Raw genomic sequence first — 115,343 nt, 5'->3', positions numbered from 1 at the left:
CCAAAACAGAAGACCTGACTATGTTTCTGCATTTTTCGATGTAGTAAACTGGGATAAAGTAGAGGAATTATTCAATAAATAATTTTCAGCTATTATAAAAATGAAAAGGTTCAGAATTATTCTGAACCTTTTTTATTGAGAATTATGTATACTTACCTTATGGCGTCACTTCCGGTTAACCCGTTCAACCTTAGTTTGTATTTCCAGTTGACATACACGAAAACCTGGTATAATTTATATTCAAACTTGATCCCGTAGTTTTCCTGAGGATCATAATCTATCCCGGATTCTATAATATTTCTATATCTGCCGGAATTATAATAGCCGTTCCATTCGTTGACCAAAAATGTATTTTTTGTCTTCAGATAAGATTCTGTATACTGACTGATGGGCTTAGCCACAGCGTTCAGAAAATAATCAAACTGAGTATCAATGACCGTAAGGTCCCATTCACCGTCTTCGTTTTTAGAAGGCTTCATTTCATGTTGCTCTTTATCTTTCTTAGGGGTTTCCTGAGAAAAACAGCTGAAAGGGATCCACGCAATCATTATTAATAAAATAATATTTTTCATGATGTAGGTATTTACATAAAAAAAGCACTCCAATAAGAGTGCCTAACTTTTTTATGGTTCTTTCTGAAGAACTACAAATGCCGGAAAGTGGTCACTGTAGCCTCCTGTAAACTGATCTCCATTCCAGGATCTGAAAGGATATCCTTTATAATTTCCTTCTTTATTCACTAAATAAGCGGGTGCAAAAATCTCTGCCTTATATACAGAATATTCTTTTGTCACCTGATCTGAAATTACGTTTTTAGAAACGATGATCTGGTCAAACAGGTTAGGAGCATCCTGATACGCAAGAGAAGCAACTCCCTTTTTATATAAAGGATACATCAGATTAAGATAAGGTGTTTCTTCACTTAAATCTTTAGGGCTTGCCTGAGCTTTCAGGTGATTTTTTAAACTTGGGCTTACAGGATCATCATTAAAATCTCCCATTGCAAAAAGCTTAGTCGTTGGGTCTGCAGCTCTTACACTGTCCATATGTTGTTTTAACAATGCAGCGGCTGCATTTCTTTTAGGCAAAGAAATCGCTTCACCACCTCTTCTTGAAGGCCAGTGGTTCATAAAAAATGCTACTTTTTCATTATCTAAAAAGCCCGTTACTACAAGGATGTCTCTGGTATATTCTCTTTTTCCGTTGTCACCGTAAATGACCAGTTCTTTTTTTAATGAATTGGTAGGGGTGAATCTTCTTTTCTGATAGATCAGGGCTACGTCAATCCCTCTGTAGTCATAAGAATTGTAATGAATAATTCCGTAGTCATATTTCTTTAAAGCAGGTTCGTTCACAAGATCCTGAATGACCTGTCTGTTTTCAACCTCTATTAAACCTACTACTGCCGGAGCTGTTTTGGTATATTGTGATCCCATTTCAGAAATCACCTTAGCTTCGTTAGCTAATTTCGCTTTGTAAATTTTAGTTCCGTAATTTTTGGCGCTTTTCGGGGTAAATTCTTCAGAGCCACTTTGTATTCTTACTGCTTTTTTACCTTTTAATGCACCATCGCTCCATGGCCCGTCGTATTTTTCAGCTTCCAGAAACTGGATTGAATCCATAGGAATACTTCTGTGGAAAGCAGGGTTTTTTATGTCTTTGGTTCCGTCAATATAATCTGCTGAACGGATCGTGTCCCAAAGGTTTTCTACGTTTAAAAAACCTACGGTAGCTACTTTTCTCAGTTTTCCTTGTTGTTGTGAGAATGCCACGATCGAAATAAGAATGGCAAACAGACTCGAAAATCTCTTCATCTCTTTAGAGTTTTATTATTCTATTAATTACAAATTTACTTTTTTTTAATTCACTGCGTTTTAAATATTTGTAAATTTAAAAGCAGTAATTCGAACCTCTCTTTTATAATGATTCTTAAAAGATTGCAATGTTATGAAAAAATAATGTTAAAAAAGTTCTGAATTACAAAATTTGATTAAATTTGTGCCCCCAACTTTTAAACTGTTGAAAATTAACAAGAAAAGTATTTAAAAAATAAATATACTCATGATTAAAAAATTATCATTGATCTCTTTATTTACTTTGCTGCCTGCTTCATATTATTATGCGCAGACAACTGTGTTTGCGTATCTTAAGGATGCAGACGGTAAACCTGTTGAGCAAGCAAGTGTAGATTTAAAAGGAGCAGGAAATGATGCAAAGGCAGACAAAATCGGATATTTCCAATTTAAAGATTTGATGCCCGGACATTATCAGATTATGGTTACAAAACCCAATTTTGAAACTAAAATTTTTGAATTTGATGTAACCAGTGATGAGAAAAGAAAAGATCTTGGAGTAATTACTCTTTATTCTGCATTGAACGGTGCAGATCAGGGATTGGCTATAATAGAAGATTCTGGAGAAAGTGATGGCGGTGGTGCTCAGCAAACCGCAACTGTAGGTTTGCTACAGTCTTCTCAGGATGTTTTCAACAGAATTGCAAGTTTCGATTTAGGACCATACTGGTTCCGCCCAAGAGGAATTGATAGCAGAACAGGGGAGAATATGATCAACGGGATTTCTATGGCCGCAGCAGATAATGGAGATGTAGACTTCAGTACCTGGGGAGGGTTGAACGAAATAACCCGTTACCCGGAAATTGCAGTGAACCATGCACCTTCAGAATATGCTTTCGGAGGAACTACCGGAGTATTTTATAAGAATACAAAAGCCAGTGAGTACAGAAAAGGAAGTCAGCTGACGTACTCTCTGACCAACAGAAACTATACCAACAGATTATCCTACAGATTCTCTTCCGGAATGAATAAGAACGGATGGGCATTTACAGGAATGATTGCAAGAAGATGGGCACAGGAAGGGATTCAGGATGGTACCGCTTATGATGCATATAGTGGATATATTGGTGTTGAGAAGAAATTCAGTGACAGCCATACCATGACTTTAAATGCCATTGGTTCTAAATATGCAAGAAGTTCTTCAAGCCCAAGTACTCAGGAAGTATATGACTTCAGAGGAGTTCATTACAATTCTTACTGGGGATGGCAAAACGGAGATAAAAGAAATGAAAGAGTAAAAAGAGGTTTCCAGCCAATGATCCAATTACAGGATTTCTGGAAAATCAATAAAAACTCTCAGCTATGGACATCTGTTTCTTACCAGTTTGGGAAAGAATACAGTTCGAGATTGGATTGGTACAGAGCGAATAACCCGTCTCCAACCTACTATCGTAATCTACCAAGTTATTGGTTAAATTATAAAGATCCGTCTCCGGAGCAGAGTGCCAACATCGGAATTACAAGAGACTGGTGGACGAATGATGATCAGTCTCATACACAGATCAACTGGGATAATCTTTATAATGCCAACAGAAACGTAGAATACAATGCGTTACTTGGCGGAAGAAGAGCAGCATATTATCTTGTAGATGATGTTAAAGATGACAAAGTATGGAATGTATCTACTCACTATACGTATAACTTCACCGATACTTCCCGTTTTATCTTAAACTTATCGTACCAGAACTACAGATCTGAACAGTACAGGGAAGTAAACGATCTTTTAGGTGCTGATTTTGCCCTGAATATGGATCCTTTTGCATCCAATACCACTGCAGGAAGTGTTTGGGGGAAATTCAATACAAGAGAAAGTGATACGGATGTTGCCAAAAGAGAAGGTGATAAAATCGGGTACAGCTATATCTTCAGAAGACAGGAATTCAAAATAAACCCAGCTTTCAAATTCTCAACAGGAAAATTTGATGTTTTTATTTCCGGATTATTCGGGTATACAACAAACAGCAGAGAAGGATTGTTCCAGCATTATCTGTATGAGTCTTCTTATGGAAAAGGATCAGACCAAAACTTCTGGAATGCAGGTGTTAAAGGTCAGGTTACCTATAAAATTAACGGGAGAAACTTCCTGGTTTATAACGGAGCTTACTTCTCACAGTCTCCTTTCTTAAATGATATTTATTTTAATACAAGAGTAAGTGGTGTTACAACTCCTGGGATCAAAAATGTTGTTGTTGATGCCAACGATTTGAGTTATGTTATCTCTACTCCGATTGTTAAACTTAGACTGACAGGTTACCTTGTTAATACTCAAAACGAAACAAGTGTACAACGGTATTTCGCACAGGGAGTTAAACTCACAAACCTTACTGAGAGCGGTGATCAGGCTCCAATTCAGGATGGTGCTTTCATTACACAGGTATTGGCTGGAGCCAATAAGAGAAATATGGGTATTGAACTTGGTGCACAGGTGAAAGTAACTCCTACTTTAACTGCCAGTGGATTATTAAGTTTAGGACAATATACGTATACCAATAACCCTACTGTTTATTTTGCATCTGACGCGGTTGGAACATTCAGAGAGCTTGACGGAAACGGAAATATCGTGTCAAGATCTTATACCAACATGGGTGAAGCAACGCTTAAAAACTACAGACAAGGAGGTACACCTCAGGAGGCATATACGCTAGGTCTTCGTTACAGCCCTAATTACTGGTGGATAGGAGCAACATGGAACTATTTCGGGCACTCGTTCCTGGATCCGTCTCCAGTAACCAGAACAACAAGATTCTATACCAATCCTAATACACCGGGAGTACCTTATGACCAGGTAAACGATGAAGAACTTGCAAGAGTTCTTACGCCTACAAAACTGCCTTCAGCATTCTTCTTCAATGTAAACGCAGGGAAGTCATGGGTGATTGGTAAATATTATGTATTGGTATCTGCATCTGTTAATAACATCCTTAATAACAGAAATTATATTACTGGAGGATTTGAGCAGACCAGAAACGTTAACTATCTTGATTATGCAAGTGATTATGACAGCGGAAACATGGTATTCGCACCAAAGTATTGGTATAATCAAGGGCGATCTTATTTTGTTAACCTTCAATTCAGATTCTAAAAAACTAAAATTAAAAATCGAAAACAATGAAAAATATATATTTTAAAGCGGCGATCTTTAGTGCTATTTCAATGCTGTCATTCTCGTCTTGTGTAAAAACTGATGATTATGAGGTGCCGGAAATTAAATGTACCAACAAATTTGCAGCAGCTAATCACCCGTTAACTGATCTTGCTACTATTGCAAAAGCAAAACCAACGGAAGCCGATATCATTAAAGAAGATTATATCGTTGAAGCCTATGTTTCTTCAAGTGATGAATCAGGAAACATCTATAAAATGATGTTCCTTCAAGATAAGCCTGAAAACCCGACACAAGGGATTGAAATTGACATCGATGGTGGAAATCAGTATCTTGATTATCCTACCGGATCTTTAGTAAGAATTAACCTGAAAGGATTGATTGTTCAAGGTATTAACGGGAACATTAAAGTAGGTTCTTTTGATCCTAACTATCCTATCGGTAGAATCAACCCTAATAAAGTATCCAATTATATTGCAAGAGTTTGTGACGGACAAAAGGCTATAGTAACTGCAATAAAGCCATTAGAGTTTAATTCTATCGCTGATGCTCTTAAAAATGGTGCTCACATCAATCAGCTTGTAAAAATTAAAAATGTTCAGTTCGAAGAACCTGAATTGACAAAAACTTTTGCTGATGAATCTGCTACAGGTGATCGTTATATTACTGATAAAAAAGCTGGTAGATTAGATCTTCGTTTCAGTAATTATGCAACTTTTGCGAAATCTCCGATCTCTCCTAAATATGCAAAAAGCGGTGAAATCGTTCTTCTTCTGAGCCGTTTTACAAGCTCAAGTAATGCAACAATTTTCACGGATCAGGCGTATATCAGAAATCTTGATGATATTAATTTCCCTAATGACAGATTCAATCCAGGTGAACCAGATGCTCCTTCTGCTTCTGCTGTAAACCTTTTCGCAGGTTCAGACTTTGAAAACTGGACCACTTTCTTATCAAGTGTAAATACTTTCGGTCTTAAGCCTTACGCTACACAAGGTGTTGGTTTGGGATATAACGGTACAAATTCACTTCAGATCAAAGGAACTCCTACAGCTAACGATTATGTATTTACCTCTGTGGCTACTACAGGAATACCAGCTGTACCAAAAAGAATTACAATGTATATCAAAGGTACTGCAACAGGAAAAACTCTTTCTTTCAACGTATACAAAGCAGGTGGAGGTTTCTATGTGTTTAACTTAGGTACATTCTCTACAGGGGCAACTTTAGGAGTAGAAAGTGCTAACTCTTACACAGGATCTATCAATACAAACGGACAGTGGAGATTAGTGGAGCTTACCCTTACAGGTATTACAGATATTAACACTACAGCCGGAAAAGATATGTTTGCGATCAAAACTGGAAATGGTGGAATCTATGATGTTCAGATTGATAACATCAAAATTGAGTAATACATTAGGATAACAATATATTCTAATACACTTTATAAAACAAAAACCACTGCATCAGCAGTGGTTTTTTATTTCCTTTTATTTAACTGTAATTGTTGGATCCCAGTAAAAGTAGCCAAACAGAATCTGTTTGTTACTGTCATTCGGATCTAAAATGTAAAGTCCAAACTGTACATAGAAATTCTCTTTTCCTGTAGCTTTCACTTTAGAGTCGATACTGGCAAAAGTAATATCAGCAGCAGCGGCAGGAAGACCATTTTGAGAATTCAAATTAGGTACTGCAGCTTGTCTTCTTTCAACAGAATTGTATATAAAGCTGTTAAAAACCTGATCTCCGGACCAGTACTTAATATTGTAGATGATAACAGCATCGTCAGAATTCTGATAGATTGAAGTTCCTCTGAAGGAAACTGTATCTCCGGCTCTTGCGCTGAAATTCAGATCGGCAGAACCTTGTCCGGAAATTGCGTTGGCATTGGAAACAATCATATGCTGGCTGTTATGATCAATTCCTGTAGGATTATTAGGGTCTTTACTTGGGTTTGGATAAGTAGCTCTTACATAATCCGTGTCTATTACAATCAGGACATCTATTTCCTGACTGGATGATTTTTGTTGTACATCGTCCATGATATTTCGTTTTTAGTTTGGTGTTTTCTTACTCATGTGGCTTTTCAGATTTCGCCCCGTTATTTATGTGATTCCGGCTTCACCTTGGTGGTTGTAATTACAATACAAATGTACATTGCTGAAAATGAAAATATTAGAGTGGAAATGCTGAAATTTAAGATTAAGTATTTGTACTTAATTAATCTCCTCGAAGTGATTTTTTATGATGCAAAAAAAATACCCTGAAAAGTTCAACTTCTCAGGGTACCCATTTTATAATGGTTAAATCTAATTTTCGTTTAAAAAGAAACCTCGTTCACTTCTTTTCCTCTTTGGAAGTTCATTGTTTTCTGGCTGCCTTTATAGGCAATGTTCACCAGATTGATCTGCTTAGGAAAAGCGCTCAAAAGGATCGTATTTTTAATCTTTAAGGTATTGATATCTGAAACACCTCCGGTTTCAAAATATACCCATACAGTTTCTCCGCTGACCTGACTTCCTGTGAAGGTAATCGTTTTAGGAGCTCCATTGACAAATACATCAAAATTATTGTTCACATATTTTTTTACCTCTGCTTCAAATCCTGCCGTATTTGGGTTGATTTTAATCGCGTCAGAGATATGGCTTGTATTCATTTTTGTGGTAAACTTCAATGTCTTGCTTCCATCAATATAGTCCACTTTGGTCATTGAAGAGAAAAAGTCTACATACATAAAACTCATTAACACAAAAAATGTTAAAATTCCTGATATATATAAAAGTTTTTTCATCTTAATTAATAGATTTACAATCATACTTGTTCATTATAAGTCACAAATAATATGCCAATTAAAAATTTACATTCACAGAATATTTATCATAAAAGGCTTTTATATGTGCTACGGCCTCATCAGCAGTGTCTACCACACGATAAAGATCAAGATCATCTTCAGCAATCATCCCTTCTTTTAACAGGGTTGCTTTAAACCAATCCAGTAATCCTCCCCAGAATTCACTTCCTACCAAAACGATTGGGAATTTTCCAATTTTGTTGGTTTGAATCAGGGTCATTGCTTCAGTCAGCTCATCCAGCGTTCCGAATCCTCCAGGCATTACTACGAAACCTTGAGAGTATTTTACAAACATTACTTTTCTCACGAAAAAGTAATCAAAATTCATGGAATAGGATTTATTAATATAAGGATTAAAGTGCTGTTCAAAAGGAAGATCAATATTAAGTCCGATAGATTTTCCTTTCGCATTGAAAGCTCCTTTATTTCCTGCCTCCATGATCCCCGGGCCGCCTCCGGTAATAATTCCGAAACCTAGTTTGGTGATCTTTTCAGCAATATCTACAGCCATTTCATAATATTTGTTCTCCGGTTTCAATCGGGCAGACCCAAATATAGAAACACAAGGACCAATTTTAGCCAGTTTTTCATAGCCGTCAACAAATTCAGCCATGACCTTGAATACCATCCAACTGTCTTTGGTGATTGTTTCGTCCCAGGTTTTTTGTCTGAAACTGTTATGTAGTTTTGTTTCGTTACTATCAAGTTCTGGATTTACTAAACTTTCATCCCTAGTTCCATCAATTTCCATTGTAAAATTTATTTAAAATGTTTCTCGGCCTCTATTACGGAAGACGGTCTTCCGACATCAATAAGAATACTGTCATGTACAAAGCCGTGTATATGTTCGGTCTGCATGAGGTCAAGATATTCTTCCATAACAGAAAATTTGCCTGTTCTTTTTATTTTTTTGAAGATGACAGGATTGATACAATGAATTCCACTGAAAGCAAGAGCCTTAAAACCTTTATTGAATTCTGCCAGCCTCTGTTCTCCGGTTTGTACATTCAGCCAGCCTCTCAAAACCATATCATCATTGAAAAGGAGTTTTCTCGAACTTTCCCTGTCCGAAACCGCTAAAGTAGCAAAATCTTTTATCTTTTTGTGGTATTCTACCAATGCATTGATGTTCAGGTCTGTTAGAATATCAGCATTCAGGATTAAAAAATCTTCTCCGTGATCAAGGAATTTTCTTGCAAAAATCAAGCCGCCACCTGTTTCCAGAAGTTCATTGGTTTCATCAGAGATTTCAATCTTACATCCGAAATTATTGTTTTTATTTAAAAAATCAACAATCTGATCTCCAAAATGATGAATATTAATCACAAAGTCAGTGATTCCATAGCTTTTCAGGTATTTGATATTTCTTTCCAGAAGCGGAACTTCATTTACTTTTGCCAAAGCTTTCGGATGGTGATCTGTAAACGGTTTAAGTCTGGTACCTTTTCCAGCTGCGAAGATTAGAGCTTTCATTTTTTATAATTATAAATGATAGTGGATGAATGATAAAACCTTACAATTAATAAATGACAATTAAATCATTTATCAATCATCGCTTACCATTTATTTATTCAGTTGGGGTTGTTCGTCATGATGAAGGGTTACCTGAGTTCCTTCAGTATATTTTTCTTTGATAAATTCGGCGATTTTTATAGCAGAATATACCGATCTGTGCTGCCCGCCAGTACACCCGAAATTGATCTGCAGGTGTTCAAAGCCTCTTGCAAGATAGTCGTCGATATTGATGGAAACAAGAGATTTTATCAGTTCTAAAAACCTGGGCATTTCTGTTTTCGTTTCCAGATATTCCTGAACTCCAATGTCATTTCCGGTCTGGATTTTATATTCTTCAATTCTTCCGGGATTTAAAATTCCACGGCAGTCAAAAGCGAAACCTCCGCCGTTTCCTGAATTGTCTTTAGGAATTCCTCCTTTCTTGTAAGAAAAACTGTGTATCTCGATGTGTAGCATATTTTTTATTTTTAAACCATTAAGGCTTATTTAGTTATGTTGAAGTCGCTTTGTGCTTTGCTCAAATATTTTCAATCTGTCAGTCTGAGCGGAGCCGAAGACTTATTTATTTATTATTTCTTCAATTTTTTGCTTTGCCTTCTCTGATGTCAGTTGCTGAATTACTTTTTGCAGTTCTGGATAATTGTTCATCTGTTCCCATGAGTCTGCAAACTGTGTTATATTCTGAATCCCTTTTTCAAGGCTGGCTATGAAATGGGGTTTTCTTTGAATCAGTCCTCTGAACCCGTAGGCTCCTAAAACCTGTAAAAATCTCATCATCTGAATAGGCATCACTGCATTTTTTAGCTGACTTCTTGTTTCAGGATCTTCGAACTGCTGAATATAAAATTCCAGCATTTCCTGTTTGAAATCTTCAGGAAAATTAGCTTTAGCCTGAAAAAGAAAAGAGATCACATCATACATTAGCGGGCCTTTCATTGCCGACTGGTAATCGATGAAAGAGACTTGATCCTTTTCATTTACCATGATATTTCGTGCCTGGAAATCGCGGATCATAATTCCTTTAGGCTCAAGATTCTCAATGAGAACTGCAATTCTTTTGAATTCTTTCAGAAGAGCAGATTTGCTGTATTCAAGCTCCAGGAAATCGGCCACAAAGTTTTTAAAATAATAAAGATCATGAATCACGGGAAGTTCATCATAACTTTCATATTCAAAGGTTTTTGAAAAGTCAATTTTTCCCTGGGTCTGTACCTGCATTTTGAAAAGCTTTTCTAAAGTCTGCTGAACCAAGGATCTTACCGAAGAAGCTGTTTTTTCTTTTGCAATGATCTCAGAAAGCGTATGCTGTCCCAGGAATTCCTGGATGTACATTTTTCTGTCATCAGAAATAGCAAGAATGGATGGGGTATTAAGTTTCAGGCCTGAGAATACTTCGGAATAATAAAGAAAACTTTCATTTTCCGGGATATTTTCATTGTACGTGATGATGTATTTTTCAGTACCGGCAGTGGCCAGAAAATTTACCCTCGCAGAGCCGCTTTGAGCTAATGTGACGAATTCGGAAGATTTTTTACCTAAATGGTTTTCAAAAAATCGTTTTGCGTTTTCAGAAGTCATAATATGGAAACAAATATACTAAATTAACATGAGTTGGAAATTATAGTTTAAAGAAGTGATGGATGAAAGCTGAAGAGTATGGGAGGGAAGCTTTATAATATTGATCTTATTGAATGTTTTTGTGAAAAATTTTAAGTAATATATCCTAAATCCGTAGGGTTTTATTCCTGGTTTTTAACTTTCTTTATTCAAATTCAGGATATTACATGCTAATTTTTATCTTTGCAGTATGCTGAAAGACTTTAAACCTGTTTTAGGTATTTTATTGCGTTTTATTATTATTTACCTGGTGTTGCTTATTGCCTATCAGTTCTACCTGAATAGCGGTAAAGATTCCGGGCTGGATTCTTTTTCAAGGATGATTGCCAATCAGGTGACTTCTCTGCAGAACGTTATTGGTTATCCCACGGAGCTTTATGATGATGTAAAGAACGAGCAGGTTTGGTTTTATGTAAAACACAATTATGTAACGAGAATGGTGGAGGGTTGTAATGCGATCTCTGTCATCATTTTATTTGTGTCTTTTGTTTTTGCTTTCTACAAAGGGGTGAAAACTTTTGTTTTTGTGGGAGTAGGATTAGTATTGTTATATATTATAAACCTTTTGAGAATTGTAGGATTAAATATCGTCATGTCTGATCATAAGGAATACGGAAAGATGTTTCATGATTTTATTTTCCCTGCTATTATTTACGGAAGTGTGGTAGTTCTTTGGTTGATCTGGATTAAATTTTTTGCATTAAAACATGAAAATTCTTAGTTGGTTTCTGGTGATCGCAGGAGTTTGCGGATTGATAAGTGTAAGAGTTCTTGAGAATGCGGTTTTTTATGACCCGTTTTTAGGCTACTTTCATGAAGCCAATAAAAATATCGAATTCCCAGCATTTGAATGGGGAAGGCTTATTGCCGGACATGTGTTCAGGTTTATTTTAAACCTTCTTTTTTCCTGCCTGATTATCTATGGTTTATTTAAAAATAAGGAATGGACTTTACAGGGAGCGATCATGATCCTTGTGGTATTTGTTATTACACTGCCAATTTACCTGTACTGTATTTATGATAAGTTCGAAATAGGTTATCTTTTTTCTTTTTATATGAGAAGATTTGTGATCCAGCCTTTGATTATCCTGTTGATTGTTCCGATGTTTTATTACAGGAAACAAATGATCAGTAAAGAAACTGAAAATAGATAAGAAGGCGAAAAGTCATCGGTATTTCTTTATTTTCCCGTTATTCTGTAGTATGTTTATTCACGCTGGTGATATTTTCCGGAGTCCATTCCACTCGTTTAATGAAATCTTTCTCCCGCACAGGACAGTCTTTGATCTGGCATACCGGGCATGAAATCGGTTTGCAATCATCCATATGAAAATTGAACTCAATACTGCGTTTCATGTTTTTAGCGAGAAGGATGATTACTTTTTCCATTTCTCCATGGGCATCACGCAGATCATAATACCATGGAAGGGTAATATGGGCATCAATATGCAGGGAAGATCCGAATTGTTGAATTTTCATATTGTGTACATCAATCCATTCTATTTGTCGATTCTCTTCAAGGATTCTAATGACCTGATTTAATATTTCAGGATCCTGTTCGTCCATAATACCGCTTAATGATTTTCGGACGATTTTATAGCCTACAAATATGATATAAAGTCCAAAACTTAAGGCTACTACTGAATCGAGCCAATAGATTTTGGTGAAGTAAACAATAATTAAACTGGCAACCACTCCAAGCGTTGTAATGGTGTCAGACTGAAGGTGTTTACCGGATGAAATGAGAACCAGAGAGTTTTCTTTTTCTCCTTTTTTAATAGAAATATATCCCAGGAGATAATTAATGACTGCAGTGGCTGCAATAATCCAGATTCCGAGATCAATTTTACTCAGCGTTTTTCCTACGATAAGACTATGAATTCCCTCATAAATAATCATAACGCCGGCTATAGCAATAAGAGCACCTTCAATGCCGGAAGTAACGAATTCTACTTTTCCATGGCCGTAAGGGTGATCTTCATCTTTAGGTTTGGAAGCAAGATGGAGTGAATAAAGCCCCATGAATGCACTGATGACATTGACAATACTTTCCATAGCATCGGAAAAAACAGCGTCGGAATTGGTGAGTTTCCATGCTATAATTTTTCCGACAAAAAGGATGATTCCAAATGTAGCAATAAGCTTCTGGAATCCTATTTTCTCTTTATGGGTATTTTTCTGGGTATTCATACTGTGTTTGATAAAAAAAAGAATCTCAATTCTGAGACTCTTTTTATTTTGTTAGTTTATACTAAGTTGTTTGCTACAAGGTATTCTGCAATTTGTACAGCGTTTGTTGCTGCTCCTTTCCTCAGATTGTCTGCAACGATCCAGAGGTTGAGCGTTTTGGGCTGCGAAAGATCTCTTCTGATTCTTCCCACAAAGACCTCATCTTTTCCTTCTGAATACAGAGGCATCGGGTAGTGGTTGTTTTTTACATCATCCATTACAATGACTCCCGGAGTTTCAGCTAAGATTTTTCTTACTTCGTCCAGTTCAAATTCATTTTCGAATTCAATATTTACACTTTCAGAATGTCCTCCCTGAACCGGAACTCTTACAGCGGTTGCTGTCAGGTTGAAGGTATCATCACCTAAAATTTTCTTAGGTTCCTTCATCAGTTTGATCTCTTCTTTCGTGTAATCATCTTCTGCAAATACATCACAGTGTGGTAATGCATTTTTGAAAATCTGGTAAGGATAGACTTTTTCAGTAGCATCATCTCCATTGATTTCACCGTTTAACTGGTCTACAGCAGCTTTACCTGTTCCTGTTACAGACTGGTAAGTAGAAACAATTACTCTTTTTAAATCATATTTTTTGTTCAACGGCCCAAGAACCATTACTAATTGAATGGTAGAACAATTCGGATTTGCAATGATTTTATCTTCTTTTGTTAGCACATCAGCATTGATTTCCGGAACCACTAATTTTTTATCAGGATCCATTCTCCATGCAGAAGAATTGTCAATGACTGTTGTTCCAGCTTCTGCAAATAAAGGAGCGAATTCAAGAGAAGTAGAGCCTCCAGCAGAGAAGATGGCAATATCCGGTTTGGCAGCTATAGCGTCCTTCATGCTTACAATCGTAAATTCCTTCTGTTTATACTTCACCTTCTTGCCTACAGATCTTTCGGATGCTACCGGGATTAATTCTGTTACAGGGAAGTTTCTCTCCTCCAAAACTTTAAGCATAACTTGTCCAACCATTCCTGTTGAACCTACTACAGCTACTTTCATTGATTTAATTAAAAATTTAAGATTAAACTATTTATAAATTATAACGCATATAATTTCTTTGTCTGTTTTAAGCCCCGAAGACTCTTGTCCAAGGGAATGCAAATGCAAATAAACCTACTGCAATCAGTCCCATAATCACTACTCCTAAAGAAATAGTATCATTTGATTTTACTTTTTTGTTGACGATCGTCATCAAAACTGCCGCAATAAGCATAGAGAATGGATGTTCAACATATTGAAATCTCAATGCTGCATTTTTCATTACTTCTCCCATGTTTAAACCTTTGCTAAAAGTTGTGATCAACATAATGATTCCCAATAAAAACTGAACGTGGAAGAAAATCATCGTGAAAAGAGTTGTTTTCTTCAGAAATTTGTTCACTTTTCCACTGAAACCAAACATGGTAGCTAAAAGTGCAATGATAAATAATGTTACCAAAAGAATTTCAAGATACCCGAAACCTTTGTGGGCATTAAGTAAAATGTTGTAAAAATCCATAATCCTATTTTTTTTGTACACAAAGATAACAAAAATCCCGGCTCAAAGCCGGGATTGATATTTATAAAATCTAATATTGTGATATTATTAGAAGTTGAATGATAATGTTGCTGCCCAAGTAGTTCCGAAACCGAAATAAGCACGGTTACCAGTTGCAATACCATTGTACATTCTACCAGCTTCTTCATAAGTTTTCCCTTTGTCAGGATCATTGTTTGCTGTAATTTTATCTGTTCCGAAGATACTTGTTGCAGAATCAGAAATATAAATTTTATCAAACAAGTTGTAAACGTTAGCTCCGATTGTGAAGTACTGAGCTTCGTTTTGTAATCTGATTTTGTAAGAGAAACCTACATCAAATAAGTTGAAATCAGGTAATTTCAATACTCCTCTGTCCTGAGCTGCAATATTGGTAAATGTTCCAGCGTCAATTGTAGAATAAAGTTTACCTACATATCTCCATGTTCCGAAGATGTTAAGATCTTTTACCGGTTTTACAGTAAGTCCTAATGATGCAGTCATCTGAGGGATACTGTTGTTACTTGAACCACCTACTTTTACTTTATCTAAGTATAATTCGTTTCCTGCTGATCCAGCTAAAGTAACAGGGTTGTTGTTGTCATCAAAAGAAGCTACACTAGCATTTCCTTTGTAATAGTAATCTCCCCAAGAGAACATTCCTTGAATTTCTAAGAAACGGTTTGGTTTGTATACTCCATCAAATTCTACACCTTGGTGAATTTCAGTGATACCATTGATTTCAGAATAACCTGTAGTCGTTGTACCGTCTGCTAAATTGAAAGTCTGACCTGTTTTTCTTAACCATCTGTCTTTCCACTGTGTTCTGTATACGTTAACATTTGCAGTGAATTTTGCAGATCTGAACCCATAACCAACTTCCGCAGAAGAAATCTTCTCGTTAGTCAGATAAGGATTAATAAGTTGCTGGTTACTTGGGTAAACAGTATTAAGGAATGGTTGTTTGCTGTAATAACCTAAGTTAGCAAAAACGTTATGTTGCTCATTAATGTTATAGTTAGCACCCCCTTTAATATTATATCCGAAAATATTTTTGAATCCTGTTTTCGTGTTGATGGTTTGACCTCTTAATGTGCTTCCGTCTACTACGTAGTTATCAATTCTCTGATACCCTTGGTTAGATACGGAACCTTGTAAGAATGCAGATAATTTATCTTTGGTATATTCTACCTGTGCAAATCCACTGTACCAAATAACTTCACCATCGTTGCTGTATCCTACCTGATCTTCAGCTGGAGCTAATTTTCCTCCGAAAGGATTCCAAGAAAGTTTTTTATAGTCATAAAGTGCATTTACGATTCTAGGTGCTGTGATGTTTTTGTTAGCTGCATCTTTGTATCCTTTAGCTCCGTAAAGATCTGTAAGCACCTGATAGTGGTAACCGTAGTAGTATCTGTCATCTGTACCGATTGAGAAATTCCAGTTATCGTTAACTTTGTGTTGGAAGTTTGCTAAGATACCATACCAGTTGTGTGAATTGATACTTGATCTACGAACAATAGTACTTCCTGCACCTGCTGTATCTAAATTAACAGCTGCGTTAGCTGCAAAGAGAGCATCATAGTTGATGTGTCCTGATGCATCAGTAAAGCTTGCGTCATTAATACTTTTGTTTCCTAGTCGACCTAAGTCACCAGTTCCACCACCTCTACCGTTAGACATATATGCAACTGTACTTAACTTCGACTTTTCGCTCATCGTCCAGTCCCAGTTTAACATCATTACCGGCTTAGAATAGTAGTTTGCTCTGTTTGCTAAAGCAACTTTGTTTCCATTTGCATCAGTATAATATCCAAAATCTGAGTTATATCTTCTATTAGGAGTTCCGTCATGATCTGGATTATAGTTGATATAATTTTGGATTGTTGGAGCAAAAGTTCTTTGATCGTGCCACTGAGGCGCAGAAGTGATTGAGAACTGTAAGTTATGTTTTTTATTGATCTCATAACCTAATGCAAAGAAATATGCATAAGATTCGTAATCAGTATTTTCAATATAAGTACCACCAGCTTGTCTGCTCATTAAGAATGATGCAGAAATACCATCCTTAGATTTTCCAGTATTATAGGCAAAAGATGTTTTTAAATAGTCATTGTTACCAACTCCTAATCTAATAACTCCTCCTCTTTTCATGTCTGCAGACTTGGTGATGAAGTTCATTGTACCTCCAACAGAAGCAATTGCTAATTTAGAAGAACCTAATCCTCTTTGAACCTGTAATGTACTTGTTACATCAGATAATCCAGTCCAGTTTGAGAAATAAACAGTACCACCTTCCATATCGTTTACAGGCATACCGTTTACCATTACTGCAATGTTTCTAGACTCAAATCCACGCATTACAATTTGAGAATCTCCGAAACCACCACCTCCTTTTGTAGCATATACGGAAGGTGTTGTGTTTAGTATTTCGACAAGTTCTTGGTTTCCTTGTCTTTCTAAAATCTGAGCAGCCTTAATAGTAGATACTGCTACCGGTGTCTTTCTATCTTTAGCGATATCCGTAACACCTCTTAAGATTACCTCCTCAATATCTTTGGACTTTTGTACCGTGTCCTGAACTTGTTGAGCGTAATAAACACTAGCTGTAGATAATGTAATAACCGCAGTTAGTATCGATTTGTTGATTAATTTCATAATCGTTAGTAATAATTAGATTTAATTTTCTGCAAAATTCGCAAAATAAAATTTAACTATTATTAACTCAATGTTAATTTTTAATCAGTCTTAATAATCTTAAAGTGTTAAAAATCAATATTATGGCTAAAAATTGAATTTTTGTATGAAAAAAGTCATGTTATTGAATTTTTAACAAAGGGGGTGTGTTTTTGTTAAAAATTCAACGCTATTTCACTGCTTTGAGACTCAAATCTATATTATCTGCAGAGTGTGTAAGGGCTCCTACAGAGATGAATGTTACGCCTGTTGATGCAATTTCCTTGAGCATATCCCGGGTAATTCCTCCGGAAGCTTCAGACTCACAAGCGCCGTTGATCATTTTTACAGCCTGCTTCATTGTTTTTACATCCATATTATCAAGCATGATTCTGTCCACCTTTGCATTAATTGCTTCCTGAACTTCTTCCAGGTTTCTGGTTTCGACCTCTATTTTTAACTTTTTCTTGTTCTTTTTAACATAATCCTTTGCCATTGCTACAGCATTGGTGATGCTTCCGTTGTAATCAATATGATTATCTTTCAGCATGATCATGTCATAAAGACCATATCTGTGATTGGTTCCGCCGCCAATAGCTACCGCCCATTTTTCACACATTCTGAAGTTAGGTGTCGTTTTTCTTGTATCTAAAAGTTTAGTTTTTGTACCTACTAATCTGGAATCCCATTCATGGGTAAGGGTTGCGATACCGCTCATCCTCTGCATGCAGTTAAGAACAAATCTCTCTGTGGAAAGAATAGATCTTGCGCTTCCTGTTACGATAAGGGCTACATCCCCGAATTTACAGGGGGTTCCATCTTTAATGAAAATTTCCACTTTCAGATTTTTGTCAAAAGTCTTGAAAATGATTTCTGCCAGTTCAACCCCTGCAAGAATACAGTCCTGTTTCACCAAAAGCTTAGCACTTTGTACAAGATCCTGCGGAATAGTAGACAGGGTAGAGTGGTCTCCATCCTGAATATCTTCCTCAAGTGCACTTTTTATGAATGTCTTTAACGCTTTATCTGTTACGTATGCTGGTCTTTTCATTGTGTGATTCTTTTAGACTAAATCTTTATTATAAAATGCTCCTTTATTTTCAGTCATTTCCATAGATTGGGTAATGATGAGATGTGCAACGGTTGTTAAGTTTCTTAATTCTGATAATTGAGGGGAAAGAATAGAGTAGTGGTAGATTTCATCCACCGCTGCGGCAATTTCCTGATGTTTTTGCAGTGCCATATTCAGACGTCTGTTGCTTCTTACAATACCTACCAGATCACTCATCATTTCCTGAAGCTGTTTTCTCAGATAGCTGACAATGACCATTTCGTCCATGATTTTCATTCCTTCTTCATTCCATTCCGGAACGGCTTTAAGATCATCAAAGTTGAAACTGTTTTCATTCAGAAGCTCTACTGTTTTCATAGCGGCATTGTGTCCGAAAACCAAGCCTTCAAGCAATGAGTTGGAAGCAAGTCTGTTGGCCCCGTGAAGTCCTGAGTTGGTACATTCTCCTACTGCAAAAAGATTTCTGATGGAAGATTGTCCGTCTCTGTCTACTTCAATTCCTCCCATTAAGTAGTGGCAGGCAGGTACAACAGGAATCAATTGAGTGAAAGGATCAATTCCTTCGTCTTTACATTTTTTATAAATATTCGGGAAATGTTCTAAGAATTTTTCATGATTCATTTCCTTACAATCTAAACCGACAAATTCGTCTCCTGTAATTTTCATTTCGGCATCGATGGCTCTTGCTACAATATCTCTTGATGCGAGTTCCTCACGTTCATCATATTTATGCATGAACTTTTCGCCTCTTTTGGTTCTTAATTTAGCTCCGTCTCCGCGAACAGCTTCTGAAATTAAAAATAACATTCCATCCATTTTGCTATATAAGGCAGTTGGGTGGAACTGATAATACTGCATATTGGAAACCTTTCCTTTGGCACGGGCTACGAAAGCAATTCCGTCTCCGGTAGCAATAGTAGGATTGGTTGTATTCTTATAAACATGTCCGGCTCCCCCAGTGGCAGCCAGTGTTATTTTAGACGTTATTTTTTTGATTGTTTTGGATTTCTCATCCAGAATATAAGCGCCATAACAATGGATGTCTCCTTCATTAAGTTCTTTTCCGGGAACATGGTGCTGTGTAATAATATCAATCACATAATGATGGTCAAGAATTTCGATATTCGGGCTGTTATTAGCCGTTTGCAATAAAGCTCTTTCAATTTCAAAACCTGTGATATCTTTATGATGGACGATTCTGTTTTCGGTATGACCTCCTTCTCTTCCTAAAGCGAATTTACCATTCTTCATATCGAACTGTGCGCCCCATTCTACAATTTCTTTAAATCTTTTTGGAGCTTCCGTAACGACCATTTCTACGACATCGCGTTTGTTTTCCCCGTCTCCGGCTCGCATCGTGTCTTCAATATGTTTGCTGAAATTATCATTTTTAGAATCTGTAACAACAGCAAGACCGCCTTGAGCGTATTTTGTGTTGCTTTCGTCTTCATCAGATTTTGTTACAATAATGATTTTGGCATCAGGGAGCTGTTCAGAAACTTTAATGGCATAGGAAAGTCCGGAAATGCCGGAACCGATTACTAATACATCCGCTTTTATCATATGCTGGCTTTAGGTACAATCGTTTAAAATATTAAATAAATTTAAACAATTTTTCGTTTGGTTTTCTTACTTTTTTCATGTGTTGGAAATGATCTTCTTCAGAACGGTAGCCTAAAGCGAGGGTAACGGTTACTTTTTCTGTTTCAGGATTGATATTCAGAATTTCTTCTATAAGATCCTGACGGAAGCCTTCCATAGGACAAGAGTCTATACTTTCAATAGCAGCGGCATACATAAGATTGGCCAATACTATATAAGACTGTTTTTCTGCCCAGTTGAAAATTTCATCGTGTGTTTTCTGGTTTATATGCTGATTAATGCTGTTTCTGAAAGGGTCCAGTTTTTCCATAGGAGTATCCCTTACTTCAGAGATATGATTAAAATACCCCCGGATATAGTTCTCTTCAATAATTTTCTTTGAAATAATGACAATAAGATGAGAACAGGTGGAAATCTGAGATGGATTATAGAAAGCCGGAATTAATTTCTGCTTCATTTCCTCACTCTCAACAATCACAATTTTATAGGGCTGAAGTCCCAGAGAACTGGCAGACAGCTTTCCTGACTCAAGAATGTTGTGAAGGGCTTCCTGAGGAATAATCTGATGGTTGAATTTTTTTACAGAATATCTTCTGCTTAAAGCTTCCAAATAATTCATAGCACAAATTTAAGAATTGAATATGAATAAAGAGTCTTTAAAATGAAATATCTCCTCCCTGTAAATGCAAAAAATCACCCCGACTGGCGGGGTGATTCTTTTGATGTGGCGGAAAGTGTAATTATTCTCTGTTTTTTACAACAATCCAGCCTGAGAATTTTATCGGAGTACTGTTTTTATTATTTTCATTCCATGAAACAGAATACCAGTAGTTTCCTGTAGGAACTTTTTTGCTTCCATTGGTTGTTCCTGCCCATTTGTAGCCGTTGGTTTTATCTGCCTGGAACATTTTATAGCCATATCTGTCGAAGATCGCTATTTCCAGATTTTGTTTGTTGGCCAATGCTGAATAGTCAACGAAATCATTGATTCCATCCTCATTAGGAGTAATGATATTGATCAGATTAGGAACGGTGATATTCACTTCAACAGGGATGCAATTGTAGCCGTCTCTTACATATACTTTAGCTTCTCCTCTGGCGATATTGGTAAACACATTGGAATCCTGCCAGTTAATATTATCCATAGAATACTGGTAAGGAAGAGTTCCACCGTTGGCATATACGGTCACCGTGCTTCCTGAAATGTCTACGGTGGTAATCACTGGATTATCGGAAGGGTATACCGTCACTTTTTGTGTTGCGATACAATCTCCGGTTTTTAGTTTTACCCAGTACGTTCCTACTCCTACATTCTTGATAGATTGTGTAGTAGCTCCCGTGCTCCATTCATAGCTTTTAAATCCGGCTCCTGCATCTAATGTTGTGGTGTTTTCAATACAAATCGTCACATCATGTAAAGTTCTTGAGAAAACAGGAGGAATTACGGTTAATGTAACTTTAGCAATAGAATAACACCCGTTTGCACCGAATACTTTAATATAAATAACTCCATTAGGTGCAATGTATGCTGCTGGAGTAGAAATTGCGTTAGTCCCGCTGATCGCATCAGTTAATGATGGATAATATTCTTTGGTAACTCCGCCCTGAGAAACTATAGCTCCTGTAAGATTAAAGGATGCCATAGAAGGGTTGGCTTCTATAAAGCAGGATTTTATTTCAACGTCATTCACAACCACAACAGGGTAAATATTCAATGTAATTTTTGCAGTACTTACGCAACCTTGAGGTGTGGTTACTTTTACATATATAGTTGCTGCTGCTGATGCATAGGCAGAAGGGTTTGTAATCTGGTTTGTTCCATTATTCAGATCAAATAAAGTAGGGTAGAATTCTTTGGTAACTCCGGCAACAGTTGTTACAGCCGCAGTATTAAGATCAAAAGTCGCTGTTCCGGCATTGTTGTTATTACATCCGGAAAGACTGGCATCTGTTGCAGCAAATGGAGTAGGATTAAGTTGAATAACCCCGTCACCATTATCACAAAGCGTAGAAGTAGGATCTTTTACAACCACCTTAATCGTAGTGTTTCCTGAATACTGGAAAGCTGAAGGATTGGCAATAGGGGTAGAACTTCCCAATACATAATAAGTGAAAATATAATTTCCAGGATTATTTACAAATTGAGAATTGTAAGAAGTAAGGTCTACCACACCGTTTCCTGTAGCAGGATTGGTACATACGAACGGAGTTAGGGTATTACTTAAAATGGGTACTTTATCTACAAATACTTTAACATCTTTAATGGAATGTCTTGCGCTGGCTCCCCCGGTTGCTGCGGAAAAACCAAAATATCCCTGTGACATTCCTACTGCCCCTCCGGAAGGAGCAAAAGACTGATCCACGATAAGAACACCGTTTATTCTTACTTTGATGATCCAGTTTGTTGGGTTGGTAAGGTCTGTTTCTCCGTTTACTTCAACGTGTCTGTAAGTGTCCCCTACAAATGGCTGCGTAGCAATAAGGTCAGGAGAGTGGAAGGTACTTCCAGGAGTTGTATTGTATTCAATATTGTTTCCTGCTGTATTGTTGGTTCCGTAAAGAATGTGAACTTTACTCATCTGGCCTTCAGTGGTATTGTTGAAGATATCAAAACCAACCATCAATCCTGAAGCATTGGCAGGAATACCCAGTCCACCTCCTGATACAAATCCTGTTGGTGGATTAGCAAGATACCAGAAGGTAAAACCATCTCCTTTTCCAAACTGCGTGGTTCCGTTTCCGTCAATTCTGAAATCGAATTCTACTTTCCATTTATCACAATAGCTTAACGTAATTGGGGTTGATAATTTTACAGCTCCGTATCTGCTGGTCTGATCGGTTGTAAGCCGTACAAAGTCTCCGCTTACTATGGCATCAGAGACAAGATCCCAGCCTGTTGTATTTACTGGGTTTCCGGTAAGCTGATAGGTTTGTGAAAATAATCTTCCCGGCAAGCATAATAAGATAGTCAGTGCAAAAATGAGTATATCTTTTTTCATAGTGGATGGATTGTGATGTTATACTTAATCTTAGATATAAAATTGTTTTTTAATGTTTAAATTGGTGATAAAAAGCAATACCTGGTCTCAATCTCTGATTGGGCATATTCTGTTTTTAATACCGAAACTACCCCAAATGAGGTAGTTTCTGATAGTAAAATTTATTCTCTGTTTTTAACCAATACCCAGCCTGAGTATTTAGTTTCAGTATTGTCTTTGTTGTTTTCGTTCCATGATATGGTGTACCAATACGTTCCTGTAAGAACTTTTTTACCGGAAGCAGTTCCGTCCCAGGTAAAGTTTCTCATTTTTCCGGCTTCGTATAATTTGTTGCCATATCTGTCGTAGACGATGAATATCAGATTTTTCTTATAAGCAAGTGCTGAATAGTCAATGAAATCATTTACATTATCACCGTTTGGAGTGATTGCATTAACAAGGTTAGGTACTGTAATCTGAACTTCAACAGGTGTACAGTTGTAAAAATCCTTTATATAAACTCTTACTTCTCCTCTTGCTAAGCCTGTAAATATATTGCTGGGCTGCCAATTGACTCCATCAAGCGAATATTGGTATGGAGGAGTTCCCCCTGCTACATTTACTGTTATCGTGTTGTTGTCAATATCAATGCTGGAGATTACAGGATTTGCAGATGCTTTTACGTTGACAATCTGCGTAGTGATACAGTTGCCTGTTTTAAGTCTTACCCAATAAGTGCCTACTCCTACATCTTTAATGGAAGAGGTTGTTGCTCCGGTGCTCCATTCATAACCATCGAATCCGGGACCTGCATCCAGATCTGTTTTTTCACCAATACAAATGGTTTTGTCTTTCAGAACAGAAGATGGTACAGGTGGCAATACAATAAGGTTAATTTTAGCGATATTAAAACATCCGTTGGTATCAGTTACTTTTGCGTATACGACAGTGTTTGTAGATAAATACTGAAGAGGATTCATAATCTCATTGATTCCGTCTAAAGCATTGGCTATTGAGGTGTAATATTTCTTTGCGGCACCAGCTCCTAAAGTAGTAACATCTGCCGTTGTTAAATTAAAGATGGCACTCGTGATATTATTTTCAATGAAACATGATCTTAAGGTCGCTTCTTTCACTGGAGTATCAGGATAAAATGTAAGTGTAATTTTTGCTGAACCCGTACATCCCTGAGGTGTTGTTACTTTTACGTAAACGACACCGGGAGCCGATAAATAATTATCAGGATTTTGAATCTCATTAACATCAGCATTGAGGTCAGCTAAAGTTTTATAATATTTTTTTGTAACCCCGGGAACATTTGTGACGGCTGCAGTATTCAGATTGAAGGCGGCTGTTCCTATCTTGTTATTATTACAAACGGTAATTGTTTTGTCTTCTGCTTTGAAAGGGGCGAGAACCAATAAAATTTTACCATCCGGGTTATCACAGAGCAATCCTGCATTATCTTTAATAACCACCGTCACCGTTGTGTTGGCATTGAACTGATAACTGGTAGGGTTGGCAATAGGTGTTGAGCTTCCCAGCGGATAATAGGTAAAGGTGTAATTTGATGTATTATTGACAAATTGTGAATTGAAAGATGTCAGGTTTACAGACCCAAATCCCGTTGTGGGATTAGGACAAAACGATTGTGTTGCTGAATTCTGTAAAATAGGAACTTTATCCGTGTAAATTTTTACATTTTTAATAGAATGTCTTGATCTTGCCCCTCCTGTAGAGGCGGAAAAACCAAAATATCCTACCGTCATTGCGGCAGCGGTGCCTGAAGGAGCAAAAGGCTGATTGCAAATTACATTTCCATCTATTGTGATCTTGATAATCCAGCCGGTAGGAGAAGCGGGATCTACCTGCGCTGTTACTTCAACATGTTTAAAAGTTGTTCCCTGAAAAGGCTGTGTAGTATTTAGATCCGGTGAGTGAAAGGAACTTCCGGGAACATTGAAGAATTCTACGTTATTGTTGTCGGTTGTGTTTTGAACCTGTCCATAAGCAACATGAACCTTACTCATGGTAGCAGTAGTGGTATTGTTGTAAGTGTCAAGTCCTACGATAAGCCCTACAGCATTTTGAGATACTCCAAGACCAGAACCTAATACACTGGCAACGGGTGGGTTGGCAAGATACCAGAAGGCAATTCCGTCGCCGTTAGAAGTTTGGTTGGAGTCCATTCTGAAATCAAATTCCACTCTCCATTTGTCGCAATATTTTAAATTAATAGGGTCATTCAGCCTGATGGAGCCGGACTGGTTGTTGGTATCCGGAGTAAGCTGAATAAAATCTGTGTTTACCTGAGTAGGTGAAACCATCGTCCATCCGGTAGTGTTCACCGGGTTTCCAACAAGCTGATAAGTCTGGGCAAAGGACTTCCCGGCTATACAGAGTAAAAAAACAGATAAATACAATAATAGATTTTTATTCATGTAAATGGGACTTTTATTAAGGTGTAAAGATATTAAATCCCAAGTAAACAATATGTATTTAATGTTAATTTTGTTAAAAAATTTAATTATTTTTTAATAAATCTTGTTTCTTCTGTTGAAATGGTAAATATTGAGCAGTGCCTTTAGATTTGTTTTAATTAAGATTAAAATAGAGAATTACTATCAAGATTCTCGAAATAAGTATCAATTTCGAGATCCGAAGAATTGGCTGCTGCCACAGCTAATTTGTCGCAAAGCTCATTCTCAAAGTGTCCTGCATGCCCTTTTATCCAATGCATTTTTGGGGTATGCTTATTGTATAGCTCAACGAATTTTTTCCAGAGGTCAGGATTCTTTACATTTTTCCAGCCTCTTTTGATCCATCCGGCAATCCAGTTTTGGTTGATGGCATCAGATACGTACTTGCTGTCAGTGTAGACATGGATTTCATTTTCTGTTGATTTCAGTTTTTCCAATGCCGTGATAACAGCCAGAAGTTCCATTCTGTTGTTCGTGGTTTTTCGAAAACCTTTTGAAAATGTTTTCTGGTAATTTTTTTCAGGAACGCGCATGAGAATTCCATATCCGCCCTTTCCCGGATTTCCGCTGCAAGCCCCGTCGGTATAAATTTCGATTCTCAAATCTGTTTTTTAAAAATTGATGTATTGACCGTAAAATTAAAATGAATTGATCTAAACTTTAGTCTTCCTTAAAACGGGAAGTCATCATCATCATCAAAGTCATTCATTGATGAACCGGAAAGTTTTGAGCTGTCCGGAAGGTCAAATGCTGCCCCTGGCTGAATGGTTGTTTTGATCTTGTCAAAGCCGCTTGGCTCTCCGAAGTTGGAAGGATATCCTCCTCCGGCTCCGTCCATTGCTGCTTCGATATCACCAAATTTTGCAAAATGTTTTAAGAAAGATAGTCGGACATCTGCCGTAGCACCATTCCTGTGCTTTGCAATAATCAGCTCGGCCTGGTTTTCAGTAGAAGTTTCCTGTCCTTCCTCATCATTATCCCAAACAGTAATTTTATAATATTCCGGTCTGAAGATGAAAGATACGATATCCGCATCCTGCTCAATCGCTCCGGATTCCCTCAGGTCTGAAAGCTGAGGTCTTTTTCCTGGACGGGCTTCCACACTTCTCGAAAGCTGGGAAAGAGCAATCACCGGAACATTAAGTTCTTTTGCAATCGCTTTTAATGAACGTGAAATCATGGAGATCTCCTGTTCACGGTTTCCAACTCCTTTTCCGCCGCTGCTTCCTGCTGTCATCAGCTGAAGGTAGTCGACCATGATAATTCTTACACCATGCTGCATGACAAGTCTTCGGCATTTTGCACGGAAGTCAAATATGGAAAGGGAAGGAGTTTCGTCAATATATAAAGGAGCATTTTCCAACTCAGATACATTAGAGAATAGTCTCTGCCATTCTTCATCATCCAAAGTTCCTTTTCTTAATTTTTCTGAAGAGATTCTTGTTTCAGAAGCGATCATTCTGGTGATCAGCTGTACAGATGCCATCTCGAGAGAGAAAAGAGCCATAGGAACTTTGTGCCCTACTGCAATATTTCTTGCCATGGAAAGAAGGAATGCCGTTTTCCCCATCGCGGGACGTGCAGCAATAATGATAAGGTCAGAGTTTTGCCATCCACCGGTTTCTTTATCTACATCCCGGAATCCTGAAGGGACCCCTGAAAGTCCTTCCTTATCTTTTAAAGATTTAATCGTATCAATAGCCTGTTTTACCAATGAGTTGGCTGTATCGAATCCTTTTTTAATCGTTCCGTTGGTAATCTCAAAGAAAGACTGTTCCGCTTTATCCAAAAGTTCAAAAACGTCGGTTGACTCTTTGTATGAAGAATCAATAACGTTGGCAGAAACATTGATAAGGCTTCTTAAAATATATTTTTCAAGAATAACACGTACGTGATATTCAATATGGGCAGATGAACTTACTCCCATAGTAAGATCAATGATGTAATGGTCACCACCTGCCTGGCTTAGTTTGTCTTCTTTTTTTAATTCCTGAATAATGGTCATTAAGTCTACCGGATGGTTGCCTTCATAAAGCTTTAAGATGGTAGAAAAGATGACCTGATGTCTCGGATCATAAAATACTTCTGAGGTAAGAAGGTCAATGGAATGGTCAAGCCCTTTCTTATCAATCAAAAAAGTTCCGATAACAAGTCTTTCGAAATCCACTGCATTGGGAGGCATTTTTCCATCCGCAATAGACAATTCTTTTGCAAAGTTTCCGTGTGTCAGGGATGATAATGTTTCTTTCTGCGCCATGGTGCAAAGATAGTTTATTTAAAAAATAATAAAAAAATAGTATTCAACAAATTATTAGCAGTTCTCTGCAATCTGCTGTAAACAGGAGGTTGATCTTGTTGATAAAAAAAATCACCTCAGACTGAGGTGATTTTTCAAAAAGATGAAGTATAGCTTATTCTTTATTTTTTACCAATACCCATCCTGAATATTTGGTTTCGGTATTGTCTTTATTGTTTTCGTTCCATGAGATCGTGTACCAGTAGGTTCCGGTAAGAATTTTCTTACCAAAGGCTGTTCCGTCCCAAGAGAAGTTATTCATTCTATTGGCTTCATGAAGTTTGTTTCCATATCTGTCATATACAATGAAGACCAGGTTTTTCTTGTAAGCTAATGCTGAATAGTCAATAACATCATTTACGTTATCTCCGTTCGGAGTAATAGCGTTGATAAGGTTAGGAACCGTCACAGTTACCTGAATAGGAGTACAGTTGTAAGTATCTTTTACATAGATTGTGTTCTCTCCTCTAGGAAGTCCTGTGAATATATTGGAATCCTGCCAGTTTACACCATCTACAGAATATTTGTAAGGAGGAACCCCACCTGAAGCTGTTACAGTGATATTATTGTTGCTGATTTCTATTCCTGAGATCACAGGCTGAAGACTTGCGTGTACACGTACTTCCTGAAGGGTGAAACATTTTCCGGTCTGAAGTTTTACCCAATAAACACCCACCCCTACGTTGTTGATAGCTTGTGTAGTTTCACCTGTGCTCCATTCGTAGCTTACAAATCCAGGTCCCGCATCCAAAGTGGTTTTGGCTTCCGCGCAAATCGTTTTATCCTTTAATACAGCTGATTTTACCGGAGGTAATACAATTAGTTCTATCTTGGCAATCGAATAACACAGCTTGTCATTATCTACTCTTGCATATACCGTTTTGCTTTCTGAAAGATAGTTTAATGCCATTACAATAGGGTTTGTCTGTGCTTGGGCATCAGCTATAGAGGTATAATATTTGATAATAGTTCCGGCAGGTGTTGGAACAGCTACTCCGATATCTGCTTTAGAAAGGTCAAATGTTGAGCGGGTAACATCGTTATCAATATAACAGTTTTGCAGTACAGCGTCTTTCAATACAACCGTAGGGTAGAATAATAATCTGATCGTTGTGGTTGCAATACATCCGAAAGTAGAAACTACTTTTACGTATATCGTTGTTTCAGGAGAAGTATAGTTGGCAGGATCTGTAATTTCATTAATCTCTGCATTCATATCAGCAATGGTAGCATAATACTTAATGGTTGCACCACTACCTCCAAATACATTGGCTGTTGTTAAATTATATTTTGCAGTACCGGCTCCATAGTTGTTACAAGAGTATAAAGTGGCCGCATTGGCTGAAATACCCACGTTGACAAATTTAAATTTCCCTGTTATGAAACATCCGTTAATAGGGTTGGTCGGATTATTTGGATCTTGGTATACAACTCGGTAATAGTATGTTGTAACGCCATCAACAGTTGCTACTGTAAGAGGGTTTTGTCCTGTAAGGGCATCGTTGGTTGTTTTATGATAAGTAACCTTGAAGTTAGGGCTGTTACCATTGATGATAGCTGCAGAAAGTGTTGTAAAATCAAACTGCGTAGGTAATGCACAAACCATCACCTGGTTCGGGTCAGTAGGAGTAGCTCCAGGAATTCCCGGCGCAATAAATGGGTTAGGGGAAAGAACCGGATCGTTAAATGCGGAACTTAAACTTGCCGTACCCGACCATTCTAAAGAGAAACCATTAACGGATCTACTGAAGTTGTCAATAACCAAATAATATGTTTGACCTGCCAGCACATCCATGTAAGGACTCCATTTCCCATTGTTCATACTGGATGTAACGCCAGGAGGGTTAGTAGGGAATACTGCAGGTGGAGCAAGAGTAAGATCCAGACCTGTGTCTCCCGGAGTACCGCTATAGTTACATCTTATAGGCTGTATGAAGACATGATCTGCATTCTGTAAAGAAGCACAACCGTTTGCTGTTGGCCCATAGACTGCAAAGTCATAATCATCACCTTGATCGTTAGGTTTTATTTTAAATGCCAGTGTTCCTGGTGAGGATACCGTGAAGGTATACCAAACGGTATATCTTTCATTGGTACCAAGACATCCTCCGTTTTGGTTAAGAATCTCTATGATATTTCCAGGTCCTGAAGGAGTGTAAGAAATGTCAGAGTTACCACAGATGGGAATTGCTGTGACACAGTCTGACTGTGAAAAGGCCATTTGCGTTATCAATAAAATAAAAAGAAGTAATATTTTTTTCATTGTTAAAACTATTTTTGTTAAACAAACTTAAAATCAATAAATTTTATCATTATTTGTAAAAGAAAAAGCCGCCAAAGCGGCTTTTTATATTGTTAAGAATTACTCTCTGTTTTTTACAACAATCCAACCTGAAAACTTGAAAGGAGTGTTCTTTTTGTCATTCTCATTCCATGTTACAGAATACCAGTAGGTACCGGTTGGGATTTTCTTGCCGGCAATTGTGCCATCCCATTTGTAACCATTGGATTTGTCTCCCTGGTGGATTTTTGTTCCATATCTGTCAAAGATACTTAAAACCAGGCTTTGTTTATCTGCCATAGCAGAATAATCTACAACATCATTTACACCATCTCCGTTTGGAGTGATCATATTGATAAGGTTAGGAACTACTACGGTAACTTCAATAGGCTCGCAGTCATAAGCATCTTTTACATATACTTTATAAGTTCCTCTTGCTACATTGGAGAATGTATTAGAGGCTTGCCATAAAATTTTATCCATAGAGTACTGGTAATCCGGTGTTCCTCCTATCACATTGATTGTTAATGTAGTGTTGGAGATGTCAACGTTGGTTACCACCGGTTGTTCAGAAGGGTATACGGTTACCTTTTGAGTGGCAACACATTCTCCCGTTTTTAATTTTACCCAGTAAACACCCACTCCTACATCTTTGATAGACTGAGTTGTCGCTCCTGTACTCCATTCGTAGCTTTTAAATCCAGGTCCGGCATCTAACGTTGTCGTATCTTCTACACAAATGATTTTGTCTTTCAGAACACTAGAGGTTACCGGAGCAATTACGGTTAAACCGATTTTTACCACTACAAAACATCCTCTGGTATCAGATACTCTTACGTAAACCAAACCACTTGGTGCAGTATAATTAGCATTTAAAATCTGGTTGGTTCCATCTACTGCGTCTGTCAGTGAAGGGAAATATTTTTTAGTGATACCTGCTTGTGGTGTAATTACAGCAGCGTTATCAAGGTTGAATAAAGCTGTGGAAGGATTGGCTTCAAGAAAACATGATCTTAATTCTGCATCTTTTGCGATAATTGCCGGGTAGAACTTAAGGGTAATTTCTGCAATATCAGTACATCCGAATACAGAAGTTACTTTTACATATATTTTACCTTCTGCAGAAACAAACTGATAAATGTTTGTAATCTCATTGATTGAGTTATTCAGATCATATAAAGTATAATAATATTTTTTGGTTGCCGTAGGATCAGCAAAAACAGCTGCCGTAGTAAGGTCATACATTGCCGTGCCTGCATTGTTGTTGTTACAGCTTGTTAATGTAACGTCTGTAGCTGTTATGGTGCCATCTTTAAATTTAAATTTACCAGTCTGTCTACATTTGTTAATAGGGCTGTTCGGATTCGTAGGGTCAGTATAGTTGATACTGTAGAAATACACTCCAACAGGAGTAACTGTTTGAGGCCCAACAAGAGGATTGTTACCTGTTAAAGCATCATTTTGGCTGGTATGATAGCTAATGCTGAAGTTAGGGTTACCGTTCAGGATTCCTGCTGATAATGATGCGAAATCAAAAGTCGCCGGGTTTGAACATATCACAACTTCTCTTGGATCATTAGGATTAGCCCCCGGAACTCCCGGTGGGATGAATGGATGAGGTTGTATATTCGGATCTGTGAATGGAGAAGACAGAGTAGCTGTTCCGCCCCATGATAATTTAAATCCGTTAGCTGTTTCTCTGTGGTTATTTACAATCAGATAGTAAGTCTGGCCAGGCAATACATCAAGGTACTTCACCCATTTGTCTCCTGTTGCATCCTCGCTAAGGTCTGTTGAGGTCATGTTAAGGCCTGTGTTTCCGCTTTGTCCTGAATAAGAACAACGGATTGGAGTTCCAAGATTACCACAAGATTTGTTAGGTCCATATACTCCAAAGTCATAATCATCTCCCTGGTCATTAGGGATAATTTCAAAGGTAAGGGTTCCTGCTGTAGCTATGGTAAAAGAATACCATACAGAGTACTTTTCATCAGAAGTTAAACATCCGCCCAAATCTTCTGCAATGTCCCCGTGTCCGCCTGGTGTATATGAAATATCCGAGTTGCCACAGACTGCCATTGCGGTATTACAGTCTGATTGGGCAAATAGAATATGTGAAAATATGAGTAAGAAAACAAGTAATGTTTTTTTCATAAGAGTAGATTTTAAAAGAAATATTAAAAGTTTTTTTTACTAAAAAAATGCTGTCTTTTACCTGATACAAAATAATGATACGCTGATCATTAAATGAATTTTAAAGCTTTTATATCAAAAAAAACTGATCATCCGATGTATTCAGAAGATCATGCATTTTCTTACGGTTAATTTGTTCCTATCAACTGTTTTCCCCAGTTAGGTGAACTGGATGAGGGGTTTGATGTTTCAAATTCTTGGGCTGCTTTTTGATATAACTTTATTGCTTCTACCTTGTTTCCTTGTTTTTCAGCCATTTCAGCCTTTAAGAAGGAAAGTCTTGGGTTATTCTTTAAAGTTGTTTCGGCTTTATTCATGAAGCTTGTAACAGTCTTTAGTTCCTTTTGAGGATCTGCAGTTGTTTTTATTCTGATTTTCTGAAAATGAATAAGAGCAAGAAGAAGGTTTACTTCTCCGTTATTCTTTTCCGAAGCAAGTGCCTGCATTGCCAGCTTTCTTGCAGACTCATTAGGATCTCCAAGAGGGCTGTTCGGGCTGTTCTTTAACAGGAAATTTGTTTTAAGATATAATGCTGCTGCTGCATAGTAATTAGCCTGCCATTTTTCTGAAGTTTTAGCCTCTGAAAACTTAGAGAAAAGCATATCATAGTCGTTTTCTGTTTTAGCAGTATCGAACTGCAGAACAGTTTGTTGTAAGGTTTGATCTGAAAAAAATTGAGCATTCATCAGAGAACCTGCCATGAGAAAGCTCAAAAATAGTAAAAGTTTAGTCATAGGGGATATTTTATGAAGCAAATATAAAAAATTATTAACGTTAAATTAAAGATTTTGAGATATATTTAATGAAAGTAATATATTGGTTTTTAATATGGTATTTTATTCTTTCGGTTGAATTATATGGAGATCGTAAAGATATGAGTGGTTTTGATGAATATTTGTAGTTTAATTCTTTTATAAGGTTTTAAAAAATAGGTATAAAATAAAAATCAGAATAGAAAAACGTTCTATTCTGATTTTAAGTATTTCGAATTCTGATTTTTTTTGGCTCAGATTTTAAATAAACTGATAAACAATAAATTAATATTGCATCTTTCTCAATTTAGGATTGGTACTTCCTACAAGCAAAGCAATTAAAACAGTCATACAGCCGCCAAATACAACGGAGCGTACAACCCCTAATAATTTGGCCATAAGTCCACTTTCGAATTGCCCCATTTCATTGCTGGACATAATGAAAATTGAATTCACACTCAGAACACGTCCTCTGATATGATCAGGTGTTTTCAACTGAACAATTGTGCCTCGGATAACCACGGAAATTCCATCAAGCATACCACTCATCACCAGGAACATAAAAGACAGCCAGTATAATTTTGATAAGCCGAATCCAATGATGCATAGTCCGAATCCTGTAACAACGACAAGCAGTATTTTTCCCTGATTTTTTCGCAGAGGGACAATCGACAAAATAGTAATAATACACATGGAACCAATGTCTGAAGCTGCATTCAATAAACCGAAGCCTTCAGCTCCTGAATTTAAAATATCTGTTGCAAATACAGGGATCATTGCCACCGCACCCCCGAAAAGTACCGCAAACATATCAAGACATAAAGCACCCAGAATTTCTTTGGTTTTAAAAATATAAGAAATCCCTTCACGCATACTTTCCACTACATTCACCGTTTCCTTTTTATATTCTGAATACTGCTTATGGAGCTGCCAGAAAAATAATGAGGCAACAAATATTAATGCTAAAATAGCAACCAGAGTCCATTTTACACCGATGAATCCAATAAGAACACCACCAATTGCGTGTCCGCAAACAGAAGAGATCAGGAAAGTGGCCTGGTTCAGAGTTACTGCATTCGGAAGGTTTTCCTTCTTTACAATTTTAGGAATCATAGAAGGAACGATAGGCCCGATAAAAGCCCTTGCTATTCCCGTAAAAAAGATAACTCCATAAATATAATATGTAATCTGATGACCGGTGAAATGCATTTCTACATCCAGAAAGGCCGGAATCAGCAGAAGCCCGATCAGGAAAATATAAGCATAATTGCAGATGAGAAGCAGTCTCTTTTTTTCATTCATATCAATAACATGTCCAGCATACAGTGCACAGCTTACAGCAGGAATAACCTCTGAAAGTCCGATAAGGCCAATTGAAAAAGGATCTTTTGTTAATTGATACACCCACCATCCTAATAAAGTGGCAAGCATTCTGAAAGCTAAAACAATAAAAAATCTCCCGGTGAGAAGATTTCTGAATTCAACATTTTGTAATGTTTGTAACGGGGTAAAGGAAATCATGAACAAAAATAGCCCTAAAAATTTATTTAAGGCTATTCATATGACAATTTCTGAAAGATATATTAAATATATCTCAAAAGATAAAATCTATTTTAGTCAGCTCTGGAAGAACTTAATACGATGGCCGCAACTCCTGCTGCGCCAATGATAGTAGCTCCCGCAGCAATTCTTGCTTTTCTTCTGTCTTTTACAGCTGCTACATTTGATTTAGGAATAATTACTTCTGTACTGTCTTTTTTACCGGCTGTACCAACAAGATTTTCGCCAACGACATTTCTGAATAAGATGGTCTGTTTTGGAGAGCCGTCTCTCATAGTGACTTTATATACTTTTCCGGCTTCAAGATTAGAATAGTTGTTTTTTGAAATATCTTCGCTGTATTTTGTCGTAGCACAAGACGTAATAACAAATAAAGACGTTAGTAAAGATGATTTCAACAGTACAGATGCTTTCATTATTTTCTTTTAGTTTTTCAAATTTATAATTTTTTTCGAATATATGTTTTCGGAATTGAAAAAATATGATTAAAGTTTGTAAATTTCTAAGAGATTTGCAATCTTTCTGTCATTAGCCAATCTCGGAGTCTTATTTTGGCCTCCTAATTTCCCCTGAGATTTGGCATATTCATGAAAGGCATTTTTTTTAAGTCTCGTAATGTGTAGCTTCCGTAAAATATTTCCTGAAATCAAATCATCATAATAAGTATTCCTTGCCCGCAGCTGTTGATCCAGTTCCTCTCTGAATGCTTCTAAATCCTCCGGTTCTTTTTCAAATTCAATCAGCCATTCATGATAAGGAAGGCCTTCTGATGGATTTACCTGTGGGGCAAGATGAAATTCCGTAATCTGTGCCGGATATTTTTCAAGCGTAGCTTTCATAGCCTCTTCTATTTCAAAGGCAATCACATGTTCTCCAAATGCAGAAGTAAAATGTTTGGTTCTTCCGCTTACCAAAATCCTGTACGGATCTTTGCTGATAAACCTTACCACATCTCCAATAGAATATGCCCATAACCCGGAATTGGTGGTCAAAATCAGTGCGTAATCTTTATGAAGTTCAATTTCTTTTAACGTTAACCTTCTCGCTCCGGGCTTCCCATATTCTTCCAAAGGAATAAATTCATAGAAAATTCCATGATTGGTCAATAGCAAAAGTCCTTCTTTGGTATAGTCGTCCTGGAAGGCAAAAAAGCCTTCAGATGCCGGGAAAGTCTGAACAATATCTACTGTACCACCCAATAACTCTTCCATTTTATCCCGGTACGGTTCATAGTTGACTCCTCCTGTTACAATAAGCTGAAGATTAGGGAAAAGCTGTTTGATCTTTTTACCATGTTTTTCCGATAGTTTCTCAAAATACATAATCAGCCATGGCGGGATTCCAGAGATCAGAGTCATGTTTTCATGTTCTGTTTCCTCAATGATTTTGTCTACTTTGGATTCCCAGTCTTCCATAATGTTGGTTTCCCAGCTTGGAAGGCGGTTTTTTTGGAGGTAATTAGGGATGTGATGAGCTACAATGCCGGATAATCTTCCTGTCTTTATTCCGAATACCTCTTCAAGTTCCGGGCTGCCCTGTAGAAAAATCATTTTTCCGTTGACGAAATCAGCATTGTTTTTTTTGCTGATATAATGAAAAAGAGCGCTTTGAGCTCCTGCAATCTGAAATGGCATTCCTTCCTTGGAAATTGGAATATATTTAGACCCTGAGGTTGTTCCCGAAGTTTTGGCAAAATATTCCGGAGTTTCTGTCCATAAAATATTGGATTGTCCTTTTTTTACCCTTTCAATATAAGACTTCAGATCTTCATAGTCGGCTACAGGAACTCTGTCCTGAAATTCTTTTACAGAATGGATGTTTTCAAAATCATGTTCACGCCCAAAAAGAGTCTTTTGAGCAGTGTTTACCAGGGAAATTAATAGGTCTTCCTGATTTTTCTCAGCATTTTTTTTGAAATCCTCTGCTTTTTGGACATGTTTCTTTGCCCAGATCAGCGCCGCATTTTTCTTGAAGAAGTTTAACATGGGTCAAATTTATAAATAAGTAGAGAATCTGGAATCATTTTTTATAAAGCTTCACATAAAAAAAACCGATGGAACATGTTCCACCGGCTTTTCGAAATTTGATTATGAAAATAACAACTATATGTTAATGTTATGCTTATTTGTTGGCCTTGTATCTTTTATCAGGCGTACCGTCTTTTTTCAGGTGTTTGTTTTCTTTATATCTCTTATCCGGTGTACCGTCTTTTTTCATTTTGGCCGCCGGTTGTGCAGGCTTTGCAGCTTTTGCATCCATTGCCGGTTTTGCCGCTTTTACTTCTGCTGGTTTAGCAGCTTTTGCAGTCGTTGCTTTTACAGGTGGATGAGCGGTAGCGCTTGTAGCGGGAGCAGTCTGCTGAGCAGTGGCAAGTCCTAATCCCAGGATCAAAGACATTGCAGATAAGAATTTTTTCATAAGAATTATTGTTTGTTTTTTGTTGAATAAAGATATACAAAAAGCAGGCTAGAATGCTGGGATTTTGAAACTTAACTAAAGTTTATTACAGCTTAAAAAAAAATTAAAAGGCTTCATTTACAATAAAAAAGCCTGCCCTCAAAGATGAAGACAGGCTTGCATAATATATAAATAGACAAATCTAACGTGTACAGTTGGCTGTCCACGTTTTGCCGTCTTTTGCAAATAATATTTTTAAGGTATTATTGTCAATTCTGATATAAGAGGTTGCTGTAGAACCAATCATCACTAAAGTATGGTCACCTTCCTGATTAAATTCAATTCCGTTAAGATCCGGAATACTGTTTGAGAAAGCGAAATTATACTTGGTGCCGCTGGCGATTTTTGTTACAAATACACTTCCGTTATCGGTACTGATGCTGGTAGAGCCTCCATCATTATAGGAAATCTTTCCTTTATAGGTTCCGGCAAAAAATTCATTGTTTACAGGATCGTCATCTTTACTGCACGACGAAAAAGATAATGCTGTGAATAATAACAGCATCATAACTCCTAAGATTTTAATTGCTTTTTTCATAATATCATTCTTAAATGTTTGGTTATACTTAAAATGCCAAACACTATGCCATGAGGAGAAACTTGAATTTTTTTAACAGGTTATTAAATAAAATTGTAAAAAATTAAGATTTCTGAGGTTAAGTCCTTCATTTTAAACCCTCAGTCTTTCAGTTTTTCCAAGGAAGAAAAAAAATATCCGTACCTTTGTATATCATAAACGGTTTCGGAAAACTCCCGAAATCGCTTTTGTCGTTTATACCTTTACTATCTATGCAGTTAAAATCCATCAATGAAAAGTTCCTTCCAGACCTTATGCAGAAAGAGTTTGGGAAAGAAATTTTTACCCAGCTAGAAAACAATCAGCATATTGCTGTAAAAGGAAGTGCCGGATCTTCGGTTTCTATTTTTGTCGCTGAGCTTTTTTTAGTTCAGAAGAAAAATATTCTTTATCTGGTAGATGATAAAGAGGATGCATTGTATGCCAATACTGAGATGGAAGATCTTCTTGGTAAGGATAAAGTGCTGTATTTTCCTGCTACCCATCTTGAACCTTATCAGGTGGAAAAAACACAAAACGCCAATCTGGTTTTAAGAACCGAGGTGTTGAATAAAATCAATTCAGGAAGATCTCCGAAAGTGATTGTAGCGTATGCCGGAGCTTTATCTGAAAAGGTTTTGAAAAAGGAAGATTTTAAAGCAATTTCTCATCATATAAAAGTAGGCGACCAGCTTGATTTTGATTTCGTGGATGAGCTGCTTAATCATTATCATTTCCAGCAGGCTGATTTCGTTTCTGAACCTGGAGAGTTTTCAGTAAGGGGAGGAATTGTAGATGTGTTTTCCTATTCACATGAAAAGCCTTACAGAATTACTTTCTTTGGTAATGAAGTGGAAAGTATTAAAACCTTCGATATTGAAACTCAGCTTTCAGTGGATAAAGTGAAGGATTTCCAATTGGTGTCCAATATGAACTTTTCAGTAACGGGAACCAGAGTGTCATTGCTGCAGCTATTGCCTAAAGAAAGTTTTGTGGTTACCAAAAACGGAATGGTGGGAATGCAGAAGATCAGAACATTCTACGAAAAATCTCTGGAGAAATATGATACATTAAGTAAAGATATTGCGCACAGAGCTCCACAGGAACTTTTTATTTCTGATCAGGAGTTTCTATTCGATTATAAAAAATTCAAAACGGTTGACTTTGGAGGAACGGTGATTGAAGGACTGAAAGAAATTACCGAAGTCAAAATGGAACAGCTTCCACAACCGTCTTTTCATAAAAACTTTGAACTGCTGATTGAAGATATTGAAGAAAAGCAGAATATAGGATTTGACACCTGGATTTCCTTTTCAACAGAAAAACAGAAGGAAAGACTGGAATCTATTTTTGAAGAACTTGAACATGAGCTCCCTTTTAAAAGCTTTAAATCTGAACTTCATGAAGGTTTTGTAGATAACGGCCATAAACTGATGGTCTATACTGATCACCAGATTTTTGACCGTTACCAGCGATATAAAGCTAAAAATACTTTTGCAAAATCTGAACAGCTTACCCTGAAAGACCTGATGTCTTTGAAAATCGGGGATTACATCGCCCATATTGATCATGGAATCGGAAAATTTATGGGACTTGTAAAAGTTAATAACGATGGTAAAATTCAGGAATGCTTTAAACTGACCTATAAAAATGGAGATTTATTATATGTAAGTATTCATTCTCTTCATAAGATTTCGAAGTACAACGGACCGGATGGAAGAGAAATTGTGTTGAGTAAACTGGGATCTCCAACCTGGAAATCTTTGAAACAGAAAACAAAGGCGAAGGTTAAACAGATTGCTTTTGATCTTATTCAGCTATATGCCCAGAGAAAAACGGCAAAAGGTTTTGCTTTTACACCAGATTCCTATCTGCAGAACGAATTGGAGGCTAGCTTTATTTATGAAGATACTCCAGATCAGGAAAAAGCGACCATAGATGTGAAAAAAGATATGGAAGCTGATACGGTTATGGACAGGCTGGTTTGTGGTGATGTAGGTTTCGGTAAAACGGAGGTTGCCATCCGTGCAGCATTTAAAGCGGCGACAGACGGAAAGCAGGTTGCGATATTGGTTCCCACGACTATTCTAGCCTTTCAGCATTACAGAAGTTTTAAAGAAAGACTTAAAGATTTTCCGGTAAATGTTGGTTATGTAAACAGATTCAGAACCGCTAAACAGAAATCAGAAACATTAAGTGCTCTGAAAGATGGAAAGGTGGATATTATTATCGGAACTCATCAATTAGTAAGCAGTTCTGTTAAATTTAAAGATTTGGGCTTGCTGATTATTGATGAAGAGCATAAGTTTGGAGTTTCAGTAAAGGATAAGCTGAAAACACTTAAAAGTAATGTAGATACGCTTACGCTTACGGCTACTCCTATTCCGAGGACTTTACAGTTCTCATTAATGGCTGCAAGGGATTTATCTGTTATCAAAACACCACCGCCTAACAGGCAGCCTGTAGATACACAGTTGATAGGGTTTAATGAAGAAACTCTTCGAGATGCTGTTTCTTATGAACTTCAGAGAGATGGACAGGTTTATTTTATCAACAACAGAATTGAAAATCTCAAAGATATTGCGGGACTTATCCAAAGGCTGGTGCCTGATGCAAGAGTGATCACAGGACACGGGCAGATGGAAGGAAAACAGCTGGAAAAGAATGTGCTGGATTTTATGGAAGGGAAATATGATGTTCTTGTCTCTACTACCATTGTAGAAAGTGGAGTGGACGTTCCGAATGCCAATACTATTTTTATCAATGATGCACAAAGGTTTGGTATGGCAGACCTGCATCAGATGAGAGGAAGAGTAGGACGTAGCAACAGAAAAGCATTCTGTTATCTGATTACTCCTCCTTACGATATGATGACCTCAGATGCCAGAAAACGTCTGGAAGCCATTGAACAGTTTTCAGATTTGGGAAGCGGTTTTCAGATTGCGATGAAAGATCTTGAGATCCGTGGTGCCGGTGATCTTTTGGGTGCCGAGCAGAGTGGATTTATCAATGAAATGGGGTTTGAGACTTATCAGAAACTGATGCAGGAAGCTTTAGAAGAACTGAAAGATGATGCTGATTTTGAAAGCCTTTTCGAAAATGAAGAAGACAGGCAGAAACTTTTCAAATCTGTGAAGGATGTTAATATCGATACAGATCTAGAGTTAATGTTACCGGATTCATATATTTCCAATACAGAAGAAAGGCTGTTGTTGTATCAGAAAATTGCAGAGATTAATAATGAGGCGGATCTTCATCAGTTTGAACTGGAATTGATTGACCGTTTCGGAGCATTGCCAAAAGAAGCTATCAATCTTTTGAAGAGCGTTTCTCTGAAATGGCTTGCTGCTGATATTGGTTTTGAGAAAATTGTTATGAAAAACGGAGTGTTTTTAGGGTACTTTCCGGGGAATCCTCAGGACAAGTTTTATCAGACCGACCGATTCAGGCATATCATTAATTATCTGACCCGAAATCCCGCTGAGGCACAGCTCAAAGAGAAGTCAGGAAAAGAAGGTAACCAACTGATGATGAGAAAGGAAAGGGTTAAAAATGTAGATGAGGTTAATCTATTGCTTAAAGCTATCATTGAACATAATTAAATTTTATTTTTTATTTGTTGGAAATAAGATGATAAAAGTTGTGAAAAACGTATAAGAATATTAAATTTTTATACGTTTTTTTGTGATTGTTATCATGTTTTTATTTTGTAATATTCCTGTTACAGAGAATTAAGGGCCTTTTTAGGGGCTTGAAATCACTTTCTGATGAGTAAAGAAATCTTGTAAACGCCCGTACAGTAAGGGTTTGAGACGCTAATCTCTTTTTTTTAATTGTGAAAAGTGGAGTTATGTAGAAATAATTCTACTTTTGTGTGTGATTAATTCTATTCCGTAATGTGTTTATTTCTATAGGTTTACCGAAGTATAACTGGAATTTTTTGGACTTCATTGTTTACCTTTGCAGTCCTTATTATGAAAAAAATTATATATTGCTGCGCGGCTGGACTTCTTTCATTCTACGCCAACGCACAGGTGGGAATAGGTACTACGAAACCGAAATCTGTTCTTGATGTGAACGGAAAAACCACCTTAAGAAAAGAACTTAGAGTAGGCGGGACTTCAACTCAGGCTGGAAATGCCGGGTTAAACGGCCAGGTTTTGGTTTCTCAGGGTGAGGGTTTGCCTCCTGTGTGGAAATCTTTGAATGTTTCCTTTATGGAAGAGGGACAGTATAAGCTGATCAATTCTTATCTGTCATCGGATCAATTAGGGGTTACCTCTATTTCCAATGGGGTTGCCGGGGATAATATCTATACAAGCAAAGTGGGAGATAATGTCACTGATGCAGCTAAAGGTAACTGGAAAAAGATTGATGGTCTTAAAAATACGTTTACAATCAAAAACGGAAAAAACAGGATCACTTATCAGTTTCAGACAGGTATTGAAATGAAAGCACAGTCATCTACCACCATAGAAAGTGTAAGATTTGCCTGCGGTGTTTTCAGAAACGGTTTATTGGTGGCTGTACGTCCGGATAGAATCGCTACGAATAACAACAGTGGAAAAAACGGTCTTCAGGACTATATCTTTACCCTCAATTATACAGAACAGAATGTCCCTGTAGGGGTTCATAATATTGAAATTGCATGCCGCAAGATCGATGCTTCAAATTCCACTTCAGAATTTTCAATCGGAAGTAATGTACAGTCTTCAAGTGGAGTATCCAGCTCGTTTACTTTGGAATCTACCATGAAAATGGATGTTATCGAATACGTGAGCTATAAAAACTAACTAATGATGAAAAAACTATTATCAACACTGCTTTGTAGCATAGGACTTTTGGCAACAGCTCAGGTAGGAATAAAAACAGACACTCCAAAAGCACAGCTTGATGTAAACGGAGATGTCAACTTCAGAAATAAGATTGGTATTTTTAATGCCACAGATAACACCGTATTTCAGGGAAATAATGATCAGCTTTTGGTTTCCAGAGGTGAGGGTTTTGCTCCCATATGGAAATCCCTTCGTATTCCTGAATATGAACCGAATAAATTTTATCTGATCTACAACAACTCCTTTTCAGATAAAGTAGGAGTTACATTTACCTCTTCAGAAGATTCTACGGTAGGTTTCGCTTCAAGAGGGGCAACTTTTACCAAAGGAAAAGAACTTAACAGTCTTCCGGGTTTTAAAAAAATTACGAACCTTTCAAAGACGATCAGTGTATTCAGTACTCAAAGTAAGGCTTACTTCCAGTTCGAAACAGTGGTTCAGGCTGACTTTGGAGCAGTAGGAGCAGTAGATACTTCAATAGATTATGCTTGTGGTATTTTTGTAGATGGTAAACTGGTGAACCTGAGACAAAGGAATTTAAAGGCAATTACCAGTACATACCCGTTTCTTACCCATACTCAGATCGGGATTGTAGATAATCTTGCTAAAGGAGATCATACGGTAGACGTTGCCTGTACAAGATTGGGTTCTTACGGAGCTTCCGGCAATAAACTTTCGATAGGAATTAATGGATATACTAACATTAATGACTTTATTGCCCAGTCTTCTCTAAAAGTTGACGTATATGAAGTTCCAGAAGTGTTTAACGCAATTATAAACTAAGCAGGTCATGAAAAAAATACTATTTGTAACATCACTTCTTTTAGCTGTTATAGTAACTGCACAAGTGGGAATTAATACTCCTAATCCAACGAATATGCTGGATGTAAACGGAGATCTGAATATTGGAAAAGAATTAAGAACAGGAGGTACTGATATACTGAAAGGATCTGCCGGAACAGCAGGTGATATCCTGCATAATAATGCAGATTTAAACACCAATGACTGGAAAGCGATAAAAATTGCTGACGGGCAGGGAAGTATGTCTGTATTTTCAATAAATACGGTTTCAGACAAGACTGGAGTTAGCTTTTCAGGAAATAATGGTTCAACTAACCCTTACGGTGATGGAGATCCACTGAATACGAATTGGTCTGTACTTACAGGAACAATGGATACTTTCTCTGTGACCAATCAAACGAATAAAGCTACTTTTTCGTTTCAAACAACAGTACAGAAAACAGGCTCCAATTCTGCAAGTTTTGCTTGTGGTGTATTTGTAGACGATGTGTTGAGAGCCGTAAGAACTGATGTATTGCTTGGTGATCCAGGAGCATATAAAATTTTCAATCTTAATGCAACACTCACGAATCTTATGCCTAAAAATGATTATAAAGTTAAAGTTGCCTGCACAAAAAGAGCTATTTCCGGATCAACACTTGGAGTAGGAACTGCGGTGAATACTACCTTCCTCAATAGCGATATGTCACAGTCTGTTTTGACAACATCTATATTGCAGCCTTATTAATTTTCATCATAATACAATAATAGGAAATCTAAAAACGTTATGTTTTTAGATTTTTTTTGTTTATTAACTCTATTTCTTGTGAATTTGTTCAGATAAAGTGAAGTGTATTATCGAAAATTGAATTATATTTGGACAAGCTAAAAAAATTCTATATGGTAAAAAACTATTTTTTAAAAATGTTTGCCGGTATTGCTTTTCTTGGGCTGCTGACAGCATGTAATACTACTTCAGATCCTACAGAATCTATCCCGAATCCGGATGATGGACCACCTCCTAAAAGGGTTTTAGCAAAGGTGAGCTCGAATAATATGTCTCAGGAAGACTATGTTACAACAGCTGTAACCGGAGATCTGCAGACCGCTGTGTCTAAAGATGAATCTTTTGCCGGAAGTGCTTATTATACAGGAACGGTAACGTATACTAACAAAAATATCACTAAAATTAAATTTGTAAGCTCAGCAACATCCAGTCTTGTTTATGAATTTAATATTGTTCCTGATGCTACAGGTAAAAAGATTTATAATGCTACTTCTACAGCAACGGGGGCAACTCCTTCCGCTTCAGTGGTGAGTGATTATGCTTTTACCTATGACCCGGTTACCAATAGACTTACCAAGATTCTTGAGAAGAGAAAAGAAGCAGGAATAAGTGCTTATAATAAATTTATCAACTATGCTTTTGTGTATAGCGGAGAAAATGTAACTCAGGTAGTTTGCTCCAAAGGGTTATTGGATATCAACGGAAGCCCGAATATGGGTACAGCCGTGATAAGTAAGTATAGCTTTCTGAACTATGACGCTCAGAAAAGTCCGTACTCCACACTTCCAACAGCTTATTTCATCACACGAAGTCTGATCAATCCGGCTCAGTTCTATAAAATATCTCCGAATAACCCTACTTCAATGTTTATAGAATTACCGGCACCAGCCACTCCTGTTAATACAGCGCAAAGCTATTCTTATGATAATCAGGGATATGTGGTTGTTGAGAAAAATCAAAATTTAACTTTTACCTATAAAAATTTATAGGAGAAATATAGTTATTAATCTTACCAGAATATAAATAATAATACAATTTTTAGGCAAAAAAAAATTATATTTGTCAAAAAAATAATCAATTACAAGGAAATGAAACAAATTTTCTATTTTATTTTACTGATCGCAGGTTTCTCCTCAATACATTCTTGCAAGGACATGCTGGATGAGGACGGAAATCCATTGCTGGATCTTAACAATACAGGAGGACTAAGCGGTCCCAGAGCATTATACAGAGAAATTACAGATAAAGATACTATCGCAGAATATCATTACAGCGGACTTCTTGTGACTAAAGTACTCACAGACAGTGCTTCCATTACTGATATTATGTACAGTGGTGATAAAATCAGCCAGATTAATTTCAACGGTTTCCTGGATCTTGACGGAAACGGAAAACTTGATAAGGACAGTGTATCATACACTCAATTATTCACTTATGCTAATAACAATAAGCTTCAGCTGATTTCTGAAAGCCGTTCAACCTTCAGAAGACCTCCGCCTGTAATACCGGGAGGCCCTTTGGGACCACAGACGTTACTGAAAAAAGAGAAAACTGCTTATCAGGTTAAGTACAGTACTGCTACAGGAAAGCTGGATTCAATCATTATGAAGAACGGACCAGATGTTCCGGGAGCTCCACTTAATTTCACAGATTACTCTAAAACAGCTTATACTTATGTTGGAGACAATGTATCTAAAGTGGTAAGAAACTACGGAACAATGACAGGAGGAGTATTTGGTGCTGTTACTGGAAAATACAGCTATGAGTACTATGCATATGATGATCAGGTAAGCCCATTCACTTTGTTGCCACATGTATATAAAATCTCAAGATTGTTATCTACAGTAATCAACGATAAAGAAAGTCTTATCTTATCTCCAAACAACCCTAAGAGATGGTCTGTAACAGATCTTACACCACCTATTCCAACTCCGGTTGTTAAGAGTACAAATTACGTTTACGATCCTCAGACTTATATGACAAAAGGATATGGCGTTAATTACATCTATAAACCACAATAGAAGAATTTTTTAACAATATTCAAACTCAATCTTTCCTAAGATTGAGTTTTTTATTTTTTATCTCTTAATTTTGCAAAAAATTTCTGATGAAATATTTAATTGTCGGGCTTGGTAATAAAGGCTCAGAATATGAAAATACACGACATAATATAGGCTTTAAAGTAGCTGAAAAAATAGCTGAAACTCTCGAAGTATCATTCAATACCTCCAATTTTGGCTGGCTGGCGGAAGGAAAGCACAAGGGCAGAAAAGTTTTTGTTCTTAAACCGGATACTTACATGAACCTTTCCGGTAATGCAGTGAAATACTGGATGCAGAAGGAAAATATTCCCTTGGAAAATGTGCTGATCGTGACAGATGATCTGGCTTTGCCTTTCGGAACTTTAAGAATGAAAGGAAAGGGCTCTGATGCAGGTCATAACGGACTTAAAAATATCAATGAAGTATTGCAGACCCAGAACTATGCAAGGCTGCGTTTTGGCATCTCTGCTGATTTTTCTGCCGGAAGACAGGTAGATTATGTATTAGGAACATGGAATGAAGAGGAATCAGAAAAACTTACAGAAAGAATTGAAACCTTTGCTAAGGCCAGTCTTTCTTTTGTTTTCGCAGGCCTGAATAATACAATGTCTGCATTTAACGGGAAATAATTTCTAATTAGGATAAAGAAGGTCTGAAATTAAAATACAGTTTATCATATTGAATGACTGCCTTATTATTGAGGCAGTCATTTATTTATGTACTTTTAAAATTTTTCTGCTGGTTTTATAATTAATTTATCATCTTTCCTGATAAACAATATCCATATCCAAGGAATACATGATAATAAAAAGGATAGAATAATATTCTGCATAAATATTTCATTTGCTGCAGGGTTTGTTTGAAACTCAGATATCGCCTGGTTAATTGTGAGCCCCTGTTTTATCAATAAAGCAATTACAGTGGTAATATTGGCTGCAAATATGCTTATAATGCTTGTGAAGAAGATGATATATCTTGTCAGTTTTCCACGAAATCCTTTGAAATAATCATAACCTAAAAAACCAAGAAGACCAATCACAAATGCCATTCCTGAAGAAATAGCTCCAAAATATACAGCAAATAAGACCCAAATGATAATGGCAGGAATTGAAAAAACAACGGATCCTAAAAATCCTGTCAGATAGCTTTTCTCTTTTGAAATTCTTTCCTTTTCAATTTCATAGAATTTATCATCTGTCTGTTTAAAACAATGATCACAAAGGAGTACACCAGTATGGTTCAGATCGTAATACTTAATTCCTTCATTTGTTTTACAGCTATGACAATTGCTTTGCTCCGGTATGCTTAAGTCTTTTAATAAACCAACTAAAAAGTCAAACAGAACATAAACAGTGCTGGTTTTAGTCGGCATTATATTTTCAGTGAACTTAAAAAAAATAGTGTTTTCTCTGATATCAAAGAAAGTGAATTTTAATCTTTTTTTGTTTATCGTTAGCTCTGTTTTGATTTTTTGCCTTTGTTCCTCGGTCAAATTGCCGGTTGTTACTGAAACATATTTGTATTGAGGAGTGTGTATTATACTTGCATCTGAAACATTGAAAAAATAGCCTTTGTAAAGTCCGAACACCTTATGGTTTGTTTTATGCCATCCAAGGTCTCTGGCTATTTTTTTTGCTTTTGGAAAAATCATATTCTTTTGAGTTTGTAATCATGGTTTGTGAGAGTATTTTCTCAGCAGCACGAATATATAATTATTATTTAGATAATTAAAAAAGCTTTTTTGAAATAAAATTTCAGCAAGGTAATTATACCTTGATTTGGAACAAAAAACAATAAAAAATAAATGCCACCGAATTTCGATGGCATTTTCTGTAAATTATAATTGAAATTTAATGAAGTTACTTCTTATAACCAGGTTACTGCACCTGTCTCAACATCATAATTTGCTCCAACAATTTTAATTTTACCCTCTGCTTCAAGATTTTTAAGTGTTGAACTTTGCTTACGGATATCTTCAATCGCACTTTTTACGTTTTGATGATTAAGCCTTTCCAGCAGTGAGCTGTTTTTTGATGAACGCTCTTCGTTCTCTTCAATGATGTCATTGATGATAGGGTTGAAATGATTGATAAGGTGGTTCAGGTTATCCATTCCCAGCCCTTCAATTTGTGCCGCGTCAAGACCTCCTTTCAAAGCTCCGCATTTCGTGTGTCCTAATACTACGATAAGCTTAGAACCGGCAACGTTACAACCGAATTCCATAGATCCTAAAATGTCTTGATTAACAAAATTACCAGCAATTCTAATACTGAATACATCTCCTAATCCCTGATCAAAGATAAGCTCTGCAGAAGTACGGCTGTCTATACAGCTTAAAACTACTGCAAAAGGCCATTGTCCTTCACGTGTTGCATTCACTTGCTCAAGAAGGTCTCTGTTTGCCTTAAGGTTATTTACAAATCTCAGGTTTCCTTCTTTTAAGAATTCTAATGCTTTCTCAGGAGTAATAGTTGACTGTGTTTCGTATGTATGTGCTTTCATATTTTTATTGTTTTCGAATTTAAAGTTAAAAAAATTAATTAATTGTAGAGATTACATAGCTCTTTTATGCGTAACTAAAATGTGAGAGTCCTCGCTTCTTTCGTAATCTCTGTATGAAGTTTTAAACCCTATCAGTTCTACATTGATGTCTTGTTCCTTTGCACGGATATTGGCAAAGTCCTGAATCATTTCCAGTACATCGGTTGCAATGTAGGATGTACTTTTTGCATCTATGATTACTGTAGAGTTGGGTTTTATATTTTTAAGTGTTTTTTTGATGGCTGCCTTATTTAAAAATGATACTTCTTCAGCCAGCTTGATATTGATCCCATCAGCGTCATCCAGTCTTTCTCTGCTTAAATAGTAAGCTCTTTTCATATTTCCCTGAAGGATATAGAAAACGGAGATGGTAAGACCAATTCCTACCCCTTTTAACAGGTCTGTTGCTACTACAGCTACCACGGTTGCTACAAACGGTATAAACTGGAATTTTCCCAGGTGCCAGAAATGTTTGAACGTAGCTGGCTTTGCCAATTTATATCCCACTAAAATTAATACCGCAGCTAATGTTGCTAATGGAATTAAATTTAAAATAACAGGAATTGAAAGCACACAGATCAATAAAAAGACTCCATGAATAATAGAGGAAATTTTAGAGGTTGCTCCGGCATTGGCATTGGCAGAACTTCTTACCACTACAGAAGTCATCGGAAGCCCACCAATAAATGAACTGATAAGGTTTCCTATTCCCTGGGCTTTAAGTTCAAGATTGGTATCTGTAATTCTTCTCTGTCTGTCTAAACGGTCCGAAGCTTCAATACAAAGTAACGTTTCAATAGAAGCTACAATGGCAATTGTTGCCCCTACAATCCATACTTTAGGATTGGTAAAACCATTCAAGTCCGGAGTCGTAATCAGATTTTTAAAATCATCGAAAGTCTGCGGAACCGGTAAAGAAACCAAATGCTGGGTTTCGATAGCCAGAGAACTTCCGGACATCTTAAAGAGTTGATTCAAAAGGATACTTACAATTACTGCCACCAATGCTCCCGGAAGCATTTTCATCCTTTTCAGTACGTGGATTTTGTCCCATGCAATAAGGATGGCTACAGAAACTAAAGTAATAACAATGGCTCCCGGATGAATAGCTCCGAATAATTCTGTAAAATATCCGAAATTCAGGCCGTTATCAAAAATAGATTCGTGGCCTTCATAATCTTTATCAAATCCTAAAGCGTGCGGAATCTGTTTTAAAATAATAATGATTCCTATGGCTGCCAGCATTCCTTCAATAACGTTATTCGGGAAATAGTTGGAAATACTTCCGGCTCTTACAAACCCTAAAACCAATTGAATAAGTCCTGCAATAATTCCTGCACACAGAAAGAGTTCAAATGCACCAAGATCTGTTATTGCTGTTAAAACGATAGCTGTGAGACCCGCTGCAGGTCCTGATACTGAAATATTTGAATTACTGATTGTTCCTACTACCAGGCCGCCTACGATACCGGAAATAATACCGGATAATGGGGGAGCACCTGATGCTAAAGCAATTCCTAAACACAACGGAAGTGCTACTAAAAATACCACGAGTCCTGAAGGAAAATTTTCCTTGATTCCTCCTATTAATGATGTCTTTTTCATAATGTGAAGCTGTAAGGTATAACCGGCTTATCTGTTTTTAGATAAGTCAATTATAAAAAGTTGAAAAAAATAATTTTTAAAGTACATGCGTATCCGATATCAAAAATGATATGGAAATAGTATCAAAAAAATCTAACTATAGGAGTTACGCTTCCGGAGGAGGGGAAAATATAGTAAGTAAAGGGGAAAGATGAAAAGAATCATCAATCAGAATAAAAGACACACCCTGAACATCAGGTTCAGAAAACTTCAGATAATCGAAAACATCTAAAGGTTTCGGAATGGTCTTTTCGTAAACAATGAATGAGGATGGGTGAGAATGGGGTTCTTCTTCATTGATTATTATATTCGTTCTCGCAATATCCCAGCCTGCAACTGCAGCAATGCCTGGCAGCGCTGTGAAATTGAGAAAAAACGTTAATACAATAATACTCCAGAATTTCATTTTACCTTCTTTTTAGAAAAACTACTTGGTCTTTCTGCTCATTACCCAATCAGAACCTGTAAGATTGTAGATCTTTTGGATGTCTTTCAAGATTTTCTCAAAATCAATCTCCAGATCAATGATTTTACCTGTTCTAAGGTCAAATACCCACCCGTGAACAATAGGATACTCTTCTAAAATGTATCTTTCCTGTACACAGGCCATTTTGATCACGTTGATGCACTGCTCCTGAACATTAAGTTCTACAAGTCTGTCATAACGCTTGTTTTCGTCCTGAATAGAATCCAGCTCTGCCTGATGCAGTCTGTAAACATCACGGATGGTTCTCAGCCATGGATTTAATAATCCAAGATCCTGAGGAGTCATCGCTGCTTTTACACCTCCGCAATTGTAATGCCCACAAACAACAATGTGTTTTACTTTCAAATGTTCTACAGCATACTGAATAACAGCTGTGGAACTCATATCCAAAGTATTAACAACATTAGCAATGTTTCTGTAAACAAATACTTCTCCAGGTTTTGCTCCCATCAACTCTTCTGCAGTGGCTCTGCTATCTGAACATCCGATATACAGATAATCCGGATGCTGAGTTTTTGCAAGTTCATGGAAGAAATTTGGATCTTCTGCTAACTTTGACTCTACCCATTTTTTATTGTTTTCGAAAATAACCTCGTACGATTGTGACATAATTTTAAATTTTAAAAGTTTATAATTATTTATTTCGTTTAAATTATTTTCAAAATCAATAGACTAAATCAATAATTATGCAAAAATATACTTTTTGTTAAAAAGTCAAACACTTTTAACAAAGTTTAATAGTAAAATATGCTTAAAATCATATCTGATATTCCTATATACTTTGCTTTACCCATATTGATATCTATAAGGTAATCCAAACGTTTAAAAAACTAGGATAAAATTACGAAGTATAAATTAAAATTTGAGATTTGTGAATTAAAATATTCTTAATTATTTATCGGTTCATGGATGTATTGGATTTGAGTTTAAAAAAAATCATCGAAATATATCAGAAAATGAATAATTTAAAGGTCTGATAAATCTATTCATTGAATGTCTGATTTTGGATTGCAATCTTTACCATCCTTATTTTACCTGGCAGGAGTTTTTATTGCCTGTTTTTCTTCTCTTTTGATTCTGGGGAAACGCAAAAAAATAAAGGCAGATTATGTACTGGCAGTTTGGTTTTTGATGATAGGAATACATCTTATATTATTTATGCTGTTTTTTTCCGGCAGCTATGTGAAATATCCTTATTTTCTTGGTTTTGAAGTGATCTTTCCCTTTATTCACGGGCCAATACTGTATGTATATGTTCTGTGTGTAACAGGAAGAAATCCTGGTGTGAAGACAGCGTTGCTGCATGGCATTCCTGTTCTGATGATCTGTATATTGTTATCTCAATTTCTGATGATGTCTCCCTGGGATAAGCTTGCTTCTTATCAGAATGGGAATAACGGGTGCAAATCATTAAGTAAGGTCATCAAATATCTTATGATCTTATCAGGAATTGGATATGTTGTTTTAAGCCTTCTTGCCGTCAGGAAATATACGAAAGGAATATCCAGCCAATACTCAAATACTGAGAAAATTAATCTGAACTGGTTGTATTATCTTATTGCAGGTATCGCCTTCATATGGATTGCTGTTATTATTAGAAATGATATTCTTATTTTTTCCATCGTTGTTCTATTTATTGTAGTGGCAGCGTACTTTGGAATCAGTCGGGTGGGGATTTTGGATCTGCCTGTTGGTATTGATATGACAGAGGATAAGGAAGAGGATCATGAAATGGTAAAATATCAGAAAAATTCTCCGGGTGATGAGGCTATACAATCTATTTATGAAAAGCTCGTGTATAAAATGGAACACGAAAAACTATATAAAGACCCGGAACTTAATCTGAACAATATTGCCAAAGTATTGGAGGTTCACCCTAATGTATTGTCTCAGGTCATTAATTCTATGGAGCAGAAAAATTTTTATGATTATATCAACAGGCAGCGTATTGAAGAATTTAAACGGACTGTAGTACTTCAGGAAAATCAAAAATATACGATTCTTTCATTGGCTTTTGAATGTGGATTCAATTCCAAAACTTCTTTCAACAGAAATTTTAAAAAATACATGAATTGCTCACCTACAGAATTTTTAAAAAGCCAAAGCATTCATATGGAATGATTTATTGTTGATATTTCTGGTTGGTTATTTGTAAATGATTTATTATTAGTGATTTATAAATAGGTTTCACCTTTCATTTTGGAACATTTGGCACTTTTATAATGCTCATTTTTACAGAAAATTAAATTGACAACTATGAAAAAGTTACTGTTTGTAATAATGGGTATTTTGGCATTACTTATTGGATTATATCCTTTTATTTACGCTTTTGTAGAACATAAATATACCTTTCTGGGTTCAAAATCATCAGAAGTTCTCCATAATGTTATCTGGAAATCCGCCTTTTTCTCTCATATTATTTTTGGTGGGCTGGCACTTTTTATTGGCTGGTCTCAGTTTGGGAAATCATTCCGCAATAAAAATATCAGGGTGCATCGCATCATTGGGAAGCTCTATGTGATTGCAGTGGTTATTAGTGCTGTTTCGGCTGTTTATATGGGCTTTTATGCTAATGGCGGATTAATTTCATCGGCAGGGTTTATCAGTTTGGGATTAATCTGGCTGATGACTACTCTTGCAGCGGTTATACAGATCAGAAAAGGGAATATCAGTAAACATCAGCAATTCATGACCTACAGTTATGCCTGCACCTTTGCTGCAGTGACACTGAGGCTATGGTATCCTTTGCTGACAAAGATTACTGGAGATGCTGAAAGCTCTTATATTGCAGTGGCATGGCTGTGTTGGGTTCCCAATCTGCTAATGGCCTATTTTATTAATACAAAAAAGGTTGCAATTTCAGAATAAGGTTCTATTCCGGTAGTTGACTATACTCCATACTCTTCATCTCTAAGTTCAGATACTTATTTCCTTCATTCTTATAATGAAGGGGTGTTTCAAGACCCATATATTTCATGATCAGAGGGTAGATGTAAGTGGTTTGTGTCTGTTGGGGTTTATGTCCGGTAATTCTGTAGTTTGCCGGAACTTTGTCTCCAAACCATACAAAAAACGGAACCTGAGTAGATTCTTTAGAGTCTACGTGCAATAATTTGTCTCCTTGTATTTTAAGGCCATGATCTGAAGCGTAAATTACCACAGAATTAGTGTTTTTCAGCGTTTTGAAAATATTGTTGAAAACATAATCCGTGTATTTGATAGAGCTGTCATAGCAGTTAAGATCTCCGGAATTCCAGTTGGGAGGAAGTCTGTTACATGGGTTTGGATGGCTTCCCATAATGTGAAGAACTACAAATTTATTCTCTTTCTTCTGTATGGCATTTTTGAGTTCAGGAACAATTACTTCATCGTAGCCGTTTACCCATTTTTTATTTTTAGACATGGAAGCTATGGCTGTAATTCCTTTTGCACTTGCCTGTGTACTGAGCCAGAAAGAATTGTACCCGCTCTGATTGGCAAGATTGATGATATTGTAGGAAAGTTTATCATAACGATATCTGAATTCATCCGGATGAATGCTGGATAACATTAATGGCACACTCAGGTTTGTAATTCCTGCAGGAGAAACAGCATGATCAAAAATCATCATGTTTTCAGCCTGTTGATCTGTATAAGGAGTTGTTTTTTTAGAATAGCCATACAGGGACATGTTTTGCTTTCTTTCTGATTCCCCGATGATAAGAATTACATTTTCTATTCCAGGCTGTATTTTTTTGATATTGAAAACCGGAATATTCTTTTTTATTTCATTAATATCTCTCTGTATATTCAATGCGGTATTGAAATCAGATAAATGATAATATACATTCTTGATCATCCTGCCTCCACCTTTATTGCTTACATAGGTGTGTTTAAGGTGATATCCGAAGGGTAAAATAAGCCACAGTAATGCAATAGTGATAAATTTAGCATCAAACTTGACCACACTTGTTTTTAGGTAATTCACCGAGTACACTATCATTCCCAGAAAAACGAAAAACAAGATGACCGGAAGAATAAACATATAAGACATGCTCATGGCTTCATCCGGATTAGACTCAAGAATACTGATGGCCATTCCTACATTAAATCCGGAATGATAAATAAGAAAACAGGATACTGAGATCAGAAAGTTAATGCTTAGCAATAAACAGAGAATACCAGCAATGACAGTTGTATATTTATTCTTAAAAAGAAGTGCATTGAATACCAGAAACGAAGAAAACATAATTCCATACTCAAAAATATTCCGGATACTGTCTGTTTTTTCAGCCCCAAAGAGATTATCAAAGATGTAAGGGAATGAAATCAAAAAACCCGTTAGGTATATTATAATGAGAAGAATAGGAACTATTTTTTTGAACATGGTTGTAGGTGTCTGGGCTGTTAGGATAAATTTTATATCATCTACCTCTTAGAGTTTCCGGAAGAGCCTGCCGAATATCAGAATCATGGAGTGCATGAAAAGAATTACTATCAGATAATAATTCCCAAATGTTATAGATATTGCATCAACTCAACAAAGAAACTTTTGAAGATAAATTGTTGTAGTTTAGAGCGGTATGTATTTTTCCGCTTTATAGAGTTGATTGTGTAAGTAGGAATAGGGACGTTTGGGTCATATTTTTTCTCATCAAAAATTATTTTAAAAAATTAATAATAAGTCTGGGTTGTGTTTTTAATATTAAGCGATTTGTGGTATTGTAAGGATAGGTGTCATCAAAAATAAAATGTAATATTTTATTTAAAATTGATGATTGTGTTGTTGTTATATAACCAAACAATACATTTTTTTTCAAATGTACAGGAAATTACCGATAAATGCAAGTAGAATTTTTACTATAACTATTGGATTTACTATACTTTACGGTTGATGTAATCCTTTGTTGCATCTGCTGTAGGGATAATTTTGGCAGGATTTCCAATTACAACAGAATGGGAGGGAACATCAAAGTTGACATAAGAATTAGGTACGATCAATACATTATTTCCGATAGTGATTCCTCCTACAATAACGGCATTGGTGCCAATCCATACTTCATCGCCAATAACCGGATACCCTTCATTTTTTCCACGGTTCTGCTGACCTATGGTGACTCCATGAGCAATATTGCAGTTTTTTCCGATAACTGTTTTGGGATTAATGACAAGGCTTCCAAAATGTCCCAAATAAAAACCTTCGCCGATCTGGGTCTCAGGATAAATCTGAAAACCATATTTGATCTGATAATGTCTTAGTACAATTTTCCAGAAAATATTCAAAAAAGGAATATTCTGATATTTCTGAGCCTTTCTCAGGATATAGACAAAATGAAGATTTGGATGAATGCATTTTTTCCAGATCTGAAAAGTTGAAAGCCATTTTCCGCTTTCCCGGTAAAAATCTTTTTGAATGATAGAATAATCGGCCATTGTAAATGTTTTTATACTTCGTCAATTATTTTCTGAAGATGTTCTACAGATTTTTCCAAAACAAATGGAAGCTCAGTTTCTGAGACCTGCTTTTTGTATTCTTCAATTATATTTTTATCCGTAAGAAACTTTTTCATTCCTTCATATATTCCTTCTTCGGAATTGGGTGTGATATTTCCCAGCTTTCCATCCTGGAGAAGATCCCTGATGCCGGAAATATCCGTAGCAGAAATAGGTTTATTGAGGATAAGCGCTTCTGCTATAATCGTAGGGAATCCCTCGTGTCGTGAAGACATAATGTAAAAATCTGCCTTTTTCATATAAGGATACGGATTACTGCTGAAGCCAAGCATTTTGGCCGTATTTTGAAGCCCTAAGGTATCAAGTTGGTTTTGAATAGTATCAAAGTCGTATCCGTCACCAATGATCAGGAGTTGGTGTTGAAGCCCTTCATCAATCAGTTTTTTATGAACATTAAGCAATCTGTCATATCCTTTCTGCGGATATACAGTTCCTACCGTTACAAAAGTAGGAAGATCACTGTTGAAAGGATAGTCATTAACTTCAATATCTGCCTTTCTTAACGTATCATTTTTGTCAATCGGATTAAAGATCTTAATCACGGATGCTTTTTCTGCTTCGTTTTTAGCCAGCTCATACATTCCTTCCTGAAGTTTGTTGGAAATAACGAGTATTCTGTCAAACTTGAAAAACTGTCTGATGACTTCCGGAGTGTACCCTTTTAGATTGAAAATATCATTCTGTACCCAGATAATCTTTTTCGAATCTTTTTGAGGACTGGAGAGAATTTCCTGGTGCATCGCATGGATGGCAGCAATCTCTACATCGTATTTTTTATTCTTTAAAACAAATTTATAAAGTAGGGAAGGAAACCAAAGAAACATCTTCTGATAAAGCACCCTGTAAGCTTTTACAGGAATATCCTGCAGCCTGTTGGTTGTTATCATTTCTCCTTTTGTCAAATAGTACAGGGTCACCCATGACGGAACCTCTTTAATATAGAGCCCCGAATAGAGATTAAGTAAAAGGTCGACTTCATATTTATCAGGAGGAAGATTTTTCAAAAAGTTGATTAATACTTTCTCAGCACCACCATGACGTAATGAACCTATACGAATGAGGAGTTTTTTCTTTTTCAATTTGCTTTTTTTCTTTTTTATGATTTGGCAAGATTAAATTTATTTAATTTTTCTTGCTTTTTTATACTTGTGAGGAAGATTTTCTTTGATATAAGCATCCAGCTTTTTTCGGTCTTTCTCCAGTTCACGGGGATATTCCGGGTTGTTTTTAAGAACAATATCACCATAATCCTCAATAGTACACAGAAATTGTGCCGGGTTTCCGATGAAGACCGTATTGTCAGGCATAGACTGTGATAATACAGAGTTGGCGCCCAAAATACAGTTGTTTCCAATCTGAACATCCTGCATAATTACACAATTAAGTCCAATAGTGCAGTTGTTTCCAATTTTTATTCTTCCTAATATTCTTGCGTCTTCATAGCCTGGAAGTCTTCTGAGCAAGGTGGTTGTTCCACCGTGATTCACAAACCTTACATCACCGGCAATATTTACGTTATCACCAATTTCAATAAGGTAAGGTTCCGTTCCGAAATACACTTTATCAGGCATGTTAAAGTTTTTTCCTACTTTCATCCCTCTATATTTAGCCACTTCAAGGCTGCCCCTGTTCAAAAAAGTATGGTAGAGGGAGTCTATTTTTAATAGGATTCTGAATATAAAAATCATCACAAGTGTAAATTTGTTTTCGTTACTTTTGCAAAGAAAGAGAATTTATTAATATGATGAAAATTTCAAAAATAGAATATTATCTGCCTCAGCAGGTGTTAACTAACGAGGACCTTGAGAAACAGTTCCCTGAATGGAGTTCCGAACGTATCCAGGAGAAAGTAGGTATTTCCCAACGTCATATTTCTTCTGACAGCGAAACCGTACTGGATATGGCTGTACAATCTTCAGAAAAAATTTTTGAAAACTATGACAGAAACAAAGTAGATTTTATTTTGTTCTGTACCCAAAGTCCCGAATATTTCCTTCCTACAACGGCCTGTATTTTGCAGGACAGATTGGGGCTTAGAAAAAATATCGGCGCTATAGATTTTAACCTTGGCTGCTCAGGATTTGTGTATGGACTGGCTTTTGCAAAAGGATTAATTTCCGCAGGCATTGCAAAAAGTATTCTCTTGGTAACTTCAGAGACGTATACCAAACACATTCACCCTGATGATAAAGGCAACCGCAGCATATTCGGGGATGCCTCTGCTTCTGCAATTATTGAAAAATCAGAAGGCAATGATTATCAGTTCTGCCTGGGAACAGATGGAAGTGGTGCAGAAAATCTTATCGTGAAGAAAGGTGCTTTCAAAAAAGATTTTGAACTCAATCCTGAACATGAATTCAGCCCTGAAAATATTTATATGAATGGCCCTGAAATTTTTAATTTTACGATTGAAAATATCCCCGGGCTGGTAAAAGAAACACTGGAAGTGAATGGAATGACGATGGATGATATTGATCATTTTGTTTTCCATCAGGCCAATTCTTTTATGCTGAATTATTTAAGAAAGAAAACCAAAATTCCGGCAGAAAAGTTCTATATTGATATGGAAAAAACCGGGAATACGGTTTCTGCAACCATTCCTATTGCTCTTAAAAATATGATGGATAAAGGAATGCTAAAAGAAGGGGATAAGGTTTTAATGGCTGGGTTTGGAGTAGGATACTCATGGGGAGCCACCATTATTGAAATATAAGAGAACAAAACATTTAAAATTATAAAATATGAAAACATCCGTTTTTTTAGAAAAACTACAGGAGGAATTGGAAGAAGATGAAACATTAACCACTGAAACGAATTTAAAATCTTTGGAAAGCTACGATTCTATCAGCTTGCTTTCTGTTATTGCATTTGTAGACGAAAACTTCAGCAAAAAAATTGATACTAAACATTTTAAAGATATTGAAACCGTTTCAGACCTGATGAATGTTATAGGAAAAGAAAATTTTGAAGATTAATGGATGCTTTCTCATTAAAAAATAAAATTATTCTCATTACAGGCGCTTCTTCCGGGATCGGGAGAAGCTGTTCTGTAGAATGCAGCAAAAGTGGTGCTGATCTTATTCTCGTGGGAAGAAACCATGAGGAACTGATGAAAACAGTGTCTATGCTGAATCCTGAAACAAAAGTTGAAACCATCACTGAAGATATTACCCAATCTGAAAACCTTGAAGCCATCATTGCGGATAAAGTTTCAGTATTAGGTAAAATAGCAGGATTTATTCATTGTGCCGGTATTGAGAAAACATTACCACTAAAGAAACATAACCCTCAGCTTTATCAGGATATATTTGCTGTCAACGTCATTGCAGGACTTGAAATTGCTAAAATTTTATCTTTAAAAAAGTATAAGGATGAGATCTCAAGTTTTGTATTTATTTCTTCCGTTGCAGGAATGATAGGAGAGGCAGGGAAGGCTGCTTATTCTGCCAGCAAAGGAGCTGTGATTTCCGGAGCCCGTTCTTTGGCTATGGAGCTATCAAGAAGTAATATTCGGGTTAACAGCATAAGTCCGGCGATGGTCAATACTCCAATTTTAGAGAAAATGTTTGAAAATATCGGAGAAGAAGCTTCATCAGAAATCATAAAAAAGCATCCGCTGGGAATAGGTGAACCTAAAGATGTAGCGAATGCCTGTATTTTTTTACTGTCTGATGCCTCAAGATGGGTCACAGGAACTAACCTTGTGATTGACGGAGGATATTCTGCACAATAACTTATTTTTTGAGCAGTGTTTCTATAATATTTTCTACACTGTCAAATATTTTCTTATTATCAAACTGACTTTCAATAGTTTTAAGATTCTCTTTAATGTGCGAAACAAGGCTGGGATCAGTAAGGAATTTTTTCATCGCTGAATACATTTCATCTGTCTTATAATTGATGAGGTATCCTGTTTCCCGGTCTTTGATCATAAGGCCTACATCTCCTACTTCTGTTGCAATAATAGGCTTCTGAAGGATTAAAGCTTCAGCAATTACCAGTGGCCATGCTTCAGATTCAGAAGAAAGGATGAAATAATCCGCTTTTTTAATATAAGGATAAGGATTCATCTGATTTCCCATTAAAATAAATGTCTTTTCAACATTATTTTTGACTGCCTGTGCTTTGAGGTTGTTCATTTCATCACCATCACCAATGACAATGATGCTGTGATGAAACCCTTCATTGATAAGCTTCGTATGAGCGTCAATAAGTTTGTGATATCCTTTTCTTGAATGAAGTCTTCCAATAGACGCAAAAACAGGCCCTTCAGGAAAATTTTCAAGCTTTTCTTCCGCCTTATGTTTAATTTCTTCGATAGGGATAGGATTGATGATAACGCTCTCAGCAGGATAATTGAGATTCGGGTAATACTGATGCATCATATCCTTTATCTTATGAGAGCAGTATACCATATGGTCAAATTGTGGAAAGCTCTTTAAAATGTTTGGTACTAATGGCTGAAATTTTGGGACATTAATTTCAGAATGAAACCAGCCTATTTTTTTTGAATTCTTATGGGTTGAGTTTAGAATGGCATCATAATCCCTGTAATCCATCCCGATCTCAATATCAAAAGTATCATTAATCAGACGGTCTGCGATGGCAGGAGAATTTTTCAGTTTTCTTAGCTTTATTCTTCTTTTAACGAGCTGAAGTTTCTGTAAAAGAGAGTTGTGGGAAAAATCTTCTTTTCCGTCGGTTAGGTATACTTTTCTGATGTGTTTCGGAAGTTCATCACGCAGTTTCCCCTGGTTGAGAGTCAAACATACTGTCATTTCAAATTTGTCAGGATTAAGATTGTTGAGAAGTCCCAGTAATACTTTTTCTACACCTCCCATTTCCATGGAACGATGCCTGAACAAAATTTTTATTTTTTTTTCTAACATTATCCGAAGATTGTTTGTAACGTAATTTTTATTTTTTTCATGATACGGAAAGGCAGCTGATGCTGATACTGCAATAGTTCAAATATTTCATCTGAACCTGTATACTGATCAGGAACTTTTTCTCCATTGATGGTGGTAAGTCCTCTGCGTTTCATCGTATTGAAAATCACCTGGGCAAAATACTCATGGGATTTCTTTTTATTGTCATTCTGTGAAATTCCGCCCTGATGGGTTCTGTAAAGATAGTTGGTTTCATTAATAAACTGAACGTTCCCTTTTTCATACATTTTAAGATATAAATCCTGATCTTCTCCTATTTTTAAATTAGGATTCATTTTTTCAGTCTGTTCATAAACCGATTTTCTGAAAGTTACAAAATGAGCAATCTGAATCGGGAAATTAAAAAAATAAGGATCTCCATTCGGTACCTGCATCGCAGATCTGAACGGAGCTATAGGCTTCAGATTCTGATCACATGTCATAAACCTTGAATAGGTAAGGACCGTATTTTTTTTAGCCTGAAAAATCTCCATACATTTTTGAATAGCCGTAGGGGAAATGGCATCATCCGGATCCACAAAACCACAGATTTCTCCTTCAGCAAGCTCAATCAGTTTGCTTTTTGTAACTCCTACACCGGAATTTTTTTCATTTTCAAAAAATTTAAATCTTTTGTCATTTGAAATCATTTCCCGGATCATTATCTTCTCATTTTCAGAAGAGGCATCGTCTAAAATTACAGCTTCCCAGTTTGTATAGGTCTGTTGAAGGATACTTTCCAAACAGTCTTTAAAAAAAATGGCGTTGTTGTAATGTGCAATAAGAATAGAAAACTTCATTACCGTTCCTTGAGTATTAAATCCTGATGATTGATAACAGTGGTATTAGACGGAATATCTTTATGAATGGTGCATCCGGCTCCAATGATACAGTTGTCTCCAATAGTAACCCCTTTTAAGACGGTCACATTACTTCCAAGCCAGCAGTTACTTCCTATTTTGATGGGAGCTGTAGTGAACTCAGATGAGAACAGCTTAAATTCCGGCTGGGTCTGGTAAGCATGGTTGTGGTCATACAGTTTCACCCCTTCTCCGAATAATGTATTATCTCCTATTGAAATTCTGTCGAGACAATTGATGGAGCAGAAATTGTTCATAAAAAAATTATTCCCGATTTCTAAAGTGGCATTTTGCTGCACAAGAATATGTACATAGTTTCTGAAACTAACGGAATTTCCAATAGTAATATTTTTTAGATTTTCGTGCAGAACAAAATGATTACTGATCCCAAGTTTTATCCCTTTAAAAGAAACATTGGGGTGTTTTTTAAGACGAGAAATCTGGCCCTTTCGTTGAATTTTTGCTAAAATTTCATCAAGCATACCTGAATTTATTTTCACATTTGTAGTTTACAAATATAATTTGTTTTATATAATTATAAGAATAAATCTTATTTTTGTGCCTTTAAATTAATACTTTATATCAAATAAGACAGCCTTCAGCGTTGAGGTTGTCCGGTTTTGATAAAGGAAAGCATTTTGTGTTCTGTGAAGATAAGTCAGATTACATTTACCAGGTTTATTGCCGCCATGGCAATTGTTATTTCTCATTTCAATAAAGATCTGTTTTTATATAAGATAGATTATATTTCCAATCTTTTTTTGAGGGCGAATGTTGGAGTAAGCTATTTTTTTATTCTTTCAGGATTTATCATGATCATTGCTTATCATAAAAAAGATAAAATTGATTACCTGGAATTTTACAAAAATAGGTTTGCCAGGATTTATCCGCTTTATATGCTGGGGCTTCTGCTGTATTTTATGACGAGATACGAGATGTTTGATGGGTATAAACTGGTTTTATATGGATTGGGCATTCAGAGCTGGATCCCGGGAGAAGCAATGATCCTTAATTTTCCGGGATGGTCTATTTCCGTAGAGTTCTTCTTTTATTTGCTTTTTCCGTTTTTGTACAATTACTTTTATGCTAAGAAAAATAAAATGATCTGGGTATTTGCGATCGGCCTCTGGTTGATCACTCAGGTATTTTCTAATCTTTATCCTGTGTATGGAGCTTATGAAGGGCCACATACAAAAAGTCATGAGTTTCTATATTATTTTCCTTTCTGGCATCTTAATGAGTTCCTGATCGGAAATCTTGCGGGGATATTTTTCGTGAGAAATTACAAACAAAAAAATTACGATCGTCAGGTGATCGCAGTCTTTTTACTGATTCTTGTGTCTCTGATGTTTGTTCCGCTTTTTTACCACAACGGGTTGATGGCTTTGCTTTTTGTTCCCGCTATTCTTTTCATTTCGGCTAATAACGGAAGAGTCAGTAAGTTCTTTTCACTAAAGCCTCTGGAATATCTGGGAGAAATAAGTTATGGAATATACATTACCCATATTCCTGTTCTTTATCTTGTGAGAGCATTTTTAAAATGGCAAGAATATACGTTCAGTATTGATATTGTATTTGTGATTTATATTATTGTTATGCTTTTCAGTTCGGCCGTTTTTTACCAGTTTATTGAAAAACCAATGCGTGATCTTCTAAGGAAAATCCATTTTGCTAAACGATAACAATTTTAAAAATAGTTTAAACTAGACGTTTAGCTTGCTTCTGTTGTTAGAACAAATCGTTTCTAAAATTAATATTATACAACCCTGAACGTATACTTTTATAATCTGTAAACAGATACTTCGTAATCATTCCCCATTTTTTGAGAAGAGGAGCATTGGCGATCTGGAAACTTCTGTATACTCTTTTGATGTGAAGTTTAATCTCTTCAGGAATAGTATTTTCATTTTCTGCCCAATAATTGACCTCTTTCCACAATACAACCCTTGTTGAGGCTGGTTTTACTTCTCCGGAATCTACTTTGGTAATTCTGTTATTCTCATGAACACCTCTCACCGCTACCGCTTTGTCAAGAATTCCCGGATACAGATTCAGATAGTAGGAAAGCCTGAATAAAAATTCTGTGTCCTGATGAAGCTTTAGATGGGTTTTAAAGAAATACTCCATGTTTTTCAAAGAACTTTTACGGATCGTTAACGCATCAATACTGAACAGTCCGAAAGTTCCTCTCATATTAAGCTGTCCCGGAAAGACATCTTTAGGAGAATGTTCTTTATAAACTGTAGTCAGGCGGTCTCCAAAAACTTTATAATACTGTTCTTTTGCCTTTTCAGAATAATAATGAACGCCTATGGCACCATATACGCCATCTACTTCATGATTGGGAAAAAGTTTTTTTTCTGCATCAAAACGGTTGGGAAGATAATAATCATCTGCATCAAGAAAAGCAATAAAATCTCCTTCTGCTTTTTCCATCCCAAGGTTTCTGCTGGCACCTGCCCCGTGATTTCCTTTGTCCGGATGCTGATAGAGCTTTACCCTGTCATATTTTTCAGCGAGTTCCCGGCAAACCTGTAATGCATTGTCCGGTGATTGGTCTTCTACTAATACAACTTCATATACCTCTTCGAACTGAAGTGCAGATTCTACAGCCTGAGCAACATACTTTTCGGCATTGTAGACGGGAATGATGACTGAAATTTTCATTTTTTCGATTATGCTTTTAATTTAATTTTCAAATAATGGGTAACTTTTTTCTCTACAAAATAATACAGAAGGGAAGCTACCATAATAACTAAAACAATTTTGAGAAGAAAAAAAGGAATGTTTAAATAGCCTTCTACTTTGAATCTTTTGAGAACAATCTCCACGAATGGATGAGACAGGTATAATGAATAGGAAATATCACCCAGAAATATTAATAATCTATTTCCTTTCCAATGGAAAATATAATCAAAGGTAAGGAAAGAAAAGACAAAGGTGGATATGATGGCCAACTTTATCCAAGTATTATCTATTGGAATAATATTAAGCAATACAAGTATAAATGATACTATTCCTATTACAGAAATTATGGCTGCCCAATTCTTTGGAACTGAATATTTGTTCAGTAAAAGTGCAAAAAGTATTCCCACAACAAAATAAAGATTCAGTGAGTGGGTTACCATTTTCAGATAAGGACTGTCAAAATGGATAATATAGCCTAAAATTGAAGTGAGGATGAAAAATCCTACAATGAAATAATACCTCTTTTCTTTAAAAAATAACGAGAGTCCAAATATGAGATAAAAGAACATTTCAAAATTTAAAGACCAGCCTAAGAAAAGAACCGGAAATTCTTTCTTGGTCGGAAGAAATAATAAAGAATGGATTAATTCATAAAGACCTGCTCCATGAAAATATAGAAAGAAACTGCCTCCCGGTATCATGGCTACAAATGTCAAAAGATAATACAATGGAACAATTCTGATCACTCTTCTTTTGTAAAATAAAGTAATCTGCTGAAAAGTATCCTTGCTGAAATTTATTTTTTGAGTGGTGAAAGCCATGATAAATCCACTGATAATAAAGAATACGGGAACACCGATGCTTCCTTTTTTAAATAGAAGGTCACCAAGATTCAGCCCTGGTAAGTTGATGGTATCCCGAAAGTGAAAGCAACATACCAATAATGCTGAAATCCCTCTTAGTATCTGGAGGTTGTTAAGTTTCATAGCAGAAGAAAAATCATCCTATCCTTTAAATTTTTTTAAAGATATTTATAGTTTTTAAATACCCCTATTCGATATAAAAATTTTAATAATCTTGATTTTTTCAATTTATTTATTTTGTCTAAAGAATTTTGTGCACTAAAATATAAATTAATTTTATCGATTAATTCTTCTGTCTCGAATTCAGAAAAATGAAAATTTTCTACGAGTATTTTTCTTCTTTCTTCCTTTCTTAAAGATTGTGATTTTGGATCGGAACTTATACCATCTTTATAAAATCGGGATATGGTGTGTTCTATAGGTCTATAAGTACAATTATACTTAAAAATAGAAATCAAAAACCATTTCCAATCCGAACAAATTTTCAGGTTTTCATCATAGAGACCTACTTTTTCAAAAGCACTTTTTTTAATGAATGTACTGGGATGCCAAATAGTTTCTGCAATAAAATCTAAGAATGAGATATTTTTTTTGGTGGGTCTGAGAACATCTTTATTATCTTCATCTATAACTAAATCTCCAGAAATAATATCATCTGTATGCAGTAGTGGAGTTATTTTTTCTACAACTGATTCATTTATCAGCTCGTCTCCGCTATTTAGGAAAAGAAGATATTCTCCGGTAGATTTTTCAATTCCTTTGTTCATCGCATGATAAATTCCCTTATCTGGTTCACTTACCCAATAGTTTATTCTGGAGTTATTTTTTTCTATGAGTTCTTTACTTCCGTCTGAGCTTCCACCATCAATTACGATATATTCAAAATCTTTATTGGTTTGGCCAAATACACTATTGAAGGTTTTTTGTAAACCATTTTGGTCATTAAAGTTTATCGTTATGATTGTAAGGGATTTGTTAAGCATATTTTTTGAGTGATTTTTTGGTAAATATCTGCCTGTTTATTGCAAAAAAATGATGTTGTATAATAGAAAATGATTTTAAAAAGATCATATTATTTTCAAATCATTTTCTACCATTTCTTTACAAAGAGCTTTTACGGTGTATTGTGGCTTCCAACCGAGAATGTTTTTTGCTTTTGTGGGATCACCAATTAGGAGATCAACTTCTGTTGGACGGTAATAATTAGGATCTATTTTTACAACAGTTTTACCTACAGGTAATTGATAATCTGGATTATTACAGCGCAGCACTCTGGCAATTTCATTTTCCTGACTGCCTTCAAAGACAAGCTCTATTCCTGCTTCTTCAAAAGCCATAATCAGAAAATCTCTTACCATAGTAGTTTCACCTGTTGCTAAAACAAAATCTTCCGGTTTATCCTGCTGCAGCATTCTCCACATTCCTTCTACATAATCTTTGGCATGTCCCCAATCTCTTTTAGCATCCAGATTTCCCAGATATAAACAATCTTGTTTGTTTTTTGCTATATTAGCTACTGCCATGGTTATTTTCCGGGTAACAAAAGTTTCACCTCTTCTAGGCGATTCGTGATTGAATAAAATACCATTGCAGGCAAACATTCCGTATGCTTCCCTGTAATTTTTTGTTATCCAAAAACCATAAATTTTTGCAGCACCATAGGGAGAACGAGGGTAGAAGGGAGAATTTTCATCATAAAATCCTTTCTCGTTTTTATTGGAAGGAAGCCCGCCATATAATTCTGAGGTAGAGGCTTGGTAAATTTTCGTTTTATGAGTTAGTCCTAAAATCCTGATTGCTTCTAATAAACGCAGTGTACCTAAACCATCTACATTGGCAACATATTCGGGCATATCAAAACTAACTTTCACATGGCTCATTGCCCCCAGGTTGTAGATCTCGTCTGGTTGTACCTCTTGTATTATTCTAATGATATTGGTAGAGTCTGTAAGGTCTCCGTAGTGTAATTTGAAATTTACATTATGTTCATGTCGATCTAGGTATAAATGATCAATTCTTTGAGTATTAAAAGAGGACGCTCTTCGTTTTACACCATGAACTTCGTAGCCTTTTTCTAAAAGCAGTTCGGCAAGATAAGAACCATCTTGTCCCGTAATTCCTGTAATAAGTGCTTTTTTCATCATTTGTTTAAAAATTTTTCTTGATAAACTTGTTTTATTCCTTCTTCTAAAGATATGTTAGGAGACCATCCCATAGAATTAATTTTAGAGGAGTCCATTAATTTTCTAGGGGTGCCATTGGGCTTTTCCGTATCCCAAACTATATTTCCTTCATATTGGGTAATATCTTTAATCTGCATGGCCAGTTCTAATATAGAGATTTCCCTGGATGAACCTATATTTACATGACCGCTATCATTATAATTATTCATTAAAAATACGCATGCCTTTGCAAGATCATCTACATGTAAAAATTCTCTGAAAGGGCTGCCGTCTCCCCATAAGACCACTTCTTTTACATTGTTTTGCTGGGCTTCAAAAAACTTTCTGAGCATAGCAGGTAAAACATGGGAATTATGTAAGTCGTAGTTATCATTAGGGCCATAAAGATTGGTCGGCATTGCAGAAATGAAATTGCAATCATATTGAGTTCTGTATGCATCGCACATTTTTATCCCTGCGATTTTTGCTATGGCATAAGGCTCATTGGTTTCTTCCAAAAATCCACTTAATAAGTATTCTTCTTTTAGAGGTTGAGGAGCAAGTTTGGGATATATACAACTAGAGCCTAAAAAAAGTAATTTTTTTACTCCCTGCAAATAACTTTGATGGATTACATTAGACTCAATCATAAGATTTTCGTAAAGGAAATCTGCACGATAGGTATTGTTGGCAAGAATACCTCCTACTTTGGCTGCAGCAAGAAAGACATATTCCGGTTTTTCAGATTCAAAAAATGCTTGTACTTTTTTTTGATCTGTAAGGTCTAATTCGTCGGAGGTTTTGGTAACAATATTGTTAAATCCATTTGAAATTAAGTTTCTTAAAATGGCACTTCCAACCATACCTCGATGTCCTGCAATATATATTTTAGAGTTTTGGTTCATAATTGTAGTTGTAACGGATTTTATAATAAATTATTTTTAATAAATTATTGAAGTTTGATTTCAAAATTTGAGAGAACGGTTTGCTTTTTTGAGGTATAGCATTTTTCAAAATTATATATTTACAATCTATTTTCGAGATTCTTTCAATGTCATTATCAATGGTTTTCTGATAATAATTTTGATATAGTTTTTTCAAAGAACTTGAACTTTCCAGAGAGTATCTGTTATAGTATTTTGCCAGAGTTTCGGGATTCTTATATTTAAAATTTGAAAAATGATAAAATACTAAAGGGGATTTGTCCGGCATAATGTACTTATTGTCTTCTGTTGCTACTAATCCTATTCTTTCATGCAAATTCCATGGAGCGGCATTGTATCCCATTTTATTGAGAATTTTTACATTTTTGAAAAAAACAGGTGTAAAGTTCATCCAGATTTGATCTACAAACAGACCTTTTTCCGGCTGATTATAGCAAAGAGATAATAATCTTTCCTCCCACCAATCGAGAAGTTTTTTGACCTCTTCAGAATTGCCCCTTAATCCAATAAACCCCAGATTATATATGCCAAAATTAAGAAAAGTATTTTCTACGGGTTTGTAGCCATCTAAGGGAATAGAACTCAGGATATGAGGGGTGAGCAAAATATCTGTATTATTATCAAATTCTGCATTTAATATAGATAATTGATCAAATATCTCAATATCCGGATCGAAGTAATATATAAATTCTGTATTTAGATTTTGTGCCAATAAGTACTTGAAAAATGATGCTTTTACAGAGGTGTTAAATTCTATAATGTCATATTTCATCCATAATTCATCAAAATTCTTTATTCCAATATCTTTCATTTCGATAATTTCGCATTGGAAAGAATCATAATCTATTTCACTGGATTTTTCATCGCATAATCCTATTACAAATTTGAAATTTTCACCATATTTATTAACAGAATTTTTTAGAACTTTAGCTTGTGCTAAATAGTTATTGGAGCAGATTGTGAAAGCTATATTCATAGGATTTTGGAAGTAAAAGTTGTTGAAATGTCTTAATATATTGTAAAAAATAATTTACTTTCTGGATATTGATATTTTTTTCTGTTTTTAATCTAGTATTACTTTGTAAAATCTCTGGATTGAAATTTATTTGTTAAGCTTCCTTATGAAGCGGAATATTTTTTTAGATAAATGTAATAACCCCAGATCTTCAATTATTTTTTTAAGAGACAAAAACAGTTTAAAAGTTCTTGATTCTTTTAGATTTCTTATTTCAATTGTTAATTCATTCACTTTGTTGTAGTTAGTGTCTAAGTGCCTTAAAAGCAATTTCTTGAAATCAGAATTTGAAATTACCTTTTCAGCTTCATTATAGAAAAGCATCTGATATACAATCATATGTGTTCTATCTCTGGACATACTCCTTGCATGTTTTCTATACAACGCAAGAGGAGCGTCTAAAAAAATGAAATTGATGTTTTTTTGTGCAATTTGAATCCAGAAAAGCCAGTCTTCTTTTGCTTTTAGATGTTCATTAAAACGAATATTTTCAAAAAGAGATTTTGGGAAAAAACCACAATGAATAGGAATTGTGAATGTAAAATCCCATTGATATAGGATAGATTCAAAATTCAGCAAATCCTGAGATAACTTGCAAAAAGGAGGTAATAATTTTTGTTTATCTGAATCGTCAAACAAACAAAAATTTGACACCACTATTGCTTCTTTTTCTTGTATCAAATTTAAAGAATCTGAAAACTTAGTGTTAACTAAGATATCATCTGAATCTAAAAACTGAATATAATCTCCGGTTATGATTTCCAGGGCTGCATTTCTTGCAGAAGATAACCCTCCGTTTTCTTTGTAAAGATATCTGAAACGGCTATCTTTTTGGGCCCATTTGTCTGCTACTTCAGCCGTATTATCAGGAGATCCGTCATTAACGATAATGCATTCCCAGTTTTCATACGTTTGATCAAGAACAGATTGCAGAGATTCATCCAAAAAGCGTGCTTGATTATAACAGGGAACGATTACAGATATTTTGGGATTCATTTTCATTTTTATTCAATAAATTTATTGTGTTTTACTTTTCAGTTGATCATTAAGATTACAGCTTTTTAAATTTTTTCTGCCACACCTTAATAATATTACCTGAAATTTTCTGTTCGAAGGTACAAAATTATTTTTTCCGGGAATTTGGAATGGGATACTTTTGGATATGCCATTGAATAGATTTTTTTTGCTGCATAATATGTTACAAATATGATGAATAAAGCTTTTTCAGGTATTCATCAGGGGAAAGGCCTCTGAAAAAATCTTCTGTCAAACTGTCAAATTCTATATTGTAAAAAGAACCTTCATTTACACTTTCACAATCCGCATTTTTGGCAAGATGATTCTCCAGCTGTGATAAAATTTCATGCAATGAATACTGATAAGGATAAGCCAGATTGACAATTTTATTGTTGAGAGTTTCTATATGTTTTGAAACAAACAAAGCAATATCATCCGTACCGATAAGTATTCTTCTTGCATTGCTGTGAATGGTGAGTTTATTTTCAGATAAAATTGAGTTTTTAAGAAAGTTGATCAGTGTATTGGGATTTCCTCCACGGCCTACTGCATTACCAACTCTGAAAATAACAAAGCTTGAACACTGTTCAGCAATTTTTTTTTCAATAGCAAGTTTATGCATCACATAAGGACTTTCAGTTTTGCTTGGATCGTAGATACTACACGTAGAAAAATAGATCAGCTTTTTATCCGGATATTGGCTAATAACCGATTTCAGCAGGGATATTTCTCTTTCAAATTCCGCAGGATTTTTTTCCAGTGAATTGGAAACTCCTGATGCAAAAAAAATAACATCTTCTTTATCATAAAACCTTAAGGCATTTGCCAGAATTCCATTACCAATAATCATATGCTTCTAGTCTAATTAAGATGTTAGTTTTAAAGGTTTTTAAAGATTTTAAAAAGTCCAAGTTTATTACCCAATTTTGCCCATCTTGAATTTTTTACATGATTCAGTTTGTTGAGAGCGTGTTCGTATTTGTTTTTGGGAACATAGCTTTGAAGAAAAAGATCTTCAACACTGATGTTTCTTCTTTCTGCCATTTTTATAAGGGCTACCCAGTGCCAGAACAGTGCTTTTTCAGAATTTTTAGTTGTAGAGATACCACTATCATGGATTCTGTATAAATATAGATCTTCATCAATGTATTTCACTGGTGCTATTTCACACATTTTCATATACCAGTCTTTATCTTCTGCTATTTTTAAGAAAGGGTCAATACCAGATGTTTTCTCGTATATTTTCTTTTTAAAAGTGACAAAATGTGAGATTTCGCCATTAAAATTATAGTAAGACTGATCCAGTTCTGCAATTTGTTTTGCTTTATGAACAGATTGAGGATTGAGATATTCATCACAAAAAACAAAATTTGAATATACCAAACCTGCTTCGGGATTTTCAGAATGTGCTTTTAAAACCAATTCCAGCGCATGTCTTGTTAATGCATCATCAGGATCTAAAAAACCACATATTTCTGATTCAGCAAGTTCTATTAATCTCCTTTTTGTATATCCGATTCCTCTGTTTTGGTCATTCTGATTGATTTTAACCCGCTGGTCATCTCCGATTATTTTTTTTATAGCATCAAGAGAATCGTCAGTGGAACCATCATCCAGGATTACAGCTTCCCAGTCTGTTTCAGTCTGAGCCACTAAGCTTTGATAACATTTTTCAAAAAAATGTCCATTATTATAGTTGGCGATAAGTAGGCTGAATTTACTCATTTTGGCTATGTTTATTCAGAATTTTCTTTAATGCATTTAAATAACCGAAACCATTTTTTCTATCTGGTTCCAGAATATTTCCTTCTGCCCATTCGTTCCATGATTTAACAATTAAAAACTGTTCCGGATAGTCTTTTTTATCCTCAAGATATTTTACTGCCTTTTCTACTTGTAGTTCGAATAATTCCGGAGAATTGTTAGCCAATATAATACCTCTGTAGCCGCTTCTGGGAGTATTGTCCCAATTAGGCAGTATGCATGGATAGGTAGGAACGTTGCTTTCTTCAAACTTTAAGTCATTAACTACCGCCTGGGCATCCTGAATTCTGACTTTAGGCTGTTCTTTTTTCTTAATCCCGATTAATCCTTTTATTCTGTTTTTATAATATTGGGAATGGGAGATATACTCTTTTTTGTCAATATGAGGAATCCAGGCTTTCAGAAAAGCATTAGAAATTTTACTGTCATATCCCATAGATTTAAAATCGAGATCATCACGGAGTTTATTGGATGCCATAACATACAAACCATCAAATCCGTTTTCTTTTGCAAGCTCTCTGAATTTTAAAATATAGTTAGGGTCACCATCATGTAAATGATTGGAGTCATAGATAATCAATAGAGGTTTATTGTCTACCTTTATATACCTTTCATCTTTGAAGAAAGGAAGAAGATATTCGAAATGCGCAATTAAATCCTGTTCACTCGGATAAACCTGTTCAGCAAGTATCTTCTCTGATAATCCGTGCCATATTCCTGACCATGTTTCATTGGCCCAGCAGAAACAAAACGGGAAATCTGGCTTTCCGGATTTCAATACATCATTAGCAACACGTTCCAACAATTGTTTCCCATTACCAAACCAGTAATGGTAGTAGATAAATCCATGTACTCCATAGTCTTTAGCCATCTGAGCCTGCTGTTCTCTTACTTCAGGAACACGCAGGTCATAATATCCCAAATCTCCAGGGTAGATAGGCTGTTCATGCCCTTCAAATAATGGTTGGGCTTTTCCTACATTCGTCCATTCTGTAAAACCTTTTCCCCACCATTCGTCATTTTCGGGAACGGGATGGTATTGAGGGAGGTAGAACGCAAGGGGTTTTATTTTTTTCATTATTGATTTAAGAATAAATTTTTAACTGATTCCAGATATTGTGTTCCAAACTTTTGATCAGGCTCTAAGTGGTTGCCTTCTGCCCATTCATTCCATGCATTAATAAAAATGAAATTCTCGTCTTCTGAATAAGGAGTAAAATCAGATTTAATCTTTGAGAGCCAGTCTCCAAAATGCTCAGGTGTAGAATCTTCAAGTATCAAGGTAGGATTTGTACCTCTCCTAGATGTATTATCCCATCCTGGTACGAGAGAAGGATACAGCTTAAAATCAAAATGTTTCTGCTGAGTTAAACTTTCTCCCATCCATTTATATGGAATTGTATTGTATCTGTTCTCTGTATCAGTGAAAACATTCTTCAACCTATTGACAAGACCTTTCTTGTTGTTTTTATTTTTCTCCCTAATCTCCTGAAAAACACTTTTTCTGCGTATTCCAAAAGGTTCGAAATCAATTGCAGCATCAAAACCTTCTACTAATTCATCCCATCCTTTTTGATATGAAAATACCATATGACATATATAGAGCTCCAAGCCAACAGATTTTGCTTTCTCCCGCCAACACTTGATTGTATCCTGTACATTTGGTAAAATATTGGGTTTGTAAATAACAATAATAGGCTTGTTATTTACTCTAATATATCTTTGATCCATGAAAATAGGAAGTAAAAAATCAATATGAGCTTCATCGTCCTGAACAGAGTATTTTTGTTCAATCAATACTTCCTGGTCATTACCATCCCAACGTCTTGTCCAGTTTTCATTGGCCCAGCAAAACATAAAAGGGAGATCTTCTTTTGGATTTTTTAATTTTCTGTCAATAGGTTCGTTCATTAATCTTTTACCATTAAACCAGTAATGATAATAGCAAAAGCCATAGATTCCATATTGTTTAGCAAGAAGTTCTTGTGCAACTCTTGCTTCTTCTAGTCTTAAGTCGTAAAACCCCAGATCCGAGGGAAGATGTGGCTGATAATGGTTTTCAAACAGTGGTTTCGCCTTGGTAACGTTAGTCCATTCTGTAAAACCTTTTCCCCACCATTCATCATTTTCCTGGAACGGATGGAATTGTGGTAAATGTATGGCGATTGGTCTTATTTTCATATTTATGTGCTTAAATTATTTATTAAATAAATACTTGATCGTCTGTTTCCAAGGTAAAATTTCTACCCAAGAGGGATTATCAAAAGATAGTGCTATGACTTTTAATTTTGAAAAAAATCCCAGCCGGTTCGTATACGAGTAATGATTAGTTGGTTTTGATTCGATAACGGATACCAACTCTTCATCTCTTCCATCCACATACTTTTCTTCGTTAGAGATAGTGCGGATATTATGTTGTTTATTTTTGCAAGAATCTTTAATCTTCGCTAGTTTTAAATTCCATCCTTGTGAGGAATAATTTTCCTGTAAATATGTTAATTGTAACTTACTAATAAGGTTATTGTATCTTTCATCTGTGATCATCCTATCCACTTCAAGTTCCCAGCTTTTCAGGTCTTTTGGATAGAATATTCCTTTTTCCTTATTATCATCAAAAACCTTATAGACGCTTGCCGGATTATAATGCAATACAAAAGGAACTCCTGCCATTGCCGGTTCCAGAAGTGATGTGAAAGAAGGAATAGGGAAGCCTTCTAAGTATAAATCTGCATTTTCAATATATTGATTAATATCTCTTGTAGGATGAATGAAAATTAATCGTTCATGCTGGTAGATTTTTCTATTAGGATTATTTGATGCAATTCCCACGATAGTAAAGACAACATGGTCAAATTTTCTTACAATTTTTAATGCTTCCTGATAGAAATTATAATCCTGATTAGGTTCATACTTCGATTCTCTGCTAATTGAAATAATATTGAATGTATTTTTCTCCGTCTTTTTTAGTGAATATGACTCATCTACAGGGATTGGCAAAAAGAACTGATCTTGTACAGGAATATTTCTGTTTTTAGAATCTTTTAAAATATTTGATTCTCTTATCTGAAGCAAAAAATCTGTAACAGGTGCTCCTAACCAATAAGTATGCTCAGCATGATTGAGAAAAAAGACAGGGCTTTTTATTTTTTTTGAAGAAAAGATCATTGATGGGATCACATCATGGGGATGGATATGCAGGACAATTCTGCTGAAATGATTTTTCTTTAAAGTATCTACTATTTTTTGTGCCTTTTCAATAATGCTTAGTTTTTGATCGTAAACAAATAAGTTATTATTGATTTTATACTGATAAGATTCTGCTATTTCAGAAACCTCCTGAAAATTTTGCCAGTTACTCATCAGATAATGTTTACTTGTTTTATCATTTTCCATCCAGCTGAAGATAAGCTTTGAATGTCCTCCGATACTACTGATTTCAGAAAAAAGATGTAATGTTGTGTCTTGTGTGTGGGTGTGGTTTTCTTGATGATCAAAATCTAAGCTTGTAATGGCTATTTTTCTGATTATTGATTCAAAACAATTGGAAGTGTAATAACCAGGAAAATTATACCATGCCGAATATGAGATTTTCTCTATATACATCAAACAATCATTATACTTCTTTTCACTAAAAAGAAGTTTTGCGATCTTTAATGTTTTAAGGAAATATTTCTTATTCTCTAAAAGTCTTGACATGGACTAAAACTTATTTATAATCTCAATAATTGTATTTATTTCTTCAGCTTCCATTACAGGTGAAATAGGAAGACTCAATACTTCAGCATGTATCTTTTCACTGATCGGGAAGGACATATCATTCCAATCTTTGTAGGCTTCTTGTTGGTGCGGAGGGATAGGATAGTGAATTAAAGTCTGCACTCCATTTTCTGTAAGATAAGACTGCAGCTCATCTCTTCTTTCGGAGCGGATAACAAATACATGCCATACATGTTCTTTTTCACCAGCAGGATATTCAGGAAGAATAATTGCCGGGTTGTTTATTCCATCTATAAAACGCATTGCAATCTCTCTTCTGATATTATTTTCGTGGTCAATATATTTTAATTTAATATCCAAAACTGCGGCCTGAATTTCATCAAGTCTGGAATTTAATCCTTTATATATGTTTACATATTTTTTATTGGAACCATAATTAGCTAAAGCTCTGATAGCTTTCATTAAGTCATCATCATTGGTAGTTACAGCACCTGCATCTCCTAAAGCGCCTAGATTTTTACCCGGATAAAAGCTGAAGCCAGCTGCATCACCAAGGTTTCCTGATTTTATTCCATTCCATTCTGCTCCGATTGCCTGAGCATTATCTTCTATAATTTTGAGGTTATGCTTTCTTGCAATTTCTTTAAGTGAATCAGAGAATACAATCCTGCCCTGGAGATGTACAATAAGAATACCTTTGGTTTTTGAAGTTATTTTTTCTTCAATTTTAGAGATATCAATATTATACGTATTAATTTCCGGTTCTACCAAAACTGGAATTAAACCATTATCTGAAATAGCTAAAATAGAAGCAATGTAAGTATTGGAAGGAACGATAATTTCATCTCCGATATTCATGACTCCTAATTCTATATAGGCTCTCAAAATGAGCCTTAAAGCATCCAGCCCATTGGCAACACCAATAGAATGTTTAGCTCCGATATAATCTGAAAGATTTTTTTCGAAGTTTGAAAGCTGGCTGCCCATAAGATACCATCCGGAACGGAAGACTTCCAAGAGTTTGGCTTCTATTTCGTTTTGATATTGTAAGTTTATCTTTTGTAAATCAAGAAATTTAATCATAGTTTAAAGTTTAATTGAATAAAAATCTAAGGCAATTCCTCTTGCTCCCATGTTTTCTTTCTGCTGAATTAGCCCTTCATTTAAATATTTGCCCTGGTCTTCTGTGGAAATTCCGAAACTGTAATATTTTCGGTCATTGAATTTTTCCAAAAGAAAATGATTGATAAAATCCAATGCGCCTGCTTTCCTTCCTTCTGATGAGGCTGCCATATATTGGGTATGAATGGTATTTCCAAAATCAAAAATAACAATACCAGCCAAAATCCTGCCATCCTGCCTGGCTTCGAAAAGTCTTATGTTTTCTGGAAATTTTTCTTTTAACAGAGTGATTTCCTCTGTTGTATGGACCGGTTTTGTATCAAATTTCTGAAGAACAGAGGAAAGTAAGCTCCAGTATTCTTCGAAGTTTGTATTTTCTGTGACTGCTACATTATTTTCTTTACACTTTCTTACCAATTGTCTTTTTGTTTCTGAAAATCGGATAGGGTGTGAAAGATCGATAACAGATGAAATGTCTCTTCTGAAAAGATGGGCATCATTACGAAAAAGTGCATACAAATCTTCTTCAGCAGGATATTTATGAAAAATATAGGGAACCGCTTTGTATATTATTTCACTGAAAGAAAGGTCAGAATAGTATTTCTTTATTTCAGTAAAAATTTCCAGTACTTCACTGGCCTTTACGGTATGAGATAAAATTAAAGCCCCAAAAGTTAATCCGCCATGAGAAATAATCTGTTTTTCAGATTCATTCGCAGGAAGTACAGCTGTGATCTTGTTATTTTTAAAAATAAGAAGAGAGTGGTCTTTGAATCGATCTGAATGGTACTCCATAAAATCTCTGGCAAAAAAGAAAAGTCCGTTTTTGCTTTCTATTATGAATTGATTCCACTGATCATAATATTCTTTTCTGTACTTTTTTATTTCAATAGCCATCTTATAAATTTATGGACATGATGATATTAGAATCTTCAGATTTCTGTTTTACAAAACCAGCTTTCTCATAAGCTTTTATAGCTCTTGTATTTTCTGTTATAACCTTTAAATAGAGACTTTTTAAATTGAATTCTTCTTTGGCAAATTTAAAAATGTGTTTGAAAATTTCAGTACTTAATCCTTTTCCCCAATATTCTTTTTCTCCTATATATCCGAAATATTCGGCAGATTTATCATCCATATTTATGTTTTTAAGACCAGCAACTCCAATAATGGTATTGTTGTACCGGATACCTTTAACCCAATATGTTGGATTTTGATTGAGGGAAGCAAACCATTTTTGTTGGTCATCTTTTGAAAAATCAGGAGTGCTTGTTAAGTGTTTAATTTCCGGTTCATTGAGCCAATCCCAGGATTTACTCAATATTTCCGGAGTATATTCTACAAGGTTAAGTTGATGAAAACTTAAAAAGTCTTCATAATTTCTGATATAATCTTTTTCATTATAAGTATGTGAAGCCAGTACAAGACAAATAGCACCAGAAGAAAAATTAATTTCTGAAGCCCAGATCCCGGGAGGAATATGCAATCCTAAATCAGGACGGTTAAGAAAAACCTGTCGCTTAAATTTTCCATCATCTAAAGAAACTTCAAAACTGCCACTTGCAGCAATCAAAAATTGATGACATTCTTTATGGGAATGAGCTCCTCTGCTTTCACCCCCGGCAATATCATATAAATAGAAAACTCTTTTTACATTAAAAGGAAAAGATGAATTGTTTTCAACCACTGTAAGGTTGCCTTCATCAAAACTGATTTTACCTAAATCAATAACATTACAGTCAAATACAGAAATATTATTTTTCATCAGCCAATATTTTAAATTCTTCGAAATCTCTTATGTAATCACTTTCGTTATACTCTCTGTCGGAAACAATAAGTGCTAGTGAGTTCGTTGAAAAGTTTTCCAATCTTCTCCAAAACATTTTAGGAATATATAAGCCATAGTAAGATCTGTTTAAAGAAAATCTCTGCTCTTCTTTTCCATTATGGATTACCACATCAAAACTTCCTGAAAGAGCAATAATAAACTCTTGCTGTTCTTTGAAAGCATGACTTCCTCTCACTTCTCCTCCGGGTACATCATATACCCAGTATGTTCTCTTTATTTCAAAAGGTAATTGATTGGGATGTTCAAAAAAGGATAGATTTCCTCTTTTATCATATATTTTGGGAAGTTCTATTATTTTGGGGATCATGGTGTTTGTACTTTGTATTCAAAGAATGGTCTGGTGACTCCTGGATAGATGTGCATCATTTTTCCAACTTTTACATTTTCTACTTCAAATCCAATAAATTCGTCAATTCCGTATAAAAGTATTCTCTGATCCTTACCGAAGTAAAGTCTGAAATAATAATTTCCAGCATTCAAAAAACCTGCTGGGATATCAAATTCTACAGAATATTCGCCTACTTTTGAATCGTGATTCTCAGAAACAGATTTTCCAACATGGAAAATTACCAATTCTTCATAATTTTTTAATTCAAATGTTGTGTCAAGCATTATATCCGGGCAGTAGTTTTGGAAAACCAATTTTACACGAATCCCAGAGTCAATATCAATAAGCTTTCCATTGATTGGCGAAACGGAAAATTCTTTTATACGGATATTTTCATTACCCAAAGCTTCATCTAAATTACCATTATAGAAGTAAGAGCTTGCTCTTGCACTACTTTTTTGATATTCTATGATTGTATTTAGAATATCCCCCTGGTAATCGATTTTTCCTTGATTTAAAAGAATTCCTTTTGAACATAATTCTTTAACAGCAGTCATGTTATGACTTACGAAAAGGATCGTTCTACCTTCTCCTCTCGTTACATCATTCATTTTACCGAGACATTTTTTCTGAAATTCTGCATCTCCCACTGCCAATACTTCGTCTACAATAAGGATTTCAGATTCTAAGTGAGCCGCCACTGCAAACGCAAGACGGACATACATTCCTGAAGAATATCTTTTAACAGGAGTATCTATATATCTTTCAACACCTGAAAAATCTACAATCTCGTCAAACTTCCTTTTGATCTCCTTTCTTGTCATTCCTAAAATAGCACCGTTAAGGAAGACATTTTCACGTCCAGTCATTTCAGGGTGGAACCCTGTTCCTACCTCAAGTAAGGATGCAATTCTTCCATGGTTGTATATTTTTCCGGTAGTAGGCTTTGTAACTTTACTTAAAACCTTTAATAAGGTTGATTTTCCTGCTCCATTTCTTCCAATAATTCCAACAGCATCTCCCTGTTCGATTTCAAAATTAATGTCGCGAAGAGACCATACATACTCAGATAATCCTTTTGTTGTTCTGTCATTGGTTTCACCAATTTTCAGATAAGGATCTTCCTTTCCTCTTATTTTATACCAGAATCTGTTGAGATCATGGGAAAGAGTTCCTGTACCCACCTGTCCCAGACGGTATTGTTTTGATATATTTTCTGCTTTTAAAGACAGCATATTCTTAAATGATTTAAAATTAATAAAAAGGTTACTAGTAAAATCTATACGGTGTCCATAAAGGTTTTTTCCACCTTATTGAAGACAACAATTCCTATCACTAAAAGGATCAGAATAATAATTGTGCTGATTCCCAGCATAGCAGGGGAGAAGTCTCCTACACCAATCCATGCATATTTAAAGCATTCAAAAATACCCGTTAAAGGATTATAATAAGCCAGTTTTTTAAAAAATCCAGGGAGTGATGAGACAGGGTATATTACTGGAGTTGCATACATATATAAGCTTACCCCAAATCCTAACAGCATTGCCAAATCTTTATATTTTGTCGTAAGGGAAGAAAATATCATTCCCATTCCTAATGCAAAAAGAGCCATTAAGAATATAAGGAATGGAGTTGCAAGAATCCATACATTAGGATGAACTTCTCCTTTATAGTAATAATAGGCCCATACAATGATGAATAAAACATACTGTACTCCAAACCTCATAAGGTTGGAAAGGACAATCGATAAAGGAGTAACCAGTCTTGGAAAATAGACTTTTCCAAAAATTCCGGCATTCCCTGTAAAAGTAGAAGATGTTGCTACTAATGAAGAAGAAAAATAATTCCAAAGGGTAACACCTGCCAGATAAAAAAGAAGAGGCGGAGCTCCATCTGTAGGCAATTTGGCAATTCTTCCAAAAATAACCAGATATACGATGGTTGTTAAGATGGGATTGATAAAAAACCAGATCGGTCCTAAAATAGTCTGCTTAAAACTGGACACAAAATCTCTTTTTACAAACATATAAACAAGATCTTTGTATCTCCAGACTTCTTTTAGCTTTAAGTCAAATAACGAATGATCAGCATCAATCGTTTCAGTCCACTTCTGTTGTGGTTCATTCATCTGTGTAAGTTTTTGCAAATTTATAATAATTAATTCTTACCGTATTTCTTAGTTTATGAATTTTCATTGTCAATAAAACTAAAAATCAACAACTAATATATTGATATTTGACGGTATGAACAAAAACTATTGGCCATAAAGCCAATAGTGTGCAAATTTTATAAACTATATTGTTATTTTTCTATAAGCTGTTTCAGGTATTCACCATAACCGCTTTTTCCGTATTTAGTAGCTGTTTTCAGAAGTTTTTCTTCATCAATGAATTTGTTTCTGAAGGCAATTTCTTCAATACACCCGATCTTGAATCCCTGTCTTTTTTCAATAACACTTACAAATTCTGAAGCATCATGAAGAGAATCGAATGTTCCGGTATCCAGCCATGCCGTACCTCTGTCCAGAACAGCTACTTCAAGCTTTTCGTTATTTAAATAAACATTATTGACATCGGTAATTTCCAGTTCTCCTCTTGCGGAAGGTTGGATGTTTTTGGCAATTTCCACTACTGTATTATCATAGAAATATAAACCGGGAACAGCATAATTTGATTTAGGCTTTAAAGGTTTTTCTTCAATAGAAACGGCTTTAAGATCCTTGTCAAATTCTACTACACCATATCTTTCAGGGTCTGCTACGTGGTAAGCAAAAACAACACCTCCCTTAGGGTTGGTTTTATTCTTAAGCAATGTTCCCATTTCGGAACCGTAGAAAATATTATCACCCAATACCAGTGCAGCGGGATCATTACCAATAAACTGTTCACCCAGAATAAAAGCTTGTGCTAAACCGTCCGGGCTAGGCTGTACAACATATTCTATATTACAGCCGATTTGGGAACCGTCACCCAAAAGTTTGATAAAACCTGCCTGGTCATGTGGAGTAGTGATGATGAGAATATCCTTTATTCCTGCTAAAAGTAATGTGGAAAGAGGATAGTAGATCATGGGTTTGTCGTAAACAGGCATCAGCTGCTTGCTTACTGCGATTGTTAGAGGGTAAAGTCTTGTTCCGGAACCTCCGGCTAATATTATTCCTTTCATTTTTATTGTGTGGATTTTTCTTTTAAAATCTTATTGACTTCATGGCTGATTTCATTGTCCAGATTATGAATTATAATATCTGAGGAAAATATATAATTACTGGATTTCAAATTCGGATTTTCATCATAAAATTGAATCAAATTCATCAGATTCTTTTCAGTCAAATTCATGAAATCAAAATAGAGTTTATCTTTTTCTGAATAATTATGTCTTATTCTATTAAGGATGATTTTCTTTTCTTCTGTATTTAAAATTTCGAAATTTTTACCATTTTCATGCTGCATAGACTTTCTGAACAATAGTAAGTTGGCTGTTTTCATCAATGAGTCATTATATCCACTTACTTCAATAAGCTTATCAATAAGTTTCTTTTGGGTTTCAGTGGGATATTTGGTCTGAATGACAGATTGCGAATACAACAAAGCTGAGAAAATCACGAAAAATATAAATAAGTACTTTTTCATTTTACGAATATTGCTTTTCGTAATACTTTTGGTAATCTCCGCTGGTTACATTTTCAAGCCATTCTTTGTTTTCCAGATACCAGTTGATGGTTTTTCCTAAACCTTCTTCGAAAGTTACCGATGGTTTCCAGCCTAAATCTTTATTTAATTTTGTGGCATCAATGGCGTAACGTTTATCATGACCTGGTCTGTCTTTTACAAAAGTGATCAGTTTCTCAGAATAGCCTTCCGGTCTTTCCAGTTTGGCATCCATTTGTTTAATCAGCTCTTTTACAAGATCAATATTTTGCCACTCATTGAATCCTCCAATATTATAGGTCTCACCGGTTTTTGCTTCCTTAAAAATCTGATGAATGGCTCTGGCATGGTCAATGACAAATAACCAGTCTCTGGTGTACTTTCCGTCACCATAAATAGGAAGCGGTTTTTCGTTGATAATATTAGAAATACAAAGTGGAATCAGCTTTTCAGGGAAATGATTCGGGCCGTAGTTGTTAGAACAGTTCGATACGATGAATGGCATTCCATAGGTATTTCCATACGCTCTTACCAGATGGTCTGAAGCCGCTTTTGAAGCGGAATATGGTGATTGAGGGTCATAGGATGTTGTTTCTAAAAAGAAACCTGTTTCCCCTAAACTTCCATATACTTCATCTGTAGAAATGTGATAAAAAAGGTTGTTTCTTTTTTCATCCGGGAATCTGCCATGAGTATGATCAGGATTTAATGTCCAGAACTCTTTACAAAGATTAAGAAGATTTGCTGTTCCGTTTACATTGGTATTGATAAACGCCATTGGATCGGTAATACTTCTGTCTACGTGGCTTTCTGCTGCTAAATGTACAACAGCATCAGGGTTGTATTTTTCAAAAACTTTTCTGAGTTCTTCGGGTTTTGTAATATCTGCTTTTTCGAAAACATAATTGGGTTCATCTTCAATGTCCTTTAAGTTTTCCAGATTTCCGGCGTAGGTAAGAGCATCGAGATTGATGATCTTAGTATCCGGATTGTTTTTTACAAATTCTCTTACAACGTGGGAGCCGATAAATCCGGCACCTCCTGTAATGATAATGTTTTTCATTTATTTATTTTGAGATGGTCTTTCTTCCTATACTTTTATAATGGAATCCGTTTTGTTCAGGGATTTCCAAGGGATACATATTTCTGCCGTCAAAAATGACTTTGTTTTTCATTTTTTTAGTCATAAGCTCAAAATTAGGATTTTTGAATTCAGGCCATTCTGTAGCAATAAATAATGCATCTGCATCTTCCAGTGCATCATACATTCCTTTGGCATATTGTATTTTATTGCCTAGAAGTTTTTGAACATTGCTTTCTGCTACGGCATCATACGCTATAATCTCTGCTCCTTTCTCCAGCAGAAGCGCGATATTGTCTAAAGACGAAGCTTCTCTGATGTCGTCTGTGTTTGCTTTGAAGGCGAGTCCCCACATGGCAATTTTCTTTCCTTCAATATTTCCGCCAAAATATTTTTCAATTTCAGAGACTAAGATTACTTTCTGGGTTGTATTTACTTTTTCCGTAGCTTCAAGAATCTGGAAATTAAAATCTTCCTGCTTTCCGGATTTTATAAGAGCTTTTACATCTTTAGGGAAACAGCTTCCGCCATATCCGATTCCCGGGAATAAGAATCTATGCCCGATTCTGTCATCACTACCCATTCCCAGTCTTACCTTGTCTACATCAGCGCCTACTTTTTCACAATAGTTGGCAATCTCATTCATAAAGGTGATTTTTACCGCTAAAAATGAATTCGCTGCATATTTGGTAAGCTCTGAGGACTTCTCATCCATGAAGATAATAGGAATTCCGGTATTGGTGAAAGGCTGATATATTTTAGACATGATATCTTTTGCTCTTTCTGAGCTGGCACCTACAACGACTCTTGAGGGATTCATGGAGTCTTCAACGGCAAAGCCTTCTCTTAAGAATTCAGGATTTGAAACGACATCAAAAGGAATATCTGTTTTAGAAGATATCGTTTCTCTTACTCTGTCTGCGGTTCCTACAGGAACAGTACTTTTATTTACAATGACTTTGTACTCAGTCATCAGATCACCAATATTATTAGCTACCTGAAGTATATAAGATAAATCTGCAGATCCGTCTTCACCCGGAGGGGTTGGTAGTGCAAGATATATTACTTCGCTCTTGTCTAAAGCTTCTTTAAGGTTGGTAGTGAAAAATAATCTTTCAGACTGGATGTTTCTTAAAAACATTTCTTCAAGGTTCGGCTCATAGATGGGAACAACGCCGTTTTTCATACCTTCTACTTTTTTTTCATCAATATCAACACAGTATACTGAATTGCCAAGTTCTGCCAGAGTAGTTCCTGTAACTAATCCCACATAACCTGTTCCTACAATCGTTATATTCAAAATGTTTGTTTTAAAATTCTAAAGACAAAAGTAATAAAAATCCTGTGACATATTCTTTTAATTTATTGTAAATGAATCTGGCGCTATTTACTTGATACTTAAGATAATTTTGTGTTTTTAGAAAAAAAGCTTATATTTGCAATGGATTTACGGAAAAAATGGGAAGGCTTCGGAAGAAAGCCTTTTTTCGTACTGTAAATCAAGATAAAAATATATGGAGTTTAGAAAAAGAATTGAAGAATTATTAAATGAATTCCTTGAGACCAGAAAAGATCTGTTTCTTATTGATCTTAAAATTTCTGCAGGGGATGATATTACAGTGATTTTGGATGGTGATAACGGAGTTTCTTTGCAGGATTGTCTTGATGCAAGCCGCGCAATTGAATTTAATATGGATCGTGAAGAGCATGACTTTAGCCTTCAGGTGATGTCTGCAGGACTGAGCGAGCCATTGTCCACACCAAGACAATTCGGTAAAAATATTGGAAGAGAAATTGAGGTAATGCTGGAAGATTCTTCTAAAATTGAAGGAGAATTGTCAAAAGTAGATGATGAGAAGATCACACTTGTTTTACGTTACCGCAAGCCGAAAGATATCGGAAAAGGAAAAGTAGATGTGGAGGAAGAGAAAGAGATTTCTTATCCTGAGATCAAAAAAGCATTAGTAGTAATTAAATTTTAAAAAGAAAAAAGAATAGATGGATAATATAGCGTTGATTGAATCCTTTGGTGATTTTAAAGACGAAAAGGGGATCAGTAAGATTGATCTTATGGCAATTATTGAAGATTCACTGAAGACTCTTTTAAGAAAGAGATTTGATTCAGATGATCATTTTGATGTGATTGTAAACCCGGATAAAGGAGATTTTCAGATATTTTTAAATAAAACAATTGTAGAGGACGAAATGTCTGAAGATGATGATTTGGAAATTGAAATTTCTGAAGCTAAGAAGATTGACCCTACCTTCGAAGTAGGGGAGGACTTTACAATGGAAATTCCTGTTGCGCAATTGGGAAGAAGAAATATTCTTACCCTTAAGCAGATTCTGGCTACAAAACTTCAGGAGCACAATAATGCAATGCTGTACGAACAGTTTAGAGATAAAATTGGGGAAATTGTTGTAGGGGAAATCCACCATATCCGTCACAAGCATGTGATTTTGTTGGATGATGAAGGAAATGAATTTATTTTACCAAAAGAAAACCAGATCCCATCCGATTTCTTTAAAAAGGGTGAGAATATCAGAGCTATTGTTGAGACAGTAGATTTTAAAGGTTCTAAACCACAGATTATTATTTCCAGAACTGCACCTAAATTCCTTGAGAAGTTATTAGAGCTGGAAATTCCTGAGATCCAGGACGGAACAATTATGCTGAAAAAGGTAGTAAGAATTCCTGGTGAAAAGGCGAAGATTGCAGTAGATGCTTATGATGACAGAATTGATCCGGTAGGAGCTTGTGTTGGGGTGAAAGGATCCAGAATTCATGGTGTTGTAAGAGAGTTGAGAAATGAAAACATCGATGTTATTCAGTGGTCTAAAAACCCTGAGATTTTAGTGAAGAGAGCATTAGGAAATGTTACCATCAATAAAATTGACATCAATGAGGAACAAAACTATGCACTAGTATATACTCCTGTTGAAGAGATTTCTAAAGTAATTGGAAAACAAGGACAGAATATCAGACTGGCTTCTTGGTTGTCAGGATATGAGATTGATGTGTACAGAGAGTCCAGCGAGGATGATGATGTTGAATTGAGAGAATTTAACGATGATATCGAGCAGTGGATTTTGGATGAGTTTAAGAAAGTAGGACTTACAACTGCAAAATCAGTATTGGATAAAGAAACTGAGAGTCTTTTAAATATGGTTGACCTTGAAGAAGAAACAATCGAAGAGGTTAAACGTATTCTGAGAGAAGAATTTGAAGATTAAGATTTTAAATAAATTTTAATAAACAGTAAAAAAGAAATACTTTAATTTTAAAAATTAAAAACAGTAAATAATATAAATGCCAAAAATTAGATTAAATAAAGCGGTTAAGGAATTCAATATTTCGATGTCCAGATTAGTAGAGTTTTTACAATCAAAGGGTATCGAAGTTGAAAGCAATCCTAACGCTCAATTGGAAGAATCGGCATATTCTGCATTGGAGGCTGAGTTTGCTAAAGACGGCGAACAAAGAAAGGCTTCCCATGAGGTGGTGATCACTAAAGTTCCGGAAGAAAAACTGGAAATTGAAGAAAAGAAAACCCCTGAAGTGATAAGAGCTAAAGCAAATAAACCAGAAACTAGAATTTTAGGTAAAATAGAGTTAGAACCTAAGAAGCCTGAAGTTGAAGAAGCTCCTGCAGCTCCTGTGGCTCCTGTTGCAGCACCGGTTGAAGAAAAGAAAGAAGAAATCGTGAAAGAAGAACAACAGCCGGAAGTTAAAGCAGTACCTGAAAAGCAGGAATTTAAAGTTTTGGATAAAATTGATTTGTCTCAAATAGAATCTAGAAACAGACCTGTGAAAAAAGACAAGCCAAAAATGGAGGAGAAAAAAGAAGAAGTTAAACCTGTGGAACCTGTAAAAGAAACTCCAAAACCAGTAGTTGTAGAGGAGAAAAAAGTGGAAACTCCAAAAGTAGAGGCTGAGCCTGAATCTCAGGAACCACAGAAAATTGAGACAGTATATCAGAAACTTGATGGTCCTAAGATCGTTGGGGAAAAGATTGACTTAACTCAGTTTGCGCCGAAGCCAGGTGCCGGAGCAAAAAAGAAAAGAAAGAGAATTGAAAAACCTGGTGGCCAGAATAACCAACAAGGTCAAGGGAATAATCAAAACTCAGGAAATAATAATAACAATAACCAAGGTGGTCAAGGCCAAGGAAACCGTCCGCAAGGTCAGGGTGGACAAGGTGGAAACCGCCAGGGTCAGGGTGGTCAAGGAAACCGTCCGCAAGGTCAGGGAGGCCAGGGTGGAAACCGTTTTGGAAATAACCAGGGTGGTGGAAACCGTCAGGGCCAAGGTGGTGGTGGCTTCAAAAAAGGAGGCCAGAACAACAGACCTGGACAAAGAGTTATGCCAGTTGAGCTTACTGACGAACAAGTTAAAAACCAGATCAAAGAAACATTAGAAAAACTTACTAATAAAGGAGGGAAATCTAAATCTGCAAAACACAGAAAAGACAAAAGAACTTTCCGTAGAGAGCAGGATGAGCGTCAGCAGGAGCTTGAAGCACAAGACAGAACTCTTAAAGTAACAGAATTCATCACAGTAGGTGAACTGGCAAGTTTGATGAATGTTTCTCCAACTGAAGTAATCTCTGCTTGTTTCTCATTAGGAGTAATGGTTACCATGAACCAGAGACTTGAAGCTGATACCTTATTATTAGTAGCAGATGAATTTGGTTATAAAATTGAATTCTCGGATGCTGATCTTGAAGATACAGATTCAGAAGAAGAAGTGGATACTGAAGAAAGCCTATTGCAAAGAGCTCCTGTAGTTACTGTAATGGGACACGTTGACCACGGTAAGACTTCATTATTGGACTACGTGAGAAAAACCAACGTAATTGCTGGGGAATCAGGAGGAATTACACAGCACATTGGTGCTTATAATGTGAAACTGGAAAACGGTCAGAGAATTACCTTCTTAGATACACCTGGTCACGAAGCCTTTACAGCGATGAGAGCAAGAGGTGCACAGATCACGGATATTGCAATTATTGTAATTGCTGCCGATGATGATGTGATGCCACAGACGAAAGAAGCTATTGCTCACGCTCAGGCTGCTCAGGTTCCAATGATTATTGCAATCAATAAAGTTGATAAACCGAACGCAAACCCTGATAACATCCGTCAACAGCTTTCAGGCTTAAACCCTCCGGTTTTAGTAGAAGAATGGGGTGGTAATGTTCAGGCGCAGGAGATTTCGGCTAAATTTGGTAACAATGTAGATGTATTGTTAGAGAAAGTTTTACTACAGGCTGAAATGCTTGAGTTGAAAGCAAACCCTGAACGTGCAGCAAATGGAGTTGTTATTGAAGCATCTTTAGATAAAGGTAGAGGTTATGTAGCAACAATGTTGGTACAAACCGGAACTTTAAGAGTGGGTGATTATGTAGTAGCAGGTAAAAATCACGGTAAAGTAAAAGCTTTGCTTGATGAAAGAGGTAAAAACCTTAATGAAGCAGGACCATCTATTCCGGCAACGATCTTAGGATTGGACGGAGCACCTACTGCAGGTGATAAGTTCCGAGTATATGCTGATGAAAGTGAAGGTAAGGCTATTGCCAACAAGAGAGAACAGTTACAGAGAGAATTGTCAATCAGAACCAAGAAACATACAACACTTGAGGAATTAGGTAGACGTATTGCTTTAGGAGAATTCAAAGAATTGAATATTATCCTGAAAGGAGACGTGGATGGTTCTGTAGAAGCTCTTTCTGATCAGTTACAAAGATTGTCAACAGAGGAAATCAGTGTGAAAATTCTTCACTCAGGGGTTGGACAGATCACTGAATCTGATATCAACCTAGCGGCAGCGTCAGATGCTATTATCATTGGATTCAATGTGAGAGCAGGTGCTAATGCAAAAGAACTTGCAGACCGTGAAGAAATTGAGATCAGAACATATTCTGTAATCTATAAAGCCATTGATGAGGTAAAAGAAGCAATGGAAGGAATGCTTTCGCCGGAAATTCAGGAGCAGGTAATTGGTAATGTTGAAATCCGTGAAGTATTCAAAATTTCTAAAGTGGGAACAATTGCAGGTTGTATGGTTCTTACCGGAAAAGTAACAAGACAATCCAAAGTACGTCTGTTAAGAGATGGTATTGTTAAATTCGACGGAGAGCTTGAAAGCTTAAAACGTTTCAAAGATGATGTGAAGGAAGTAACAAAAGGTTACGAATGTGGACTGAACCTTAAAGGATATAATGATATTGAAACAGGCGATATTCTTGAAGTATACGAAGAAGTAGCTGTTAAGAAAAAACTTAAATAATATCTTAGTATAATAGATAAAAGTGCCATCTCATGAGATGGCACTTTTTTTTTATGTCTTTTATAAAGGTGTCAAGTATTTTATTAGTCTTATTTCTTGTATTGGTTAATTTTTTTCAGTTAGAATATTTCGGTGCTTTTATATGTTGATATGTGATTTTTTATGTAACCCATTGGCTACACGCTTAGCATTTTGATGCTTTTATGCGAGACTTTCCAAAATTCATTACATCAACATTATGGAAAAAAGATGGTTTGGTGATAATTGGTTGAGATTGTGAATGAAATATGGGGATTTTCTTCTTTTTATATGTAAATATGGTCTTAAAAGCTAAATTTATTCAATATTTTAGTTTAGAATGATTATAAATAAAAAAATATCAATTTATGAATTAGATATTTAAAGTGTTTGTTTTTATATTTTGTTTGAATTTTAAGCTTTTTTGTCCTTTTAAAATTGCGATATATTTATAATTTAAGCTATAATCACTGTTTGTTGTTAAAAATATCTCATTTTATGTAAGTTAAAAATTTGCTAGTGTTAATATTTATTAACATATTTGTTGCTAAAATATATTAAAATTTGTTAATATGAATGTTAAATTATGTGTATTGAGTGCAGGAGTTATGTTCTTTTTAGGACAATCCGCTTTTGCGCAAACAACTAAAAAAGATACAGCAAATACTAAAGTAATTGATGAGATTGTTGTAGTTGGGGTACAAAAAAAGAAAAAAGAAGAAGTTACCCAAGCTGTTTCTGTAGTATCTGGTGAAGAATTAACTAGAATGTCAGCTTCAAGTACAGGTATTACAAACATGCTTCAAGGTAAGATGTCAGGTTTGCAGGTGTCTACAAACTCTGGTAAGCCAGGAGAACCAGGATCAATTAGAATTAGAGGAGCTATTAACGTTTCTTCTACTTTAGGAGCATCTGATCCATTATTTGTGGTTGATGGTGTTTACATGACTCAACGTCAGTTTAACTCGATCCCTCCAACAGATATTGAAAGTGTTACAGAATTGAAAGATGCAGCTTCTACAGCTGTATATGGAGCTAGAGCAGCAAACGGGGTTATCGTAGTTACCACTAAAAGAGGTAAGTTAGGAAAACCTGCCATTACATATGATACAAGATTTGGTTTTGCTTATAAGCCAAAAGATATCAACTTCAAAATGATGAATACTGCACAAAAGATTCAGTTTGAAGATGAGATGTCTACTATTGGAATTAATCCAAACCCACTTTATACAGAGCAGGAAAAAGCTCAGTTGCTAGCACAAGATCATGATTGGTCAAAAGAAATTTTAAGAAACTCAAGCATTCAATACCACAACTTATCTGTAAGAGGTGGAGGAGATAAAAACTCATATTATGCTTCTATCGGTTATGATTCTGACTCAGGGATCCTACAAGAATTAGAGGGTTTCAAAAGATATAATGCAAGATTTAACTTCGACCAGAAGATTACTGATAAAATGAAGTTAGGTTTTGATTTTGGTATCGTAAATGTTAAGACCCAGGATCAACGTTTTTCATATAACGCATTAAGCCCATTCTATTCAGTATATTCATTGAATCCATATGAGCCAATTTATAATCCAAATGGTTCATTTAACCCTACAACAAACTCTATTAACCCAATTGACCTTAGAAGAAATGAGGTGACAACAGATTGGAGAACTAGATTGTCAGGACAGGTTTTTGGTACATACGAATTCTTTAAAGGATTATCATTTAAATCTACTTTCGGTACGATCTATGACCTTAGAAAAAACAAATATGTTGTAAGAAAAGGTTCAGATATTGCTAAAGTATATGGATATCCGGATGGAAGTATCAGAGATACTAGATCAGATTTCTGGACATATGTATTTAACAACAGATTCGACTTTACAAGATCTTTTGGACAACATAAAGTATCTGCAGTTGCTGCATTTGAATATAGCCAGGAACAATTCGGTAGTTTATCCGGTACAAAAAGAGTTATGCTAGGACCAGATATTACTGACGTAGGTTCTGCAGCTACTCCATTTGCTGTTACAGGTAATACAACTACAACAAACTACGTGAGTTTATTAGGAGTTGTTGACTATAACTACGCTAATAGATATATCGTATCAGGATCCATCAGACGAGATGGAAACTCAAGATTAGGAGAAGGTAATAAATATGGTAACTTCTGGTCTGCTTCAGCAGCATGGAACTTAGCAAAAGAATCTTTCTTTGATGTACCTTTCTTCAATGATATCAAATTCAGATATAGTATTGGTACAACAGGTAATATCTCTGCTCTTGCTGATTACCAAAACCTTATTTCTATTGTATCTGGTGACTATGGTTTAGATCCTACATCAGGTCCTTCTAATAACGTAGGAAATAAAAACCTTAAATGGGAATCTAAAACATCTCAAAACTTAGGGGTTGACTTTGTAATGTGGAATAACAGAGTTAAACTAAGTGCGGAAGTATTTAAGGATGACAGAAAAGATTTCCTTTATGCAATTCCAAGTACTCAATATGAAGGTGGAGGATATTTATTCTCGAGTGTTACTAATGCCGGAAATATTGAAATTAAAGGTTTAGAATCTGAATTAAATGTTGATATCATCAGAAGTAAAGATATTGACTGGTCAGTAAGAGGAAACATTTCAATGCTTAAATATAATGTGAAGAGCTTGTATGGAACTAACACTCAGCTTAGTTTAGACGGTTACACATTTATGAGTATCGGAAATGAGCCAACAGTATTTAAAATGGTTAAAAGTGCAGGGGTAGATCCTACTAATGGAGATGCATTGTACTACAAACTTGATGGCTCTATCACCAATGTATATAGCTCAGGTGATGCTCAGTTCTTACCAGGAAAATCTACATTACCAAGTGCTTATGGAGGTTTTGGAACAACTTTCAGATATAAAGGATTTGACTTAAATGCAGATTTCTCTTTCCAGACAGGAGGATATAGCTACAATATTGTAGGACAAAACCTTGTTGACTTCTCTGCTTATAACCAAAACTTAAGCACAGATGCATTTAACTACTGGAAAAACCCAGGTGATAAGGATGTATTGCCAAAACCTAACGTAAATGGTCTTCAAACAACAGATCAATTCTTACAAAAAACAGATTTCGTAAGACTAAGATCAGTAGAAATTGGATATACATTTGATAAGAAATTCTTAGGTGAGAAACTTCCTGTAAACAGTATCAGAGTATATGGTTCTGGTCAGAACTTAGCGCTTTGGACTAACTTTACAGGGGATCCAGAAATCGCTGTAGCTTCTGAAACTCAGATTAACAATGGAGCATTTATTCCAGGAGCTTTAAGCTTATACAACTATCCAAATACAAGAACATTCCTAATGGGAGTGCAAGTTAACTTCTAATTCAATTTTATCATGAAAAAAAATATAGTAAGAATAGTATTATTTGCATCACTTGCTTTCACCGCAACATCTTGTACTGATGATTTAAGTGTAGAGCCAAATGATAGACTGATTGTAGATAACTATTATACATCTGAAGGAGATTTCAGAAGAGGTGTTGATTATGCTTATGATGCATTTAAAGCGGGAGGTTATTATTCTTTAGATAATACTCAATTAATTATTCCTGATATTCTTTCAGATAACTTAATTCAGAATCCTCAAGGGAGAAGATCTAATAATGATGGTTACAATTTAAATTTTGCTGGGAACGTAGGAGAAGTTACTTCTGTGTATGGAGCAGGTTATGCTGTAGCAGCTAGAGCTAATGCAGTTCTTGATAAGATTAATAATTTAGCAGCAGGAGCATTCAGAACCAATATCGAAGCTGAAGCAAGAGGTATTCGTGCAATTGCTCACTTTGATATTGTGAGAAGATATTGTAAAATACCTACTCAGTCTGCTGATGCAGGAACTTCAATGGGTATTGCATATGTAGATAAATTCGATCCGTTTTTAATAACGACAAGAAACTTAAACGTAAATCAGGTTTATGACAGAATTCTTGATGATTTACTTTTCGCTGAACAAAACATTACGCAATCAGCAAATGTTGGTAAACTGACAAAAGCTGCTGTACAAGGTATGTTATCAAGAGTATATCTATATAAAGGTGACTATGATAATGCGATTCTTTGGGGACAAAAATCTATCGCTTTGAAACCAAGTGTAGGAACAATCGGAACTTTCAAAAATATCTGGAACGATACTTCTACTGATGGAGTATTATTCAAAGTATTGAACTCAAGTATTGAAAACATTAAAACAGGTTCTGCTTATAACCAGACTGTAGGAGGTCAGATTAAGTCAGAATATGTTGTTGACTATGATCTATATACTAAATTCCTAGATACAGATATCAGAAAATCTTCTTATATTATAACTTCTCCTTTTAATGGTAAGAACTATAATAACGTAATTAAATACAAACAAGCTACAGACAAGCCAATTGAAGCTGTGGATGTTAAGTATTTAAGAACTTCAGAAGTAGTTTTAAATGTTGCTGAAGCAATGTTTAAGAAAGGAAATGAAGCTGGAGCTCTAGGGTTATTAAATACATTAAGAGCACAAAGATATACTGGTTTTGTTCCAGGAACAGAATCTGGTCAAAATCTTTGGAATGCAATTATGTTACAGAGAAGATTAGAGTTAGCATTTGAAACAGACAGATTCTTTACATTAAAGAGACTTGCTCTACCTATTCAAAGATCTAACTTCGGTCCGGAATCTAATGGAGCAGGAAACCCTGCGACTGTTTTGTCGCTTCCTGTTGCAAGTCATAAGTGGCAATTACCAATTCCTCAAGGAGCAATTGATAACAATCCACAGATTCAGCAAAACCCTGGTTATTAATCATAGAATAATCATTCAATATAGAACCCCTGCTCAAAGCAGGGGTTTTTTATGTTCTTTTATTTCTTATTTTTGCTGTACAATAATCAATAATGAAGTACATCCTTTTCATACTCTTCTCTTTAGGTTTTATAGCCAAGGCTCAGGTTGTTAATAAAGCAGACGCTAAGCCTCAACCACAGAAAGAAGACACCCTTGTGATTGATTCCGGGAAGAAAGATTCCCTGAAAATTTTCAAACCTACCATTAATGATTACCAGTATCAGACTCAGTTTTCCGAAAAGAAAGTTTTTGATACGGTAATGACTTTTGATAAAACGTATATCTTTTCACAACAAAATAATAAAGATAACTTTGGAAGAGTACAGCCTGCCAATATTGGCTCTGGATTTAACCCTCTTGTATTCGAAGTAAATGCTGAGGAAAACCTTTCCTTATTGCCATCCAATAAATCGTATATGATCATTGGAGCAAATGATGTGAAATACTACGATGTAAAAACACCTACCGCTACCTTTGTTTATCACAATGCCATGCGAAACGGAGCCGCTCTAAGATCTACCTACACCCAGAACATCGGGAAAAGATTCAATTTTGCCCTTGAATACATGGGACTTCGTTCTCAGGGACTTTACAGAAACTCATTGTCAGCAAATAATAATACCCTTTTCTCAGGACACTATGTTTCAAAAAGTGGCAATTATGAGCTCTTTGCTCACTATCTTCACCAGAATGTAAACAATCAGGAAAGTGGTGGTATTACAGAGGATAACCTGTTTATGAATGGGGATAGTAATTATAGCAACAGGCAAAACGCACAGGTAAATCTGGCCTCTTCAAGCTCGCAGTTTTCTTACAGAAGATACTATCTGAGCCATCAGTTTACGCCTTTCAACTCCGGGAAATTTCCTTTCAGCATAAGACATATTATTTCTCATCAGGGGAATAAATATTATTATAACCAAACTGGATTGGAGTCTTATTGGTATGATGCTCCTACAGATTTAGTGAATGGGTTTCCACTGACAACCAAAAAATACTCTGAAAACTTCAGTAATACAGTAAGCTTGATTTTTAATAATGAAAAATTCAAACTAGATGCCGGGGTACGCTATCAGATGATCAAATTAGGAATAAGAGACGTTGTTGCCCTTAATGGAGTGTCTTTCCCTGGTGAGCTAAAAGAAAACAGAATCGGAGCTGTAGGAAACCTGCAGGTAAAACTTTGGGATAAAATCCAACTGAACTCATTCCTGGAATTTTCAAACGGAAGCCAGTTTAAAAGTTACCTTAAAACAACCAATAATCTGAAGTTTGAACCTATCAAAGATTATTTTGTTAATGCAAAAGTGAACTTCCAGAGTGCATACCCTTCATTTAATTACTTACTGAATACTTCCGTTTACAATAATTTCAATTACTACCTTGAAAATGCAAAGAACCAATCTGTAATGGAAGTGGGAGGAAGTATTAATCTAAAATGGTTTAAAACAGAAATCTTTGCCAATTATTTCAGAATTGACAACTATACTTATTTTGACAGTAACGGAAGTCCTAAGCAAAGTAATAACTCAGTGAATATCTCTCAGATTGGAGGAGATGCTACTTTCAGCTTCAATAAATTCCATCTGAATACAAGAGTGCATTTCCAGAATACTTTAACAAACAAAGAACTGCTTCCTATGCCAGGCTTTATTGGGAGAGCCAATTTCTTCTACCAGACACAGGCTTTCAAAAAAGCAGCAGAAATTCAGGCAGGAGTTAAAGTATACTATTTTTCTAAATTTGCATCAAGAGATTATTTCCCTGTTCTTAACGAATATATCCTTCCTAACGCCAATTCATTTTCAATTGGAGGACAGCCTATCGCCGATATCTATATCAATATGAAAGTGAAAAAAATGTTCTTTTTCATAGAAGGGCAGCAGATAGGAACTGTTATTTCCAATAACAAAGCATATGCATTTCCACATTATCCGGTGTATGATTTCAGATTGAATATTGGAATTGTGTGGTATTTGTTCAACTAAAAACTATACAGGTTGAAAACAATTAATAAAATATCATTTAACGATATAGAAAGCATTCCTCAGTTGGTAAAAGATTTTTTAAATCAAAAAATTGAGGGTTTTGAAAATAATACATTTTCCCTGGATCATTTCAGACAGCAGATTCATCTGAAAAAAGATTCTTTCACAGCAGAGAAAAGGAGCATTTTATCAGGTGTGTTCGAAGGCCAGCTTGCAAGCCTTTCCCTTTCTTCAAAGCAAAGAGAAAATATTGAGAATACTAAGCTGCCCAATACGTTCACCATTACAACAGGACATCAGCTGAATTTATTTTCAGGGCCTGTGTTCTTTGTGTATAAAATTCTTCAGACCATCAAGACATGCAGCTATCTGAAAGAGAACTTCCCGGACTTTAACTTTGTTCCGGTGTATTGGATGGCTTCAGAGGATCATGATTTTGCTGAGATCAATCATTTTAAAACCGAAAATAATTATTACGAAACCAACGAGAAATCCGGAGGTCCGGTAGGTCGAATTGAAATCAGTGATACCTATTTCATTTCGGAATTTGAAAAAGAATTTAAAGATTCTATTTTCGGAACAGAGCTGATCTTAATGATGAAAGAAGCTTACAAGACAGGAAATACCTTAACGGAAGCCATTAAGATTCTTGTTAACCGCCTTTTTTCAGAATTCGGGCTTTTGATTGTAGATGGAGATTCTAAGGAGCTTAAAGAGCAGATGAAGGCTATTTTTAAAGATGAACTTCTGAACTTCAGCTTACAAAAAACAGCTAAAGATAAAGTAGATTTTCTGACAGAGAAATATGGAAAGGTTCAGGTGAATCCTCGTGAAATTAACCTTTTCTACCTTTCTGATACCAGAGACAGAATTGAATATAACGGACAGAAATATATCATTGTAGATAAAGCAATTCAGTTTACAGAAGAGGAGATCCTGGCTGAATTGGAAAATCATCCTGAAAAATTCAGTCCCAATGCATTAATGCGCCCGGTGTATCAGGAAAATGTATTGCCAAACCTGGCTTATATCGGTGGAAATGCCGAAATCATGTACTGGCTGGAACTGAAAGACTATTTCTCAAAAATTATGATTCCTTTCCCTATTCTGATTCCAAGAAATTCTATGCTTTTCCTGAAGGAGAAAATAGTAAGGAAAATTGAGAAACTGGATCTTAAAATAGACGACTTTTTCCAGAACTTCACGGTACTTACCAATCAGAAGATTTTAAAAGATAACCCTATTTTGCAGCTGCTGGAAGAAAAAGAAGAATTGCTGATCCGTAATTTTTCGGAGTTGAAAGGAGCTGCTGAAACTACTGAGAGATCTTTTGGAAATATGGTGAAGGCAGAAGAGGTACGGCAATTAAAATCATTTAAAAGAATGAAAAAACGCCTGCTTCATGCTGAGAAAATAAAACAGAATGAATTGCTGGAAAGACTTGAAAATCTGTTTTTAGATGTTCATCCTGCTAAAACGTGGCAGGAAAGAGTATATAACTTTAGTGTATTCTTTTCAGATTATGGATATTCATGGCTTGAAAATTGTTTGGAAGAAATGGTGGTTGATGATTCCAAATTAATAATTGTTGCCATTTAATTTTAAAGAAGTATTTTTGTAAATTATAATTATCGAATATGATAAAGAGGTTTTTTATTCTATCCAGTTTATGTATGGTTTTGGGAGTTTCAGCCCAGAAATCACATACGGTTGTGCAAGGTGATAATCCTTACAACATTGCCAAAAAGTATGGAATGACTGTAGATGAATTGCTGAAGCTAAACCCAAAACATAAAGATGGCAAATTGGCCATCGGAGATGTTTTAACAATAAAATCAGATAAAGCAGCCACTCCGGCTGTGACAAAAACAGCTCCAGCAGAAAAAGTAACTTCAACTACAAGTGCTTCTTCTCTAGGTAAAATTGTTTTACTGCCAAAGCAAACCATCTATGGTATTACAAAACAATACAGAATTTCCGAAACTGATTTAAGAAAATTGAATCCTGAGCTGGATTCTCACATGAAAATCGGAGACGAAATTACTTTACCTCTTGCAAGCATAAAAAAATATGGCGGAGAGCAACAGGCTGTAACAGGAGAAAGACATGCTGAACCTGCCGTAGAAAAAAACATAACCACCATTACACCTACACCTGTTACCACTGCTGTAGAAGGAGAGTCTTATGTGATTCAGTCTAAAGATAATTATTACAGAATTACAAAACAGTTTGGCATCAGCCAGCAGGATCTTTTTGCTTTAAATCCAGGATTGGAAGAAAAAGGACTTAAGCCTGGGGATACCATCAAAATAAAAACATCCACTACAAATAATACCAACACCAACACACCTACTGAACCTTCAAATCCAAAAGCAAAAATGGATTCCGGGAACGAAAAATCAACAGCTGCTTCCAATGTTGTAGCAGGTGATGATTATGTTACCTATACGGTTCAGCAGGGAGATACAGTATTTTCTATCGTTAATAAATTCGGTGTTTCCATAGATGAACTTATTGCTCTGAACCCAGACCTTTCACATGGCTTGAAAACCGGAATGGTTCTAAAGATTAAGAAGCAGGATGCTGCTTATGTGAAGAAAAACGGTGATGCTTTAAGTGTTATCCTAATGCTTCCTTTCGGGTACAGTACAAATGAAACCCAATACAGAGCAATGGCTCTTGACTTTTTGACTGGTGCTAAACTTGCCATCGAAAGAAATGCAAGAGGTGGACAAAAACTGGATATTAAAGTAGTAGACTCAGGAAATGAAGCTTCATTTAAAAATTCTTTGACGCAGATTAATCCGGATAATACAGATCTTATTATCGGTCCATTCTTCAAATCCAATGTAATTGATGTTCTTGATTTTACAAAAAATCAGAAAATCCCGGTAGTAGCGCCATTTGCCAATACTCCGGAACTCTATAACTACAGCAATCTTATTATCGTAGAAACGAACAATCAGACTTATGCTGACAAGATTGTGGAAGAAGTTAAAGGTACCTATTCAGATCAAAAAATATATATCGTGGCAGATTCTAAAAAAGAAAATGCCAACTACATCAAAGCAGGACTTGAAAAAGCGGTGAAAAATCCTAATATCATTATTGTGAATTCTCCGGCAGATATTCAGCCTGACCAGAATATGATGACAGGACAATCTGCTCCGGTTATTGCTATTTTAGCGAATGATGATAATGCGGCAGGAGATGCTTTTGCCAGCAGAATAATCGCCGTTTCTAAAGAAGTACAGGGAGTAAAAGCCTTCAGTATGTTCTATTCTCCTGTTTTTGAAAAGAAAGTAGATGAGCTGAGCCAGGCAAGTCTGGTATATCTGATGGATAGAAAGATTAATACTGACGGTAATTTTGAAAAAGAAATTCTGGCTGCCTATAAAAGCAAATACTGCAAAACTCCACCAAAATATGCTATCGTAGGTTTTGATGTTGTCAACGACATGTTAACCAGAGAAAATAAAAAAGGAGAGATATTTAAACAGATGAATAAAGTTCAGACTCAGCTTGCTACAAAATTTGAGTTTGTAAAATCTAAAGCTAATGGTGCTTATGTAAATACTGGTTATAGAGTAATCAGGTTAGTACCTTAAATGATTTATAACTGTTTAAAAGAATATTGTTAACATTATAGTTATATTTGCATAATATTTAATTCAATACATGAAAGCACTTGTATTTCCAGGGCAGGGTTCTCAGTTCGTAGGAATGGGAAAAGAATTGTATGATTCTAGAAAAGATATTAAAGATCTGATGGAATCTGCCAATGAAATTTTAGGTTTCGACATTCTTTCCATGATGTTCAGCGGAACGGATGAGGATCTTAAGAAAACAGAGGTTACCCAGCCTTCAATATTTATACATTCAGTAGCCGCATTAAAAGCCGTAAATGGTCTTGGCGCTGAAATGGTAGCAGGACACTCTTTAGGAGAGTTTTCAGCTTTAGTTGCCAACGGAGTTTTATCTTTTGATGACGGTTTGAAATTAGTTTCTGAAAGAGCAAAAGCTATGCAGGAAGCTTGTGATGCAAATCCAAGTTCTATGGCAGCGATCTTAGGATTAGAGGATGCTAAGGTTGAAGAGATTTGTGCACAGATCAGCGGAATTGTTGTTCCTGCAAATTATAACTGTCCGGGACAATTGGTAATCTCTGGAGAAACACTTGCTGTAGAAGAAGCTTGTGTAAAGCTGAAAGAAGCAGGAGCTAAAAGAGCATTACTGTTACCGGTAAACGGAGCTTTCCACTCACCATTAATGCAACCTGCACAGGAAAGACTGGCAGCAGCTATTGAAAAAACAAAATTCAGAAAAGCAACCATTCCTGTATACCAGAATATCACTACAACAGCGGTAACAAATCCTGATGAGATCAAACAAAATCTGATCGCTCAGCTTACCGGTCCTGTAAAATGGACACAATCTGTTCAGAACATGATTAAAGACGGTGCCTCTAATTTCGTAGAAGTAGGACCGGGAAAAACCCTTCAGGGATTGATCAAGAAAATTGACGGATCCGTAGAATCTGCTTCTGCAATCTAATTCAAAAAATATGAACGCGATATTTTCACCGGGCAAGCTTATGCTTACTTCAGAATATTTCGCAATCGATGGAGCTCTTGTCTTAGCGGTACCTACCAAGCTGGGACAAGAGTTTTTTTTTGAAGAAACAGATGATAAAAAATCTCTGATTATCTGGGAGGCTTATCATCAGAATACACTATGGTTGAAAGCTGTTATTGATTATAAAACATGGCAGATCTTAGAAACCAACATTCCATCAAGCGCTGAATTTATTACCAAAACCTTAAAAAATGTTCAGCAGCTTTCTCATCAGAAATTCAAGACTGATCTTACCTATCATTTAAAAACAAACCTTCAGTTTCCACCAGACTATGGACTTGGGAGCAGTTCTACCCTGATGAATAATCTTTCAGAATGGGCCGGAATAGACCCGTTTTATCTTAATGCAATAAGTTTAGGAGGCAGTGGATACGATATTGCGGTGGCGAAAGAAAAGGCTGCCGTTCTTTTCCAAAGTAAACCTGAAATAAAATATGAAAAGGTTAATTTCAATCCTTCTTTTAAAAATGAATTGATTTTTATTCACTTAAATCAGAAACAGGATAGCAGAGAAGGAATCAATTTTTACAAGTCAAAAAAGAAGTCTCCGGAATTGGTTAATGAATTTTCTGATCTTACAAAAAAAATATTGTTATGTAATGAATTGGAAAATTTTTCTGAATTAATGATGATTCATGAATATAAAATCGCTAATTTTCTTGAAATTTCCACAGTTAAAGAGAAGCTATTCTCAGATTGCCCTTCTTTTGTCAAAAGTTTAGGGGCATGGGGCGGAGATTTTGTAATGAGTGCCAAATTTGGGGACTATAAGAACTATTTTTGGGAGAAAGGTTTTCCTTCGGTTTTTGAATGGGAAAATATAATTGATTTGTAATCAGCCGATTACAATCCTGTTTTTTTATTTGCCATTCTGACTTATATCAGTATATTTAAACCACCTTTAACAAATAATTAATATTATTTTTGTTGAAGTCAATAAAGAAATAGAAAATATAAGTAAAATGAAAAACACTAAAATCATCCAGGATTTAGAGAAATTGGGGATTAAAGGAAACTATGAAGTAGTGTATAATCCTTCTTATGAAGAATTATACCAGGCTGAAGTTTCTTCTGAAAATCAGGGATTTGAGAAAGCTGAACTTACGGAATCTGGCGCGGTGTCAGTAAAAACAGGAATTTTCACAGGTCGTTCACCTAAAGACAGATATATTGTTCAGGATGATGTTACAAGAGATACAATTTTCTGGGATGGTAAAGTAAACTTACCTACTACTGCAGAAATTTTCGGTTCTTGTAAGGAACTAGTGCTGAACCAGCTTGCTGAATCTAAAAAGATCTATGTAGTAGATACATTCTGCGGAACGAATGCAGATACGAGACTTAAAGTAAGATTTATCGTTGAAGTAGCATGGCAGGCGCATTTTGTTACTAATATGTTTATCCGCCCTTCTCACTATGAGCTTGAAAACTTTGGAGAACCTGATTTCACAGTAATCAACGGTTCTAAAACAATAAACCCTAACTGGGAAGCTCAAGGATTGAATTCTGAAAACTTCATCATGTTCAACCTTACTGAAAAACTACAGATCATCGGAGGTACATGGTACGGAGGTGAAATGAAAAAAGGGATGTTCGCAATGATGAACTATTACCTTCCATTAAAAGGTATGGCTTCAATGCACTGTTCTGCTAACGTAGGAGAAAAAGGTGATGTAGCTTTATTCTTTGGTCTTTCAGGTACAGGAAAAACGACTCTGTCTGCAGATCCGAAAAGATATCTTATTGGTGATGACGAGCATGGTTGGGATAACAACGGAGTATTTAACTATGAAGGTGGATGCTACGCTAAAGTTATCGACTTATCTGAAGAAAAAGAACCGGATATCTTTGCTGCCATCAAAAGAGATGCACTTCTTGAAAACGTTGTTGTGAACAATGGAGTAGCAGATTATACAGACGGATCAATCACTGAGAATACAAGAGTTTCTTATCCAATTTATCATATCAACAAAATTGTATTGCCCTCTAAAGCAGGTCATGCTAAGAAGATTGTTTATCTTTCAGCAGATGCATTCGGAGTACTTCCTCCGGTTTCCATCTTGAATGAAGATCAGGCTCAATACCACTTCCTTTGCGGTTATACATCAAAACTAGCTGGAACAGAAAGAGGAATTACAGAACCTCAACCATCTTTCTCACCTGCATTTGGTGAAGCATTCCTTACATTACACCCAACAATGTATTCTAAAACATTGATCGGTAAAATGCAGGAGCACGGAGCTAAAGCTTATTTGGTAAATACAGGTTGGAATGGTACAGGAAAGAGAATTTCTCTGAAAGATACAAGAGCAATCATTGATGCAATCATTGACGGATCTATCGATAACGCTCCTAAAACTCAGGTTCCAATCATGAATCTTGAGATTCCTACTGAATTGCCAAACGTTTCTACAGGTATTTTAGATCCTAGAGATACATATGAAAGTGCTTCAGAATGGGAAGAAAAAGCAAAAGATCTTGCTTCAAGATATATCAAAAACTTTGAGCAGTATTGTGATACTGAAGAAGGTAAGAAATTAGTTGCTTCAGGACCTCAATTACAGGAACAAACTATCTAATTAATAGTTATCTATAAAATAAGGAAAAGCCTCATCATTGATGAGGCTTTTTTATTAATATTTTTGACAGTTTTCAATCAATTCATCCTGTTCATCAAGTTTTAAGACTGTTGATTTGATTGATTCTTCAGTTAAATGTTTTATGATCATAAAATGTTTTGAAGAAAAGTAAGATTCTTCGTCCAATATCTTATCTAAATACTTTGGATTAGTGAAAGTTATCCAGTATTTTGCTTTGTTGGAAAAGGTAATAGTTACTTCTATGGCATCAGATTCAATATTTTCTATTGGATCATCTATGTTAATAGAAATTATTTCAGGTTCATTGTTTAAAGTAAAATAAAAATCAGAATACCATCTCAGTCTTCCTTCGTCATTCCAGATTCTTATATTTTCATCATTTATTTCTTCAACGATATAAGATTCTCTCTTCGTTAATTGCCCGGAATATATGCCAATGCTTTTACAGTAAATCTTATCCTTTATCTTCATAAATTATTCTCTTTTTATACATAATTATCTGTGAGAATCTGTGCTATCTGTGGGAAAATATAGACTGAAAATTACTTCAGGCTCAATAAAGCCAATCTATACCCATCCATTCCAAAGCCGGATAAAACAGCATCTGTATTCGCTGCCGTTACAGATTTCTGGCGGAATTCTTCTCTTTTGTATATATTGCTGATATGTACTTCTACTTTTGGCTTGCGGATATTCTTTAAACAATCAGCGATAGCATAAGAATAATGGGTAAATGCTCCCGGGTTAATCACCACTGCATCAAAATCATCCTCCTGAAGTCTGTTGATAAGCTCACCCTCAATATTAGACTGATAATATTGTATTTCATGAGACTGAAACTCGGATTTTAAATTTTCCAAATAACTCTCCATGGAAACATTTCCATAAATTTCCGGTTCCCGGGTGCCCAAAAGGTTGAGATTAGGCCCATTTATAATCAAAACTTTCATACTATAAAATTAAAAAGTTTTTTCAATTAATAGTACAAAAATTAAGGTGTCCTCAAATATTTGTTCCATTGAATTATTAATAATGATATTTATCATGTTTGAATAAATGATAACGGCTACAACTCCTATTGTAATGAGTTTTATTAAAATTTTATGTTAATTATTAAAAATTTATCATGAAAAATAAATAAGTCTACTTGTTTTGTAGACTAAAAGTTTTTAGCTTTGCAAACATATTTCGATCGGCTTATAAAGAAAGATGGAGGGAACTGACCCCGTGAAGTCTTAACAACCTACCCATTGGGCAAGGTGTTACGTTCAGCCTTTTAAGGAAAAATAAGCATTTGGTTTATCGTATATTAAAATTTAACCCTTTGCTGACTTTTCTGCAAAGGGTTAAATTTTAATATATGATAAATAAAATTGATTATGATTAGTAAAACTTTATTTAATTCTAAAGCTTGGATACCTCCGGTTGCTGTTTTTTTTCTGGGAATTACCAGTGTAAATGCACAGAATTCCAAGCCGAAAAAAGATAGCCTTCATGAAAAAGAGATTGATGAAGTAGTAGTGGTAGCTTACGGAAAAGCGAAAAGAAACAGCTATACCGGTTCCGTAGCTACAATTTCCAGTGATAAAATCAATAACAGACCTGTAACGAATATTACGAAAGCATTAGAAGGACAGGTTGCAGGGATTCAGACTACCAGCGCATCAGGTCAGCCAGGTGCTGTTTCCACGATCCGAATCAGAGGAATTGGTTCAATAAGTGCTTCCAGTGATCCATTATATGTAGTGGACGGAATTCCTTTTGATGGAAATCTAAACTCAATCAGTCCCAGCGATATCGAATCTATAAGTGTTCTGAAAGATGCTACAGCAAGTGCTTTGTATGGTTCAAGAGGAGCAAATGGGATCATCATCATTACTACAAAATCAGGTAAAAAAGGGGAAGCAAAAGTTAATTTTAATATCAGTCAGGGATTCTCCGGAAGAGCCGTAAAAGACTATGAACAGGTAAATACGGATCAGTATTTTCAACTGTACTGGGAAGCATTGAGAAATGGATATCAATCCGGGAAAGTTTCTTCTCAGCAGGCCGCTCAGATGGCAACAGACAACCTTGTTTCTTCACTGGGGATTAATCCATATGGGACAGCTTATCCAAAGCCTGTAGGTACAGATGGGAAGCTATTACCTGGTGCATCACCACTTTGGAATGATGACTGGAGAGATATCTTGCAGAGAGTGGCTTCAAGAAATCAGGTGGATCTTGATATCAGCGGAGGAAGTGAGAAAAGTAATTATTTCTTCTCTCTGGGGTATCTGGATGATAAGGGAATGGCAATTGAATCAGGATATAAAAGATATAATACCCGATTGAAAATCAATTCTGAAGTTAAAAAATGGCTGAATGTTGGGGTGAACTTAAGCTATGCAAACAGTATTCAGCAGGCGCCTACTTCTTCAGATTCCAAGGCCAGTAACATCATCAATGCGGCAAGATTTATTCCTTCATTCTATCCTTATTATGAAAGAAATGCTGACGGAACTTATATTTTGGATGCTGATGGAAACCCGATTTATGATTTTGGAAAATACAGACCCACAAATGCGCTTCAGAATCAAAATGCCGCAGCAACCTTACCATTAGATAAAAACGAAAATAAAGAGGACAACTTTTCAGGGAAGGGATTCATGGAATTTACTTTCTTGCCGGAGCTAAAATTCAAGACGAGTTTCTCTGTGGATTTGGTGAATTATAACGGACATTATTATTCAAATCCATTATTGGGGCAAGGCGCTGAGATTGGAGGATCGGTGACGAAAACCAATACCAGAACGCTTTCTTATACAACCAGTAATATTCTGACGTATGATAAAAAGTTTGGAAAACACCATGTCAATGTATTAGCGGGGCACGAATTCTATAAATATGATTATCAGACAATCTCCGGAACAAGAAGTCAGTTCTCACTGCCTTACTATTATGAGCCGGACGCCGCTTCTTTACTGGGAAGTTTCAGTGGAAACAGTAATAAATTGAGTTTGTTGAGTTTCCTTGGAAAAGTAGAGTATGATTACAACAATACCTATTTCTTATCTGCTTCAGGAAGGGCAGACAGCTCTTCGAGATTTGCAAAAGATAACAGGTGGGGAAGATTCTGGTCAGTAGGAGGTTCATGGAAAATTTCAAACGAAGAATTTGTCAAAAGTCTGAATGTCTTCAATCAATTGACATTGCGTGCCAGCTACGGAGGACAAGGAAATGATAAATTACTTAGACCTAACGGGCAGCCGCTTTATTATGCTTATCAGGAGTTGTACAGATTTATCAGCCTTGGTGGAGAACCGGGAACAACACTGGAAAAAACGTCTACCAATAATGTAAAGTGGGAAACGAACCTTAATTTAAATGTAGGATTGGAATTCGCGATTCTGAATAACAGGATTAAAGGAAATATCGAATATTTTAAAAGAAAAAGTCAGGACCTTTTGTTTAATATGCCTGTAGCACCATCGTTGGGAATCAGTGATTATCCGGCGAATATCGGAACCATTCAGAATACAGGATTTGAATTTTCATTATTCACAACACCCATTAAGAATGATAATTTCCAATGGAATGTAGATGTGAATCTGAGTACTTTAAACAATAAGGTAACGAAATTACCCGGAGGTTCTCTTGTAGTAGGAACTAAGCTGTTGACAGTAGGAGGTTCGGTATATGACTTCTTTATTCCGGAATGGGCTGGAGTTGATCCAAGCAATGGAAAGCCTTTGTGGAAAACAGTTGCTACCGATGCCAGCGGAAATTCAGTAGAAGGAACGACTTCGGAATATTCAAAAGCCACAAAGTTGTTACAGGGTTCAGCCTTGCCTAAACTGACAGGAGGAATCAGTACCAGTATCACCTATAAGAATTTTGATTTTTCAGGATTACTGACATTCAAAATCGGAGGAAAAATTCTAGATACTGATTATACTTCCATCATGCATAACGGAAGTGCCGGAGGACGTGCATGGAGCGCTGAAATGGTAAACAGATGGACTCCGGAAAATCCTTATACAGATGTTCCTGGATTGAGTACAACAACGAATAACTGGACCTCAACATCTTCAAGATTTCTTTACTCCGGAACGTATGCAAGACTTAAAAATGTAAGTTTAGGATATACTCTTCCTGAGGATTATTTTGAGAAAATAGGACTTAAGAAATTCAGAATTTATATCCAGGCAGAAAATCTTCTGACCTTCTATAAACATAAGGGAATGGATCCTGAACAGGCTTTGGACGGAACAACGTATTACAGATATCCGGCAATGAGAACAATTACATTTGGTCTTCAGGCAACACTTTAACCTTTAAAAATTGAAACAATGAAAAAATTAAAATATCTATCATTTGCGCTCATCGGATTTTTGTCACTGTCAAGCTGTGAAAATGATCTGGATACCGCTCCAACTGATCAGGCTAGCAGTGTAGAGGTTTTCAAAACAGCTGAAAGTGCAGAAACTGTTGTAAACGGTACTTGGGCGAAATTTAATAACGACGGAACAACGTATGCCAATATCGGCTATTCCACAGTTTTAAGAGCCAGTGATGCGATGGGAAGTGATGTGGCTGTATTGACTAATAAATATGGTTTTGCTTCAACCTATGGATTTACTGAAATGGTAAACAGTACAGCAAGCAGACCTTTATTTATCTGGACGATGTTGTATTCCACCATTAATAATATGAACAATGTGATTACAAGAATTGATGGAACGGAGGGCAGTCAGGAGAAAAAAAATCAGGTGAAAGGTCAGGCAAAAGCGTTACGTGCTTTCTGTTATCTGAATCTGGCAAGCTTTTATCAGTTCAGCTATTTGAAAGATAAGTCGGCTTTGACAGCTCCAATTTATACTGAGCCATCCACAACAGCTACAGTAGGGAAGAAGAGAGCAAGTCTTGAAGAAATTTATACTTTGATTAAAAGTGATCTTACTGATGCAGATAACCTATTGAAAACTTATACGAGAAATAACAAGGATAAAATCAACCGTGCTGTAGTGAACGGTCTTTTGGCAAGAACTTACCTGAATACAGGTGAGTGGAGTAAAGCTTCTGCATCTGCAAAAATTGCAAGAGAAGGTTTTCCGCTGATGGCTCCGGAAAAATATAAAGATGGCTTCAATGATATCAACAATGCAGAATGGATTTGGGGACACGGACAGACGCAAGAACAGTCTGACGCAAGTTATGCTTTCCATTATCTGGATGTATCTTCATCAGGAAGTTATTATTACAGCTTTATGGCGGATCCTTACTTTAAAGATCTTTTTGATGGCAATGATATCAGATCCCAACTATTTTCATGGGACGGGCAGAAAGGAAGAGAAGGATTGCTGAGGTATGCTAAGTTTAAATTTAAACCAACCCTTATTGCAGATATTGTGTACATGAGAGCTGCAGAAATGTATCTGATCGAAGCCGAAGCTGAAGCCAGAACTGGAAATGTCTCTCAGGCAGTAGCTGTTCTGAATCAGTTGAAATCGGCCAGAAATGCCAATATTTATAATGGTTCATTATCACAGAATGAGGTTGTAGCAGCAGTCTTGATTGAAAGAAGAAAAGAATTGTTTGGAGAGGGTTTCTCCCTTTCAGATATTATCAGAACGCAAGGAACGGTGGTAAGAAAACCGTTTGTAGATGTTGATGGTAAACCGATAAAAGTTCAGATTACTACACCAGAAGGAGCAGTGAAAACTGTAGATGGTAGAGGGCATTCTGTTCTTGATTTCCCGGATAAATCTGCTTTCACACCCAACAGCAATTATTATTTATTCAGTATTCCACAGAGAGAAGCTGAAAATAACCCGAATTTATAAGGAACATACTTATAATTAGATTGATTTTTTGGCCACTGCTTTTGCGGTGGCTTTTTTATTTTAAAATAAAAGATAGTTTAAGTATAAATAATAAAAACTACTCTTACTAAAGAGTGGTTTATGTTTTTTAATAGAATGGAGATTTTATATTTAAAAGCTAAGTTTGTCTATCTGTTATTAAGGGGGTATTGTTTATTTTTTTAATAACCATTGGTTGGTGATAGTTGGTTTCCATCCTTTAATTTTTCCTATCTTAACAGAGTCTTCTTTTGAAAAAATATAACAATCAAAATACATAATGCTGTCACCTTTTATAATATAGCATTGATTACTATTTGAGAATTTTCGGAAATAAAATTGCTTTTTAATACTATTCAAAACAAAATCTGAATTTCTAATACTGATTCCATCATCTTTGGAATCAGTATGTATATTTAAATATAGGGACCCACCTTTTATTCGAGAAATATCATATATCTTTCCTTTCATTTCCATAGGAAAATAATCGGATTTCATTTCATCAGTGAATGAGTTTGAATTATTATAAATTATAATACTAATAAACAATAATACGAAAACTAAGTATTTGATATTCTTCATTATATTCGGATTAATCCATATGTTTTTCTGATCTGTAATATACCAAAGAATCAAAAGTCTTTAGGAACTTTTTAAATTTTTCACTTTTTATACCATCAAAATTTTCCTTTTCCCCAATGAAGAACCGATACTGTACAGATAAGAGCCTTTTGTTGGTTTTGATTTTAATCTTATGCGACATGTAAATGGAATGTGCCCTTTCCCCAATTTTTGTAGTGTTGTCAATCAGGTAGAGCTGATGCTTCTCAAAACTTTCTTTTAAAATAATCCAATCCCGCTCTGTAAGTTTGAATCGGAGGGTATCTGAAGTGTCCGGTTCGGTATATAATAGGGTATTATAAATATCCGTGCCTTTAAGAGTTGACAGGTTTCTGCTTTCTGTTTCAATGGAAATGTCTTTGGCCAATACTTCTTTTTGTTCACAGGATGATATGATGAAGCAAAGACAAGCTGTGAAAAATATTTTTGATGTGAACAGACTCATTCAGATTAATAGAGGTATTGGAACTAGTGGTTTTGTGAAATACAAAGCTAACAAATAATAATTGGAATGGTATTTTATTAGTTTTGATAAGAATAATAATCTATAAAACAACCAAAGCTTTTACCCATTTTAGAAAAAATCTCTACCTTTGTAACAATGAACCTCTTAAGATGGATACTTGCATTTTATTTCATGGCGTTATCATTGATGCCATGTGAAGACACGTCCCATCCGTTGAATTCAGGAGATAACAAGATCTCATTAAGTATTCATGGCGTTCATTCTACAGAAAAAGGAGATATCTGTTCTCCACTGTGTGCATGCAGCTGCTGCCAGATGACGGTTTCAGCATTTAAAATGGATACTTTATTGGAGATTCCTGAGCAGATTCCTGCTTACTTTTCGAAGAAGATCTTATTTCACAAAAACGACTTTGCTTACCAGATTTACGACCCTATCTGGCAGCCTCCTAAAATTTAATTTTTATTGACTTTTAGAAAGTTATGCTTTCTAATATTTAACTGTGCTTGAAACTTTGCAATACCATTGCAGAGGTTTTCAGGATATTTTTGCTGCAGTATTTTATGCTGTGTGCATTCATTTTCAATAAAAATTACCTAAAAATCGTGTTAGATAAAATCATAAAATTCAGTATTAAAAATAAGGTGATCATTGGGTTGATGACCCTGGTACTGATCATCTGGGGAACGTGGAGTGCCACCAGATTGCCAATAGATGCTGTGCCGGATATCACCAACAATCAGGTGCAGATCATTACCGTATGTCCTACACTGGCGGGACAGGAAGTAGAACAGCTGGTTACCTTTCCCATTGAGCAAAGCATTGCCAATGTTCCCGATATTCAGGAGACAAGAAGTATTTCAAGATTCGGGCTCTCTGTGATTACAGTGGTGTTCAAAGAAAATGTAGATGTGTATTTTGCGAGACAGCTCATTAATGAACAGCTGAAAAATGCAGTGGAAGAAATTCCAAAAGGAGTAGGAACTCCTGAGCTGGCCCCTGTAAGTACAGGTCTTGGAGAAGTATATCAGTATATTCTTCACCCTAAAAAAGGAAGCGAAAAGAAATACAATGCCAAAGAACTCCGAACCATGCAGGACTGGATCGTTCGAAGACAGCTGAACGGAACACCAGGTGTTGCAGAAATCAACAGTTTTGGAGGAGAATTAAAACAATATGAAGTGGCTATTGATCCCAATCGTTTAAAAGCAATGGGAACAAGTATTACTGAAATATTTACAGCGCTTGAAAAAAACAATCAGAATACAGGAGGAGCTTATATTGATAAAAAGCCCAATGCTTATTTTATCCGTGGTATAGGGTTAGTAACCTCCCTTGAAGACATCAAAAACATAGCAGTTAAAAATGAAACAGGAAGTGTTCCGATCTTTATCAAAGATGTTGCTGATGTTCGTTTAGGAAGTGCCGTTCGTTACGGTGCATTAACCTATGACGGAAAAGTAGATGCCGTAGGTGGAGTAGTGATGATGCTGAAAGGAGCGAACAGTAATGAAGTGGTAAACAATATCAAAGCAAAAATTCCTACCATTCAGAAATCTCTTCCCAATGATGTTATTATAGAACCATTTCTGGATAGGACAGACCTTGTAGACAGAGCCATCAATACCGTACAGAAAAACCTTGTTGAAGGAGCACTGATCGTTATTTTCGTACTTGTAATTTTCCTTGGAAATCTTAGAGCAGGGCTTATCGTGGCTTCTGCTATTCCGCTTTCCTTATTGTTTGCGCTGGGAATGATGAATGTTTTTGGAGTAAGTGCCAACCTGATGAGCCTTGGGGCAATAGATTTCGGATTGATTGTGGATGGTGCGGTAATTATTGTAGAAGCCACCTTGCATCATTTAGGAGTGAGGAAATCTGCCCGTGCATTAACGCAGTCTGAGATGGATGAAGAAGTATTTCTTTCTGCATCAAAGATCAGAAGCAGTGCAGCCTTCGGGGAAATCATTATTCTTATCGTATACATCCCGATTCTTACTTTGGCCGGTGTGGAAGGGAAAATGTTTACTCCAATGGCAAAAACAGTAGGATTTGCCATTTTAGGAGCTTTAATTTTATCTCTGACCTACATTCCAATGATGAGCGCTCTGTTTTTATCTAAGAAAATATCTCACAAAGAAACGTTCTCTGATAAAATGATGAATAGCCTGCAAAAGATTTATCAGCCATTATTACAGAAATCAATAAAAGTGAAATATGCAATTGTTTCAGCAACGGCTGTAGTCTTTCTTATCTCTGCGTTTATTTTTAAAAATATGGGTGGTGAATTTATTCCTCAGCTGCAGGAAGGAGATTATGCATTTCACTGTATTTTACCGCAGGGAAGTTCATTGAGCCAGAGTATAGAAACCTCCATGCAGGCATCAAGAATTATCAAACAGTTTGATGAGGTGAAAATGGTAGTCGGGAAAACCGGTTCTGCTGAGGTTCCTACGGATCCGATGCCGCCTGAAGCAACCGATATGATTGTGGTATTGAAACCACAAAGCGAATGGAAAACCAAGAAATCTTACGACGAACTGGCAGATGAGATCAGTGAGAAACTGGAAACGATTCCGGGTGTATTCTTTGAGAAAAACCAGCCTATCCAGATGCGTTTCAATGAATTGATGACAGGAATCCGACAGGATGTTGCTGTAAAGATTTTCGGAGAGAATCTTGATTCATTAGCTGTGTATGCAGATAAGGTGGGAAAAATTATTCAGACAGTAGATGGGGCTACAGCGCCTCAGATTGAAAGAGTGAGTGGCCTTCCGCAGATTAATGTTCAATATGACAGAACAAGAATCGCCAATTATGGATTGAATATCGAAGATGTCAACAATGCCGTAAGTACAGCCTTTGCAGGAAAAGCTGCCGGACAGGTTTTTGAAAACGAAAGACGTTTTGATCTCGTAGTCCGTCTGGATAGTCTTCACAGAACAGATATCTCGGATGTAAATAACCTGATGATCACCTCCAGCACCGGAGCACAGATTCCATTGTCACAGGTGGCTAACATCAGTTATAAATTAGGTCCGGCACAGATCAGCCGTGAACAAGGAAAACGTAGAATAGTTATCGGATTTAATGTAAAAGACCGTGATGTGGAAAGTGTGGTGAAAGATATTCAGGCAAAACTGGATAAAGTGAAACTGCCTTCCGGATATTACTTTACCTATGGTGGACAGTTTGAAAACCTGCAGGAAGCAAGCAAACGCCTGATGATCGCTGTTCCGGTCTCATTGCTTCTTATTTTTATGCTGTTGTATTTTACTTTCCGCTCATTCAAACAGGCTGCATTGATTTTTACCGCGATTCCTATGAGTGCTATTGGTGGAGTATTTGCCCTTTTAATAAGAGATATGCCATTCAGTATCAGTGCAGGGATTGGATTTATTGCCCTTTTTGGAGTGGCAGTACTGAACGGAATTGTTTTGATCGGAACATTCAACCAGTTAGAAAAAGAAGGTGAAACAGATATTTTGAAAAGAGTATTTGAAGGAACAAAAACCAGATTAAGACCTGTATTAATGACCGCTACAGTGGCTTCATTAGGATTTTTACCGATGGCTATTTCCACCGGAGCCGGAGCAGAAGTACAGAAACCTCTTGCCACAGTGGTGATTGGTGGTCTGGTGACGGCTACATTCCTTACGCTATTTGTTTTGCCAATGCTGTATATCATTTTTAACACAAAAATTTTGAAAAGAAAAAATAATAATCCGGGAACATTTACAGTAGTTCTGGTATTAGGATTCATGATGCTGGGACAAACTTTTAAAGCGCAGTCCAGACCGGTTTCTGTAGAACAGGCGGTAAAACAGGC

The 115,343-nt window shown here is 35.9% G+C and carries 98 protein-coding genes and 1 riboswitch (2 of these 99 running past the window's edge); of the genes, 33 read left to right on the top strand and 65 right to left on the bottom strand.

Going from position 1 to position 115,343, the window contains the following annotated elements; all coding sequences use genetic code 11:
* Window positions 1-82: the 3' portion of a superoxide dismutase gene (locus tag JOE44_RS15735; RefSeq protein ID WP_034691558.1), read on the top strand. The gene continues 515 nt to the left of window position 1, outside the view; 82 of the gene's 597 nt are visible here — the last part of the coding sequence; the start codon falls outside the window, past its left edge; it ends in the stop codon at window positions 80-82.
* A 70-nt stretch (window positions 83-152) separates the two neighbouring features.
* On the opposite strand, the gene JOE44_RS15730 is transcribed toward JOE44_RS15735, so the two are convergent.
* Both JOE44_RS15730 and JOE44_RS15725 read right to left on the bottom strand, forming a co-directional pair.
* Window positions 153-572: a DUF6146 family protein gene (locus tag JOE44_RS15730; protein WP_209786285.1), complete on the bottom strand. Its 420-nt coding sequence runs from the start codon at window positions 570-572 to the stop codon at window positions 153-155.
* A gap of 51 nt (window positions 573-623) precedes the next feature.
* The gene (locus JOE44_RS15725; RefSeq protein ID WP_209786284.1) at window positions 624-1,814 is read right to left on the bottom strand and encodes an endonuclease; all 1,191 of its coding nucleotides are present in this window, start codon (window positions 1,812-1,814) and stop codon (window positions 624-626) included.
* 247 nt (window positions 1,815-2,061) lie between these two features.
* On the opposite strand from JOE44_RS15725, the gene JOE44_RS15720 reads away from it, so the two are divergent.
* Window positions 2,062-4,935: a carboxypeptidase-like regulatory domain-containing protein gene (locus JOE44_RS15720; RefSeq protein WP_209786283.1), complete on the top strand. Its 2,874-nt coding sequence runs from the start codon at window positions 2,062-2,064 to the stop codon at window positions 4,933-4,935.
* Window positions 4,936-4,961: 26 nt separating this feature from the next.
* Complete coding sequence (locus JOE44_RS15715; protein WP_209786282.1) at window positions 4,962-6,368, top strand: DUF5689 domain-containing protein; 1,407 nt, start codon at window positions 4,962-4,964, stop codon at window positions 6,366-6,368.
* Between the two features lie 78 nt (window positions 6,369-6,446).
* Here JOE44_RS15715 and JOE44_RS15710 read toward each other — a convergent pair whose 3' ends face one another.
* The 6 genes from JOE44_RS15710 to JOE44_RS15685 all read right to left on the bottom strand — a co-directional run bounded on the left by JOE44_RS15710 (window position 6,447) and on the right by JOE44_RS15685 (window position 10,900).
* Window positions 6,447-6,998, bottom strand: coding sequence for an inclusion body family protein (locus JOE44_RS15710; RefSeq protein WP_079240110.1), 552 nt, complete (start codon window positions 6,996-6,998; stop codon window positions 6,447-6,449).
* A 278-nt stretch (window positions 6,999-7,276) separates the two neighbouring features.
* Window positions 7,277-7,747 carry a DUF6702 family protein gene (locus JOE44_RS15705; RefSeq protein ID WP_228377469.1) on the bottom strand — a complete coding sequence of 157 codons (471 nt, stop codon included), beginning with the start codon at window positions 7,745-7,747 and terminating at the stop codon, window positions 7,277-7,279.
* Between the two features lie 58 nt (window positions 7,748-7,805).
* Window positions 7,806-8,558 (bottom strand): TIGR00730 family Rossman fold protein, encoded by a 753-nt coding sequence (locus JOE44_RS15700; protein WP_114819820.1) that lies wholly within the window; start codon window positions 8,556-8,558, stop codon window positions 7,806-7,808.
* An 8-nt stretch (window positions 8,559-8,566) separates the two neighbouring features.
* Window positions 8,567-9,280: a nucleotidyltransferase family protein gene (locus JOE44_RS15695; protein ID WP_209786281.1), complete on the bottom strand. Its 714-nt coding sequence runs from the start codon at window positions 9,278-9,280 to the stop codon at window positions 8,567-8,569.
* 90 nt (window positions 9,281-9,370) lie between these two features.
* A complete protein-coding gene (locus JOE44_RS15690) occupies window positions 9,371-9,778 on the bottom strand; it encodes an RNase adapter RapZ (protein WP_209786280.1) in 408 nt (135 codons plus the stop codon).
* 102 nt (window positions 9,779-9,880) lie between these two features.
* Window positions 9,881-10,900 (bottom strand): phosphotransferase, encoded by a 1,020-nt coding sequence (locus JOE44_RS15685; RefSeq protein WP_209786279.1) that lies wholly within the window; start codon window positions 10,898-10,900, stop codon window positions 9,881-9,883.
* A gap of 229 nt (window positions 10,901-11,129) precedes the next feature.
* Here JOE44_RS15685 and xrtF point away from each other — a divergent pair, with 229 nt between their 5' ends.
* Entirely contained in the window at window positions 11,130-11,660 is a 531-nt protein-coding gene (xrtF, locus tag JOE44_RS15680; protein WP_209786278.1) for an exosortase family protein XrtF, read from the top strand.
* Window positions 11,647-12,093: an exosortase F system-associated protein gene (locus JOE44_RS15675; protein ID WP_105683203.1), complete on the top strand. Its 447-nt coding sequence runs from the start codon at window positions 11,647-11,649 to the stop codon at window positions 12,091-12,093. Before xrtF ends, JOE44_RS15675 begins: the two co-directional genes overlap by 14 nt.
* Before the next feature lie 37 nt (window positions 12,094-12,130).
* On the opposite strand, the gene JOE44_RS15670 is transcribed toward JOE44_RS15675, so the two are convergent.
* From JOE44_RS15670 to JOE44_RS15580, 19 genes are all read right to left on the bottom strand, one after another.
* A complete protein-coding gene (locus tag JOE44_RS15670; RefSeq protein ID WP_209786277.1) occupies window positions 12,131-13,129 on the bottom strand; it encodes a cation diffusion facilitator family transporter in 999 nt (332 codons plus the stop codon).
* A gap of 56 nt (window positions 13,130-13,185) precedes the next feature.
* Window positions 13,186-14,178, bottom strand: a complete 993-nt coding sequence (locus JOE44_RS15665) for an aspartate-semialdehyde dehydrogenase (protein WP_209786276.1) — start codon at window positions 14,176-14,178, stop codon at window positions 13,186-13,188.
* 67 nt (window positions 14,179-14,245) lie between these two features.
* Entirely contained in the window at window positions 14,246-14,677 is a 432-nt protein-coding gene (locus tag JOE44_RS15660) for a hypothetical protein (RefSeq protein ID WP_089692819.1), read from the bottom strand.
* An 87-nt stretch (window positions 14,678-14,764) separates the two neighbouring features.
* Complete coding sequence (locus JOE44_RS15655) at window positions 14,765-17,353, bottom strand: TonB-dependent receptor plug domain-containing protein (protein WP_209786275.1); 2,589 nt, start codon at window positions 17,351-17,353, stop codon at window positions 14,765-14,767.
* A gap of 208 nt (window positions 17,354-17,561) precedes the next feature.
* A complete protein-coding gene (nadC, locus tag JOE44_RS15650; protein WP_209786274.1) occupies window positions 17,562-18,422 on the bottom strand; it encodes a carboxylating nicotinate-nucleotide diphosphorylase in 861 nt (286 codons plus the stop codon).
* A 12-nt stretch (window positions 18,423-18,434) separates the two neighbouring features.
* Window positions 18,435-20,006: an L-aspartate oxidase gene (gene nadB / locus JOE44_RS15645; RefSeq protein ID WP_209786273.1), complete on the bottom strand. Its 1,572-nt coding sequence runs from the start codon at window positions 20,004-20,006 to the stop codon at window positions 18,435-18,437.
* Between the two features lie 31 nt (window positions 20,007-20,037).
* Window positions 20,038-20,664: an NAD(P)H-dependent oxidoreductase gene (locus JOE44_RS15640; RefSeq protein WP_105683209.1), complete on the bottom strand. Its 627-nt coding sequence runs from the start codon at window positions 20,662-20,664 to the stop codon at window positions 20,038-20,040.
* A gap of 121 nt (window positions 20,665-20,785) precedes the next feature.
* Window positions 20,786-23,044 (bottom strand): T9SS type B sorting domain-containing protein, encoded by a 2,259-nt coding sequence (locus JOE44_RS15635; RefSeq protein WP_209786272.1) that lies wholly within the window; start codon window positions 23,042-23,044, stop codon window positions 20,786-20,788.
* A 161-nt stretch (window positions 23,045-23,205) separates the two neighbouring features.
* Window positions 23,206-25,464 (bottom strand): T9SS type B sorting domain-containing protein, encoded by a 2,259-nt coding sequence (locus tag JOE44_RS15630; protein ID WP_209786271.1) that lies wholly within the window; start codon window positions 25,462-25,464, stop codon window positions 23,206-23,208.
* A 164-nt stretch (window positions 25,465-25,628) separates the two neighbouring features.
* Window positions 25,629-26,105 carry a ribonuclease HI gene (gene rnhA / locus JOE44_RS15625; RefSeq protein WP_209786270.1) on the bottom strand — a complete coding sequence of 159 codons (477 nt, stop codon included), beginning with the start codon at window positions 26,103-26,105 and terminating at the stop codon, window positions 25,629-25,631.
* Window positions 26,106-26,173: 68 nt separating this feature from the next.
* On the bottom strand, window positions 26,174-27,760 hold the full coding sequence (gene dnaB, locus JOE44_RS15620; RefSeq protein WP_184558556.1) for a replicative DNA helicase: 1,587 nt from the start codon (window positions 27,758-27,760) through the stop codon (window positions 26,174-26,176).
* A gap of 154 nt (window positions 27,761-27,914) precedes the next feature.
* Window positions 27,915-30,062 (bottom strand): T9SS type B sorting domain-containing protein, encoded by a 2,148-nt coding sequence (locus tag JOE44_RS15615; protein ID WP_209786269.1) that lies wholly within the window; start codon window positions 30,060-30,062, stop codon window positions 27,915-27,917.
* A 99-nt stretch (window positions 30,063-30,161) separates the two neighbouring features.
* Window positions 30,162-32,234, bottom strand: coding sequence for a T9SS type B sorting domain-containing protein (locus tag JOE44_RS15610; protein ID WP_209786268.1), 2,073 nt, complete (start codon window positions 32,232-32,234; stop codon window positions 30,162-30,164).
* A gap of 167 nt (window positions 32,235-32,401) precedes the next feature.
* The gene (locus JOE44_RS15605; protein ID WP_209786267.1) at window positions 32,402-33,007 is read right to left on the bottom strand and encodes a hypothetical protein; all 606 of its coding nucleotides are present in this window, start codon (window positions 33,005-33,007) and stop codon (window positions 32,402-32,404) included.
* A gap of 303 nt (window positions 33,008-33,310) precedes the next feature.
* Entirely contained in the window at window positions 33,311-34,546 is a 1,236-nt protein-coding gene (locus JOE44_RS15600) for an MFS transporter (RefSeq protein ID WP_209786266.1), read from the bottom strand.
* Window positions 34,547-34,638: 92 nt separating this feature from the next.
* Window positions 34,639-35,001, bottom strand: a complete 363-nt coding sequence (locus JOE44_RS15595) for a hypothetical protein (protein ID WP_034691515.1) — start codon at window positions 34,999-35,001, stop codon at window positions 34,639-34,641.
* 69 nt (window positions 35,002-35,070) lie between these two features.
* Entirely contained in the window at window positions 35,071-36,570 is a 1,500-nt protein-coding gene (locus JOE44_RS15590; RefSeq protein WP_209786265.1) for a GH3 auxin-responsive promoter family protein, read from the bottom strand.
* Between the two features lie 136 nt (window positions 36,571-36,706).
* On the bottom strand, window positions 36,707-37,003 hold the full coding sequence (locus JOE44_RS15585) for a hypothetical protein (RefSeq protein ID WP_209786264.1): 297 nt from the start codon (window positions 37,001-37,003) through the stop codon (window positions 36,707-36,709).
* A 181-nt stretch (window positions 37,004-37,184) separates the two neighbouring features.
* Entirely contained in the window at window positions 37,185-37,580 is a 396-nt protein-coding gene (locus tag JOE44_RS15580; RefSeq protein ID WP_105683220.1) for a hypothetical protein, read from the bottom strand.
* A 251-nt stretch (window positions 37,581-37,831) separates the two neighbouring features.
* Between JOE44_RS15580 and mfd the strand changes: the two genes are divergently transcribed.
* The 7 genes from mfd (at window position 37,832) to pth (ending at window position 46,671) form a co-directional block, all read left to right on the top strand.
* The gene (gene mfd, locus JOE44_RS15575) at window positions 37,832-41,200 is read left to right on the top strand and encodes a transcription-repair coupling factor (RefSeq protein WP_209786263.1); all 3,369 of its coding nucleotides are present in this window, start codon (window positions 37,832-37,834) and stop codon (window positions 41,198-41,200) included.
* 372 nt (window positions 41,201-41,572) lie between these two features.
* The gene (locus JOE44_RS15570) at window positions 41,573-42,391 is read left to right on the top strand and encodes a hypothetical protein (protein ID WP_209786262.1); all 819 of its coding nucleotides are present in this window, start codon (window positions 41,573-41,575) and stop codon (window positions 42,389-42,391) included.
* A 6-nt stretch (window positions 42,392-42,397) separates the two neighbouring features.
* Window positions 42,398-43,216 carry a hypothetical protein gene (locus JOE44_RS15565; RefSeq protein ID WP_245169795.1) on the top strand — a complete coding sequence of 273 codons (819 nt, stop codon included), beginning with the start codon at window positions 42,398-42,400 and terminating at the stop codon, window positions 43,214-43,216.
* Between the two features lie 7 nt (window positions 43,217-43,223).
* Window positions 43,224-43,961, top strand: coding sequence for a hypothetical protein (locus JOE44_RS15560; protein ID WP_209786260.1), 738 nt, complete (start codon window positions 43,224-43,226; stop codon window positions 43,959-43,961).
* A gap of 152 nt (window positions 43,962-44,113) precedes the next feature.
* Window positions 44,114-44,989 carry a hypothetical protein gene (locus JOE44_RS15555; protein WP_209786259.1) on the top strand — a complete coding sequence of 292 codons (876 nt, stop codon included), beginning with the start codon at window positions 44,114-44,116 and terminating at the stop codon, window positions 44,987-44,989.
* Window positions 44,990-45,088: 99 nt separating this feature from the next.
* A complete protein-coding gene (locus JOE44_RS15550; RefSeq protein WP_209786258.1) occupies window positions 45,089-46,021 on the top strand; it encodes a hypothetical protein in 933 nt (310 codons plus the stop codon).
* Window positions 46,022-46,107: 86 nt separating this feature from the next.
* Window positions 46,108-46,671, top strand: coding sequence for an aminoacyl-tRNA hydrolase (gene pth, locus JOE44_RS15545; RefSeq protein WP_209786257.1), 564 nt, complete (start codon window positions 46,108-46,110; stop codon window positions 46,669-46,671).
* 95 nt (window positions 46,672-46,766) lie between these two features.
* Here the strand turns inward: pth and JOE44_RS15540 are convergent, their stop codons facing one another.
* The 5 genes from JOE44_RS15540 to JOE44_RS15520 all read right to left on the bottom strand — a co-directional run bounded on the left by JOE44_RS15540 (window position 46,767) and on the right by JOE44_RS15520 (window position 51,323).
* Window positions 46,767-47,693 (bottom strand): hypothetical protein, encoded by a 927-nt coding sequence (locus tag JOE44_RS15540; protein WP_209786256.1) that lies wholly within the window; start codon window positions 47,691-47,693, stop codon window positions 46,767-46,769.
* 215 nt (window positions 47,694-47,908) lie between these two features.
* Window positions 47,909-48,583: a carbonic anhydrase gene (locus tag JOE44_RS15535; protein WP_309511926.1), complete on the bottom strand. Its 675-nt coding sequence runs from the start codon at window positions 48,581-48,583 to the stop codon at window positions 47,909-47,911.
* 12 nt (window positions 48,584-48,595) lie between these two features.
* A complete protein-coding gene (locus tag JOE44_RS15530; protein ID WP_209786254.1) occupies window positions 48,596-50,188 on the bottom strand; it encodes a SulP family inorganic anion transporter in 1,593 nt (530 codons plus the stop codon).
* Window positions 50,189-50,333: 145 nt separating this feature from the next.
* Window positions 50,334-50,633, bottom strand: coding sequence for a hypothetical protein (locus tag JOE44_RS15525; protein ID WP_105683231.1), 300 nt, complete (start codon window positions 50,631-50,633; stop codon window positions 50,334-50,336).
* A gap of 21 nt (window positions 50,634-50,654) precedes the next feature.
* Window positions 50,655-51,323 (bottom strand): carbonic anhydrase, encoded by a 669-nt coding sequence (locus JOE44_RS15520; RefSeq protein ID WP_209786253.1) that lies wholly within the window; start codon window positions 51,321-51,323, stop codon window positions 50,655-50,657.
* A gap of 384 nt (window positions 51,324-51,707) precedes the next feature.
* On the opposite strand from JOE44_RS15520, the gene JOE44_RS15515 reads away from it, so the two are divergent.
* A complete protein-coding gene (locus tag JOE44_RS15515; RefSeq protein ID WP_209786252.1) occupies window positions 51,708-52,835 on the top strand; it encodes a helix-turn-helix domain-containing protein in 1,128 nt (375 codons plus the stop codon).
* Window positions 52,836-52,970: 135 nt separating this feature from the next.
* On the top strand, window positions 52,971-53,582 hold the full coding sequence (locus JOE44_RS15510; protein ID WP_209786251.1) for a DUF2306 domain-containing protein: 612 nt from the start codon (window positions 52,971-52,973) through the stop codon (window positions 53,580-53,582).
* A 4-nt stretch (window positions 53,583-53,586) separates the two neighbouring features.
* Here JOE44_RS15510 and JOE44_RS15505 read toward each other — a convergent pair whose 3' ends face one another.
* From JOE44_RS15505 to JOE44_RS15490, 4 genes are all read right to left on the bottom strand, one after another.
* Entirely contained in the window at window positions 53,587-55,080 is a 1,494-nt protein-coding gene (locus JOE44_RS15505; RefSeq protein ID WP_209786250.1) for a phosphoethanolamine transferase, read from the bottom strand.
* 491 nt (window positions 55,081-55,571) lie between these two features.
* Window positions 55,572-56,126 (bottom strand): serine acetyltransferase, encoded by a 555-nt coding sequence (locus JOE44_RS15500; protein ID WP_209786249.1) that lies wholly within the window; start codon window positions 56,124-56,126, stop codon window positions 55,572-55,574.
* Between the two features lie 11 nt (window positions 56,127-56,137).
* Complete coding sequence (locus JOE44_RS15495) at window positions 56,138-57,286, bottom strand: glycosyltransferase (RefSeq protein WP_209786248.1); 1,149 nt, start codon at window positions 57,284-57,286, stop codon at window positions 56,138-56,140.
* Window positions 57,287-57,325: 39 nt separating this feature from the next.
* Complete coding sequence (locus JOE44_RS15490) at window positions 57,326-57,802, bottom strand: acyltransferase (protein ID WP_245169794.1); 477 nt, start codon at window positions 57,800-57,802, stop codon at window positions 57,326-57,328.
* Window positions 57,803-57,948: 146 nt separating this feature from the next.
* On the opposite strand from JOE44_RS15490, the gene JOE44_RS15485 reads away from it, so the two are divergent.
* Genes JOE44_RS15485 through JOE44_RS15475 form a run of 3 tightly spaced genes read left to right on the top strand, consistent with a single transcriptional unit; the run spans window position 57,949 to window position 59,940 of the window.
* A complete protein-coding gene (locus tag JOE44_RS15485) occupies window positions 57,949-58,920 on the top strand; it encodes a ketoacyl-ACP synthase III (protein ID WP_209786247.1) in 972 nt (323 codons plus the stop codon).
* Window positions 58,921-58,948: 28 nt separating this feature from the next.
* Window positions 58,949-59,182 (top strand): phosphopantetheine-binding protein, encoded by a 234-nt coding sequence (locus JOE44_RS15480; RefSeq protein ID WP_047380387.1) that lies wholly within the window; start codon window positions 58,949-58,951, stop codon window positions 59,180-59,182.
* Window positions 59,182-59,940, top strand: a complete 759-nt coding sequence (locus JOE44_RS15475) for an SDR family oxidoreductase (RefSeq protein ID WP_209786246.1) — start codon at window positions 59,182-59,184, stop codon at window positions 59,938-59,940. The genes JOE44_RS15480 and JOE44_RS15475 overlap by 1 nt, the downstream gene beginning before the upstream one ends.
* Window position 59,941: 1 nt before the next feature.
* Here JOE44_RS15475 and JOE44_RS15470 read toward each other — a convergent pair whose 3' ends face one another.
* Genes JOE44_RS15470 through JOE44_RS15460 form a run of 3 tightly spaced genes read right to left on the bottom strand, consistent with a single transcriptional unit; the run spans window position 59,942 to window position 62,495 of the window.
* Window positions 59,942-61,096, bottom strand: a complete 1,155-nt coding sequence (locus JOE44_RS15470; protein WP_209786245.1) for a glycosyltransferase — start codon at window positions 61,094-61,096, stop codon at window positions 59,942-59,944.
* Entirely contained in the window at window positions 61,096-61,935 is an 840-nt protein-coding gene (locus tag JOE44_RS15465) for a glycosyltransferase (protein ID WP_209786244.1), read from the bottom strand. Before JOE44_RS15465 ends, JOE44_RS15470 begins: the two co-directional genes overlap by 1 nt.
* On the bottom strand, window positions 61,935-62,495 hold the full coding sequence (locus JOE44_RS15460) for an acyltransferase (protein WP_309511705.1): 561 nt from the start codon (window positions 62,493-62,495) through the stop codon (window positions 61,935-61,937). The genes JOE44_RS15465 and JOE44_RS15460 overlap by 1 nt, the downstream gene beginning before the upstream one ends.
* Before the next feature lie 147 nt (window positions 62,496-62,642).
* On the opposite strand from JOE44_RS15460, the gene JOE44_RS15455 reads away from it, so the two are divergent.
* Window positions 62,643-63,677 (top strand): acyltransferase, encoded by a 1,035-nt coding sequence (locus JOE44_RS15455; RefSeq protein WP_309511704.1) that lies wholly within the window; start codon window positions 62,643-62,645, stop codon window positions 63,675-63,677.
* A gap of 46 nt (window positions 63,678-63,723) precedes the next feature.
* Here the strand turns inward: JOE44_RS15455 and JOE44_RS15450 are convergent, their stop codons facing one another.
* The 22 genes from JOE44_RS15450 to JOE44_RS15345 form a co-directional block, all read right to left on the bottom strand.
* Window positions 63,724-64,662: a glycosyltransferase family 2 protein gene (locus JOE44_RS15450; RefSeq protein ID WP_209786242.1), complete on the bottom strand. Its 939-nt coding sequence runs from the start codon at window positions 64,660-64,662 to the stop codon at window positions 63,724-63,726.
* 8 nt (window positions 64,663-64,670) lie between these two features.
* A complete protein-coding gene (locus tag JOE44_RS15445; protein WP_209786241.1) occupies window positions 64,671-65,669 on the bottom strand; it encodes an acyltransferase in 999 nt (332 codons plus the stop codon).
* 35 nt (window positions 65,670-65,704) lie between these two features.
* Window positions 65,705-66,529, bottom strand: coding sequence for a glycosyltransferase family 2 protein (locus tag JOE44_RS15440; protein WP_209786240.1), 825 nt, complete (start codon window positions 66,527-66,529; stop codon window positions 65,705-65,707).
* 84 nt (window positions 66,530-66,613) lie between these two features.
* Complete coding sequence (gene gmd, locus JOE44_RS15435) at window positions 66,614-67,687, bottom strand: GDP-mannose 4,6-dehydratase (protein ID WP_209789221.1); 1,074 nt, start codon at window positions 67,685-67,687, stop codon at window positions 66,614-66,616.
* The gene (locus JOE44_RS15430) at window positions 67,687-68,613 is read right to left on the bottom strand and encodes a GDP-L-fucose synthase (protein ID WP_209786239.1); all 927 of its coding nucleotides are present in this window, start codon (window positions 68,611-68,613) and stop codon (window positions 67,687-67,689) included. The genes gmd and JOE44_RS15430 overlap by 1 nt, the downstream gene beginning before the upstream one ends.
* Window positions 68,597-69,628 carry a hypothetical protein gene (locus tag JOE44_RS15425; RefSeq protein WP_209786238.1) on the bottom strand — a complete coding sequence of 344 codons (1,032 nt, stop codon included), beginning with the start codon at window positions 69,626-69,628 and terminating at the stop codon, window positions 68,597-68,599. Before JOE44_RS15425 ends, JOE44_RS15430 begins: the two co-directional genes overlap by 17 nt.
* A gap of 126 nt (window positions 69,629-69,754) precedes the next feature.
* A complete protein-coding gene (locus JOE44_RS15420; protein ID WP_209786237.1) occupies window positions 69,755-70,663 on the bottom strand; it encodes a glycosyltransferase family 2 protein in 909 nt (302 codons plus the stop codon).
* Window positions 70,664-70,865: 202 nt separating this feature from the next.
* Window positions 70,866-71,534 (bottom strand): NAD-dependent epimerase/dehydratase family protein, encoded by a 669-nt coding sequence (locus JOE44_RS15415; RefSeq protein ID WP_209786236.1) that lies wholly within the window; start codon window positions 71,532-71,534, stop codon window positions 70,866-70,868.
* Window positions 71,535-71,563: 29 nt separating this feature from the next.
* Entirely contained in the window at window positions 71,564-72,409 is an 846-nt protein-coding gene (locus JOE44_RS15410) for a glycosyltransferase (protein ID WP_209786235.1), read from the bottom strand.
* Entirely contained in the window at window positions 72,402-73,526 is a 1,125-nt protein-coding gene (locus tag JOE44_RS15405; RefSeq protein WP_209786234.1) for a glycoside hydrolase family 99-like domain-containing protein, read from the bottom strand. Before JOE44_RS15405 ends, JOE44_RS15410 begins: the two co-directional genes overlap by 8 nt.
* Window positions 73,526-74,629: a glycoside hydrolase family 99-like domain-containing protein gene (locus JOE44_RS15400; protein ID WP_245169793.1), complete on the bottom strand. Its 1,104-nt coding sequence runs from the start codon at window positions 74,627-74,629 to the stop codon at window positions 73,526-73,528. The genes JOE44_RS15405 and JOE44_RS15400 overlap by 1 nt, the downstream gene beginning before the upstream one ends.
* Window positions 74,630-74,644: 15 nt before the next feature.
* Entirely contained in the window at window positions 74,645-76,144 is a 1,500-nt protein-coding gene (locus JOE44_RS15395; protein ID WP_209786233.1) for a glycosyltransferase family 4 protein, read from the bottom strand.
* 3 nt (window positions 76,145-76,147) lie between these two features.
* Window positions 76,148-77,248 (bottom strand): DegT/DnrJ/EryC1/StrS family aminotransferase, encoded by a 1,101-nt coding sequence (locus tag JOE44_RS15390; RefSeq protein ID WP_209786232.1) that lies wholly within the window; start codon window positions 77,246-77,248, stop codon window positions 76,148-76,150.
* Between the two features lie 3 nt (window positions 77,249-77,251).
* Window positions 77,252-78,184 (bottom strand): GNAT family N-acetyltransferase, encoded by a 933-nt coding sequence (locus JOE44_RS15385; protein WP_209786231.1) that lies wholly within the window; start codon window positions 78,182-78,184, stop codon window positions 77,252-77,254.
* A gap of 1 nt (window position 78,185) precedes the next feature.
* Window positions 78,186-79,052, bottom strand: coding sequence for a GNAT family N-acetyltransferase (locus JOE44_RS25375; protein WP_209786230.1), 867 nt, complete (start codon window positions 79,050-79,052; stop codon window positions 78,186-78,188).
* Window positions 79,042-79,443, bottom strand: coding sequence for an FdtA/QdtA family cupin domain-containing protein (locus JOE44_RS15375; RefSeq protein WP_209786229.1), 402 nt, complete (start codon window positions 79,441-79,443; stop codon window positions 79,042-79,044). Before JOE44_RS15375 ends, JOE44_RS25375 begins: the two co-directional genes overlap by 11 nt.
* Window positions 79,440-80,699, bottom strand: coding sequence for an ABC transporter ATP-binding protein (locus JOE44_RS15370; RefSeq protein ID WP_209786228.1), 1,260 nt, complete (start codon window positions 80,697-80,699; stop codon window positions 79,440-79,442). The genes JOE44_RS15375 and JOE44_RS15370 overlap by 4 nt, the downstream gene beginning before the upstream one ends.
* A 44-nt stretch (window positions 80,700-80,743) precedes the next feature.
* A complete protein-coding gene (locus tag JOE44_RS15365; RefSeq protein ID WP_209786227.1) occupies window positions 80,744-81,592 on the bottom strand; it encodes an ABC transporter permease in 849 nt (282 codons plus the stop codon).
* Between the two features lie 173 nt (window positions 81,593-81,765).
* On the bottom strand, window positions 81,766-82,629 hold the full coding sequence (gene rfbA, locus JOE44_RS15360; protein ID WP_209786226.1) for a glucose-1-phosphate thymidylyltransferase RfbA: 864 nt from the start codon (window positions 82,627-82,629) through the stop codon (window positions 81,766-81,768).
* A 2-nt stretch (window positions 82,630-82,631) separates the two neighbouring features.
* Complete coding sequence (locus JOE44_RS15355) at window positions 82,632-83,093, bottom strand: hypothetical protein (RefSeq protein ID WP_209786225.1); 462 nt, start codon at window positions 83,091-83,093, stop codon at window positions 82,632-82,634.
* A gap of 1 nt (window position 83,094) precedes the next feature.
* Window positions 83,095-84,174, bottom strand: coding sequence for a dTDP-glucose 4,6-dehydratase (gene rfbB, locus JOE44_RS15350; protein ID WP_209786224.1), 1,080 nt, complete (start codon window positions 84,172-84,174; stop codon window positions 83,095-83,097).
* Between the two features lie 4 nt (window positions 84,175-84,178).
* Complete coding sequence (locus tag JOE44_RS15345) at window positions 84,179-85,492, bottom strand: UDP-glucose/GDP-mannose dehydrogenase family protein (protein ID WP_209786223.1); 1,314 nt, start codon at window positions 85,490-85,492, stop codon at window positions 84,179-84,181.
* A gap of 214 nt (window positions 85,493-85,706) precedes the next feature.
* Here JOE44_RS15345 and rimP point away from each other — a divergent pair, with 214 nt between their 5' ends.
* The 11 genes from rimP (at window position 85,707) to pckA (ending at window position 104,563) form a co-directional block, all read left to right on the top strand.
* Window positions 85,707-86,174, top strand: a complete 468-nt coding sequence (gene rimP, locus JOE44_RS15340) for a ribosome assembly cofactor RimP (RefSeq protein WP_105683264.1) — start codon at window positions 85,707-85,709, stop codon at window positions 86,172-86,174.
* Window positions 86,175-86,190: 16 nt separating this feature from the next.
* Window positions 86,191-87,426 carry a transcription termination factor NusA gene (nusA, locus tag JOE44_RS15335; protein ID WP_105683265.1) on the top strand — a complete coding sequence of 412 codons (1,236 nt, stop codon included), beginning with the start codon at window positions 86,191-86,193 and terminating at the stop codon, window positions 87,424-87,426.
* Window positions 87,427-87,502: 76 nt separating this feature from the next.
* Window positions 87,503-90,481 (top strand): translation initiation factor IF-2, encoded by a 2,979-nt coding sequence (infB, locus tag JOE44_RS15330; RefSeq protein ID WP_209786222.1) that lies wholly within the window; start codon window positions 87,503-87,505, stop codon window positions 90,479-90,481.
* 590 nt (window positions 90,482-91,071) lie between these two features.
* Window positions 91,072-93,867 (top strand): SusC/RagA family TonB-linked outer membrane protein, encoded by a 2,796-nt coding sequence (locus JOE44_RS15325; protein WP_209786221.1) that lies wholly within the window; start codon window positions 91,072-91,074, stop codon window positions 93,865-93,867.
* 12 nt (window positions 93,868-93,879) lie between these two features.
* A complete protein-coding gene (locus tag JOE44_RS15320) occupies window positions 93,880-95,319 on the top strand; it encodes a RagB/SusD family nutrient uptake outer membrane protein (RefSeq protein ID WP_209786220.1) in 1,440 nt (479 codons plus the stop codon).
* 92 nt (window positions 95,320-95,411) lie between these two features.
* Window positions 95,412-97,349 carry a putative porin gene (locus tag JOE44_RS15315; protein WP_209786219.1) on the top strand — a complete coding sequence of 646 codons (1,938 nt, stop codon included), beginning with the start codon at window positions 95,412-95,414 and terminating at the stop codon, window positions 97,347-97,349.
* 12 nt (window positions 97,350-97,361) lie between these two features.
* The gene (bshC, locus tag JOE44_RS15310; RefSeq protein WP_209786218.1) at window positions 97,362-98,948 is read left to right on the top strand and encodes a bacillithiol biosynthesis cysteine-adding enzyme BshC; all 1,587 of its coding nucleotides are present in this window, start codon (window positions 97,362-97,364) and stop codon (window positions 98,946-98,948) included.
* 38 nt (window positions 98,949-98,986) lie between these two features.
* Window positions 98,987-100,957, top strand: coding sequence for a LysM peptidoglycan-binding domain-containing protein (locus JOE44_RS15305; protein ID WP_245169792.1), 1,971 nt, complete (start codon window positions 98,987-98,989; stop codon window positions 100,955-100,957).
* Between the two features lie 70 nt (window positions 100,958-101,027).
* On the top strand, window positions 101,028-101,903 hold the full coding sequence (gene fabD, locus JOE44_RS15300; protein ID WP_209786217.1) for an ACP S-malonyltransferase: 876 nt from the start codon (window positions 101,028-101,030) through the stop codon (window positions 101,901-101,903).
* 10 nt (window positions 101,904-101,913) lie between these two features.
* The gene (locus tag JOE44_RS15295) at window positions 101,914-102,819 is read left to right on the top strand and encodes a GYDIA family GHMP kinase (RefSeq protein ID WP_209786216.1); all 906 of its coding nucleotides are present in this window, start codon (window positions 101,914-101,916) and stop codon (window positions 102,817-102,819) included.
* 127 nt (window positions 102,820-102,946) lie between these two features.
* Complete coding sequence (gene pckA / locus JOE44_RS15290) at window positions 102,947-104,563, top strand: phosphoenolpyruvate carboxykinase (ATP) (RefSeq protein WP_079240179.1); 1,617 nt, start codon at window positions 102,947-102,949, stop codon at window positions 104,561-104,563.
* A 54-nt stretch (window positions 104,564-104,617) separates the two neighbouring features.
* Here the strand turns inward: pckA and JOE44_RS15285 are convergent, their stop codons facing one another.
* Together JOE44_RS15285 and JOE44_RS15280 are read right to left on the bottom strand one after the other, a co-directional pair.
* Window positions 104,618-105,055, bottom strand: coding sequence for a hypothetical protein (locus JOE44_RS15285; RefSeq protein ID WP_209786215.1), 438 nt, complete (start codon window positions 105,053-105,055; stop codon window positions 104,618-104,620).
* A gap of 71 nt (window positions 105,056-105,126) precedes the next feature.
* Window positions 105,127-105,534, bottom strand: coding sequence for a type II 3-dehydroquinate dehydratase (locus JOE44_RS15280; RefSeq protein ID WP_180565022.1), 408 nt, complete (start codon window positions 105,532-105,534; stop codon window positions 105,127-105,129).
* Window positions 105,535-105,778: 244 nt separating this feature from the next.
* Window positions 105,779-105,877: riboswitch (SAM riboswitch) on the top strand.
* An 86-nt stretch (window positions 105,878-105,963) separates the two neighbouring features.
* Here JOE44_RS15280 and JOE44_RS15275 point away from each other — a divergent pair.
* Complete coding sequence (locus JOE44_RS15275) at window positions 105,964-108,897, top strand: TonB-dependent receptor (RefSeq protein WP_209786214.1); 2,934 nt, start codon at window positions 105,964-105,966, stop codon at window positions 108,895-108,897.
* An 18-nt stretch (window positions 108,898-108,915) separates the two neighbouring features.
* Window positions 108,916-110,409, top strand: a complete 1,494-nt coding sequence (locus tag JOE44_RS15270; RefSeq protein WP_209786213.1) for a RagB/SusD family nutrient uptake outer membrane protein — start codon at window positions 108,916-108,918, stop codon at window positions 110,407-110,409.
* Between the two features lie 192 nt (window positions 110,410-110,601).
* Here the strand turns inward: JOE44_RS15270 and JOE44_RS15265 are convergent, their stop codons facing one another.
* A complete protein-coding gene (locus tag JOE44_RS15265; protein ID WP_209786212.1) occupies window positions 110,602-110,925 on the bottom strand; it encodes a hypothetical protein in 324 nt (107 codons plus the stop codon).
* A 94-nt stretch (window positions 110,926-111,019) separates the two neighbouring features.
* A complete protein-coding gene (locus tag JOE44_RS15260; RefSeq protein WP_209786211.1) occupies window positions 111,020-111,493 on the bottom strand; it encodes a hypothetical protein in 474 nt (157 codons plus the stop codon).
* A gap of 156 nt (window positions 111,494-111,649) precedes the next feature.
* Between JOE44_RS15260 and JOE44_RS15255 the strand changes: the two genes are divergently transcribed.
* Window positions 111,650-111,973: a DUF6660 family protein gene (locus tag JOE44_RS15255; protein WP_209786210.1), complete on the top strand. Its 324-nt coding sequence runs from the start codon at window positions 111,650-111,652 to the stop codon at window positions 111,971-111,973.
* A 146-nt stretch (window positions 111,974-112,119) separates the two neighbouring features.
* A protein-coding gene (locus JOE44_RS15250; protein WP_209786209.1) for a CusA/CzcA family heavy metal efflux RND transporter crosses the window boundary here: on the top strand, window positions 112,120-115,343 show its 5' portion. The gene runs 1,138 nt beyond the window's last position; 3,224 of the gene's 4,362 nt are visible here — the first part of the coding sequence; it begins with the start codon at window positions 112,120-112,122; the stop codon falls past the right edge of the window.

The sequence above is a fragment of the Chryseobacterium sp. PvR013 genome, assembly GCF_017833095.1.
Classification (GTDB): domain Bacteria; phylum Bacteroidota; class Bacteroidia; order Flavobacteriales; family Weeksellaceae; genus Chryseobacterium; species Chryseobacterium culicis_A.
This window is presented reverse-complemented; position numbering and strand designations above follow the sequence as displayed.

Coding starts and splice junctions, on each gene's coding strand:
- JOE44_RS15420 (WP_209786237.1), bottom strand. CDS start 70,663: ATGAATCCCAAAATATCTGTAATCGTTCCCTGTTATAATCAAGCACGC.
- JOE44_RS15295 (WP_209786216.1), top strand. CDS start 101,914: ATGAACGCGATATTTTCACCGGGCAAGCTTATGCTTACTTCAGAATAT.
- JOE44_RS15385 (WP_209786231.1), bottom strand. CDS start 78,184: ATGGCTATTGAAATAAAAAAGTACAGAAAAGAATATTATGATCAGTGG.
- rfbA (WP_209786226.1), bottom strand. CDS start 82,629: ATGAAAGGAATAATATTAGCCGGAGGTTCCGGAACAAGACTTTACCCT.
- JOE44_RS15270 (WP_209786213.1), top strand. CDS start 108,916: ATGAAAAAATTAAAATATCTATCATTTGCGCTCATCGGATTTTTGTCA.
- JOE44_RS15560 (WP_209786260.1), top strand. CDS start 43,224: ATGAAAAAAATACTATTTGTAACATCACTTCTTTTAGCTGTTATAGTA.
- JOE44_RS15280 (WP_180565022.1), bottom strand. CDS start 105,534: ATGAAAGTTTTGATTATAAATGGGCCTAATCTCAACCTTTTGGGCACC.
- JOE44_RS15320 (WP_209786220.1), top strand. CDS start 93,880: ATGAAAAAAAATATAGTAAGAATAGTATTATTTGCATCACTTGCTTTC.
- JOE44_RS15700 (WP_114819820.1), bottom strand. CDS start 8,558: ATGGAAATTGATGGAACTAGGGATGAAAGTTTAGTAAATCCAGAACTT.
- JOE44_RS15720 (WP_209786283.1), top strand. CDS start 2,062: ATGATTAAAAAATTATCATTGATCTCTTTATTTACTTTGCTGCCTGCT.
- JOE44_RS15465 (WP_209786244.1), bottom strand. CDS start 61,935: ATGAAGTTTTCTATTCTTATTGCACATTACAACAACGCCATTTTTTTT.
- pth (WP_209786257.1), top strand. CDS start 46,108: ATGAAATATTTAATTGTCGGGCTTGGTAATAAAGGCTCAGAATATGAA.
- JOE44_RS15525 (WP_105683231.1), bottom strand. CDS start 50,633: ATGAAATTCTGGAGTATTATTGTATTAACGTTTTTTCTCAATTTCACA.
- JOE44_RS15515 (WP_209786252.1), top strand. CDS start 51,708: ATGTCTGATTTTGGATTGCAATCTTTACCATCCTTATTTTACCTGGCA.
- JOE44_RS15685 (WP_209786279.1), bottom strand. CDS start 10,900: ATGACTTCTGAAAACGCAAAACGATTTTTTGAAAACCATTTAGGTAAA.
- JOE44_RS15595 (WP_034691515.1), bottom strand. CDS start 35,001: ATGAAAGCATCTGTACTGTTGAAATCATCTTTACTAACGTCTTTATTT.
- JOE44_RS15695 (WP_209786281.1), bottom strand. CDS start 9,280: ATGAAAGCTCTAATCTTCGCAGCTGGAAAAGGTACCAGACTTAAACCG.
- JOE44_RS15390 (WP_209786232.1), bottom strand. CDS start 77,248: ATGATTAAATTTCTTGATTTACAAAAGATAAACTTACAATATCAAAAC.
- JOE44_RS25375 (WP_209786230.1), bottom strand. CDS start 79,052: ATGAAAAATAATATTTCTGTATTTGACTGTAATGTTATTGATTTAGGT.
- JOE44_RS15470 (WP_209786245.1), bottom strand. CDS start 61,096: ATGTTAGAAAAAAAAATAAAAATTTTGTTCAGGCATCGTTCCATGGAA.
- JOE44_RS15710 (WP_079240110.1), bottom strand. CDS start 6,998: ATGGACGATGTACAACAAAAATCATCCAGTCAGGAAATAGATGTCCTG.
- JOE44_RS15600 (WP_209786266.1), bottom strand. CDS start 34,546: ATGATTTCCTTTACCCCGTTACAAACATTACAAAATGTTGAATTCAGA.
- nadB (WP_209786273.1), bottom strand. CDS start 20,006: ATGATAAAAGCGGATGTATTAGTAATCGGTTCCGGCATTTCCGGACTT.
- xrtF (WP_209786278.1), top strand. CDS start 11,130: ATGCTGAAAGACTTTAAACCTGTTTTAGGTATTTTATTGCGTTTTATT.
- JOE44_RS15325 (WP_209786221.1), top strand. CDS start 91,072: ATGAATGTTAAATTATGTGTATTGAGTGCAGGAGTTATGTTCTTTTTA.
- JOE44_RS15655 (WP_209786275.1), bottom strand. CDS start 17,353: ATGAAATTAATCAACAAATCGATACTAACTGCGGTTATTACATTATCT.
- JOE44_RS15500 (WP_209786249.1), bottom strand. CDS start 56,126: ATGGCCGATTATTCTATCATTCAAAAAGATTTTTACCGGGAAAGCGGA.
- JOE44_RS15355 (WP_209786225.1), bottom strand. CDS start 83,093: ATGAAAAAGTACTTATTTATATTTTTCGTGATTTTCTCAGCTTTGTTG.
- JOE44_RS15315 (WP_209786219.1), top strand. CDS start 95,412: ATGAAGTACATCCTTTTCATACTCTTCTCTTTAGGTTTTATAGCCAAG.
- JOE44_RS15405 (WP_209786234.1), bottom strand. CDS start 73,526: ATGAAAAAAATAAAACCCCTTGCGTTCTACCTCCCTCAATACCATCCC.
- nusA (WP_105683265.1), top strand. CDS start 86,191: ATGGATAATATAGCGTTGATTGAATCCTTTGGTGATTTTAAAGACGAA.
- JOE44_RS15285 (WP_209786215.1), bottom strand. CDS start 105,055: ATGAAGATAAAGGATAAGATTTACTGTAAAAGCATTGGCATATATTCC.
- JOE44_RS15540 (WP_209786256.1), bottom strand. CDS start 47,693: ATGATTTTTCCAAAAGCAAAAAAAATAGCCAGAGACCTTGGATGGCAT.
- JOE44_RS15590 (WP_209786265.1), bottom strand. CDS start 36,570: ATGTTAAACTTCTTCAAGAAAAATGCGGCGCTGATCTGGGCAAAGAAA.
- JOE44_RS15505 (WP_209786250.1), bottom strand. CDS start 55,080: ATGTTCAAAAAAATAGTTCCTATTCTTCTCATTATAATATACCTAACG.
- JOE44_RS15265 (WP_209786212.1), bottom strand. CDS start 110,925: ATGAAATCCGATTATTTTCCTATGGAAATGAAAGGAAAGATATATGAT.
- infB (WP_209786222.1), top strand. CDS start 87,503: ATGCCAAAAATTAGATTAAATAAAGCGGTTAAGGAATTCAATATTTCG.
- JOE44_RS15690 (WP_209786280.1), bottom strand. CDS start 9,778: ATGCTACACATCGAGATACACAGTTTTTCTTACAAGAAAGGAGGAATT.
- JOE44_RS15615 (WP_209786269.1), bottom strand. CDS start 30,062: ATGAAAAAAATATTACTTCTTTTTATTTTATTGATAACGCAAATGGCC.
- JOE44_RS15670 (WP_209786277.1), bottom strand. CDS start 13,129: ATGAATACCCAGAAAAATACCCATAAAGAGAAAATAGGATTCCAGAAG.
- JOE44_RS15635 (WP_209786272.1), bottom strand. CDS start 23,044: ATGAAAAAAGATATACTCATTTTTGCACTGACTATCTTATTATGCTTG.
- JOE44_RS15415 (WP_209786236.1), bottom strand. CDS start 71,534: ATGATTATTGGTAATGGAATTCTGGCAAATGCCTTAAGGTTTTATGAT.
- JOE44_RS15580 (WP_105683220.1), bottom strand. CDS start 37,580: ATGAAAAAAGCAATTAAAATCTTAGGAGTTATGATGCTGTTATTATTC.
- dnaB (WP_184558556.1), bottom strand. CDS start 27,760: ATGGCGCAGAAAGAAACATTATCATCCCTGACACACGGAAACTTTGCA.
- nadC (WP_209786274.1), bottom strand. CDS start 18,422: ATGAAAAGACCAGCATACGTAACAGATAAAGCGTTAAAGACATTCATA.
- JOE44_RS15530 (WP_209786254.1), bottom strand. CDS start 50,188: ATGAAAAAGACATCATTAATAGGAGGAATCAAGGAAAATTTTCCTTCA.
- JOE44_RS15275 (WP_209786214.1), top strand. CDS start 105,964: ATGATTAGTAAAACTTTATTTAATTCTAAAGCTTGGATACCTCCGGTT.
- JOE44_RS15430 (WP_209786239.1), bottom strand. CDS start 68,613: ATGAACCAAAACTCTAAAATATATATTGCAGGACATCGAGGTATGGTT.
- JOE44_RS15365 (WP_209786227.1), bottom strand. CDS start 81,592: ATGAATGAACCACAACAGAAGTGGACTGAAACGATTGATGCTGATCAT.
- JOE44_RS15425 (WP_209786238.1), bottom strand. CDS start 69,628: ATGAATATAGCTTTCACAATCTGCTCCAATAACTATTTAGCACAAGCT.
- JOE44_RS15400 (WP_245169793.1), bottom strand. CDS start 74,629: ATGAAAATAAGACCAATCGCCATACATTTACCACAATTCCATCCGTTC.
- JOE44_RS15725 (WP_209786284.1), bottom strand. CDS start 1,814: ATGAAGAGATTTTCGAGTCTGTTTGCCATTCTTATTTCGATCGTGGCA.
- JOE44_RS15445 (WP_209786241.1), bottom strand. CDS start 65,669: ATGAAACTTAACAACCTCCAGATACTAAGAGGGATTTCAGCATTATTG.
- JOE44_RS15675 (WP_105683203.1), top strand. CDS start 11,647: ATGAAAATTCTTAGTTGGTTTCTGGTGATCGCAGGAGTTTGCGGATTG.
- JOE44_RS15550 (WP_209786258.1), top strand. CDS start 45,089: ATGAAACAAATTTTCTATTTTATTTTACTGATCGCAGGTTTCTCCTCA.
- JOE44_RS15555 (WP_209786259.1), top strand. CDS start 44,114: ATGGTAAAAAACTATTTTTTAAAAATGTTTGCCGGTATTGCTTTTCTT.
- JOE44_RS15565 (WP_245169795.1), top strand. CDS start 42,398: ATGAAAAAACTATTATCAACACTGCTTTGTAGCATAGGACTTTTGGCA.
- JOE44_RS15605 (WP_209786267.1), bottom strand. CDS start 33,007: ATGACTAAACTTTTACTATTTTTGAGCTTTCTCATGGCAGGTTCTCTG.
- rfbB (WP_209786224.1), bottom strand. CDS start 84,174: ATGAAAAACATTATCATTACAGGAGGTGCCGGATTTATCGGCTCCCAC.
- JOE44_RS15630 (WP_209786271.1), bottom strand. CDS start 25,464: ATGAATAAAAATCTATTATTGTATTTATCTGTTTTTTTACTCTGTATA.
- JOE44_RS15705 (WP_228377469.1), bottom strand. CDS start 7,747: ATGAAAAAACTTTTATATATATCAGGAATTTTAACATTTTTTGTGTTA.
- JOE44_RS15370 (WP_209786228.1), bottom strand. CDS start 80,699: ATGCTGTCTTTAAAAGCAGAAAATATATCAAAACAATACCGTCTGGGA.
- JOE44_RS15585 (WP_209786264.1), bottom strand. CDS start 37,003: ATGAAAAAATTCTTATCTGCAATGTCTTTGATCCTGGGATTAGGACTT.
- JOE44_RS15480 (WP_047380387.1), top strand. CDS start 58,949: ATGAAAACATCCGTTTTTTTAGAAAAACTACAGGAGGAATTGGAAGAA.
- gmd (WP_209789221.1), bottom strand. CDS start 67,687: ATGAAAAAAGCACTTATTACAGGAATTACGGGACAAGATGGTTCTTAT.
- fabD (WP_209786217.1), top strand. CDS start 101,028: ATGAAAGCACTTGTATTTCCAGGGCAGGGTTCTCAGTTCGTAGGAATG.
- JOE44_RS15485 (WP_209786247.1), top strand. CDS start 57,949: ATGATGAAAATTTCAAAAATAGAATATTATCTGCCTCAGCAGGTGTTA.
- JOE44_RS15305 (WP_245169792.1), top strand. CDS start 98,987: ATGATAAAGAGGTTTTTTATTCTATCCAGTTTATGTATGGTTTTGGGA.
- JOE44_RS15570 (WP_209786262.1), top strand. CDS start 41,573: ATGAAAAAAATTATATATTGCTGCGCGGCTGGACTTCTTTCATTCTAC.
- pckA (WP_079240179.1), top strand. CDS start 102,947: ATGAAAAACACTAAAATCATCCAGGATTTAGAGAAATTGGGGATTAAA.
- JOE44_RS15375 (WP_209786229.1), bottom strand. CDS start 79,443: ATGATCCCCAAAATAATAGAACTTCCCAAAATATATGATAAAAGAGGA.
- JOE44_RS15520 (WP_209786253.1), bottom strand. CDS start 51,323: ATGTCACAATCGTACGAGGTTATTTTCGAAAACAATAAAAAATGGGTA.
- JOE44_RS15715 (WP_209786282.1), top strand. CDS start 4,962: ATGAAAAATATATATTTTAAAGCGGCGATCTTTAGTGCTATTTCAATG.
- mfd (WP_209786263.1), top strand. CDS start 37,832: ATGCAGTTAAAATCCATCAATGAAAAGTTCCTTCCAGACCTTATGCAG.
- JOE44_RS15410 (WP_209786235.1), bottom strand. CDS start 72,409: ATGAGTAAATTCAGCCTACTTATCGCCAACTATAATAATGGACATTTT.
- JOE44_RS15490 (WP_245169794.1), bottom strand. CDS start 57,802: ATGAAAGTAGGAAAAAACTTTAACATGCCTGATAAAGTGTATTTCGGA.
- JOE44_RS15475 (WP_209786246.1), top strand. CDS start 59,182: ATGGATGCTTTCTCATTAAAAAATAAAATTATTCTCATTACAGGCGCT.
- JOE44_RS15510 (WP_209786251.1), top strand. CDS start 52,971: ATGAAAAAGTTACTGTTTGTAATAATGGGTATTTTGGCATTACTTATT.
- JOE44_RS15255 (WP_209786210.1), top strand. CDS start 111,650: ATGAACCTCTTAAGATGGATACTTGCATTTTATTTCATGGCGTTATCA.
- JOE44_RS15440 (WP_209786240.1), bottom strand. CDS start 66,529: ATGCTTAACAAATCCCTTACAATCATAACGATAAACTTTAATGACCAA.
- JOE44_RS15660 (WP_089692819.1), bottom strand. CDS start 14,677: ATGGATTTTTACAACATTTTACTTAATGCCCACAAAGGTTTCGGGTAT.
- JOE44_RS15395 (WP_209786233.1), bottom strand. CDS start 76,144: ATGTCAAGACTTTTAGAGAATAAGAAATATTTCCTTAAAACATTAAAG.
- JOE44_RS15610 (WP_209786268.1), bottom strand. CDS start 32,234: ATGAAAAAAACATTACTTGTTTTCTTACTCATATTTTCACATATTCTA.
- JOE44_RS15450 (WP_209786242.1), bottom strand. CDS start 64,662: ATGAAAATTTCAGTCATCATTCCCGTCTACAATGCCGAAAAGTATGTT.
- JOE44_RS15730 (WP_209786285.1), bottom strand. CDS start 572: ATGAAAAATATTATTTTATTAATAATGATTGCGTGGATCCCTTTCAGC.
- JOE44_RS15640 (WP_105683209.1), bottom strand. CDS start 20,664: ATGAATTATTTGGAAGCTTTAAGCAGAAGATATTCTGTAAAAAAATTC.
- JOE44_RS15260 (WP_209786211.1), bottom strand. CDS start 111,493: ATGAGTCTGTTCACATCAAAAATATTTTTCACAGCTTGTCTTTGCTTC.
- rimP (WP_105683264.1), top strand. CDS start 85,707: ATGGAGTTTAGAAAAAGAATTGAAGAATTATTAAATGAATTCCTTGAG.
- JOE44_RS15665 (WP_209786276.1), bottom strand. CDS start 14,178: ATGAAAGTAGCTGTAGTAGGTTCAACAGGAATGGTTGGACAAGTTATG.